Source organism: Bacillus altitudinis 41KF2b (genome assembly GCF_000691145.1).
Classification (GTDB): Bacteria; Bacillota; Bacilli; order Bacillales; family Bacillaceae; genus Bacillus; species Bacillus altitudinis.
Genome location: NZ_ASJC01000002.1, coordinates 1 through 114,113 on the forward strand (window position 1 = coordinate 1; position 114,113 = coordinate 114,113).

Here is a 114,113-nt window from a genome sequence, read left to right on the forward strand (position 1 = left end):
TTGTCTTGTTTAGTTTTCAAAGATCATCTTCATTTTCGCTCAGAGGCGACTTTATTAATATAACATTCTATCAAGATGAAGTCAACAACTTTTTTCTTGAATGTTATTTCTCAACCGCGCTGTTTCAGCGGCGAATACAAATATAACACCTTTTAAAAGAAGAAACAAGTATTTTTTCTAAATAATTTATTTTTCTTGATCTCTTCCTATATATTCGTACAAAAAGGGCTTAACTCCGTAATTCACTATTGTTGATCCTGTAGGTCTTTAGTATATTTATAATAGATTGAAATTAAATAACCGCAGGGGGAGCTTCGTGCTGAGAGTGAACAATTCGTTGTTCTGACCCTTTGAACCTGTCAGTTAATACTGAAGTAGGAATGTGGAATCACTTGCATACATGCATTGTATTCAAGCCGATATGTTTTTCTATGAATCACATACTCATCCTGACATGGTCTCTCCTTGCACAATTCGTGAAAAGGGGATTTTTTTATGCAGCAATCAAATCAATTAGTACGACTGATGGAGATCGCCATCATGACTTCTCTTGCACTTGTTTTAGATTATTTATCAGGTCTCTTTTTAAGAATGCCAAACGGCGGGTCAATTGCACTGATCATGATTCCTGTCATCCTCATGTCCATTAGATGGGGCGTGTCTGCTGGATTTATCATCGGTGTGTTAATCGCAGGACTGCAGCTGATGAACAATCCTATTATCGCCACACCTGTACAAGGATTTCTCGATTACTTTGTCGCATCTGTTGTGATTTGTTTAAGCGGGCTATTCTCAGGATCAATTAAAAAAGCCATTCAGGATAAAAAGCGAAAGAAACAATTCTTCTATATTATCCTAGCTGTATTTGTCGCCAGTTTCTTCAGACTGCTGACGTTCTTTATTTCAGGTGTAGTCTTCTTTTCTCATTATGCACCAAAAGGAACACCAGGTTGGGTGTATTCATTAGTTTATAACAGCACATATATGATTCCTTCATTTATCATTTGTAGTATTGTTCTTTGTTTACTCATCCCTAGTGCGTCTCGTTTGGTTTTTCCTCGACAAAAATAACCCAGCTGTTTCAGCGGGTTATTTTTTATGCATAATTTGCTGCTCTATTGAATCTATTAATAGTAGAAGATTTCATGCTGGAGGTACGACAATGAATCCTTACTCCATTATGCTGTGCTGTTACATCCTCAGTCTCGCCTACTTTTTGGCCAGTTTCTATGAGGCATTAAAAATAGCAGGTGTGAAAGGAAAAGTAGAGGCTTCTCCTTTTATCTCTTATATTTTGCTCGCTACGCTTTTTACTTTTTTCTCTCATTATTACTGGAAGCTGACGATATAATCTGTTGAACATGAGCACTTAGTACAGACAGCTCCCATCCATACCCTATTTCCTCATGGTTCTCACCAGCCAGCTCGAACTGGCTGGTGACGGCAAAACTAGGTTGAAGTTTTTGATAAAATTGCTTCGCTGAATTTTGCTCAAATACCCAGAGCAGCATATTCTGATAGCCCTTCTCTATTAAATAATCCACACCTTTTGCAATCAAAGCCATACCCGCTCCTGATTTCTGTTTTCTCTGCAACAAATAGATGGCATAAAGCTCACCATCATATTTTGAATATCTCTCATCACGCTGTTTTCCGAAGGAAGCAAAACCAAATACTCCGTCAGCATCCTCTGCGACAAACGTGCCTTCAAGCGACCTGCTTCTCCAGCTCTCTTCCCGCTCCCCTACATTCAAAGCATCTAAATACTCTTGTGAAATAATGCCGTGATAAGTCGTTTGCCAGCTCTTCACATGAATTTCGGCAATTTTAGGAATATCATTATGTACTGCATGTCTAACCTTCATCTGCACACCCCTTTTAGCCATTTCTTACTCTATGTTTCATATGATAAGTTTCTATTTTATAAAATTCAATCCCTAATGGATATTCGTTGACATTTTGTCAACACCCCTATATATTGGGTACGACTTCTTTTATTGAAGAGTTGAACTTTATGAAAAGGGGAAAGAAGAGATGGAATTTAAAACAACTGAGCTTCGGCAGTTTTTAAAAGAACAACTGCAAATACGTTCTCTTTCATTAAGAGAACTCAGTACACAAACAGAAATTGATAAAGCCACACTGTCTAGAATCATGAACGGAAAAAGAAAACCGACTTTGAACCATTTACAGCGGCTTTCAGATGCTCTACACATTTCTTTAGATCATCTATTGGCCACGGCTGGATTTTCAATTAAAAACGAAAGAGTTCACGGTAATACGTTCATTCAAGCCGTAGAAGAGATTGAGCGAACGCTGAAAGATCATGATGTCTATGACGGGACGTTCAGCGAGAATGAATTGAAACAGAAGTTAAATGAATATGAGACCTATAGTCAATCAGAAGAGGGAAAAGAAACGATCTCAGCAAAGTTTGAAAAAAAGATAGATACGATAAGTGGTGTTGGGCCATTTCTTGATCAATTGAAAAGCATGTACAGCTCGTTCATGAGCGGACGGGGGACGTCTCGAGAATTGATGTTGATGGGAGGCGCATTACTTTACTTCATTATGCCCGTTGATTTAATACCAGATTATATTTTTCCGATCGGCTATATTGATGACGCTGCAGCGGTGCAGGTCGTATTAAACCAGCTGACAAATAGGTCATAGCAGGTGACGGAGACATGAAAAAACAGAACAGCATTGACTTCGCATTATTATTCACTGTCATTTGCTTCTTTGTGATCAGCCTACTAGCTGTGTATAGCGGATCGGGACAGTATGAAACGCAAGATATGTTTTATTTCGTCAAAAGACAAGTTTTCTGGTATATCGTCGGCTTTGGCCTTATGGCGGCAGTTGCTTACTTTGATTATGAACTGCTTGAGCGGTTATCTTTTCGATTATTTGCAGGTGGTCTCTTCCTCATCATTCTCGTTCATTTTTTTGGCACGAATCAAAATGGCTCCCAAAGATGGATCAGCTTGGGGCCCATGAAAGTGCAACCATCAGAATTTATGAAAATTTTTGTCATTCTTCTGTTAGCGGCTATTTTAAATCGATACAAACATCAGCGCTTTTCGTTTAAAGAAAGCATGATTCCTACAATGAACATCATATGCTGGACCGCTGTTCCTTTTTTCCTGATTTTAATTCAGCCAGATTTAGGGACGGCACTTGTGATCTTGTCTATCGCTTTTACACTGATGCTTGTGTCAGGCATTTCAAGTAAGATGATCGCTGCATTAATCGCTTCTTTTCTCGCGCTTCTTGCATTTTTGACCTACTTGCACAATGAACATTTTGAGCACTTTACAAAAGTGATTAAACCTCATCAGCTTGATCGCATTTATGGGTGGCTCTCCCCTGATGAATTTGATTCGACATATGGGTATCAACTGAAACAAGCAATGCTTGGCATTGGGTCAGGACAATTATCAGGAAGCGGGTATACAAAAGGAAATCAAGTACAAGGGGGAAATATCCCTGAAGCCCATACAGATTTTATATTTGCAGTCATTGGCGAGGAATTTGGTTTTATCGGCGCCTCCCTATTGATCTGTTTATATCTTATGATGGTCTATCGAATGATTCATGTGGCTATGCATGCGAATACCCTTTATGGGCTTTATATATGTGCTGGGGTGGTTGGGCTGATCGTCTTTCAAGTCTTCCAAAACGTTGGGATGACAGTAGGGCTAATGCCTGTGACTGGTCTTGCCCTTCCTTTTATCAGTTATGGGGGTAGTGCGCTTTTAACCAATATGATCGCCATTGGCCTTGTGTTTAGTGTCAATTTGAGGTCCTCATCCTACATGTTTGGACGTAACTGGGATTGAAGGTGATGTCATTGATTCTTTCTCACCTAAAAAAAATCGACCACATTCTTGCTGGGACGATTGTTTGTCTTTGTTTCTTTGGATTGCTGATGGTGTACAGTGCGAGTTATCCTTTAGGCGAAATAAAATATGGACAGGGCAGCTACTTCTTCATGAAACAGTGGCAATGGCTTTTGATTGGGTTCTTCTTTTTCATCGCTGCAGCCCTGGTTCCATATCAAGCTTACCGTAAATGGATTCGTTGGCTTGTGATGCTGTCACTGCTATGTCTTCTCCTTGTCCTACTTCCAGGAATCGGTGTTGTCAAAAACAATTCACAGCGATGGATTCATTTGGGCTCTCTGATCATCCAGCCGTCTGAGGCTGTGAAATTAGTGATGATCATCTATTTTGCCTATGTATATGCAAGGAAACAAGCGTACATTACATCCTTTAAAAAAGGAGTACTGCCTCCACTTCTTCTTTTAAGTCTAGCTTTTTTATTGATTTTAAAACAGCCAGATTTAGGTACAGCAGTTTCTATTTTATTGAGCTGCGGTATCGTCTTATTATGTGCTGGACTTAAAACACGCCACCTCATTCTACTAGGTTCGACAGCTGCGGCAGGGATCACTTTTTTTGCTGTGACCGCTCCTTATCGCTTGAAACGAATCACTTCTTTTCGTGATCCTTTCATGTATGAGGATGGAGATGGTTATCAGCTGATCCATTCTTATCTCGCCATGAATTCAGGAGGGCTTACCGGGAATGGTTTAGGCGGAAGCATTCAAAAACTAGGGTTTCTTCCTGAAGCCCATACAGATTTTATTATGGCCATCATTAGTGAAGAGCTGGGAATCATGGGGCTGTTGTTTGTGATGGGTGCCTACCTACTCATCATGTATCGCGCCGTTCGAATCGTTCAAGGTTTACAAGATCCATTTGGAAAGCTATTAACGATCGGGCTTACTTTTCAAATTACGATTCAAGCAGCCTTTAATCTAGGAGCTGTCTTTGGGCTTCTCCCCATTACAGGCATTCCTCTTCCCTTTATTAGCTACGGCGGATCTTCATTGGTGTTCATGATGATATCTGCAGGCATTCTTGTGAATCTCTCTTCATCTATCAAAAGACACCGGCATGTACCCCAATTAAAATAGACACCCTCTATCAGAAGGTGTCTTTTGATTTTTATTCTTCTATTTGACGATCAGCGATTTCTTTTTTTCTTGGCTGTTTGATTTCATTCGTCAGTTCTTGGATGCTTTGTTTCACATTGCCTTTGCCAGAGAAATTCTCAATAATTTCTTTAACATCAATTCCAGAGGAAGCTTTCAGACTTTCTTGAAGACTGGACATAAGGTTTGTCGCATAGCCGGTCACTTTGTTGGCGCCGCTGCCTTCCCCGTTACCACCTGTATCAACAACTGTAATTTTATCAATGTTAGAAAGTGGAGCAGATACTTGTTTCGCATATTCAGGTAGCATTTTCACAATCATATCAAGAATCGCCGCTTGACCATACTGTTCGAATGCTTCTGCAATTTTCTCTTTCGCTTCTGCTTCCGCAAGTCCTTTCAACCTAATGACTTCTGCTTCTGTTTCCCCTTTTGCACGATCGGCTTCTGCTTTGGCAAGCCCGTCAATCCGAACTTTCTCTGCTTCTGCTTTTGCCATTGCTTCAATGCTGTATTTCTTCGCATCTGCTTCTGCAAGACGCTTCGCTTTTTCCGCCGCAGCCGACTGCTCAACAGCATAACGGTCCGCATCTGCTTTCTTTTTCACTTCAGAATCGTATTGACGCTCACGACGCTGGATCTCTTTTTCTTCTAATTCAATTTGCTTCTGACGTTCAATGATTTTGACTTGCATTTCTTGTTCAGTTACGTGCTGACGATTACGAGCTGTTTCAAGATCGTACGCTTGGTCAGCGCTTGCTTTTGCTGTATCTTGTTCACGTCTGAATTCTGCTCTTTTCAGCTCATTGATTTTTTCTGCTTCAGCGATTTCAGTGGCACGCTCAAGCTCAGATTTCTTCGCATCTTTATCTGCTTCTGCACGTTTGATACGTGTTTCTTTATCTGCTTCTGCTGTCGCAATATCTGCATCGCGTTTCACTTGAGCAATTCTAGGTTTACCTAGTGATTCTAAATAGCCATTTTTATCACGGACATCTTTGATTGTAAACGATACAATGACAAGACCCATTTTCGCTAGATCTTGAGAAGCGACACGCTGTACTTCTTGAGAAAATTTCTCTCTGTTTTTATAAATCTCTTCGACTGTCATTGACCCTAAAATGGAGCGAAGGTGTCCTTCTAGTACTTCTCTTGCTTCATTTTCACGATCTTCTTTTGTTTTCCCTAAAAACTGCTCTGCCGCAGTGGCGATTTCTTCAATTGATCCGCCGATTTTAATGATGGCCGTTCCATCCGCCATGACCGGTACACCCTGCTCAGTATAGACTTCAGGCGTTGAAACATCTAGCTTGCTAGATAGTAAGCTGAGCGGCTCTGCTTGTTGAAAAACAGGGAGTACAAAGGTACCTCCACCTCTTACAATCTTAATCTTGTTTCCACCTTCATCCACGTGGACATTTTTACTTCCGAGGTAACTTCCTGTGACGATTAATGCTTCATCTGGACCAGCAGTCCGGTATTTCGAAACAAATACACCAATAAGTGCAATGAGAATCACAAGCACAATTCCAATAATAATTAATATGGTTGTTCCTGGCATAGCATTCCCTCCTAGATTTCTTCATTTGGTATAACAGATAACACGCCTTTGTTCACTTCGACGACCAGCACCCGGGTTCCATATGGAATCTCCTCTTCGTCGAAACTGACGGCAGGCTTTGAGATTTTTCCGCTGTTACTAATTAACAGCACTTCTCCAAACCCATCTTTTGGTACAGATACAATGATCTCCCCAGTTCTTCCTTTTAGGTCGGCCTCCGTATATGAAAGAGATTCTTCAGCAGAGGAAAGCGGGACTAAGACAAATACATGTAAACAAGTAACGAGAACCACTGCGAGGATGGCAGATAATACGGCGCCAAGTCCACTTCCTACAATTGCTGTTTTTTCAGAGATAAATCCTCCAGCCGAGAAAAAGGTAAGAAATGCGAGGATCAATGTTGGTTGAAGGAACGGGACAGGAATCGCTTCAAACAATCCATCAAATACATCGCCAAAAAAGACGAAAACAAGCGTCAGGATTCCTGATACCATCAATATGTATAAGTACAGCGTCTGAAGAGGCAGCCCAAACACATCCATCTTCCTCACCCTTTCTTTATGAAATGAGCAGCCTTTCATTCATTTAGACTATGCTCACATCCAAGTGTATTCCTTCTAACAGGTAATACGAACCACTTTTGTAAAGGTTTCATTTTTCATCACAATTCATTAAAGGATTTCTCGGATAGCTAAAGAATGATTGTCTTGTACCAGTATGATAAAATTTGATCTTGAGGTGAGAGAAATGAGTTTATTACATGAAGCAAGACAAGAATTGTGGCAGGAGCTGCAAGGATTGAGCGAAGAACAATTAAATCAAAAATTATCTGATGATACTTGGAGTATTCAAGAAGTTGCAGATCATTTAAAGAAGATGGACCTAGTTGCAGCAAAACATCTAGCTGCCGAGGGGAAAAAAGCACCGATTAAAGAATATGAGCCAAAGCCGGTGGAAATGGCAGAGGATCGTTCAAGAAAAGCCACCGCGCCTAGTATTGTTGAACCAGAGCGCAAGCATGTGACACCTACACATTTAAAAGATGAGCTTGATACAGCTCGTGAGAAATTAAATCAAATTTTATCAACGTTTATAGAGGAAGATTTCAAACGCGTGATTGCACATCCTGTATTTGAAGAACTTTCATTAAAGCAATACCTTGATTTTATCGGCGCACATGAAAAGCGCCATATTCATCAAATTAAAGAAATTAAAGAACAGCTATAAGATGTAAAAAAGACTCCCTTTTGGGAGCCTTTTTTCATTGTTACACTGTTTTAGGTGTTAAATCAAAGCAACGAGCGTAAATCCAGTTGTATGCTTTTTCGTTCAGGTCTCTTGGGTTTCCAACTGTTTGCGGATCTTTCATTGCTTCTTTAGATAAACGGTCGATCATATCTTTTGGTACACCTTGTTCTTCTAATGAAGGAACTTCTAGGTCTTCCACTAAATCATACATCCAATTCACTGCTGCTTTTGCAGCTTCCTCTGTTGTCATTCTGCTTGTATCAATACCGAATGCTTGCGCAATTCGAGCGAATTTCTCTGGGTACCCTTTCCAGTTATATTCCATGACAGGTCCCATCATTGCCGCTACACATTGGCCATGTGCGACTGGAATAATCCCTCCAAGCGTTTGGCTCATCGCATGGGCTGCGCCAGCTGATTCACTGCCATAGGAAAGTCCGGCAAGCATCGCAGCTTGTGCCATGCCATATCTTGCTTCCAAATCCTCTCCATCGGCAAAGGCACGGCGAATATAATGAGCAGCATATTCAATGGCCATGAGTGCTACCGCATCTGTAATTGGCTGAGCAAACTTCATCGTATAGCATTCGATCGCGTGCGCAAGCGCATCGATACCCGTCATTGCCGTCACATGCGGCGGCATAGATACATGAAGCTCAGGATCAATCACTGTTAGGTGAGCTGCAATGAGCGGTCCACCTGTGTTGAATTTGAATTCCCTTTCTTCGTCAGTGATCACTGCCCACTGCGTGACCTCTGAACCTGTACCAGCCGTTGTCGGAATTGTGGTTAACGGAGGGATTCTATTTTCAAGCGGTTTTTTCCCCTCAGCCGCTTCGTAATCAAGGACTGAGCCTTCATGAGTTGCCTCTACTCCGATTGCCTTTGCTGTATCCATTGAACTGCCGCCGCCTACTGCGACTAATCCATTACAGCCTTCTTTTTCATATAAAGCAGATCCTTCGTTCACTAGACGGACTGGCGGATTTGGCTCTACTTTATCAAATAGAACGACATCGATTTGCGCTTCTTTTAATGAAGCAATCACTGGATCTACAACACCTGCTTGATAAATACCAGGATCTGTGACAAGCAATACCTTTGAAACGCCGTATGCTTTCACTTCTTCCCCAACATGTTTCACTGCACCAATGCCGTGCTTGATGACAGTCGGAATTTCAAACGTATGGAATTTTTGCATGCTTTCAATTTTCATATTTAAAGTCATATAGAATCTCCTCCAGATAAGTGATATTTATTTAAACCAATGAACCGCTTCTGGTTTTGTATTTCGATATAAATGTTTTAGTTCCGTATATTCTTCAAGGCCCGTACGTCCTAATTCACGTCCAAGACCTGATTGTTTATACCCGCCCCACGGTGCTTGGGCAAAATAAGGATGGAAGTCGTTGATCCATACCGTGCCTAATCTTAATTGACGAGCCACTCGTTCGGCTTTGCCGATATCAGAAGACCACACCGCTCCTGCTAAACCATAAATCGTGTCATTTGCCAGCTCGATGACTTCTTCCTCTGATCGGAAGGTTTCAACAGTGAGGACTGGTCCAAACACTTCTTCCTGTACAATTCGCATCTCTGATGTACAGCCTGAGAAAATCGTCGGCAAGTAGAAGAATCCTTTTTGAAGCTCCTCTGCATCAGGTCGTTTCCCACCTGTTTCTAATGTTGCGCCTTCGTCTAAACCGATGCTGACGTATTTTTCTACTTTTTCTCGATGCTCAGCTGAGATGAGCGGTCCGCTCTGGGTTCCTTCATCAAAGCCGTTGCCTAGCTTGATTTTTTTCGTACGCTTCACCAGTTCTTCTAAAAATTCATCATGAATAGATTCTTCCACTAACAAGCGTGAACCTGCTGAACACACTTGCCCTGCATGGAAAAACACAGCATTCATTGCCTGGTCAACCGCTACGTCTAAATCAGCATCTTGAAAGACGATATTCGGGTTTTTCCCGCCGAGCTCAAGGGCGATTTTTTTCACATTCCCGCTGGCTCCCTGCATGATTTTCTTCCCTGTTTCAATACCGCCTGTGAATGAAATTAAATCGACTTGGTCATTGACAGCCAGCTCATCTCCAACAGTTGCTCCAGGTCCAAGTACTAAGTTGGCAACGCCTGCTGGAACACCCGCTTCTTCCATAAGTTTGAAAACTTTTATCGTGGTTAATGGTGTAATTTCACTTGGCTTTAGTACGATTGTATTTCCAGCTGCAAGGGCAGGAGCGATTTTCCAGCTCGCTTGAAGCAATGGATAGTTCCAAGGAGTGATTTGACCGCATACACCGACAGGTTCTCGGACTAATTCACTTTTTGAGTTTGGAATAGGCGATGCAATGATTTCCCCGCCATCCTTATCAGCAAGCCCCGCATAATATTGGAACACGTTCGCAATATCGTCCATATCCGCTTTGCTTTCTTCTAATGTTTTGCCGGTATCAAGTGATTCTAATTTGGCTAATTCATCTAGGTCTCGCCTAATCAATTCAGCAATTTTAAACACAATATTTCCTCTTTCAAGTCCAGGCATGTTTGCCCAATCACCTTGATCGAAGGTTTCTCTCGCTGCCTTAATGGCTAACTGCGCGTCATTTCTTGATCCTTCACTGACTGTCGCGATCACTTCTTGATTAAATGGATTGATGATATCTCTTGTGTCGCCACTCTTAGCGCCAACCCATTGTCCATCGATAAATAGTGTTTGACTCATAGAAGGAACCTCCTCTGATTCTCTTTGGTAAGTTTGTTAAATAAAAATTTAACGTTTTGAACATAATTAACTTAACATGTTCAAATTTTTCTGTCAAAGGGGGATATGCTTCTTTTATTTTGACATTTTGCATTCTTTCGTTAACATATAGTCCATAAAGATTTTTTTGAACGTATTGAATTCACTTAATAGAAAGCAGGGACAAGATGAAAAAGCAGGAACAGCCACAAGCAGAAGAACGCATTTTAGCTGCTAAAGATCTCGTCATTGATTCCATCGCTGAAACAATGGATCTCTATGGCATTACTAGAAGTGCGGGTATTCTATATGGGACGATGTATTTAAATGAGGAAATGACGCTGGATGAAATGCGTGAAGAGCTGCAAATGAGTAAGCCTAGTATGAGTACGGGTGTGAAAAAACTGCAAGACATGAATATTGTCAAAAAGACCTTTCACCGTGGCCGAAGAAAACACAGCTTTGTTGCTGAGAAAGACTTTTTTAAGTTTTTCATGAACTTCTTCCCGCAAAAATGGGAACGAGAGGTCGAGGTTAATCTAGCAGCGATTGAAGAAGCGCAAGAACGCCTTCAAGGTGTAGCTCGTGATGATCAGGCGGAGGAACATGAAAGAGAGGAAGCGAAACAGCTCATTGAACAGCTTGAAAGCTCAAAAGCCTACTACGACTGGCTTAGACGATTAGCCCACTCGGTTCATTCGGGAGAAATCTTTGACTATATTCCGATTGATCAGAAAGAAAAATAGCCGGAGTGTTTGTGTTTTACAGCTTGAATTTTACAGGAGGATTGATTATAATAAGTTATGTCGTAATGCTTCGGGGCATTAGCTCAGCTGGGAGAGCGCTACGCTGGCAGCGTAGAGGTCAGCGGTTCGATCCCGCTATGCTCCATTATCAAAAGCCTATCCAATGATGGATAGGCTTTTTCATTTGATTTTACTCATAAAAGCTTATTTGTCTGGTTCTTGAATTTGATAACCAAAGACTCCTTTTATCTCAACATCCCCACAGCCTTCTTTTTTGGTCAGTTTAATACCATGGGGTCTATAAATGTAGCGCCCACTTGATAAAATTCGGTCTGTTGCACTTAGATCATATTGGTTACCTGTATACTCTTTGACTGATGACGGAAAATCCGTTCCTGATAAGGATGTTCTGTAGAGTGTCACCTCTAAAGTACAACCCTCTGCATTTAGTATAGAAAATTGGTAGCCATAAGTAGATGGATATTGTTCAGGATTATTTTGACCTCCTGGTACCCACAGATCTTTTTCCTGTTCCGTCATGATGAAATCAACTTCTACTTCTCGATAAATGGTCTTAGCTGCAACCTTTTCCATATTAAAATGGAACATGACAATGAAACAAAGAGACATCATTACACATATCCGCTTCATACAACCCCTCCATTCATTTTTACCATTATACAACAAATAACGCCAAAAATGGTTTTATTTTACTTTTTTTATAATAGATAAGGGTTGATTCATTCCATATGTGTTAACTTTCTATGACCTTACTTAATGTTTTTTTGGTCTTTGGACCATATATGCCATCCGGGGTTAACCCATGCATCATTTGAAATCGAGACACTGCATTCGCAGTCTTGGGTCCGTAGTACCCATCGATTCCATTGTTGATCGCTCCCTTATCAGGATAAAAATAAATCGATGCTAAGGCTTGTTGTACAGCTTTTACAGCTGACCCTTTTGTAAGAGGCTTCGTCATTTTTAAAATACCTGCAGGCAAACTGTATGTTTTTTTGACCTTGTTGGTTTTAGATGTTGATCTCGTTGATATGGTTTTGATAGATGTTTCTTTCACAGGTTTAGCTGTTGTCATTTGACTTGTAGATGCTGATGCAATACCAGCTTTGAAGCCATCCCACCGATTTAACAGCTTACGCGGACACTCCTTCCCGCTCCAATGCTTATGTGGCACCACGTTTGATAAAGGAATTCCTAAATCCCCCATCAGTTTCCGAATAAGCCATTGGGCGTTTTTAACAGCCTGTTCAAAATTAGCGCCTGCATTTTCACAAATTTCAATTCCAATTGATTTCATATTGCCGGTTCCCCTGCCATCTCCTGCGTGCCAGCCATTTTCGTTTAGTGGCAAATGCTGATAAATGACCTGATCATCGACCGTGTAGTGCCAGCTAACCCCGGTACTTGCCCGAGCAACAAATGCTGCATGATTTGCCGCATCAGCCCCCCGTCCAGTGTTCGATGTATTATGCACCGTAATATAGAGCGGCTTCATACTGTTTCCTGGCCTGTTGCGATTTTGTTTTGGGATGAGTGCTTGAATGATCTTCACCATATTGTTTCTCCTTCAAAAATTATTTTGTTAACCCTCTTTGTTTCAGGGCATCTTTTTGCAATTGACCTTTATAGGTCACATAATTATTTTTAAACCAAGCGATCACGGCAGTGACCATAGTGAAAATTGTGGAACCTGCCACATATAGTGCCTCTCCTACGGTTTGCACTTGCTCCTCGCTAATCGGCAGCACCGTTTGTCCAAACATGACAAGCGTTTGGTTGATAAGCGCAATAAAAAGAAGCACTGTGCGAATCACAGTGCCTTTGTCGAATGTTTTCATGATGTTTTCCTCCTATTTTAAATTCCGTTCAATTTTATCGAGCTTGTCGATCACGACGTCATACTTCTCACTAAACTTTGCTAACACATCATTTTGCGCCTCGATTTGCTCATTGAGTTTGTTTTCTCTTTCCTTTGTTGTGTTTAATACGTAAAACAGCACCCAACAGAATAACACCGCAAACGGTCCTTGTGTCATTAAATATTGAGTCAAATCCATTTCCACTACACTCACCTACTCCCTCACTTTGCACATTCTAAAGAAGGCAAAATAAAAACGCCTATTCAGCGTTAGTTGCATATTCTTCGTTTGTTATTTCTTTGTATTGTTCCGGCGTAATCTTCTCGAAACGAACAAATTTTGCTACATCTTCATTTTCATAACACTTCCATTGATAGAACAATGAAATACTACGGAACCAATCCAATTACATAACCCCCTTTTCAGTCAGCAGCATGACAAGTTCTGATGTTGTTTTTGATTGTTCTTTTGCTCTCTTTTCTGACTCGGCCAGCTGCTCAAGCAAATCGGCGTTTTGCTGTTTTAATAGATCCATATCTGATGTTGGCAGCGGCTTTACCTGAAAGTGATCAATGTATTCTAGAGTTGCCGACTCATACCATGCCCTTTTCTCTTCATTGTATTTACCTTTATACAAACCATCTTGAGGTCTTACATCTGTATGCCCTTTTAGGATGTCTTCGCCTTCTTCAATTTCTATTTCTTCTCCCGGGATGTAATTGAATTTATCATCGTATTTATATATCCATTTCAATTTTATCCCTCCTGTGCCGATATGAATTTAAAGCCGAAAGTAATAAATTCATTTGTATTTGTCGTATTGGAAACGCTTTGTATATACACATTACCATCAGTATTAATATGTGTCCTGTGTGTTTGCGGTGTTGAAGCAGCACCAATACTTGATGCTACCCCTATAAAATGCATCCCCTGTATAGGCCGATAACCACTTGGCAATGTGAAAGCAGGTACTTCAAAACCTATAGTACCTCCTGTCATAGCTCCAATTAACTCCACCTCTCCAAATGGATTCTTATAAAATTGCACTTTTTGAGTGCCATATTGTTTCCATCCGTTTAATAGAGTGGTTGGGGACTTCCATTCTATTTTCTCTGTGTCGGTTAACAAACGTTTCCAGCCAGTAAAAACACCATCAGTATGCACTGTTCCAAACCAATGCATATTGTCATAACTTCTAATGATATGAAGAGTCTTACGTTTACCGGCTGCTTCTAGAATATCTACATTAAACCACGAGGCATCGGTCGTCGTTGGCATATTCACTGCATTCGTTCCAGAGACATAATAAAAACCAGAGGGCAAGGTGAGTATATCTGTGCCAGTTGGAATAAGCATTCTAGTTCCATTTGCATTTAATAATGGATGATCGTTCAGCCTCTTCCACCCGCTCCATTCTTGCTGAGTGCCCGTGACATCAGTCGTTGATCGATTGATGTACATATCACCTGTATTATTTGCCCCTATAATCCAGCCATAGGTATTTTCACTAAAAACAGATAAGGCTCTCATAGAACTTCTTGTTGGCAGATCAGGGTGTGCTTCATGGATATACCACGAATGGACGCCTGGTAATTTTGTGAGCTTATCTAAAATACTAGGATCATTTGCATTAATTCTTTCGTAAGCCCTTCCGTCATCAGCAGTAATTTTAGATAATTGTCCTGCATCCCATTTATTTCTTTCATTTTGAGTAGGTAATTGAAGCCAGTTGATTCCGACATCATTCACATGATAGGAAAAACAAAATGCGTTGCCCGATGTATCAATTGCAATTCCTACACCGATGTTATTTTGACCTACTAACTGAAAGCCTCTTAAAGCCGCATTCCCGATTGCGGGAGAATCGACTACTCCAGAACCTCCTGGCGCATAAAATGAACAGGCACCTAAAGATTTAATTCCATTATAAATACTCCCGCCAGCAGGGATATTAACCAACTGGGCCCCGTTATCATTCGTCATTTTATAGAGCTGGGATTGATTCCATTTCTGCTTTTCTGTTTCAGCTGCATGAGATGTTGTGTCATTTTTGTGTTGATTGATTTGGTCCAATAGTCCAGCATCATTTTCAAGAATTACTTTAACCATGTTATTAAACAGTTCCGCATGGGCTTTGTCACTGGTTTTGAAAATACGAGGTGTCTTTATCTCCATCAGATTCTCCTTTCACCTTTCAGTTTTATTACATTATCTTGTACTGAACTTAAAACCAAATGTAATAAACTCAGTGGGATTGGCATTATTTGAAGAAGACTGCACACATACATTTCCATTCTTATCTATTAATGTACGATGAAATTGAGGTACTCCTGGTGTCCCTATACTTGAAGCAACTCCTATAAAATGCATCGCTTGCTGCGGCCGATATGGTGCAGGCAAGTTAAACACTGGATTATTTCCTAAAATCCCACCTTTTATCGCACCTACGATCTCGACTTCCCCTAAGAGATTCTTTCGATATTTAACTGGTAAATTAACAGGATCATATTCTTGCCAGTTGCCTTTAATTTCTTTAGGTGTTTCCCAAGCACCATCTAATAAATCGGAAAGCGTTATTTGCTTCTCCCAAGGTGTCCATGATTCTGCATTGTGTTTAAGAACTCTAAAGTAGGTGTTCTTCCCATAAACAGATTCATAAGCTATTTGAACTAATGTATTGCCATAACTCATGACCAATAAAAACACTCGATTCAAGGAAGAAGAGGGACCGTTTACTCCTGTATTATATATGAGATACATCCCTGTCTCAGTAAGGGTATTGTAGTCTGTCTCGCTAGAAAATCCATGATAAAAGGGCTTTCCATTATCTTGAGTGATTTTTACTAATTGACCGTTATCCCACCTGTTTCTATCGCTTTCTGTAGGCAGCTTTGTCCAAGTAATCGATGTATGACCGGTCTGATAATAAAAGGAATAAGCAATCCCAGAACTATCCACCGCAAAGCCAGTGCCGATATTTTCTTGTCCTACTGTCTGCAGTCCCCTGATTGAAACATTCGATGAAGCCGGGGAATCCTCCACACCAGCAGCTGCATAAAATGTACAAGTTCCTTTATCTTTTATCGCATCAAATATTCTTCCATCAGTTGACACATTGATCAGCTGTCTTCCACTATCTGCTGTGATTTTATAGCTCTGTGAATCATTCCATTTTTTCTTTTCTATTTCAGATGCGTGTACTTTCGCATCATTTGTATGTTTTAAGAACTGCTCTATTAATCTATGATCATTTTCAAGAAGTACTTTGACCATGTCATTAAACAAATCAGCATGTGCTTTATCATTTACTTCAAAAGGCTTTGGTTCTTTTACTTCCATTCAATTTTCACTCCCTTTCTTTGATGCTTGGTGCCATTTCTTTCAGCTGCTCTAGAGTAAGAATTCTTTGCTCATATCCTTCATTTAAATCTTCCATTGAACAATCACCTAGTTCGACTGCTTGTTTGACCAATTCAGGGGTCACCCATTTAAAATATAATGCCATTACCCAATAATTCATGATTCACTATCTCCTTTAAATAAAAGGATCTCATTTTTTAGCTTCTTTAGTTCGCTTGTTAAATGATCACATTGATGTTCAAGCTGTTTTCTCATTAGCTTTTCTTTAGCTACTTCTTGTGCTAGATAATCTAGCGGCAGAGGTGGTTGATATCTTGGATTGATTTGACATTCCTCCCACCATTCTTTCAATTCTTCTACCGTTGGCTCGGGCACATCTAGATGCCACTCGTTTATATACGAACCGTCTCCGTCATTTCTAAGTTCAAAATCTTTTTGCGGGTCTGCATCGGGGTATTTATACTTAATGGCTTCATATAAAATCATCAGAATCCTCCTATACTCTCGGGAAATTTCGTCCGCCTATTTCTGTAATGTCGAAATAGTTGTACCAGCCTGAATTTTCCGACACATATCGACTAACGTCTCCGTCATACCCTACATATAGGTACATTTCTAAATAGTCTCCCTTATTCGCTGGCACATTGGCAGCACCATAAAGCCCGGTACTTAAGCTCAATGTATCAGATGGGCTTGCAGGGCTTTGTCTATGGTGAGCAATATTTTTATATCTTTTTCCATTCAAATAGATCGATAATTCAAAGTTCGCGTATCGTTGAAAGCTTTCAATATAAACACCTGCATTCACTGAATACATTCCGTTTTCAGGGCAGATGAACCGATTATTTTTGATATCAAAATTGTTATGACTGTCTTTAATTTTTCGATTAAAAAGGACTTTTTGATACTCTCCTTTGGTTAATAACTGCTTTCCAGTTGTACCTATATTGGCATGACAAAACCCTGAGATTTTGTGCCATTCAGTCCAGCCAGACCCCGTCCACCAGTGACGACACCACGTACCTGTACTATCAAAATAGCTGCCTGCTTCGTTTCCAGTTCCATAGTAATATTGAATAAATCGAAAGTTACTATATTTTTCATTTTTCACAAAGCCAAATCTCGTAGGATAACCGGTATCATTCGCTTGTCCAATATCCATAAACGTAATACCTATTGGATATTCCTCGCCGCTGACTGATGCATCTTGAATGGCTTGATCGCCTGTTAATTTGAATAAACTTTCATTCGTGATCCCTGCTATTTGTTGACTGAGCGCATTGTCATTCTCCACAAGTGTGTTGACCATCCGGTTAAATAAGTTGGCATGGGCTTTGTCAGAGGTTTCAAACGGTAAAGGTGATTTTATGTCCACTTCTTTTCCCCTCCATTAATAAATATCATCAATCTCAAAAACAAATTCGATGTCGCCGTCTTTTTGTTTGTCTGTCATGGTTCGGATGGCGGTGAATTTGCCCGCTTCGTCGACAAGGGCTAGTTCATTGATGACTTCGCCTGCGAGTTCTCCTTCAGCGATGGTGCAGGTGTAGCGGATTTTTGCCGGTTCCATGAAGGTAAACGAGTCAATATTTTTTTGAATCAGTTCTTTTTTGAGTGCTTGTTCGGTTCCGTCAAGAGAGATTGGTTTTCCATCCTTTGTTCCTCCACTTCCGAACGCCATTTTGACGACTTTTGTGAGTTTTGTTCCTTCTGCTCGTGCCTTTGCCATTTGTTGACGTGCATATAGTGTGGTTACGGTTAATTGATCAGCCATTGTGATCCTCCTTATAGGTCTATTTTTTTAGAAGTTGCTGCTAGCATTTTTGATCCATCAAGTGGAACGGATCCATCGAGAATCCAGTAATGCTCCTTAATCAGTAAACTGCCGCCTTGTTCATTTTGAACATGTACTGGTAAGCGGAACGTCATCCTCTTTTTTGTTTGATGTAAAAGCTGGTTCTTTGCGCGAAAAGTCAGCGTAGCTGCTTGCTTCGTTTCATGAGATGCTCCAGTCATGACATAATTCATACGATATGCTGTTTCTTTCTCTTGTTGAAGCGGCATTCTCATCTTTAATGAATGCCGAAAACGAGCTGGGACCTCCGTAGCACCTCGTATCCCGCTAAGATAGAACGTTCCATTTAATACGAATTCACCATTGAGTAAAATTGGAATATGATCGAAAAAGCCCACTCTGCTTCGCAGTGTGAGCCGCTGGTGATGATCATTTTTTTCATGAACATCTGTATGATGAATGGCGGTGAACGTATACGCCAAATGTGCTGGCTTTAACGTTTCGAGTATTTCGACGATATATCTTGTGTTTTGCAGGTCATCTAGGTTGACACGCAATGCAAAATGATAACGGTTGACTGTAAGACGGATGATCGCACTTGGATTTTTAAGAAATCGATTCACAGATTTCTCTAATGAAAGATACGTAATTGGTGGAATGTTCGACATCATATTGAGTAATCGTGCCCTGCGCAGCTCAATCGAATCATCTGACTCTCGCTGCACCTTGAGCATTCTCTCCCACCGATTCAATCCCCACGTCGCTGTTAAAGGGAAGAACTGATCCGTTACATCAAAAATGGATTCGTCCAATTGTTCAAACTCTGGCGCCTCCGTTTTTAGTAAATGATCCACATCATAAATCTCTGTGAAATATGGCGGCAAGTAGTTTTTCATTTCATCAAGTTTGCTCAATAACCTTCACCTGCCTCAGACGTGGTATCTCAATGTCCTGTAATACTAAGTTTTTTGACTCCCCATTCAATAAGACGTTTGCATAATCGGACACACTCTCTGAATGGTACAAAATATCATTTAAAGCGGACATTCGAATCGTACTTTTTTCAAATGCGGTTGATTTTAACAGTGCTTTGACCTTTTCTTCTATTTCTTTTTGCGCACCCTCAAGTGTCCAGTCCATCTGAAGTTCGACGGACACTTCTACGTCAATATCCAGCCACTTGGCGCTTTCCACAGTTGCTTTTGAGCCAATAGGAGCTTGCCCTTCTCCTTCTCCCGGTACAGGATCGATATACTCCTGGACCCTTTTGACAAGAAGCTCAGAGGCTACATCTAGATTGCCGTCTGTGATGACAATTTTGACCGTTCCCTCTCCATTCCATAGCGGGAACACTTTCGCTCTGCCGACACCAACCACTTCCTCGGCCCACTTTTTGTAATGTGCTCTGTTGGCACTGACAGCCTCTCGCCTTGCGCGTATTAAATACCGATCGTATAATGACGCATCATCTTCTTCCTCTTGCCCTGGTATCACCAATTCCTTCATGATCATCGACTCTAGACCTGGAATGGTATCAAGCGATAGCAGCGGCTGACCTGTTAATTGCCCATTGCCGGCTGTACCAGTTGTCTCGCATTCTAGTGTACCGTCCTTTGAAAATTGAAAATAAACGTCTTCAATAAAGAATCTTGATCCTGCTGGAATGTTTACGTTCTCTGGTTGAATGGTTACGGACCACACCGCTTTGGTGGCTGGCTTTCGTTCAATCCCTACTTCTGCCGCTCGGCGATCTAAAAATTCCCCCTGTGCTGTATCAGCAAAGACAAGCTCAAACACTTGATCAAGCCAAATATACGACTGAGCCAGTTCAGCAGCAGCAGGCGCCAAGGCATTCCAAATGACGCTGTTTTCTCTTTTATCTATGTCATCTGGCAGCCTGTCCAGCATTCTTTCCATCAACGCCTCATACGTTTGCTCCTCAAACATCTCCCTCCATCACCTCCTCTATTTCTAATGTGCCTTCATCTGTGACAATGGTTAGTTTGACTTGAAAGGCATCATTTTGCTTCGTGACCTCTATCTCTTCAATATGATCAATCCGCTCATCAACGACCAATGCTTCTTCAAGCAATCTTGGAATCTCCATTTCTTTGTATTCATCAGTTGCTTCAGTATCAGTCAATAGCTCCTGAATTTCAGTGCCAATATCGTGACTGTAAATGGGATGTGCATAGCGCTCTGTTCGCAATGTCATATAAATAAATTGACGGATCGATTCAATGCCTGTAATGGCTTCATTTGTCAGCCTGCCATTTTCAAAATCTATGCGATACGTCGTCGAGGTTTCTACCTCTTCATCTTCCTCTGTTTCCTCGATTTCTTCCTCTGGTGAAAGTGCCACATTCATCACCTCCCTTACAATTTGTCGATGATGTAAAAGGACTGCCCTCCTGCCATTGCAAGTACCATAATGCTGTCTCCCCTTTTCAACTCATCATCCTCACCCTTATTTAAGCGCTTAGGCCAAATAAGCAGTTCTTCTGGAATGATCAGCTTACTGTTTTCATTTAATCGGATGTGAAGAGGCGAAGCCATTGTGACCTCTCCAATCACCAGATCAATTGGAGAAGCTGCATCTACTGCATTGACAGCGAGTCGTTTAATTGCTTCACTTAATCTCATGCTTGATCACCCTTTGGCATGGAATTTTTCTCAACGACGTCAATTGTCATGGTGTGCTTCACTCCATTGAATTCATGCTTGTCTTGATCGATCCAGTAAGTTTTTTTGATGTTGATTTCAGGGATTTTCAAATAGATTGGCAAACCGCTTTGCAGTTCAGGGATTCCGAGTGCTTGTATGCTTTTCACTTCTTGTTTGACGCCTTTTTTTTCAGCTAGGCGTACTTTCGCTCTTTTTTGAAGCTGCGGCTGGTTGATTTGACCTGTGACCGTCTCCACATGCTGTAAAATGCCGTACTGACTCTGACCCGCTTTGTCCTGTTCGATCACCACAATATCTGATTTGCTACCTTTTTTCTTATTCTTCCCCTGTTCGTCTACAGACGTGCGCATCTTCACACGTGTTGCTGTCTCTTCAATGGAGGTGCTGTACTGATAACCGATGAGGTTGACGCCTGATTCAATGACCCACACGTCCTCTGGATCGGGCCAAGCTCTCAGCCCCATCTTGCCTTTAGCAGAATAAATTTGATAATTTCTACCGGTTTGCCGCTTCGTTTCCTTCAATGCTTTTAAAATGATGTCATATAAACTCGTGTCATTTTTAAAAACGAGAGACTTCATGACATGTCCAGTATTTACGATGGATGTCATAGGGATTTGAAAGTCTGCCCCGATCCGCCTCAAAATTTGATCTGCCCGTTGATTTGAAAAAACATATACATCTTGGTTTTTCACTAAATATTGGAGCATATCGTATGCGGTAAAGGTCAGCTTTCCTTCAACAGGCGTCCTAGAAAACACGATGCCTCTGAACAGCTCTTTTCCTTTCCATTTAAAAAGAACCGTGTCTCCTTCTGAGACACGGTAATATGTTTGACTGCCTTGCTTTGTGATAATATTCGCCTGAATAGAGCGAGGGGCCTGATACCTTTGCCCCTGAAGTGTCACACTCTCTGTGACAAGCTCATACATCGTGCCGCTTCTGATGGCAAAAAGCTCAATCAATGTCAGCCCCCCTATTGTGGTATTTTCAATTTTTGCCCTGGAAAAATCCAATGTCCCGGCTGTTTAATATTGCGCTTACTTCGTTTGATCATCGCTGCTTTATTGGCATTCCAAATACGCCGCCATTTTGTACTATCGCCATAAAAACGGCCTGAAATGGCCCAAAGTGTATCTCCTTTTTTGACAGTGTACAATTTTGGTGGTGTTTTTGAGGGTCTTTTCTTTTTGGTTTGTTTTGCTTTTTTCTTTCGTTTGATTTTCCTAGGCGATGCGGTTTTATATTCCTTTAACTCGATCGTAAATTCACGATCACCTATGTCATAAGACCCTTCCTTGTGAGTGAAGCTCTCAATGCTGCACGTCATATTGATTTTAGTCCCTGTCACAATCAGGCGCACAGACTTCTTTGAACGCATCATTCGTTCAATTTTCGCTATTGCATTCTCTGGTGATGGAATGCTTTTATATTCAGCAATTGGCGAATATTTCTTAGGAAATAATGAGGTGAATGATACTTGTTTAGCTGATGGTACATCAATAAAAGTCAGTTCTCCAAAGGAGGAGACCTTCACTGTTTCATTTTGTACATTATTTGTGATCTCAAGTTCGGATGGAAGCACAGGGAATCGCAACTTCTCCTTGCCTTGGGAAATCCACAATTGATACACTGATTTACCCATCGATCACGACCCCTTTCGTTCCTGTCTGAAGCTCTACTTCCAGTTCGTCTACAAGCATTTGTCTAATTTTTTCGACAAGCGATTGCTGATCCTGTCCATTATGGAAATGCTGATCACCATTGAACTGGATGGTGATTTGTTTATTGCCTGACGTTGTTGTATTCCCAGCAGACTGTGCTGAGGTGACTTGCTGCATCTGTGATTCTGGTAAAGGAGCAGATGCATTTGATGGATCATAGACTTGCATCCCAAGTGCCTTTGCTGCCTGCGTCAATAAATATCTCCCGCGAATGCCTCTTTCTTCTGGAATAATCCATTCGCGTTTGTTTCCTTCACCGACTCTAGCTACCTGCTCCTGAGTAATCAGACCGCCATTGGCGTAGCCTTTATAAGGACCGCCTCTTCTCATACTCCGTAATCCCGGTGTATTGAAGACTGTTCCATATCTGCCCTTAATGTAGTTAATGGCTGCTACGGCATTATGAATTGGGTTCCAAATATCATTCATGCCCTTGCCTTTATTGGAATGGAAGGTCGGTCCAATGGTTTGCATTAACCCTTTAGAAGGCGTTCCCTTCTTGGCGTTGGAATCCCACAAGTTGATGGCTTTCGGGTTACCATTTGATTCGTGCTGAGCGATTGTCATAAGACCTGGAAGCCAGCTCATCGATGTACCAGTGGCCATCAGAGCTGCCATGAGCCATTGCTGAACACTAAGACCTGAAGCACCCATACCGCTGAACGCTCCGATTAATGAACCCGCTTGATTTTCAGCAAACTTTTTCACATCAACTGAATCGAGCCCTTTGACGACACCAATCGATGCGAATTTCCCTAGACTCATCATGACACGTGAAGGAGAATGAATGTCTAGTTCTTCTCTAAACGCCTGTTCCACTTTCTTCGCCATTTCTTTGGCAGCTTGTGTGACTTCACTTGCTTTTGAACGCATGCCGCTATTGAAGGCGTCGATCATTCCTGAACCCCATCCTGGTGATTCTTGTTTGGCTTGCAGGAATGGTTGTTTGACGTGTTGGTCTACGTATTGGCTTGTGCCAATTGATGTGGCATTTTGACCTGTTGCAAAGCCACTAACAGTTCCAGAACCCCAAGTTGGTGATGCTGTCATCACTTGTTGGTATGGTGCTTTTACACGACTTTGCAAAAAGCTATCAGTTCCTGTTGGTGTCATTTGCTGGCCAGTAGCAAATGCCGATACCGTTTGTTGTCCGTACTTTCCTGAATCTGATGTCATTTGATTAAATGGCTGCTGAATGTTTTTTTGCTTCCATTGATCAAGTGAAACCACTTTTTGATTCAGCCCTTGTTCAAAATCATGATTAAATTGCTCACCTATGCTGGCAGATTGGATGTTTCCATTCATTGAAACCGTTCCACCAATTGAACCGGCAGAAGCAGTTGGAGCTGCTGGAGCATTTGGCGTTATTGGAGCTGGAGAGCTAGAAACTGGACTTGCTGCTCCGCTGCTGCTTGGCACAACAGACATTCCAAGATGAGAAGCAGCTTGTGCAAGCAACATCTTCCCACGGCCCCGGTTATTTTGAGTTGGAATGACAAATTCGTTACCCGCTTCACCAATCCATGATAAGGTAGGCTGGGTGATATAGCCGCCTGTTGCATTATTATCAGGTTTTTTCTTTCCAACGATCCAATTTATTACAACATCTACAATACCGCCTGCTTTTTCAAAAATCTTTTGAACCCAACCAAATGCTGCAGAAAAACCATCACTTATGGCACCAGCCACTTTTACGATCGGTGTCTGAATATTATCTTTAAACCATTTGGATAATCCATCCCATATATCTGTCACCACTTTATACGCTTCTTCAAACTTCTTCCCAATGCTATCTTTGATGGTTCCAACCGTTTCTACAAGCGGATTCCATACATTGTTCATAAACCAAGAGGATACTGCTCCAAAAATTGATTGAATGGTTTTCCACGCATTTGATAATGCTGTCCAAATCCCCGTAGCGACTGTGACAACTGTGCTGCTTAGCGGTGTCCACACATTCTCAATAAACCAGCCTGCTACTGCACTGAATGTTTCTTGTATCCACGTCCAGGCATTGACTAGACTTGACCAGATCGTGGTTGCTACCGTAACGACTGTGTCGCTTAGCGGTGTCCAAACGTTTTCAATAAACCAGCCCGCAACTGCACTGAATGTTTCTTGTATCCATGTCCATGCATTGACTAGATTTGACCAGATCGTGGTTGCTACCGTAATAACTGTATCGCTTAACGGTGTCCACACATTTTCGATAAACCAGCCCGCAACTGCACTGAATGTTTCTTGTATCCATGTCCATGCATTGACTAGATTTGACCAGATCGTGGTTGCTACCGTAATAACTGTATCGCTTAACGGTGTCCACACATTTTCGATAAACCAGCCCGCAACTGCACTGAATGTTTCTTGTATCCATGTCCATGCATTGACTAGATTTGACCAGATCGTGGTTGCTACCGTAATAACTGTATCGCTTAACGGTGTCCACACATTTTCGATAAACCAGCCCGCAACTGCACTGAATGTTTCTTGTATCCATGTCCATGCATTGACTAGACTTGACCAGATTGTGGTTGCTACTGTGCCAACCGTGCTGCTTAATGGTGTCCACACATTTTCGATAAACCAGTCCGCAACTGTAGACCACACTTCAACAATTTGATCTTTGATTTCAATGGCTTTTTGGCCAATCTTCTCAAATCCACCGCCATCAAACCATTTTCCAATTGTTTCACCGATAGATTCTCCACCCATACTTCCAGCGATGCCGCCTACTAGGCCGCCGATGGCTGTACCTACCCCTGGAACTACACTGCCAATAGCAGCACCTGCTGCAGCACCTGCCATTCCACCGGCGATTCCTCCTCCAGTCGCACCGATCTTTTCACCAGCATTCTCTTTTTTCATACCAATTAGATTTGTTGCACTAAGTACACTGCCTAGAATAGGTACTTTCTTTAATAATTTACCGCTCCCTTTACCGATATTTTTCAACGCATCCCCTAATTTACTTGGAGGTCTTCTATTCATTTCGGTTCTTGTTGTGGCATTTGGATTTCTAGGTTGTCTTGGTGATTGACCATTTCTATTTTTAGTTTTAGTAGATCCTCCCCTGCTTAAACCTCTTGCACAACAGGGACAACAACTATTGCGAAACAAACCTTTACCACCTCGCGGCTTAGATTTCTTATTGGGAGCTGAATTTGATGGTGTGGATGTTGGCGCTGTTGTTGGTGCCGTTGTTGGCGCTGTTGTTGGCGCTGTTGTTGGCGCTGTTGTTGGCGCTGGAGTGCTACTTCCATTCGATTGATCACCTGCACCAAAGAGACGATCTAATACATTGGTCACCAATTCATCTAGTTTTTTTTCAGGATTAAATTTAATCTTCTCTTTTATTCTTCCGATCACATCTTGCTTGTACTCTTCCAGTTTATTTTCAACCCAAGGAAGTGCCTTTTCGTCCCAAAACTTTCTAGGACTTAATTTTTCTTTCACCTTGTCTGCAACATCACCTGCATATTTTTGAATTTCATTTAACCCTTTATTAGCAAGGCTCTGGAGCCAATCCTGTTTAGGTTCATCCGTTTTAACTGGCGGACTAACAGCCTCAGGTTCTTTTTTTATATTTTGTTCTTTCACAACTGACTCTGCCTGATCTCGTTTTTTCAACTTACTCTTTGCATTGTCTTGAACAGACACTCTGATCTCATGTTTAGCCATTGTCAAGCTTTTGAGTGTCTTTTTGATTCGTTGAATGGCAGCGGTGGCTTGGTCAACCATGTTTAATCTCATATAGTACGTTCTGTTCATGAGCTGAAGGATTGATTTTTTGATTGATGACATTTTTCCTGACAACTGATCATTCAGTTTGAACGTCAGCAGGATTGGACTTGATTGTGATTGTTTCAAGCGATCTATACTGGATTTAATGACATCTAGTCCTTTTGCTTGAATGGATATGATCATCTGTTTCGGTATCATGTTCAGCTGGTTTGTTAATGATTTGAGATCACGATAGATTCCTTGATCTAGCTTCATGGATAATACAGAAAACCTTCTCATCGATAAATTGAGGTTCCTTAGCTTCTTTTCATCCATTTCCAGGCTTATTTTCACCGGTTTTCTAAATGGTTTGAGCTGCTTCTCAAACGTTTGAAATCGTTTTTGAATGCGCAACAGCTTCTTTGATACTTTGTCTTCTAATTCAAATCGTGCAGTGAGCTTAGCCAGTTTATTTCCCTCCTTTCTTTGCTTCTTTTTCTAGCATGTCGAGCTTGTAGCTGATGAGTCCGAATAAGAATGCCTTAAATTGTCTTGGTGCTTCGTATAAATCGAGAAGTTCTGATGGGGAATAGTGAAGCTCATGCATGGCGTAATATAAAAACACCGCTTCCTTATCCCCATCTTTTATTAGTTTTTTGCTGCGTCTTCTAAATCTTCAATTTCGTCTTCAAATCCGTTGATTTCAATGGCTTTGTTTAACCAGTTTGCGTATTCACCGCCGACAGATAAAACACGTTTTGCAACTTCAACTGGATCTTGTGTGCTGTAGGCTTCTCTTAATTCCTTTGAGCGGAAATCTGGATAAATCGTCGATTCAATGGCAATTCGTGCGTAGAAGCGCTGGCTGTCTAAGTCTTTCACACGGCCTCTGCCTTTGACATTTTTGAACGTGGTGTTTTCTTTTTCCAGTTCATCAATACGTTCCGTGGTAATCGCTTTGAAGACAAAAGGAATGACATTCCCTTTTTTATCAACAAAACGCTTAGAAATTGGTACTTTGACCTCTTCCGCTTCTACTGTTTGTCCTGGCATAAAAAATGAAAGATCAAATGTTTGTTTTTCGCTCATGTTTAAAAACTCCCTTTTGTTTTTTGAATACAAAAAAGCACATCCATTTTTGAATGTGCTTTCCAATCTTTTCATGTATAATATAACTCGTACAATTGAACGGCTTGCTCAAGGGTGTCTGGCTCATCCCCGATAGGAAGGGGGTGATGCTCATGTCAACGTTCCAAGCGATTTCCCTAATGCTTTTATTCGGGATGTTTATCCTTGCTTTGTTGACATATATAAACAAAAAATAGACTCCCCTTGAGCTTTGGTAGGTGAAAGGGAAAGTCTATCCTTAAAACTATCTAATTGATAAGCCAGCCCCTTGAAGGGCCTCATTGTACATTGCCGGGATGTTAGCGCATCCTGGCTTCTTTTTATTGTATGCAAATCGCTTTGCATGTAAACATCATTTTGTGTGTCATTGAATGCAATGTGCATTACAAATGCATTCATTTTTCATTACATTTGCATTATAGCATATTTGGTTTTTATTTAGCTAATTAATTAGCTAATTTCCTCCACATTTCTTAGAAAGAATTCTTCAGCTTTTCAGGCAGATCAAAGTCTTCAAATGTAAATGGAACTTCTTCTTCAAGTGCCTCTGAATCGACGTCTAGTCCAGCAATTTTAGCTGAATCAAAGTTGACATCGAATAATGTCACACGCTCTGTACCTCGGCCTGATGATTTATCATCAATTACCGCTTGAAGAGTGAAATAAGGATCTTCCCCTTTTTTCACATAGTTGAGCATGAGTTGAACGAAACGTGACGTAACTTTATAGAATGTTGCCGTTCCTGTTCCGTTTGCCCCAGTTGTTTTATGGCCAGTCATTCGGCGGCCCATTACGTTCACTTCTGATTTATTTTTCTCCACGTTTGCTTCAAACGTTTTGATAAAGGCAAGCTCCTCACCTTCTAAGAAAAGACGACCTTCTTTACCTGAGATTGTATTTTGCGCTTTAAAAGCCATCTTACTTCACCTCCACATTGAAATAGAATTTTTCTGCTGCGTCTACTGGCTGTACTGCTAAATCGATGATAAATCCATCACGATCTTCATTGAGGCCAATGACGATGTCTGTTTCTGAGTTAAAGCCTGTAATGCCGCTTCCATCTTGAAGTTGTGTGAGATACTGTGTAATCAGTGTTTTCACAAGCTGCACTCCATCATCAGATGCTGGAATGTCATTGCCATTGGCTTTGCGTAATTTAATCAAATTTTTCAGTTCAAATGTTAAATCATTGTTGATTGCATCTAGCACACGGATGATTTTGTTTTTCGCCATTTGCTGGTTCTTTTCAACCGTGAAGCTTGTCAAAGAGTTAATATCTTTTTCAACGCTCACCGTGCGGTCTCTTGCATCGAAAGTGAAAAGAAACTCTCCTTGTGATAAACGGTATTCTACCTGATCATTATCAAGACGCTCTAATGTATCGACTGCGCCTTCGTATTCAACAAAGGTCAGTGACTGATTAAAATTCGCTCCTGCACTTGCTCCTGCGACCCAAGCTGTTGTTTGAGCAGGCGTCAGTTCTGTTCCGTCTTCTAAAACAACACCGCTTGTGACATTGATGATTCCTTCTTGATCAGCTGCATAGTTAGCCACAACGCCTTGCACCTTACGTCCTTGCTTATCACGTAAACGCTCAATAAATGACGCGAATGTTGCTTTTAATTGCTCACTATTATCGACTGGGAGTGCAATGACATCAAAGTATTCCGTTTCAGCTGCTTCTAGGAAAGCTGTATAATCTGCGACACTTGCCACACCGTTTTTCCCGCCGCTTAAAGCCGCTCCTGCAGTAATGACCGCTTCGCCTTCACCAGAAAATTGAACGTATTTGTTTTTCACAAGATCTTTGACATCTTTGACCACCTGTTTATCGACAATATCTGTTCCAAGATAGGTGATGACGTCACGCTTTGTGCTGTCGAGTACATTTTCTGCCACTTGAATGGTAATCTCATTTCCTTTTTGACCACCATAATTGGCTGTGACCACAAAGTTTTCTGCGATTTCCGCTTTGGCTGGCTCTCCTTCGTTTAGACGGTAAAGCAAGACCGTTTGCGCTTTTTTCTTCGCTTCACGGAAAAGAAGAAGTGACTTATCATCAATGTTGAGCCCGACCTTTTTATTTAAGTCTTCCATATCGGAAACGGAAATAAAGGTTTTTGGTTCTCCCCAGCTCATGACAAGAGGAAGTGCAACTGTTCCTCGCTCGCCTAAAGTAATTCGCTGCTCTGCTGTTGTTTTAAAATTAAAGTAAATGCCAGGACGCTTTTTCTCTGTACCTGGTGTAAAAGTGCCTCCGTTCATCCTTTAAACCTCCTTGGACAAAAAAGCATCGATGTGCTTCTTTGCTTCTGTTTTTGTAATTGGTTGATGTTTGATATAAAAAAGAGCACCTTCAAGGATTTCTGGTTTTACCCCAAAAAGATCCTTGCTGTGCTCTTTTAAGGCTTCAAATGAAAAGCCAAATTCTTTTTCTTCGCCCGCTGTTTGATCGAGCTGTGTTTTTTTAGTCTTGCTCACGTTTGATCACCCCCTCTGAAAAATTGATATCTTCTAGGCTTGGCTGTTTATCTCGGTTGTACCAATAGCTGCTATCCCACGTCAGGACAATCGCTGCTACACCTTGATCTATGATTCTTGTTTCCACTCTTTTTATGCGGACATAATCATCAAGCACCTCTCCATCTTCACTGATCATCTGAATGATTTGACGATCAGCAAGCAATGCATCGACGATTGTTTCCGCCGCATCATGCGCTTTTTCTGTATCCATATGAAACACTTTCACTTGCAGCGAATAAGATTTCATAAAAGTAGACACTGTATCTGGACCACTAATGACAGTCACTGGCGGCACATAAACAGATGGCACTTGGAAACGCTCTGGCAGAAGACGATCATACATTTTCACAGGAAAGTGTGTGTATATATAATGCATGATTGCCCCGACTTCTTGATTCATTCCATCACCTCCCAAAATGTCGATCGATCCAGCTTTGAAGCTTTCGATCCAGCGAGTGTTCAAACATTTGTTCATAGAGCATGACGGCATGATCCCAGTACCCATTTCCTTCAATCCATTGAGATGAAAGCATCATGCCAGTACTGGCGTTCGGATCATATTCAAAGCGGCTGCCTGCCCATCTGCCAGGCACCCATCTTCGTTCTCCATTTGAAGAAATGGCATGTCCATCGTTCACGTAAGAGGCATAATCAAGCTGTGTCCCCACTTCTAGCGTGAGCCCGCCTCGGGAAGTGAGAAAGTAATTCTCCTTGTCACCTTTTTGAAAGGAATTGAGGAGACGGCCTGTATCAACAGCCTTTTCTTTGATGATTTCATCTTGAATGATGTCTAAAAACTGTAAGCCCATTTCCTGTAACCACTCTTGATATTGCGCCGTTAAGCCGATACTATTTGCCTGTTGGAGCTGGGATAGCAGCCGGTCAAGTCCATCAATTTTCATAAGTTTTCCTTTCTGACGGCCATCACTTCCATGTGATGATTTTTCACTCTTTTTGGCTGCTGCAACTTGAGTGAGATGCCGTTCCACACCATTTTGTCATGCAAGCGAATGTCGCTTGCTAAAGGGAAATGGACGAGATAGGACTGATAGATAACTGTATTCGGTTCTTCTTGCACGAGTGACTGGCTTTTTTCTACAACATAGCAAGCCACATCTCTCATACTTGGTGTATCAGGATAAGTGAGGTCCGTTTGCAGATCCCCTGCTGGTATACCAAATTTGCCACGGACTGCCCCCTCATTCTCTAAGTGAAAAAGATCACAGCGATCCGTTAATAGAGAATCATAGCTCATAATGATCTCACCTTTAAATTGGCGCTGCCACCAGTTAATGACGGTTCAATATAATCAACAAGAAGGGCATACACATAAGGTCTGCCTTTCACTTTGTCCGCTGCCTTTGCATATGAATAATCACCCATTTTTTCTGAAGTCAAGCCTTTCATCATGGATTCATCATCATTCAGCATGGCAAAATACTGGGCCATTTTTAATAAGGCGATCCTTGCTTTTTCAGGAATGGGCTGATATTTTTCATGCGTAAAATCGTGCCCGACCATTTGAAATACCGCTGCTTCTGCTTCAATAATATCTGCCGCTAGTCTCTCTACAGAACGATTTTTCACGCGATCAAATACAGAATAGGCTTGTAGTTCCTCAGCAGAAATGATCATAGCCTGCTGTCACCTACTCTTTCACTTTCATGACTTTGGCTACAGCATCCTCTTCCTCAAATTTGCTGTCGAGCTTCGCTGTCAGAACAATGATAAACTTACGGCTGCGAATATCTTTTTCTACTTCAATGCGAATATTGCGAGAAAACCCTACAATAATGTTTTTCGGATGTGTCAGTAAAATATCTGATACATCTGTTCCTTCTTCATCATATGGCTGCATATTGGCAAGACCTTTGACCGGAACACCGAATGCAGAAGAAAGGCCGCCTTGAATCGCCGCATCTCCGAGACCTGTCTGACGGTTTGCTACTTGGTCTTTCCACTCGACCTCTAAACTTGGGGATGTATAAAAACGGAAATCCTGAGGTACACGTAAATATTTTGACGGCATCGCTTTATAGCCTTGTTTGAACATTTGACGGCTAATTTCCGCTCCATTCGCATCGACAATATGAGAAACTGCCTGTTTTCGTACGCCATCCATTTGAGCTAAAAATGGATCTTGTGATGTTGTATCACCGTTGACGATCAGTTCTTCAATATCGACTGCCGCTCGTTCCGCCAGCATTTGCATAATGGTTTGCTGAATCCCGTCTTTTTCAATGTTGTTTTCAATGCTGTCGTACGTCATATGAATCTCAGCAATGACTTCTTTTGCATTGAGCTGAACAGTGCTTGTCGCTGGGACAACACGGTCTTTTGCATCAAGCGCTTTGCCTTCTTCTGCTGGGCGTAAAATGCGCTGACCGAAGCCGATTTTTTCGATTTTTTGTGAATCACTTTCCATTGGAATGATACGTGCATCATTTAAAACGGTTGGTGTATTTTGCATCATTCTAATGAATGTGTTGGATTGGGCTGCGTTCATGAGACCGCCTGTTTTTAAGCTGGCAAGTGTCATTTCAGCCTTGCGAATCAACTCTTGATTTCTCACACTTTTTCCTCCTTATTTAGGCTTATAGTAAGCCATCCCATATGGGCTTTGTCATATCATTTTGTGTATCGTGATTTGTTTGTTTAGAAATGCCCCGCGCTTTTTCAAGCATGTGTATCCGCTCTGAAATAGGCAGTAGCTGTTGCTGAAGCACATCCTGAATCGCTGCTTTTTCTCTGCCTGCTGATTTCTCTAAGGAAGAGAGCTGATGGCGAATTGGCGCAACCACTTGCTCCAGCACTTTTTGTACAGGTTCTTCTTCACCTGTTTGATCTGTCCCTTGTTTATCCGCTTGTTGTAAAACGTTGTCGATGGCCATTTTTGCTTTTTCTAGTTCGCGTACTTGATCAGTCGTTAATCCGGCATCTTGCTTTTGAACGGATGCTGGTCTTTCGCCAATCGTTTGGAGGACATCATTTGTTTTCAACACATCCTGCACAATTGGAATCAATTGTTCAAGTGCCGCTCTTACGCTAGATTCATCACCATCACTTGACTGCAACGTTTCCAGCAGATGATCTAAAACGCTCCAAAATTGTTGTGGCATATTTGCACCTTCCTCTTTCAAAAAGAAATTTTTCAGCAAAGAAAAAAGCCCTCTCTCGTTCGTTTCTTGAGATAGGAGCTGATCGTGTTCCTCTATTGCGATGATGTCTGCTGTTCCAGCCATTGAGTAGCCTGTAATGTGGCCTTGCTGAATTTGGTCCCAAATATCTTGTGATGCCTTTGTCACAAGTACCCAAGATCCTTTTTGAATCAGCTCCCCGCCTACTTCAAAATCCGCTGGGGCAATGTATGATTCGACGACTTCGCCAACACCGTCTTGAAAATCATGCTGTTTATCAATGTGACGGGCATCTTTCATAAAACCGTGTGCTGCTCTTTCAATTTCTTTGGCCGACATAAAGTCTTGATGTGCATCAGGTGTATTTGGTTCATACACGACGCCATATACGAGGCGATGGGCATCCTCTGCCTTCGTCAGGACACTGACTTCTTTTTGAAAGTCAGGCTGCTTTTTCTTTGCTTTCATCAAGAAAAATTTCTTTTGGTTGGCGGCCCTGTCTACATAGGAAACATGCGTAATTTTTGCGTTTTTTAATTCCCTTGGCATATGTTCACCCCCTTTCAAAAAAAGCTCACGTCCTTCTATTTCTCTAGCCGGTTTGGCTCAGATGGAGACAGCCCATCAGCTGTTTTTATGCGGCTTTCTAAAGGTCGGTGGTAGAATTCTTCCGGCCATTCCTCTAACGTCTTGCCAAGAATACGCCCCGCAAGATCTCGTAAATCATTTGGCGATACTGCCCCAGCCTGAATAAATGGTGTCAGAACCTTCGCTATCTCTAATGGATCTCTAAAGTCAGGGCCATTTAATAGAAAGCGGACATGCCATATATCTAAATCCGGGAGAAAAAGAGTATTGAGTTTCCCTGTAATAAGATGCCGCTCTGGCTGAAATACTTGCTCCTCCGTTGTTTTACGCGCGGTATCTGCTGTGGCCTTGTTATAATCTTGTGACTCTCCTGTGTAAATAGGCGGCAGACGAAAAGCGGAGCGGATTTTGTTTCTCGTCTTTTCATCGTATTCTAAAAAGAGCGCATCCTCTTGCAGGATTTCCGCCAAGGATTTAAAGTTCACTTTGACATTTGATACATCTTCTTCACCTGTTAATCCTTTTTCTGTCGGAAGCCCTTCTACTTCAAGCAATAAAAACTTATGCGCATGGTCAGAGCCTTCAATATCATCCATATAATCTTGTAGCTGCTGATAAGAAGTCTCTGACAGCATGCCGTTTTCGACAATGATGGCACCAGGTACATGCCGTCCTTGCTTAAAATAAAGATAATTCAGCTCTTCTGCTTTTCGTGCGCCATACATATTGACGATGTTGCCAATCCAGCGGGGAATCCCATACGTCCCACTGCCAATTTTAAAATGAATGACTTCTGTTGCTTGAAGTGGTTCTGGTGTAGCATCATCGTACTTGCCTGTTTCACAATTTAATATGCGCGGATCACCATACTCCTTGAAAAAGACTTTCTTCTCATTGATGACCTGCACATATTTTCGGAATCGTTTCTTGCGATTCATCGTCTTTAATTCGCCGTTTTCTGTGTAGCGGAATTCGACGTCGACTGGCTCACTCAGCTTGCAAATGCGGATATGGAGTGCATCCAAATACTCGATTCCTGCCGGCTTTCCTTGTCCATCCCGCAGCACCTCTAAAAAGCCATTTCCTGTTTTCTCCCGGTCTTCTAGGACATAACCAAGAATCACGTCAGCAGACTCATCATAGTTCATGTATTTCGTAAACTCTTCGAGTCTTGTCCATTCCTTCTCGGCTGTCTTCTTTTTGACCGGTTTCACATCTTCCGCATTAAAATCAAAGGCGTATTCCACCCCAAATCCAAAACCTAAAATGTTTGTTCGATACGCATCTATACATTGCTGAAGAATCGTTGAGTATTCTGCCATGCTTTTTAATTCGTTGATATGGTAGGGCGGGGGGACAATGTCATCTTTTTCGTATGAAAATTCATCCTCATACATTTGTTTTGTATGATCAGACATGTTTGCCTTCATAATCGTTGCTTTTAATTGTTTCATTTTATGGACCTCCTCTCTCGGTTTGGACGGACACGCTCTGAAGCAGTCTGTTTCAAATCGGTCACCTCATAATCATCTAGCGCATACCAAATGGCGGATAATGTGTGTGGGTCGATTTGAAATTCATCTTCCTCTAAGCGGCCGTTCTTATCTGCCTTATAGGTTAGTGATTGAAGTTCATAGATGGTATAAGGGCAAGCATCAGAACAAATGATTTTCTTAAATCGTTTAATTTTCTTTGTATATTGCAAACGTGACCCTTGGAACTTATGCGCAGCGACCATTTGAAATCCGCGTTGCCGAAAATAGTGAATCGTTTTAGGCTCTGCTGCATCTGCCTTAATCAGTTCCTTTGATTCAACAAATTCTTTCAAATCAACAGCTGTTTCATCATCCGTTTTCCCGCGGTCGTAATATTCCCAATAAATATATAAGTACTTTTTTTCATGATCGACAGCTAACCGAATGAGCGCATTGTAGGATTCGACAAATCCAAAATCCATCCCCGCTCGTTTCAGCGGTCTTTCAATCTGCCCGATCGCTTCTAATACGTCAGTATGCTGTCTGACCTCAAATTGCGGAAACACTTTTGTGCCATTGATACCGAAGTATCCTTTCCTTGCAATTCGATAAAGATCTGGATCGTATTCTTTCAGCTCATCCAGCTGCTTGACATAGCTTTTAGGAAGAAATAGATTGTCTTCTGCTGTTGAGTGGTGATAGTACGTATCTTTTATCACGATGGTTCGCTGTTTGTATAAGGTTTCGTCATCAAGGACAAAACGTTTCAGCTGCTCATCTCGAAAGAAATGTCTGTACGTCCAATTATCCTGACCAACGGGATTCGTCGATAACATCATATAAAGAGGTAAAACCGGATGTCTCAGCCTTCCAAGCAGTTCTTTAAACCCTTCATAAGAAACCTCGGAACACTCCTCAATCCAAATCATTGAGATGTTGTTGATCGACTTCAATTTCTCAGGCTTGTCCAGTCCTTTAAATAAAATGCTGCTCCCATTGCGAAAAGTGAGAGCAAGCGGTGAACTGCGGCATTTTACTAGATGATCGATGCCAAGATCGCTGACGATTTCTTGTAAAAGAGAGTAGGTCGACTCCCGGTGCGTATCATACACTTCTCGAATGACAAGTGCTGTCCGTTTTTCCTCAAGCAGTTTTAAAATCAGCTTTAAAGCAATGTGATAGCTTTTGGAGGAGCCATAACCGCCTACTAAAAACTGAAACTTTTGATTCCAATCGAACAAAAAGTGTTCAAAGTGAGGATTGACTTCTTTTTCAATCAACGGCGTCATGAATCGTCCTCTTTTCTTTTGATCATGATATGAAGATCTTCTTCCTTTTCCTCACGAACTGCTTTTTTTGTTTTTTCGATTGTCAGCTCAATTTGCTTCAGCTTTAATCTTCGTTCATCTTTCGCATGAGCGAGCTCTTCAAACTGTTTAATCAGCCGTCTTAGTTCTCCCATTGCACGAGATTGGGCATTTAAAAAAGTAGCATGCCGATCCCATGAAAATTGAAACGAAAATTCCTCTGCCGTGATCTCTGGCTCTGGATGAATACCTTCGCCTGTTTCTTCCTCTAATGAAGAAGGCAAGTACGTCGCCTTTTTCAGTTCTTTGATCATGTCATCTTGATCTGCTACATGCATGATGCGCTGCGCTCGAATAATGGCTGCGTATTGAATTTGAATTTGATCCCAGATGATATCAAGAGATGTGCGCCCATCCATTTTTTCCATGATTTCAATCGTTTCATCTGAAAGAAATTGATGAAAGATCGAGTGCGCCTGCTTTGACGGTGTTTTTTGTCTTTGCCAGCCGTATCGTCTTTTCCATGATTTGACGGTATGGATGGAGACGTTGTATTGATCCGCTAGCTGCTGGTACGTCATCCCTTTCATATAATCCTGCTTAGCCTCTATCCGTTTATCTTTCATTTACATTCACCTGCCGCCTCCTTTTAGTTCGAATGATTCCCTGAAGAGGAATCATTTGTGCCGGGCTAGCAAACATTCGTTTGGTCTTTCTAACTATAGGTGGCAACTGTAAGACAAGCTTTTGAAGATTGAGTGATGAAAGAAAAAACACCTATTCAGCAGCTTTGAATAGGCGTTCTTGTACTTTTTTGGACATTTTGGTCCGAGCTCTTTCCATATGTTTTTGGACTGTTCCTTTTTTTACATCTAGCATAATCGCAATCTCGCTAAATGACAGACCCTGCGTTGTGTGCATAAAAAATACGTCTTTCTCTCGATCTGTTAAAACAGACAAAGCTTCATCAATTCGCCTTTTGTCTCGCTCACTTACCTCTCTTTCTTTCTCTTGAATGAGGGTGTATTCATGTGATAAAGCCTCTAATACTTCTGGATTGGCAAGAATGGTGCGCTGATACACAGATCTTCTGTCTAATCCTCTGCGTGCGCCTGGCTCTCTACCGATTTGAAGCCATTCCACCACGTATTCTAGATCGCTGACCATACTGGCGATCATTTTTTGATCATGTTTGTCCTGATCTGACATCTGTTTCTCTTCTTTGTCTTTCAATTGTTCATATCGTTTTCTGGCATCTTTTAAACTTCTTTTATATTCGATCAGTAAATCTTGCATCTGTGCTCTCTCCCTTTTTTAAGAAAATAAAAAACGGACACCAATCAGCCCCTTATTATAGGGTCTTGATCAGTGTCCGCAGGCTTTCCGTCTTGGACTTATTCAGTTATTCTTGTTCATCAGGCTAGCTGATTTTAAAACCAATCTCGTGATCGACTCTTGCAAAATGTCCTTTTGCTGTTTGAATAATCGTTTTTCCATGCTCAGGTACATCCATCATATAAGCCGTTCCTACGTTTCCATCTAACACAATGACTTGAATCTTTCCTTTTTCCATTTCACCGACAAATGTCTGGTTTTCTTGAATCATGAGTTGTTTTGGCTCGTTCATATGCTTGTCTCCTTATTTGGTGGTGAGGATCTCATATCATCACCCATCGTATTTAAGATGATTTCCATTCGAGGACGCATGCTATAAAACTGTGAAACTCTTAATTCTACAATCTGTAAAGAGGCGTCATCGGTAACGGCATGAAGTGCTTCTTGTATATACTGCAAATTTGGTTGAAGAATGCAGATGTGTACCGGGCGTATCAAGCCTTTTTCTGCAGATGTACGCGTGTCTTGGCTGTTCGCTAGATCAATGGGCATATTGTAAAATGAGCGAATGTCGAGTGATAATGCGCCTTTTATTTTGCTTGTGCATTGCGCTTTAGCGGCTGTTTGAATTCTGTTTATCAATGTCTCTTTTGTACATAAATGTTCTTTTTCAATGATAAAATGAAGGACCATGCTACGATCTCCCGTCATCCTTCGCCCACTGCCGAATGTCTTGTTCGTTTTGACCCGCATTGAGCAAACATTTCAGGAATGTCATGATTTGCTTCAATCGATTCATGTCGCATTCATCCTTTCCTTCTTCTTGTCATCAACGGCTTTTTCTGCCATGAGGGTCATGTATGTGCGTTTTTCTTCTGCCGTGGGGAAAGCAAAAATCGGCTCTTTTTGATGAAAAGTGATCCAGCCGCCAGCTTGTACTAGGCAATGCTGGGCTTCTTTTCGGGCATCAAATGTCATCTGATGTCTCATCATCATCAAATCCTTTCTCACGGTCCTCGTCCTCTAATCGATAACCATTTCGGGACATTTCATATGGCCAGTAACGTTTTGGATAGCCGAAATCATTCATTTGTGTCACCATCGGATGTTCGATACTCATTCTGTTTGTCTCCCCTTTTTAAGAACGGTCTTCCTCAAGACTATTACTCTTTTTGTGTAACTTTTGACCAAAAAAAAGCTCTTGAACACCGATATTTAGCAAATCTGCAATATGCTTGGCTATTTCTAAGCTGGGCTTTGTTCGGCCCATTTCTATATTTGCATAGCCACTCGTGTACTTATATCCAAGTTTTTTCGCCATATACGTTTGTGTTTTTCCTTGTAATATTCGTTCTTCTCGTAAATTTTCAAGTTTCATGTTTCCACCTCTTACTCATTATGTGTAAGTTATATTCATTATGATAATATACACAAAACGAGTAAGTCAATCATATTTTTATTCTTTTTGTGTATTTATTTATCTTTTCCGTGTAATTCATGATAAAATTTACACATAATATGAAAAAAGGTGTTTCCGATGGATAATTTGACTGGAAAGATTCTAACTGAATTAAGAGAGAAACATGGATGGAGTAAGTCTACCGTTGCCAAAAAACTTGGATTAAAGGCGATGTCAACCTATGCTAACTGGGAATATGGATTGAGAAAGCCAGATGGTGAAATGATTGTGAAAATCGCCGAGTTATACGGGGTCTCAACAGATTATCTTCTCACAGGTAAAGACAAAAACGCCTCTGATGACGATCTTGCAGATGATCCTGATTTGCAAATTGCGTTTAAAGCTGCCTCCGATTTTTCTGAAGAAGCACGAAGACAAACCATCGACTTTATTAACTACATTAGAGAGAAAGAGAAACAAAAAGGCCGTCAGCCAAAACAGACAGACGACAAATAAAAGATCTCTTTTTATAAAGCATCACATAGCTGGGTAGATACCCAGCTTTTTTTATGTCTCTTTTTCCTCCTAAAAAAGAATGACATATGAATAAAAAATCATGTGTTTTTTGGGTAAAATCGTCTTTCCCTACATAATATGTGACAATTTTCACCAAAAATACTCATTTTTCCACTTATTTTGATTGACATATAATTCTATTATTATTAATATATGTATATACTAAAAAAAGGAGTGTTACCGATGAAAAAATTAATGAAAGCTTGTACATTGTCTTTAGCTGCTTTAGGTGCTCTTACGTTCTTCCAAACTGAAGGTGCTCATGCAGCTGCACAGCCTAAAGAACCAGTTATAGCAAAAGCTCCTATTATGAATAAAGTGATTACAGTGAACCGCACACTTACTGTAGGTTCTTCGATCGCTGTTTCACTTCCAGCAAGTCAAATTTCTGTCTCAGGCGCAACGTATGCCATTCAATTAGACCAAACTGCTCCAAATTTCACTTGGATCCGTGCTGTACAACGCGGTTCTGTTACAGTGTCTTACTATAATTCACTAGGTGAGCTTGTTATTAACTATATTACTGTTCGTTAAGCGATTTTTTTCATATGAAAAGGCGATGACTACATGTTCATCGCCTTTTTGTGTTTTTACTTTTAAGCTGCTTACCAGTGCTTGCCAATCTCTATCTATTATGTTAACTTTTAATAAAAATAAGTTTACATATTGAGAGGGGCTTATGATGGGAAAAATAACGTCTTTGTCTTGGGAAACGATCGTGAAGAAAGCCATCAATCATGAACCGATTACGATGGAAGAAGGTCTAAAAATTCTTGGAGCAGACGACGCAGAGTTGCTGCCTATTATGCATGCAGCTTATCAGGTGAGATTTCATTTTTTTCAAAAAAAGGTGAAGTTAAATATGATCTTTAACGCCAAAAGCGGATATTGTCCTGAAAACTGCGGGTATTGTTCACAATCGGTGATTTCAACAGCTCCTGTTGAGAGGTATACAATGCTTGACCAAAAAACCATTGTGGCCGGTGCGCGTGAGGCGTTAAAAAGAAAAGCAGGGACTTATTGTATTGTAGCAAGCGGGAGAGCACCTTCGCACCGTGAATTAGATGAAGTCACCGCAGCAGTGAAGGAAATTACTGAGACAATGCCTTTGAAAGTTTGTGCATGCCTTGGGTTATTAAATGAAGAAAAAGCGAAGCGGCTGAAGGAAGCGGGTGTTCATCGGTATAATCATAATCTCAATACACATCAAGATCATCATGCTCAAATTACAACGACCCATACGTATGATGACCGCGTATCGACCATTGAGAAGGTCAAACAGTCAGGGATGTCACCATGTTCAGGGGTTATTATTGGGATGGGCGAAACCAATCAGCAAATTGTCGAAATGGCTTTTGCGCTTAGAGCCCTTGATGCGGATTCGATTCCCGTCAACTTTCTCCATGCAATTGAAGGAACGCCTCTTGAACATCAAGAACGTACACATCCGATCAAAGCGTTGAAGGTTTTGGCACTGATGCGATTTATCAACCCGGCTAAGGAAATTCGAGTATCTGGGGGAAGAGAGTTTAATTTACGAACGCTTCAGCCTCTCGCATTATATGCAGCGAACTCTATTTTTGTAGGCGATTATTTAACGACAAAAGGACAGCAAGTTCAAACCGATCATCACATCATTGAAGATTTAGGTTTTGAAATAGAAGAATGTGCGCTTTAAAAAAAGTCTGCCGATGAATCGGCAGACTTTTGACGTTGAGATTAGAATCTTTTATGGAAATCGACAGTACCGCTTCCTTCTTCGCGGTCAAAGCTGCCAACAAAAGTCCAGTTAATATAGCCGCCGTCACCATTGTTGACAAACGTACCATCTTCAAATACCCAAATACCAAACGTAATGCCGTCATATTCAACACTATCATAATAGACAACATTGTTCAGTCCGCTAAAATCATGATCTTGGCTTAAGTTTTGAACAACTACGTTGTAATTTTGACCTGCTTCATAGAATGCACTGTATGCCGCATTTTTTACAAATCCATCACGATTTTGAGATGATTTTACTGCTTGTTCAATTTTATCGGCAATGGCTACTGGATCAATCGAGACACTTCCATCGACACCTGTTGTCGTAGCAGCTTCAGCCTTTTGACCAAAAGTCGTAAGAGATAAAGGGACAGCAACCATTGACGTAGCAATCACAGAGCTAACAAAAAATTTACTTGTTTTCCTCATTATTTCTAACTCCTCCTTTAATTGGTATGTTTATGTACTACCCTTTTCTTTGTCACTTAAACACTAATTTAAGAAAAAACTTCTTTTTCTATCAATTAAGAGGCTGTTTTTACTGTTTAAAAGGGCAAAACAACAAAAAAACTACTCTTTTAAAAGAGTAGTTTTCCATCATTACATAAACATGATAAATAAAATCAGACCTAGGATGATTCGGTAGATCGCAAAAGGCACAAGTTTGATTTTATTAATCAGTTTTAGGAAGAATCGAACAACAAAGAGAGCCACAATAAACGCACTCACAAAGCCCACAATAAAGAATGGAAGCATGTCTGTTGTTAAATATTCGGCATTTTTAACAAGTGTCAAGAGGCTTGCTCCCGCCATAATCGGCATGGCCATAATAAACGTAAAGTCAGCCGCCGCTCGGTGATTCAGACCAAGAATAACACCACCTGCTATTGTAGAACCTGAACGCGAGAAGCCTGGCCATAGTGCTAAACATTGAAATAACCCGATATACAGCGCTTGTCTGTACGTCATATTATCCACAGAGCTTGTTTCTGTTTTACGTTTATTGATCCAATCAGCGACAAGCATCAACACAGCCCCTAAAATCAAACCGACGGCGACTGTTCTCACGTCAAACAAATATTTATCAATATAATCTTCAAATAAGAATCCTAAAATGACGGCTGGGACGAGTCCAACAGCAATTTGAGCGATGGTCAGCTTATGTCCGCTGCGTTTTTGTTCTTCTGTGATATTTTTCTTTAAGCCTAATAAGTTCAAAATACGATCTTTGAACACGATCATGACAGCTAAAATAGAACCTAACTGAATCACGACTTTAAATGTGTTTGCAGCCTCTGGCGTAATGATGTCTTTTGATTTTAGCCAAAGATCATCAACAATGATCATATGCCCTGTAGACGAGACAGGTGCATACTCTGTTAATCCTTCGACAATTCCTAAAACCAGTGCCACGAATAAATCCCATAGATTCATGATTTTCTTTCCTTTCAATTCTGATCTTTTGAACTGGCCAAACATCTATGTCCACATAAAGACAAGCTTCCTTTTTCGAAAGCTCGTCTTTATGATACTATATTTTTTTCTAAAAAAGATTATGACATCAAACCTTTTCTTCTTTATACAAATTGGATCGCATTTTGAACCAATCAAACAGGTGAGTCGTGATCACTTTCAGAACGGCATACGTCGGAATCGCGACAATGATGCCGACTACGCTGAACAATTTACCTGCTGTTAATAGAACAAAGATAATCGTGATCGGATGGATATGAAGGTTTTTCCCCATGACCTGAGGAGAAATGAATTTCCCTTCAATAAGTTGAACCACTGTCCAGACAATGATGAGTTTTAAAAGCATCACTGGTGATGTCACAAGCGCAATCACAATCGCTGGTGTAATCGCAATGGTTGGACCAAGGTATGGCACTACACTTGTACATGCCGCAATAATCGCCAGCAGCAGCGCATAGTCAAGTCCAATAATCATATAGCCAATTAAAAGAAGAATACCGATACAGAAGCTGACAATGATCTGCCCGCGTATATAAGAACTTAGACGATGGTTCATTTCGTGAAGCACGATATGAGTATGGTCTCTAAACTTATTCGGGATAAATTTCAAGAAATAGTCAGGCAGTTTTTTGCCGTCTTTTAATAGATAAAACAGAATGAACGGAACCGTCACGATCGAGATGATAATTTCAGTAAGCGCCCCTAAGAAAGTGCCGACTCCGGTAAAAGTACTTTCCAAAATCTTCGTCGCTTGACTTGACGCTTTACTCACCAATTCAGAGACGTTAAAGTTCATCGTTTTCTGCACTTGACTAATAAAGTTGCTTCCAGTTAATTGTCTAATCTGTTCTTCTACCGTATCAACGTATTTTGGCAGATTATGAAACAGACTCATCGTTTGTGCTTGTAAAAAAGGAATAATAGATACAATGGTCACTGTAATGATCCCAATAATGACGATATATAAAAGCAAAATCGAGAAGATCCGTTTGACCTTAAATCTCTCTAATAAATTCACAATTGGATTTAATAAATAATACACAACCCCCGTTAAAATAATCGGTAAGGCAATGGTTTTGATAAGTACAATGAGCGGTGTGAAAATAAAAGATGCCTTCATGAAAACAAGGATATTCAACCCTATTAATAGCAGGATGAGTAAAAAGAGAACAAACTTGTTATCAAGAAAAAATTTTCTAAATCGACTGCTCCACATTTGCATAGAATTCATATCTTTCCTCCAAACACGGGCTATTTTATTAGTAAATTGTACACTACTTGATCATCATTTTGTGATCATTGTTTCAGCTTTTTTTCACGTTTCGCAATGGACATGGCCCATCCAATCAAAATCGGTTGTCCGATTAATCTCATCCATAACAAGGCTTGTTCTGTGCTCTCTTGCCCTGGAAATGGAATCCCTTCTCTCGCAGCAAATAGGTTCGCAGGGAAAATGAGCACCAGATAGACAGCGATCATTTTTGCTGCCACAATCCTTACGTTTGGAAGAAGCAGTAATACGGCCAGCAGCCATTCCAAGCATGCGGTGGCATAAATGATGCCATAGGGAAATGGCCATCCAGACATCATGCGGGCAAAGCCGCTTGGCTCTATCACATGAAAAACACCGGCTGCTATAAATAAAAACGCGAATGCGTATGTACTTCCTATATGTAGGATGCGCTTCATGTTCGTTTCCTCCTCCCTCCTTCTCAAGTATTACCCGAATGAAGGAGGAAACTATCCACTTTTCGTACATTTATATTCTTTATGTAAGACGCATCAGCTAAGGTAAAGGTTTCATCCGCTTTTCAATAAAAAAGAAGATTCTTTCATACAAACGCTTTCAAAGCATGTATAATCAGAGAAAAGCAGAAGGAGGGAATGTGATGATTCGATTTGCTGTCATCGGAACGAATTGGATTACAGATCGATTCTTACAGGCTGGTGAAGGAGTGGCGGATTTTACATGTACGGCCGTCTATTCTCGGTCTGCTGAAAAAGGACAGGCATTTGCAGACAAGTATGGCATTGATACCGTCTTTACTAATTTACAGCAAATGGCGGCAAGTGATGCGTTTGATGCTGTGTATATCGCAAGTCCAAACGCCCTTCATAAAGAGCAAGCGATGCTGATGATGGCGCATCAAAAACATGTATTATGTGAAAAACCATTGGCCTCTCACCGGAAAGAGGCTGAAGAAATGATTGCTGCTGCGAAAAAATATCAGGTGTGCTTAATGGAAGCGATGAAGACCACATTTCTGCCGAATTTTCTTCAAATCAAACAGCATCTTGATCAACTAGGCCCCATTCGGCAAGTGATCGCTCATTACTGTAAATATTCCTCAAGATACGATGCCTACCGAAACGGTGAGATTCCAAACGCTTTTAAGCCGGAATTATCCAATGGCTCCTTAATGGACATCGGCGTGTATCTTGTCTTTCCCATCATTTATTTATTCGGGCTGCCACATCAAATCACCGCGAGAGGCTATACACTTTCTTCTGGAGTAGATGGGAGCGGTTCATTACTTTTACAATATGAAGGACATCAAGCACTTCTTTTCCATTCAAAAATCTCAACATCTCATGTATCTGCTGAAATTCAAGGGGAGGATGCCACGATGGTGATTGATCAATTCCATCGCCCTTCTCGTATCATCATCCATGATCGGAATGGACAGCAAACCGATATTTCTATCAAAGATGATCAACCGGCTATGTATTATGAAATCGATCACTTCATTCAATGTATCAAGCAAAAAAAGGGACAGTCGCCAATCAATACATTTGCCTTATCCGTTCAAACCATGTCAGTCATGGACGAGGCGAGAAGACAAATGGGCATTATCTATCCAGCCGACAGACAAATGTAATGAGGCATTGAATGAACAAAGGGCGTTTTACAGCCCTTTGTTTGTTCGTGTGAATCTAGTTTGCCGCTAATACATCGGCAAATGCTTTCACATATGGCGGAAGGTCCGGCGGGCGTCTGCTTGATACAATATGACCATCTGTCACAACGGCTTCATCAAACCATTCCGCTCCAGCATTCGTCATATCATCTTTAATACCAGGTGTACTCGTTACTTTTTTACCTTTCAGGATACCAGCTGAAATGAGCACCCAGCCGGCATGACAGATTTGTCCGATCGGTTTGCCCTTTGCATCAAACGTACGAACGATGTCTAATACTTCTGGATATCGGCGCAGTTTATCGGGCGCCCATCCCCCAGGAACGAGAACCGCATCATAATCATCTGCTTGAATGGAATAGAAGTCTGCATCTGATACAGCCGGCACTCCGTACTTCCCAATATATTCATGATCTGCTTTTTCGCCTACGAGATGGACGGTTGCCCCCTCTTCTCTTAATCGCAAAACGGGATACCATAGCTCTAAATCTTCAAAATCATCACTGACTAACGCAATGACCTTCTTATTTGATAAACGCATAACATCTCTCCTTTTCTTCGGATTTCCTCTATTGTACGAGATCATCTCTTAAAAAGAAAAGCGGTTCCCCTTGAGGAGAACCACTTTCCATTATTCACTGATCTTGAATTTTTTAATTAAGTCACGCAATTCTTCCGCCATTTGGGAAAGCGTCGTTGAAGAAGAACTAATCTCTTCCATTGATGCCAGCTGTTCTTCTGCTGATGCCGCGATATCTTGAATACTTGCTGAACTCTCTCTCGATACATCTGCAATTTCATTCACTGCTTTAGAAATTTGCTCAGATCCTTTTGAAAGCTCACGAACTGTCGTATTCATTTCATTGATTCTTGTCGCAATTTCTGCCGTTTGCTGATTGATTTGTGAGAAGCTTTCTTTTGTTTGGTCTGTAATTGATAGACCATTTTTTACCTCTTCATTCACAGATTTGAACATATTTTGAGACGTTTCAATTTCAGAGACAATTTCTTTGACGAGTTTTTCAATCTCTTTTGCAGAATCTGATGATTGAACCGCCAGCTTACGGACTTCTTCTGCTACAACCGAGAAGCCTCTGCCTGACTCGCCCGCACGTGCTGCTTCAATGGCTGCATTCAGAGCTAGTAAATTCGTTTGATCTGCTATACCGTTAATGACACCTAAAATGTTGGTGATATCTTTTGATTTATGCTCTAATCCGTTGATCACACTTTCAGCTTCTTTCACTGAATGATCAATCGTTTTCATTTGGCCAACTGTCTGTTCAACAAGCTGTCCGCCTGTTTCTGCGACTTTTTTTGATTGAACCGATGATTCTGTAATGACATCAGATGTTTGTGCAACTTCATTTAGCCCTTCGTTCATTTGTTTCAAGTGGGCTGCACTTTGTTCCACCATTTCACTTTGATTTTCGTTTCCGTTCGAGAATGTTTCAATGGATGATGTAATATGTTCGGTTGCTTTTGTCGTTTGACCTGCACTTGCCGTCAGTTCTTCCGACGATGACGCCACGTTTTCAACAGATGTCTGTACAGCTTGGATCACATCTCTGAGTGACTCACTCATTTCATTAAAACTTGTACCGAGCTGACCAATCTCATCCTTTGACCGGACATCAATTTTCTCTGTTAAATCTCCTTCGCTAATCTTCTTAGAAGAGGAGACAAGCATGGAAAGTGGTTTTGTAATAGAACGGATGATAAAGAAGATGAGAATACCGCCAATGATGAGCGCACCAGCTAATATAATGGCCGCCATATTGAAGACTGGCTGCGCCGCTTCTTCTACTTCACTGACAAACATTGTACCGGCAATTTTCCAACCAGTCGCTTTGTTTGTTGTGAACTCCATTTGCTTTTCTTTCCCTTCAAACATATAACTCATTGAACCTTTGTCTTGTGTATAAAGCTTGTCTACCCAATCACCTGTTAATTTTGTTCCTGCTTTTTTCGTTGGATGTGCCACGTATGTTCGATCTGGGCTTCCGATAAAAGCATGACCTTCTTTACCAATATTGATACTATTAGACTCTTTTACTAGATTCGCAATGTCCAGGTTCATGGCAATAACACCAGAACCGTCCTCTAGTTTTTTAGAAATCGTCACAACAAGTGTACCAGTTGATGCGGTTGGGTATGGAGCGGAAACAGACAGCTCACCGTTTTTCGCCCAGCCATCTTTGTACCAATCCCGCTCAGTTGCGACATAATCAGCAGGCATTTTTTGATTTGGATATCTTGAGAACACTTTTCCATCACTTGAAGCAACAAAGATGCCTTCTGTGTCATCATTCATGCTCATGAATTGCTCAAAGCGCCCTTGAATATCAGTCGTTCCTTTTTGCCCCAGCTTTTTCTTCGTAATCCATTTGCTAAAGAAATCGGCTGCGTCTGTTTTTACTTTCACAACCTTCGTAATGTTTTTGTCCAGCTGTTCTACATTTTCCTTTGCACTTTGCATGATTTGATCATTTAAAGAGGTGCTCGCCGTATGATATGAAGAGAATGCCAATACGATAATTGGGCATAAAAGAATAAATAAGAAAGAGAAAACGAGCTTTTTTGATATCGATGGTTTTTTGAAATACTGTATGAAATTCATAAAAAAGAAAACTCCTTTTAGTAAGATAGTATATATATCGGAAGTACTACTAGGTTCTTTACTTTTTTAATTTATTAAAGTCTAGATAAGTCCAAAATACCCAAATTATGTGCAAAGAACGGAAAAACACCTGACGTCAAAATGTCAGGTGTTCCAAATTATTGACAAAGGGCTAAAATGAATTTGATTTTAGCCCTTTGTCTTCTTTTCAGCGTGATAGAAAACCTTTGCAGCCCTAGGAAGGACGAGTACTGGCGCGGAGCGAATTTGAATTCGTGAGCACCAGCACGCAGGACTGACACCGAATGCGAGGGTTTGTCTACACGCTGAAACACCTGACGCCAAAACGTCAGGTGTTCCACTATGACTCTTATATTTTAAATTGTTTGATGAGCTCTCTCAGTTCTTCTGCCATTTGGGATAAAGTGGCGGAAGATGAGCTGATCTCTTCCATTGATGCCAGCTGTTCTTCTGCTGAAGCCGCAATATCTTGGAAACCTGCGGAACTGTCACGTGAAAGCTCTTTGATTTGATTGACTGCTTGTGAAATATCGTTTGAGCCATGAGAAAGTTCTTGGGCTGATCCATTCATTTGTTTCATTTGTTCTGTCATTTCTGATGTCTTATGGGTGATTTTCTCAAAACTCACTTTCGTTTCATCTGTAATGTTTAATCCAGATTGAACTTCACCTGCTACTTGTCTAAACATCTTCTGCGACTTTTCAATTTCATCTACGATTTCGTTCGTCAGACTTTCAATTTCTTTTGAAGAGCTGCCTGATTGCTCTGCAAGCTTGCGAACTTCTTCAGCGACCACAGAGAAGCCTCTTCCTGCCTCACCTGCACGTGCGGCTTCTATCGCTGCATTTAAAGCAAGGAGGTTCGTCTGATCTGCAATGCCGTTGATAACTCCAAGAATGCTTGTAATGTCCTTAGATTTCTGTTCTAGCCCTGCAATCACAAGCTCCGCTTCTTTCACTGCTTGTTCAATCGTTTGCATTTGACCTGCTGTTTTTTGAACGAGCTCTCCACCAGCCTGAGCGGTTTTGCTAGACTCAATAGATGATTCCATCATATGAGAAGTCGTGTTGACCATATGTGATAAGCTTCGATCCATGTCGTTTAACTGGACAGAGCTTTTTTCGATCATCTCATTTTGATGTTCATTGCTGTTTGAGAACTGTTCAATAGATGAGGTAATATGCTCAGTTGCTTGGGCTGTCTGTCCTGCACTAGCTGTTAATTCTTCAGATGAGGCAGCCACATTTTCAATTGAATTCTGGACGGCTTGAATGACTTGTTTCAGCTTTGCCGACATATCGTTAAAGCTCTGTGCAAGCTTGCCGATTTCATCGTGTGTGCGCACCTCGATATGCTGGGTGAGATCCCCCTGACTGATTTTCTCAGCAGATTCAGAGAGCTCTATGAGTGGTTTTCGGATCGATTTAATAATAAAATAAATCGCGATTCCACCGATGACAATCGCAGCAGCCAGGATGATCATGGTTAAGTCAAGCACTGGCTGTGCAGCTTCCTTCACTTCGTTGACATACATGGTCCCCGCGAGCTTCCAGCCTGTCGCTTCATTTGTGTCATAAAACATTTGCTTCGGCTGTCCGTTGAATTCATATTCGAAACTGCCTTTTTTATTGTGATACATCTTTTCGATGAAATCGCCTGTCAGTTTCGTTCCGGCCTTTTCCGTTTTATGAGCAATGTAACGTTGGTCTGAGGTAGCGACAAACGCATAACCTTCTTGACCAATTTTGATGCTGTTTGTATCTTTCACAATCGTGTTCAATCGTACATTTATACCAATGACACCAGAACCATCTGCTAACTGTTCTGATATTGTGATGAGCAGGTCATCTGATGACTTGTCTGTAAAAGGATCTGAAATGATGAGTTTGTCATCTCCCATTGATTGTTGAAACCATGGTTCATTTTTTGCGCTTTTGGCACTGCCTTTATGGATCTCGGAATATTCAGTTAGTTTACCATTCTGATCTGCAACAAATACTTCTACGACATCGTCGTCTGTTTCCGATAGTTGCTCTAATTTCACCTTAAGTAAATCCTTATTTTTAGAGGCCAGTTCCTTTTTTTTCACCGATTTAGATAAATATGAAACAATATCAATTTTAGGCTGTACATCTTTATTGATCAATTCATTTAATTGATTCACACCATTTGCAGCGCTAGACATAATCTCATCATTGAGAGACTTAGACGCCACTTCATAGGAAAATGCGGCCAACACAAGAATGGGCACTAGGAGAATCGCTAAGAATGCAGTAATTAATTTCTTTGACATCGTAAAGTGCTTAAAAAAGTTGATTTTTTTCATGACTCTACTCCTTTTGGTTTATGATTTGGGATCATCCCCCTCTATTTTTAGGTAATACAGATTATTTTTCAAGGTGTAATGCTCGAAAACTCACCAAAATAAGCACATTTACCTATTTCTTTCGTTATATTCAGTTCAAAAAAGAACCCCCTAGCTGGAGGTTCTTTTCATTTTGTTTATTCGACTTTAAATTTGCTAATCAAATCACGTAATTCTTCTGCCATTGAAGAAAGGGTGGCAGAGGATGAGCTGATCTCTTCCATTGATGCCAGCTGTTCTTCAGCTGAAGCGGCAATGTCTTGAATATTGGCGGAGCTTTCACGTGATACGTCTGCAATTTCACGGACAGCCTCAGAAACATGTGCAGATCCTTTTGACAGCTGGACAACTGTTCGATTCATTGTTTGGAGCTGATCTGAGATTTCTTTGGTCATGTCGAAAATATTGTGGAAGCTGACTTTCGTTTGTTCAGTAAAGCTTAAGCCTGATTGAACTTCTTGATTTACTGCTGTGAATACTTCTTGTGATACATCAATATCTTGAACGATTTCTTTGATTAAGTTTTCAATTTCTTTCGCTGAGTTGGCAGATTGAACAGCAAGTTTTCTTACTTCTTCTGCTACAACGGAGAAGCCTCGACCAGATTCGCCAGCTCTTGCTGCCTCAATCGCTGCATTCAGCGCAAGTAAATTCGTTTGATCTGCGATGCCATTAATGACACCAAGAATCTGGGTAATATCTTTTGATTTGCTTTCCAGCGCACTGATGACATTCTCTGCTTTTTTCACTGATTGATCAATCACGTTCATTTGAGAGGCGGTTTTTTCTACTAGCTGTCCGCCTTCTCCTGCAATCTCTGTTGATTTGATGGATGAAGCGGTAATCGATTCAGCCGACTCATTCATGTGCTGAAGGCCTCTGTTCATTTCTTCTAACTCTTCTGAGCTAGATTCCACTTTATCATTCTGGCTTTCGTTACCAGTAGAGAATTGTTCAATGGCTAATGTAATATGCTCTGTTGCTTTACTTGTTTGTCCTGCGCTTGCGGTCAGTTCTTCTGATGAAGAAGCGACATTTTCAACGGAGGTTTGGACGGCACCAATGAGGGATCTTAATGAGTCAATCATCGTATTAAAGCCTTTACCAACTTGTCCTATTTCATCATCTGATTGAATCTGAAGTTTATCACGTAAATCACCATCGCTGACCTTTTTCGAGAAACGGGCCAGATTGGATAATCTATTTGAAATAGAGCGGACAATAAAGAAGATGAGGGTTCCTGCTACGATCAGTGTCACACTGAACACAATAATGGCTGTATTGAAAACGGGTTTAGCTGCATCCTCTACTTCTGATACGAGCATCGTGCCGCCGATTTTCCAGCCGGTTAGTTCATTGGTGACATAAGCTACCTTTTTATCTGTTCCATTGAGTGTATAGCTGCCGTTTCCTTGTTTGTTTTTAAAAATAATGTTCGCCAAATTCTCATTGACTTTGCTTCCTGGCTTTTGGGTTGGATCTGCTAACACGGTTTTATCCTTCTCCATGATGAAAGCATATCCTTTTTGACCTATTTTGATTTCTTTTAGCTTTTGAATGAGGCTGTCAATTTCCATATCAAGACCAATCACTCCTGAGCCATCTTTCGTTTTTTGGGCAATGGTGATGACCATTTTACCTGTAGATGCTGCGACATATGGCTTCGTGATGACTTGTTTACCATCAGCACTCATGGCCTCTTGATACCATGGACGCTCTCGCGGGTCATAGCCTTCAGGCATTTTTTGAACTGGGTATTGCATGAACAAACCCTTTTCTGAACCTGCATAAATGGCTGAGACATCTTTTTCATTAATTTTTCCATATTGCTGCAATTCTTTAATGGTAGCTTTTCTATTTTTTTCTTGAAGATTAGCCGCCTTGAGATCATCTGTAAACAGGGTCACAGCCTCTGCCTTGTTCCCAATATTCTCATCGATTAAGGTATCAAATGCATTGACCTGACTCATCGCACTGCCCATAATCTGTTTGTCTAACTCTGTCTTTGATGTGAAAAACGCACTAATGGTCAGTGCAACTGTTGGCAGTATAAGGACTACCAAAAAGGCAATAACTAATTTTTTAGAAATGGATGGTTTTTTGAACCATTGGATCATTTTTCCCATTTTCTCTTTCCCCCTTTACTTCTCTAAAGTTATTATCGGATGAAAGGTTTATTTTTAGAGGGCTGGAAATGACGTTTAAAAATAAAAAAAATACCCAGACAATTCTGGATATTTTTTCATCGTTTTTTAATCAATTTTAAATTGACTTGTCAGCTCTTTTAATTCCTCAGCCATATTGGCAAGTGTGACAGAAGAGGACGAAATTTCTTCCATAGATGCCAATTGTTCTTCAGCAGATGCCGCAATATCTTGAATGTTCGCCGCACTTTCTCTTGAAACTTGACGCATCTCTTGCATGGCTTGTGATACAAGTTTTGATCCGCTTGATAGGTCAACCGCTGTATCATTTAATTGAGTGAGTTTTTTCGACATACCTTCTGCCGCCTCATAGATGTTTTGGAAGCTTTCTTTTGCTTCTTCTGTCATCCCAAGTCCTGCATTTACTTCTCGGTTAACAGCTTTGAACATCTCTTGAGATTTGGAAATTTCCAATACAATTTCTTGGATCAGCTTTTCAATTTCTTTCGCTGAATCTGCAGATTGGACCGCTAGTTTTCTGACTTCCTCTGCTACGACAGAGAAACCGCGCCCTGATTCACCTGCTCTTGCTGCTTCTATGGCTGCATTGAGTGCAAGTAAATTCGTTTGATCTGCGATGCCATTAATGACATTTAAAATGCTCGTAATATCTTTAGATTTGTATTCTAATTCTTTCATGACTTGTTCGGCTTCTTGTACAGATGTATCGATATGTTTCATTTGATTCGCTGTGCTTTCAACGATACGTCCGCCTTGTCCAGCCGCTTCTGTCGATTGAATGGAGACAGCAGTCACTTCTGATGAAGTTTGTGACATACCTTGTAATCCTTCATTCATTGCGACAAGCTGATTCGTGCTAGATTCGACTTTCTCATTTTGTGCTTCATTCCCATTTGAGAATTGTTCAATCGACATGGTGATATGCTCTGTTGCCTGACTCGTTTGGCTGGCACTAGCAGTCAGCTCTTCTGAAGCTGAAGCCACATTGTCGACAGATTGCTGGACCGCTCGAATAACTTCACGCAAAGATTCACTCATCTTGCTAAAGCTTCTTGTGAGGTCTCCTATTTCATCCTTCGATTTGGTTTCGAGGGTTTCCGTTAGATCCCCTTCACTCACCTTTTCGGAGAAATCAACAAGCCTTCTAAGTCCAATTGTGATGGAGCGAACGATAAAGAAGATCGCAATACCGCCAAGGATAAAAGAAGAAATTAAAAGAATAATGGCAGAATTCCAAACTGGCTGTGCTGCTTCTTCTGTTTCTGATACAAACATCGTTCCAGCAATTTTCCAACCTGTTAAATCATTTGTCACAAAAACGAGACGTTTTTGCTCTCCTTTATTCTCATAAGTTGATGTTCCTTCTTTGCTGCTGTAAAGGATTGATGAAATATTTTCAGTCACTGCAGATCCCGATTTTTCTTCTGGATGAGCGACAATCTGTTTGTTTTTATTTGCAATAATTGGATATCCTTCTCGTCCAATTTTAATGTCTTTGATTTTATCGACAATGTCTTGAACTTCAATGTCGATTCCTATTGCTCCAGACCCGTCCTTCAAGCGTTGGGCAATTGTGACAACCATGCTGTCTGTTGTGGCTGAGACGTATGGATTGGTGACAACAGGTTCACCTGTCTCGTCCTGCATCGCCGCTTTGTACCAGTCACGAGTTGTTGGGTCATAGTCCTTTGGCATATCCACTTTAGGATACTGAATAAAGTCACGATTTTTACTTGCTGCATAAAATCCAACTACATCATCTTCATTGATTTTACTGTATATCTCAAAATGCTCATACAGTTCGTCCTGGTTTTTCTTTTTAAAGTCTGCAGCACTGGATGTTTCGGTAAACAGTTTGACTGCGTTCTCCTTATTCAAAAGCTTTTGCTCGATCATGTCATTCAGCTCATTGACTCTTGCGTTGGCTCCGTACATGATTTCATGATCTAATTCTTCTTTGGCAATCTGATATGAAATCGTACTGAGTGTAATGATAGGCAAGACGAGAACAAGTGTGAATGAAATAATCAGCCTTTTAGAAATCGATGGTTTTTTCAACCATTTTATGATACTTTTCATGTTTTTCCTCCTTTTAAACGTTATGTTTTATATCGGACAGCTTCATATTATTTTCATGTTTTTCAAATAAAAAGGATGTCTTTTTGTTTATTTTCACAAATTGATTCCTTGCCCAAGCATCCCGCATACGCTAATACAAAAGGGGGCGCTTTTCATATGATTATCCTTTCAGGACAGCCAGTGACAAATGAGCAGCTGGCATCGTTTCAGCTAGAAGGACAAAAGCGGATCATTTTGATGCAGTTACAAGCCTCAAATGATACGTTCCGTTATAGGCAGGCATCTGATTTGTTATTTGAGGTGACTTTACGATCGAATATCATGAATGCGGCAAGAGATTTGAACAAGAGCGGTGCCTCATTTGCTATCTTTCAAAGGTCCCGTGCGAATGACGCCTATTGGCGTGTATCAGAGGCCGGAGCGTTAGAACTGCGCTATCAAGTCGAGCCATCTACAGGGATTAAAGACATCTTTGAAAATGGCTCAAAATATGCCTTTGAATGTGCCACAGCGATTGTCATTGTGTTTTATATGGGAGTCTTGCAAACGGTAGGAGACGAGAAGTTCAATCGAAGACTTAGAAGTTTAACACTGTATGACTGGCACTATGATACATTGTCCATTTATACAGAGCGTGGAAATGATTTTATCTATGGGGATTGCCTATATTTCGAGAATCCAGAGTTTAGCTATCAACAGTCTCAATGGCGCGGAGAAAATGTGATTTACTTAGGGGAAGATCAATATTATGGGCATGGGCTTGGGATCTTAACAGCTGCAGAGATTATTGATAAATTAAATGCCAGAAGACGGCCAGGGGCGGTTCAGTCCGCTTATTTACTGCCGCAGACTACTAGGATGGATGTTATTTATCTCAGGCAAATGTTTGGTAGCTAAAAAGGGCCTCTTGTCTATAGGTTATGACAAGGGGCCTTTGTATGCCTTGCGTTTGCGGTAATCATGGAGCGTGCCAAGCATTGTGTTTGCTAGGATTTCCATTTCTTCTAGATCGTTTCTTGTGACTGGAGGGTCGTGCTGATTCCATTTGACATAACGAACGAAATAGTAATGACGAATGGGGGTAAGGACGGCAGGGGAGTGCGGAAAATCATCAAATAGAAATTCAATTTGTCCTTTTTTCCGATATGAATGTTTTAAGATTTCCATCCTGTCACACCACCCATTATCAAATTATTTCTGCGTGAGTTCATGCATGATCTCTTCAACGGTTAAAATCGAGAGAATGCGGCCAACCCCCTGACCTGCCCAAAGAGCCATTTGTTCTCGGTTTCCTGCAGCAGCTGCCGCTTTTCGCATCGGTGTTGTCCATACGTGCTGTATGGGATAAGGAAGAACCCGGTCTTCATTTCGTCTTTCTTCCTCCATCCACTGATTGACAATACCTCTGGCTTTTTTTCCAGAGAAAAGCCGTGTCATCGCTGTTTCACTGCCTTCTGCCTGTAACAGCGCCTTTTTGTACACATCTGCCGCAGCACTTTCTTGACTCGCTAAAAATCGTGTCCCTATTTGAACCGCATCCGCTCCAAGTGCTAGTGCTGCTTTCATAGTGGTCCGGTCTGTGATCCCTCCAGCGGCGATCAATGGGATATGACAGACGGATCTGACATCACTGATCAGGGAGAAAAGTCCCTGCAGAGCATCTCCCTTTGAAGGTAAGAAGGTGCCTCGGTGCCCTCCTGCTTCACTTCCCTGCAGGACAACGGCATCCATTCCTTTTTCTTCTAAAAGTAGTGCTTCTTCTTTTGTTGTAGCTGTTCCGATGAGAAAGATCCCCTTTTGTTTCAGGTGATGAATTGTTTGTTCGTTTGGACAGGCAAATGTAAACGACACAGCTGGGACTTCTTCTTCTTGAAGAATCTTGATTTTTTGTTCATAGTCCTTCCATAATTCTTCTTCTCTAGGGATCATCTGTGCTTCTTGTATGACAGGCAGCCGGTCTGTCCAAAATGATACATCTTCTGTTTTCGTTTCTGAAATGGGTTCAGGGACAAACACATTCACTTGAAATGGACGAGATGTCAGCTGTTTGACCTGTCTGATTTGCTGCCTCATCTTTTCTGGCTGTACATAACCACTTGCTAAGCTACCGAGACCGCCATATTGTGAAACAGCGGCGACAAGCTGCGGCGTCACCGCTCCTCCTGCCATTGGTGCTTGGATGATGCCATGTTCAATTTGAAGTAACGCTGTGAATTCTCCCATCTTCTCCCCGCTCCTTACTCGTTAGTTGACACCTGTATATAAAAGTGACGATGTCTCGGTCCGTCAAACTCACAAAAATAGATTCCCTGCCACGTTCCAAGCACAAGATCACCATGATGGACAAGAACGTGCTGAGATGCCCCCACATAACTAGCTTTCATGTGTGCTGCTGTGTTGCCTTCCATATGACGATCTTTTGGATGTTCCCACGGAAAGACTTCGTCAAGCCGGCGCAGCATATCTCGTTTGACGTCTGGGTCGGCATTTTCATTAATGGTGATTCCAGCCGTCGTATGTGGACAATAGACCATAACCGTTCCGTTTTGAATCCCAGTTTCCCGGACATATTGCTGAACTTCATGGGTAATGTCTATCATGTCATCGTGTTTGTCTGTTTGTACGTTGATTTTTTTCATTTCTCTGCTCCTTTTGATCATGTCTATAAAACCATACCCTTTTTATGTGAAACCAATCACTGCCGGTTGGCAGAAACAAATCTTCTTACCTAAAGTTTACCAAGCAAAAAAACCTCGTCAATAGCTCCGAGGTTTTTAGGAAAAGTGAACCTTTTTTACTTCTATGGTTCGAATATGATGATCTTCTGCATCGACAATTTTAAATTCACAGCCTTCTGCTTCAATGATATCTCCAATGTCAAAATCAATTTTATGCGTCATCATCCACCCTGCAATTGTATCAACATCATCATTTTCAATCGCTAAATCCAATAAATCATTTACTTCATCGATCAAGGCTTTCCCATCCATCACATAATGAAAGTCACCTTTTTTCACAATATGAGGGGTTTCATCTTGATCATATTCGTCCCGAATCTCCCCCACAATTTCTTCTAATATGTCTTCAACTGTGACGAGACCTGCTGTTCCGCCGTATTCATCTACAAGCACCGACATATGAATCCGTTCCTTTTGCATCAAAATCAGCAGTTCTTGAACCGGTGTACTTTCAATGACACGAATAACAGGGCGCATTAAGTCTTCAATGGACACCTCTTGATTGAGAAAACTTGCTTTAAATACGTCTTTGCTATTGATCACACCAATGACATGATCTTTATCTTCTTTAATGACAGGATAACGGGTATACCTTTCGTTCAGCATATAATGCGTCACGTCTTCCAGGCTCTGTTCAATTTCAATGGCAGAGATTTCTGTGCGCGGGATCATGATCTCTCTCGCCACTCGGTTATCAAATTCAAATATTTTATTGACATATTTGTATTCAGATTGGTTGATCTCGCCCTTTTCGTAGCTTTCAGAAAGGATGAGACGCAATTCTTCCTCACTGATCGCCACTTCATGTTCTTTGACAGAATGAAAACCAAATAATTTCACAATGCCTCGTGCAGCCCCATTTAATGCTTTAATAAACGGGTACATGACTTTATAGAAAAAAATAAGAGGTTTTGCCGTCACAAGACTGACGGCTTCTGCCTTTTGAATGGCAATCGTTTTGGGAGCAAGTTCCCCAACGACAACATGCAAAAACGTAATGATCACAAAGGCAATGATAAACGATATGATGTCTGTCAAAGCGGAATGAAGCCCTGCCTTTTCAAAAAGCGGATGCAGGAAATGTTCCACTGTTGGCTCCCCTAACCACCCTAAGCCTAATGCCGTGATGGTAATACCAAGCTGACAGGCAGATAAATATTCATCAAGGTTGGTTGTCAGTTTTTGAACATGAATGGCTCTCTTATCACCGCTTTCAATCAGCTGATTGATTTTTGAGCCTCTAATTTTCACAATCGCAAATTCAGTGACAACAAAAAATGCTGTCGCAGCAATGAGTAATAGGACTAAAAATACGTTTAAAATATACAAAAAAACCCTTACCTAACACGGGTAAGGGCTCACCTCCTCTGGCGTCAATTAATCATTACGGCCATTTAGGAAGATCATTACAAAACGGAGCAATTCAAACAGGGAGACAAGGGCCGCTGCTACGTAAGTAAGAGCTGCAGCATTTAACACCTTGTTCACGCCTCTTTCTTCACTGCTTCTAATGATTCCTTCTGAAACAATGATATTCTTTGCACGAGAACTTGCGTTAAACTCAACAGGCAATGTCACTAGCTGAAAGAACACAGCAGCTGAGAACAGAACGATCCCAAGCCCGATTAAGTTAAGGCTGCCGAGCAATAATCCACCTAGGAAAAGAAGCGGGGCAACACCAGATGCAAAGTTCACGACAGGGAAGATCTTATGTCTCAAGACAAGCGCACCATAGGATTCCTGATGCTGCAAGGCATGTCCAACCTCGTGTGATGCGACTGAAATGGCCGAAATGGAATGGCCATAATACACTGGTTCAGATAAACGAACCACACGCTGCGTCGGGTCGTAATGATCAGTCAAAGTTCCTCTTACCGGTTCAACGGGTACGTCGTATAACCCGTTGCGATCTAAAATATATCGAGCGGTTTCAGCACCTGTTTTCATACTGGCAGCTTCAACCTTTGAATACTTTTCAAAATTATTCTTTACTTTAAATTGTGCCCAAAAAGACAATCCCAATGCGGCAAATGTTAAAAAATAAAAAAACAGCATGCTCATCAGCTTCCTTTTTATTTTATATATTTATTTACAATTTTAATGACTTTTATGTAACGTGTACAGCAAAAAGCACTAGGTCTTTTTAAGGGGAATCACTACACCAATGAAAAAGAAGAACATTCCGATGCATGCTGTATAAAATGTCACCGTTCCATATAGGTCTTGAAAAAAACGAAGCCACGAGAAATCATTCATGAAATGGTTCACCGCATTTAAATCAAACACGAGTAAAATCACCGCAGATGATAAAAAGTGGGCGCCGATAAAAAGAAGTACGGTCTTTTGAACAAACGACATTCGCATTCCCTCCTTCTTCTCTCTTATTTTAAGATATGGGTTCTATTTCAATACATGACGATGATGAAAAATTGTTTCCTAATCGGGCATACTGACATTAGCAGTCTCCCTGAAAGGACGAGTTCGATGAAATCAAACCGTATCTTCATTGCCTGGCTAAGATGGCCTCTTTACGTTCGCATTGCGATCATCATCTGTTTCTTGCTTCTCTTTTTTGGACAATTAATCGTCATACTTGAACCAAAGCAGTATCATACGATCTTTGATGGGATCTGGTGGGCGCTCATTACAGTTTCTACTGTGGGATACGGTGATTTTGTGCCGCAAACCATGCCTGGGCAAGTAGCAGGAATGGCGCTTATTTTGATCGGCGCCAGCTTTGTCACTGCATATTTCGCCACACTTGCTGCCGCCGTATTTAGCAAACAACACCAGTATGTAGAGGGGAAGGTGGCTTTCAAGGGGAAGGGACATCTCATCATTGTCGGCTGGAATGAGAAAACGAACAAACTGCTTCAATCGTTTCAAACCATTGATCCCGCCATGCCGATTGTACTCATTGATGATTCCTTAAAGGAAGGACCTCTTTTAGAGAATGTCCATTTTATTAAAGGCCATGGTACAGAGGATGCCACACTTCGCAGAGCAAATATTATGAGTGCTGATACATTGATGATTACCGCCGACCAGCATGAAAATGAAGTGACGGCTGATATGCAGAGTGTCTTAACCTTGCTTGCGGCAAAAGGATTAAATCCTTCGTTATATTGTTTAATTGAAATTTTAACCGACCGCTATGTGAAAAATGCTGAGCGGGCTGGAGCCAATCAAGTCATCCATACTTCTGATGCCGTGAATCATTTAATGGTGGAGCATTTTCTTTTAAAAGAACAGCTCATGGCGTTAAAAATAAAAAGAAACATGACCCTCCATAAACAGATCACCATCATTCCAGTACCGGCTTCATTAGCTGGAGAGACATTCTTAACGGCACTTCATCATTTTCTAGAGCATCATGTGATCATTGTAGGGGTACAAAAAAAAGAAGGACCCATGATGAATCCTCCTTTTGGGTATGAGCTTCATCCAGAGGATGAGCTGATCAGCTTTTAAAGCAGTACATCTTCTAATTCTTTGACGAGTGAAAAGCCAATTTCGGCATAAGCCTTTGACACATCTCCGTCTTTCTCTTTCGGTTCTTGGAATTGGTTAAAAGATGCCCCTACATTTCCAACCATCGCATGGTCATCTAATTTATCTTGATAGACATGCTTTAAGAGAAATGGATGTCCCATTTTCACCACAACGCCTGGCTGATCCAGCTGTCCTTTCTCGGCTGTAAACGGAACTCTGAGAAAGGTATAGCCGTCACGGTTGTCAATTTTATAATCAAAATATCCATGATCATAATCCCAATTCCCATTAATGACATATCCGAGCGGCTTCATGTTTTCTTCTAAATGGTACAGTGAAAAGCTTTCACCAGTCAGCCTAGATGGTACATGAATCATACAGAACCCTCCTTTTTGTATAGGGTTCGTTAAAGAGAGGAATTCATACATTTGCCTTTCGTGATTTGCACATTGTTTGTAAAAGCAGCATCAAATAAGCTTTGGCTGGATAATGCATTTGTCTGGTTCGCACTGCCCGCTCCAGATGTTTCTTTCGTAGCACTCATTGGACAAATCCGCCCAACATTCCCAAAGTTAACGATGGCCTGCCCGGAAATGTCATGGATATAAATATGATTTGTTCTCATCGCTTCATCAACCTCCTCCATTGATTATTCTATGTATAGAGCTTAGGGAGGCTTGCACTGACACCATGAGAACATAAAAAAAGGCACACCTTATGCAAAGATGTGCCTTAGCGTGTAGACAAACCCTCGCATTCGTTGTCAGTCCTGCGCACTGGTGCTCACGAATGTCAAATTCGCTCCGCTCCAGTACTCGTCCTTCCTAGACTTCAAAGGTTTTCTATCACGCTAAAAAGAAGACAAAGGGCTAAAATACAGTTCATTTTAGCCCTTTGTCAACAATCTGAGGCACACCTTATGAAAAGATGTGCCTTTTATTCTTATGATTGTTTGAGACGGCTCTCAAGTTCTGCCTTTTTCTCTTCGAAGCCCGGTTTTCCTAATAAAGCAAACATGTTCACTTTATACGCTTCTACTCCAGGTTGGTCGAATGGATTGACGCCTAGTAAATACCCAGACATCGCACATGCTTTTTCGAAGAAGTACACGAGATATCCGAATGTATAAGCATCCATTTCAGGAATCGTCACAATCAGGTTCGGTACTTTCCCATCAGTATGAGCAAGCATTGTGCCTTCAAATGCTTTTTTATTGACGAAATCAACCGTTTTTCCTGCAAGATAGTTTAACCCATCAAGGTCTTGTTCTTCTGCTTCGATGACAAGTTCATGTCGTGGCTTGTCTACATTCACGATGGTTTCAAACAAGTCTCTTCTTCCTTCTTGTACATATTGACCAAGTGAATGAAGATCCGTTGAGAAGTTGGCAGATGAAGGATAGATTCCTTTTTCATCTTTCCCCTCACTTTCACCGAATAACTGCTTCCACCATTCTGCAAAGTATTGTAATCCTGGCTCATAGTTAATCAGCATTTCAATTGTCCGTCCTTTATTGTAAAGAACATTACGAACAACCGCATATTGATAAGCCGCATTTTCTGAGAGCTCAGATGAAGCGAAGTCTTCACTTGCTTTCGCAGCACCTTCCATCATTTGATCAATGTCTGCACCGCTTACAGCGATTGGCAATAGACCAACTGCTGTTAAGACGGAATAGCGTCCGCCGACGTCATCAGGGATGATAAATGATTCATAGCCTTCTTCAGTTGCTAATGTTTTGAGTGCCCCGCGTGCCTTGTCAGTTGTCGCATAGATGCGTTTTTTCGCTTCTTCAGCACCATATTTTTCGATAAGGAGCTTTTTAAAGATACGGAACGCAATGGCTGGCTCTGTTGTTGTACCAGATTTTGAAATCACGTTAATGGAGAAATCGGCATCTTCTAGCAGATCCATTACATCTGTTAAATAAGAAGAACTGATGTTGTTTCCAATAAAGATGATTTGCGGTGTTTTGCGTTTGCCTTTTGGCAAAGTATTATAGAAAGAATGGTTTAAAAACTCAATGGCCGCACGTGCCCCAAGATAAGATCCACCAATTCCAACAACGAGTAATACATCAGAATCAGATTTAATCTTTTCAGCACTTTTTTGAATGCGGGCAAATTCTTCGCGATCATATTGCTTCGGTAAGTCAACCCAGCCTAAATAATCACTGCCAGCACCCGTTTGTTCATGAATATTATGATGGGCCACCTTCACAAAATCTTTTAAATATGTAAGCTCATGTTCTTGAAAGAAAGGTAACGCTTTCGAGTAGTCAAATTGAATATGTGTCATCGCTTGTAAGCCCTCCATTACGTTAGTTCTGTCCCTTTCACTTTAGCGGAACTAGCTATTGAAATCAAGTGATCGTCATTGATGCAGCAAAAAGCCGCTCCTCATGAAGAGAAGCGGCCATCCAAATTATAGAGAAGCTTTCAAAATCGCTAAAATGTCATCACGGCCAAGTTTCATAAAGTTACCAAAACCACCATATTCCATTTCTTTTGCTGCGATGTCAGCAATTTTGTCCAGTTGATCTTCACCAATATCATAATCCGCTAAACGACTCGGTGCACCGAGGCTTGTCCAGAAGGCTGACAGCTTGTCGATTCCTTCTAATGCGATGTCACGATCCGATTTTCCTTCTGTCTCAATGTCAAACATGTTCAACATGAGATTTTTAAAACGTTCGACATTATGATCAAGTGTATGACGCATCCAGTTTGGGAAGAGGATCGCAAGTCCACCTGCATGCGGAATGTCATAGACTGCTGATACTGCATGCTCAATCGTATGTGATGCCCAGTCGCCAAAATAGCCCATTTGCAGCGTGCCATTTAAAGCAATTGTTCCTGCATAAAGGATGGTTTCACGGTGCTCATAGTTTTGTAAGTCTTCAAGTAGCTTTGGTGCTGTCTCGATGACTGTTTGAAGAACAGCAAAACACATCCGATCTTGTAGAGGCGTGTTTTTGACATTATGGAAGTATTGTTCAAATACATGACTCATCATATCAACCATGCCATACACCGTTTGATTCTCTGGCACAGAATATGTGTGCTCAGGATCTAAAATTGAAAAAGCAGGGTGCGTGACTGAACTGCCCCACACATACTTTTCATTTGTTTCCCAGTTCGTGATCACAGAATCCGGGTTCATTTCTGAGCCTGTCGCTGCAAGTGTCAATACTGTGCCAAATGGCAGTGCTTTTTGAGCGGTCGTTTTCTTTGAAATAATATCCCAAACATTCCCATCATATTCAGCTCCAGCTGCAATGGCTTTTGTACAGTCGATGACACTTCCCCCACCAACTGCTAATAAGAAATCAATGTTCTCATTTTGGCAAATGTCGATCCCTTTTTGCACTGTAGTGAGACGAGGGTTCGGTTCAACTCCTGACAGTTCAAATACGTCAGCCTCTGCTTCATTTAAAGCGCTGATGACCTTATCATAAAGACCGTTTTTCTTAATACTGCCTCCACCATATACAAGAAGCACTCGTTTTCCATAACGAGCGAGTTCGCTTTTTAGTCCGTCTAGTTGTCCTTTTCCAAACATCAATTTCGTTGGATTATAGTAAATAAAGTTCTCCATCTGTTCTACATCTCCTTAAAACATTTATATCCAAAAACATGAAAGACTACTGTAACATATGTACATGCAGAACTCAAAAAAGATAACTGCTTAAAAGCAGCTATCTTTTCCATGTTCGATTATAAAGAAGCGTTTAAAATAGCTAGAACATCTTCTTTGTTCAGCTTTTTAAATTGGCCAAATTCACCACGTGCCATTGCACGGTCTGCAATCAGATCAATTTTCTCATCGTTGATGTCATAGTCAGCTAAACGGTTTGGTGCGCCTAGACTTGTCCAGAAAGCAGAAAGTTTTTCGATTCCTTCTAAGCCAACTTCTTCGTCTGTTTTGCCCGCAGGGTCTACATCGAATACACGCACTGCTAATTGCTTGAAGCGACCTGGGTTTTCTTGAATGACATGCTTCATCCAGTTCGGGAACAAGATCGCAAGTCCGCCTGCATGAGGTATGTCATACACCGCAGATACCGCATGCTCAATATTGTGAGATGCCCAGTCTCCGCGTGCACCCATTGAAAGCATTCCATTCAGTGCAATGGTGCCTGTGAATAAAATCGTTTCACGAAGCTCATAGTTTTCCAAATCATTGATCAGCTTCGGTGCTGTTTCAATGACCGTACGAAGAAGTCCTTCACACATACGATCTTGGTAAGGTGTATTCTCCGTGTGATGGAAATATTGTTCAAACACGTGAGACATCATGTCAACCATGCCATAAATCGTATGGTTTTTTGGCACAGTAAATGTATTGACTGGGTCAAGAATAGAGAATTTAGGGAAGACAGCTGGACTGCCCCATCCGTATTTCTCATTTGTTTCCCAGTTTGTGATGACGGAGCCAGAGTTCATTTCAGAACCTGTCGCAGCAAGTGTTAATACTGTACCAAATGGGATGGCTTCCATTGGGACATGCTTACGAGTGACGATATCCCAAGCATCTCCATCGTATTTCGCACCAGCTGCGATCGCTTTGGTTGCGTCAATGACACTACCGCCGCCGACTGCCAAAATAAAATCAATTTGGTTCTCTTTGCAAAGCTCAACCCCTTTTCTAACCGTTGTTAAGCGCGGGTTTGGCTCAACACCAGCAAGCTCAGTAATTGTAGCTCCTGATTCTTTTAAGATACTGACAACTTGGTCATAAAGGCCATTTCGTTTAATGCTGCCTCCACCATATACAAGCAATACGTTTTTTCCGTAGTGTTTTAGTTCATCTGAAAGGGCTGATACTTCTCCCTTTCCAAAGATTAATTTCGTTGGGTTCCAATAAGTAAATCGATCCATGTGATCTCCTCCTCGCGCTACATTATGCGCCTCTTTCATTCCAAAAGTAAAGTAATTTGCTTTCATCCATTTTCTTACGCATAGTTTGGCTAAAAATCTGCAAAATATAAATGTATTGATACTGTAGCGAAAGGAGGAATCACGATGAGTGCTATTCAACGTATTGCCCTCGTGCTCACGATTATCGGTGCTATTAACTGGGGACTAATCGGCTTTTTTCAATTTGACTTAGTAGCAGCGATCTTTGGCGGTCAAGGTGCTGCATTATCACGTATTATTTATGGTCTTGTTGGAATTGCAGGTCTTGTTAACCTTGGTCTATTATTCAAGCCAAGTGAAGAAGCTGTCCGCCGTGACGAGCCGAATCCAGAGGTTCGCTAACAAAAAGACATAAAAAAGGCTGCCTATATGAGGCAGCCTAAGGCACCGTTTGAAGCGGTGCTTTTTTTATTTCTTGATAAGGTCTTTACGGTTTGATTGCTCAATCCACTCTTCAAGTTTATCTTTCAGTGTATTGAAACCTTGTGGTGCAGCAGCTTCTTCTTTCACTTGCTGTGGTCTTTGTTTCTTTGGTTTGCTTTCTTTTCTTTCTGGTGCATCTTGCGTTGCACGGATAGAAAGGCTGATTTTACCAGCATTTTCATCAACAGAAAGAACTTTCACTTGTACTTCGTCACCAATTGAAAGGTGCTCGTTGATGTCTTTTACAAAACCGTGTGTCACTTCAGAAATGTGCACAAGTCCTTGAGTTTCTTCATCTAATGCAACAAACGCACCATACGCTTGTAATCCTGTTACTTTACCAGTGTAAACACTGCCTACTTCAAACTTTGTCGCCATGATAACAACTCCTAAATAAATGTTTTAATATTCGTTTATACGCAATTAAAAACTATATCACAGAACGGTCTTTTACGCAAAATATTTTTTAATTGGGTTTAGATCCGTTCAAAAGGGGGAATACCTGAAAACAAGAATGCTTTCTAGTATTCCCCCCTAATTTGAGAGGCATGAATCCAGATGGATTGATGCCTTTTTTTATTTTAAGATAGCAGGTGCCTCTTCTTTCACTTGTCTATTCTGCAAAAAACGCTGGATTCTTGAAAGTGATTCCTGCAAGTGATCGAGTGATGATGCATATGAACAGCGAATATGTCCTTCACCACTTGGACCGAATACATTTCCAGGGACAACCGCTACTTTCTCGCTAAGCAGCAGCTCCTCGGCAAATTGTTCTGAAGTCATGCCTGTGCTTTTAATGGACGGGAAAGCGTAAAACGCTCCGTTTGGCTGGTGGCAAGTGAGTCCAAGTTCATTGAGAGAGCCGACAAACAAATTACGGCGCCTTCTGTAGCTTTTCTTCATTTTCTCCACATCTTCAAGTCCATTTTTTAATGCTTCTTCTGCGGCATATTGTGCCATAGCCGGTGCACACATCATAGAATATTGATGTATTTTCAGCATGGCATCACGGAGGACTGGGGGTGCTGCCACATAGCCTAAGCGCCAACCCGTCATAGCGAACCCTTTGGAAAAGCCTGAAATCAAAATCGTTCTTTCCTTCATATCTTGAATCGCCGCTACGCTCGTAAAAGCTTCATCGTACGTCAGCTCTGCATAAATCTCATCTGTGATGATTAAAAGATCATGCTCCTTTGCAAACTGAGCAATATCTTCAAGCTCTTCTTTCGAGTAAACAGACCCTGTTGGGTTTGATGGAGAGCATAGCAAGATGGCTTTTGTTTTCGGCGTCAGCTTCGTACGAAGATCAGCAGAATCGGCTTTAAAATCTTTTTCAGCCGATGTACTTAAATAAACCGGTACACCGCCCGCAAGTGTCGTCAGAGCCCCATATGCGACGAAACAAGGCTCTGGGATGATCACTTCGTCCCCGCTGTTTAAAATGGCGCGAAAGGCCAAATCAAGCGCCTGGCTACCACCAACCGTAATAATGAGTTCTTCTTCAGGACTGTACTCAATGTGAAACCGCTTATATAGATAATGGCTCAATTCTTTTCGCAAAGAGAGCAGCCCAGCATTTGCTGTATAAGAGGTCAGTCCTTGTTCTAAAGACATAATACTGGCTTCTCTCACATTCCAAGCTGTCACGAAATCCGGTTCGCCGACCCCGAGGGAGATAACCCCTTCCATTGTGGCTGCCAAATCAAAGAATTTCCGAATACCTGACGGCTGAATGCTTTGTACCGTTTCAGATAAATAAGACTTTTTCATTTAAGGAGACACCACGATTCTTTTGTCATCGTCCCCTGTTTCAAAGACTTTCCCATCATGCTTATATCTTTTCAAAATAAAGTGGGTAGTGGTTGAAACAACAGAATCAAGTGTCGATAATTTTTCAGATACGAAGCGGGCGATATCAGACATGGATCTTCCTCTGATCACAACAGATAAATCATACACGCCTGACATTAAATACACGGACTCCACTTCTTGGAACCTGTAAATGCGTTCAGCAATTTCATCAAAACCGACGCCTCTTTTTGGGGTCACTTTTACATCAATCATCGCTGTAACGCCTTCGTGTCCGTCTACTTTTCGCCAGTCAATCATGGTCGAATAATCAATAATGACTTTTTGATCTTCGAGCTTTTGAATAATGGCTTCTGCTTCTTCTGATGTCACACCTGCCATTTTTGCAATTGTATTTAAATCGGCGCGGCTGTTTTCATCTAAAATCTCTAATATTTCAGTTTCTTTTTCGGTTAGTTTCATTGATTTCACACCTCTGATTGTAAAAAGCTAGTTTTAAAAAATCTTCTGAACATTATAGCACGTTTTTCCCATTATGCTAAGCAGGGAAAAGATTCTAATCGTAGCTTAAAATCCACTTTTTAGGGTACAATACAGTCACCTAACAGAGAGTGAGTATCAAATATCGGAGTTGATGAGTGTGGACATTGTACAGCCATCCTATATGAAAAGTAAATTCGGTTTAGATATCTATTACGAACACTATCCAAATGAAGGTAAGAAGACATTGATTTTGATTCACGGCCTTTTCTCATCTACCTTCAGCTATCGAAAGCTCATCCCGCTTCTGAAACAAGACTTCAATTTAATTGCGATTGATCTGCCTCCATTCGGGCAGTCCGAAAAATCGAATACGTTCATTTACAGCTATCGCAACATGGCAAAAATCATCATTGAACTAGCTGGTTATTTGCAGATTCAGCATGCGATCCTCGTGGGACATTCCATGGGGGGACAAATTGCTTTATATGCTGCATCTGAGCGTCCCGACCTATTTGAAAAAGCTGTTCTTTTATGCAGTTCAGGGTATATGAATAAGTCCAAAAAGTCGCTTGTTTACAGCACATATATTCCTTATTTTTATCTCTATTTAAAAAGAAAGTTGTTCAAGCAAGGTATTATGAAAAATTTAACCGCTGTTGTGCATGATCATTCGATTATTGATCAAGAGATGGTAGACGGATATTTAAAGCCTTTTTCAGATGACCAAATTTTCAGAGGTATTTTTCGTTTGATTCGGCACAGGGAAGGCGATTTAGCGTCAGATGTCTTAAAGAAAATGGAGACACCTGTCCTTCTGATTTGGGGGGAGGAAGACCGGATCGTTCCTATTCAAATTGGCGAAAGACTTCACAAAGATCTGCCGCATTCAACCTTTCACGCATTAAAAAAAACCGGGCACCTCATCCCTGAGGAAAATCCGGTCTTTGTGTCTGATCAAATTGGTCATTTCAGCCTGTCTTAAAACGAGCAGGAGCTACTTTCTCTTATGATAAAAAGCTGATTTGCGATATGCTGGCAGCTTTCCATCGGAAGAAGCTGATCAAATGAGTGATGGTAAATGGCTTGAATGTCTTTCGCGAAAGATAACGGGTCTTCTGCGTCGTATAAGGCACTGATGACGTCAGCAGGCTCCGTTTCGTAAAAGTCCTCTCCATACTGAAAAGGGTCCCATGCCTTAATGATTTGAATCATCTCTTCTACAGCTTGACTATCTTTCATGGGGATCACCGCTTATAATAAATTTTGTGATGTTTATTTTAGCACAACCAAGAATGGTTGAAAAACGGCTAGAGGTGGGTTTCATGAATTTCGACGAACAGATCATACGTAAAGGTTCAAAATCAGTCAAATGGGATCAAGCAGAGTCTTTATTCCTGACAACAGATGCGCTGCCAATGTGGGTAGCAGATATGGATTTTAAAGCGCCCCAAGTCGTGCTTGATGCTTTAAAAGAACGATTAGATCACGGCGTATTCGGCTATGCATTTCAGGATCAGGATACGCAGCAAGCAGTAGCTGACTGGGTCAAAAGAAGACACGGTTGGACGATACAAACAGATGCCGTCACCTTCACACCAGGTATCGTGACAGCACTTAGTTTTGCGGTACAAGCCTTTACAGCTCCGAATGATGAAGTGGTCATTCAGTCACCGGTGTATACGCCCTTCTATCAAATGATTGAAAGAAACGGACGTATCGTCTCAACCAACCCTTTAAAAATAGAAAACAACCGTTACATGATGGATTTTGATGATTTAGAGAAGAAATTAAGCAGGCCAGAAGCAAAGCTGATGTTTCTTTGTCATCCGCATAATCCTTCAGGGAGAGCTTGGTCAAAAGAGGAATTAAAGCGTGTAGGAGATTTATGTGTACAGTACGGTGTCACCGTCGTGTCAGATGAAATTCATTCCGATCTGATGCTTTACGGGCAGCCGCATGTGCCTTTTGCCAGCCTTTCTGATGAGATAGCTAACATCACGGTAACGTGTATTGCACCGAGTAAAACATTTAATTTAGCTGGTCTTCAGGCATCTGCCATTATCATTTCTGATGAAGAAAAAAGAACCCTTTTCACCAATGAAGTGCAAAGAAATGGATTGTCTAAACTGAATGCCTTTGCGATTCCTGCCATGGAGGCGGCCTATCGCCACGGAGATGAGTGGCTTGATTCACTTGTTCTTTATCTCGAAAATAATATGAAGATCGCAATGGATTATATTGATGAATATCTGCCGAGCATGCGTTATATGAAACCAGATGCTTCTTATCTATTGTGGCTGGATATTCGTGATTATGAGCTCACTCAAGCAGAATTGAAACGTAATCTGCTGAAAAAGGGCAAGGTCATACTAGAGCTCGGAAACGTATATGGGCACGAAGGAGACGGCTTTATTCGAATGAATCTAGGCTGTCCTGCCGGAACAGTGAAAGAAGGTCTGAAGCGCCTTCATCAAGCATTCACTCAATCATCCGAATAAAACCATTTCTATCAAAAGAACATCCTAACGGGTGTTCTTTTTAAAGAAAAAAACCCTCCTATTATCATATCTACTTTGTACATGAAATGATATAATGAGAGGAATTACAATTATTTACGAGGAGAGCATTTAAATGGAAATGTTCAAGGATTTTCTGCTCCATGTATCTTTTATTCTATTTCCAATCTTTTTATATCATGCACTATGGCTAAGCCGGACCCCTGCTCATTTCCCTAAAACGAATAAACTGCTCATCACCATATTTGCATCCATTTCATCAGCACTATGTATTATGTATCCAGTTGGTTCGATTTTAGATTTGCAGACTGGGCTTCAATCGATTCCCCTTGTACTGGCTATTTTATACGGGGGATATACCGCCGGAATCGTCGCTATCTTGGTTAGTTCAACCGTAAAGTTCGTGATGTATGGCTCTTTTTTATGGGTTGGATTGATTGTTGTACCGATTTACTTTTTCATTCCTTTCCTGCTTTACCGGAAATGGCGCCAATATTCTAAGCAGAGAAAGCTGTTATACGGAGTCCTGATTGCGTTATCAAAAGGGATGTTTATTTACATTGGACTGCTTGTGGTCAGCTTAATAGAGTACAGCCCTGCATTCATTATGCAGCAAAAGCTGCTCGAATTATTTTTCTCAACTCTTTACTACATATTCTTTCTTGTGCTGAGTATTTATTCCATTGAGTTTGTGAAAGAGAATGCGCAAATGAGAACACAGCTTGTCCAATCAGAGAAACTGACGATTGTGAGTGAACTGGCAGCAAGTGTCGCCCATGAAGTCCGCAATCCACTGACGGTGGTGAGAGGATTTATCCAACTGCTCTTTTCAAGTGACAATTCGAAAGAGCCGTCAACCAATAAAGATTATAAAAATCTCGTTTTATCTGAACTTGACCGTGCCCAGGATATTATTACGAGCTATCTTGATATTGCGAAACAAAATTATTATCAAATTGAGTCTCTCAATTTATCTAAATTACTTGAAGAATGTGCATCGCTGATGACATCCTATGCGAATTTTAAGTCGGTCACGATTCATCAATCGATTGAACCAGACTTATACATCCAAGGTGATGAAACGAAAATCAAACAAGTCATGATTAATTTAATCAAAAATGCAATCGAAGCAGCGCCCGAACACGAAGGTAAAATCGAACTGTTTGCTTCAAAAGAAAATCATCGAATCTGCCTTTATTTCGTTGATAACGGTGTAGGCATGTCAGAAAGCCAAATGAAAAAGCTTGGTGAACCCTATTACACATTGAAAAATAAAGGAACAGGGCTTGGGTTGACAGTGACATTTTCCATCATTGAAAATCATCATGGAACGATTCGTTTCAAAAGCTCATTGCAGTCTGGTACAACAGTCACCGTGAAGTTTCCTGAAGATACAAGAAGAAAATGATCAATCCATTTTTTTTGTCCTTTTTTCATCGATCTGCTCCTGCTTCTTAGAAGCACGAACGATCAGACGAAAGCAAATAAATGCAGCAGCAAAGAAAAGCACCGTCGTGATTGCCGCAGGGATATACTCCCTTTTATCTTCAGGAAAATACAGTAGAAAGAATATGATGAACGACATGTTCCGCTCTTCCCCCTTTTGCTCGTTTACTTCACTATATTGGCTAAAAGAAAGGAAATACCTTCTTATGAGAAGGAAATGGAGGAATTTCATATGACAGACATTCAGATTGGACAAATCGTGAAAGGTTTTTACAAAACAGGTGTTTACATTGGGGAAGTGACAGCCGTTAAACCATCTACTTATCTCGTTCAAGTAAAAGCGGTTTTAACACACCCCACTCAAGGTGACCTGCATCATCCAAAAGAAGCGGACGTACCTTTTTTTCAGGAAAGACGGGCTTTGGCCTTTAGGGAACAGACGAACATCCCTCATCATATGGTCAAGCCTTATGATGGCGACATACCTGATTATCAAGTATCGCTGAAAGACGCCGTAGACAAATTGAAAAAAGGGCTCAGTGCGGATGATTCCAAGTGGGCTGAAAAATCAAGAGCGTGCCTCTCTTCTCTTGAAAAAGATTATTTTCCAGAAGACGCCCGCTAATCTGCCGAATCAAAAAAGTGAGAGAAGTCAATGAGTTCACCAATTTTGGTTGTTTGCGGATTTTCCACATAGGATCGATCTTTTTCAAAAAGGGTGAACAGCTGATAAGTGGTCATGGCATCATCGAGTGCTTTATGATGCTTACCAGCTCCTTCACTGCCGTACTCCTTAGCTGCTTTCCGAAGTCCTGTGAGTGTTCTATCCCCAAAAAAGGTTTTATATTCAAAAGCCAGATCCCTTTGATTCCCCTTAAAAGGAAAACCAATATGATTGAGCATACAGTTTTGCTTCAGTACCTTCATGTCCATATTTCCCCATGTGATAATCTCACAGTCTTCTCCCCCATCGAGTGACACGAGCTTCTCGATAAACGCCTCAAAAGAAATCCCGCTTTCTACATCCTGCTGCGTAATGCCAAGGAACGATTTACAGCGCTTTGTCAGCTTCGGGAACTTTTTCGGTTTGACATAGCTTGAGAATGTGTCTATGATCGTTTCATTTGATGCTTTAACGACACCGGCTTCAATGATTTCCGGGAAAAAATTTTGCGGATGATATTTCCCATCAGGCATCGTAAATTCAAAATCGACCACAAGCAGCGTCTTCTGTTCCATCAGTCTCACCCCACTTTCTCGTCTGTTTTCCATCCTGCTACTATTATATTAAGACGGACTTTGAAATCACTTCATTTTCGTGAAAATAATGCAGATTCACTATGCCCAACCTATTCATCAGATGAAAGATCGTTTATTTTCCTTTATAATTATTAAGGAACACGAAATAAATAAAGAAGGTGGTCTTTATCACAAACAGGAAGAAAAATTTGTACATCATGTGGTTTGTGAACTTTTTTGTATCTGCCAGCATTACAATGATCGTCCCTTTTTTATCACTTTACATAGAGTCTCTTGATAGCAGTTATTCGAATGAATTTGTTCAAAGATGGAGCGGCTATGTCTTTGGGGTTACGTTTTTAACAGCCTTTCTCATTTCTCCAATTTGGGGACGGATTGGTGACCGGCATGGCTATAAAAAGATTTTGCTCATTAACGGCATTGGGATTGCAACAAGCATTTTATTAATGGGGCTTGTTCAAACCGTTTATCAACTATTTGCGTTAAGGCTTTTCATGGGGCTTGTGACAGGCTTTATTTCGACTTCGATGGCACTGATTTCTGCACAGACCGAAAAGGCAACAGCCGGTAAGACCCTTGGTACGATGCAGATGAGTAATGTCGCCGGAGGGTTATTCGGTCCATTAATGGGTGGATTTATGGCAGACAGTGTCGGATTCATTTATACATTTTTCTTAACAGCTGCTGTCATATATGTGTCAGCGATTGTCATTATCTTCGGTGTGAAAGAACAGCCGATCCGTTCAAAAGAAGCAAAACGGGTTTCTTACTCACGGAAGGACGTCCTTGTCCATATTTTCAAACAGCCTTTGCTTGTGGTCACCATGCTGCTCACATTTATTACGCAAGTCGGGAACTTTAGTATTCAGCCGCTTTTAGCCTTGTACATTCATGATTTACACGGCCCCGTCAACCTTGCCTTTTATGCAGGACTGGCGTTTTCTGCAACGGGGCTTGGCAATTTGCTGTTTACACGGAAATGGGGAGACCTTGGAGATCGTATTGGTCACGATAAGGTGCTGCTCGCCCTTCTCATCCTCTCCTCCATTTTATTCATCCCGCAAGCGATGGCGGATTCCTACGGGATGTTAGTGATCTTCCGTTTCTTATACGGGATGGCACTAGGCGGCATCATTCCTTGTACGACGGCCTATATTCGCATCAAAGCGCCTGCCTCTATGCAAGGAGAAGTGCTTGGTTACAATGTCAGCTTCCGCTTTCTTGGAAATGTCGTCGGACCCGTCATAGGCGGTATTGTGGCGAGTCATTACGGAATTCCAGCTGTCTTTTATGTTACCGCCGGCATTTTCCTTTTCGGGGCATTATTTTTATGGGCGGTCCGCTCACAATCAAAGACAAAAGAGAGGAGTGTCTGATCCATCATCAGATACTCTTTTCTTCTGTCTAAATGCCTTGTTTACTAGACTTCACGTCTATTCTTTTCTAAAAATAACCTTCTCGTAATCGCAAAAGAATGGTACGATATGGCTAGAAATCCGAAGAAAGTGAGTGACCTCATGTTTCGTGCAATCATTGGTTGGTTATTACTTGCTGCCCTCATCCCATTATTTGTTCTGACTTTTTATCTATCAAAGGAAGAAGCCGCAAGTGTAAAACCTGTTAACGAAGTGCTTGATCAAAAAATCAAGCTGGAAAAGGTAGACTTTTCCCAAAACAGTTATATGTATGATCGAGATGGTTCTCTTATCTCTGAGATCGTATCAAACGATGAGAACCGTGTTTTCGTGAAGTACGATAAAATTCCTGATTCCGTCAAGGAGCTGTTCCTCCGATCAGAGGACCGCAACTTTTATGACCATAAAGGCATTGACTTTATGGGCGTGATTCGTGCCCTTGCTGCAAATGTGAAAAACCATGGCATTAGCCAAGGCGCCAGCACCATCACACAACAGTTATCCCGTAATTTATATTTAAGTCATGAACGTTCATTCAGCCGAAAGTTTACAGAACTGCTCTATTCCTATGAGCTCGAGCGAAAATTTACAAAAGAGGAAATTCTCGAAAGCTATTTAAATACGATTTATTTCAGTAACGGGGTTTACGGTGTCGGTTCTGCGGCTAATTACTATTTTGATAAGCCGCTTAGTTCTTTGACACTTGCACAGATGGCATTTATTTCTGCGATTCCTAACAACCCTACGCTGTATGACCCATTGAAACAATTCAAACATACAAAGAAACGCCAGGAACGGCTGCTTGGTATTTTAGAAAAAGATGGTGTCATTACGAAGAAGCAATACAAAAAAGCAGTGAAAGAAAAAATCAGCTTGTCCTTAAGTGAAAAGAAAAATCTTTATCCTGACTATGTGACATATGCCAATGAAGAATTTACCGATCTGGTGTCTGATCAGGAAGGCTTTACAAAACGATTGAAAAAAGCCAAAACAGCTGGCGCAAAAAAAGCAATTCAAAAAGAATTATCAGAAAAGGTCAGTGCATTGCTTCAAGATGGTGTGAAGATTTATACAGCACTAGACCCTTCCTTACAGCAAAGAGCGGTTTATCAGCTCAATGCACAATTACCTTATCAAGGTGTGGAAGGCGGTTCAGCAGTCATTAACCACCAAACCCATCAAATCGTCGCACTTGCTGGCGGGAAGAACTATAAAAAGTTTGATTTCAACTACGCCTATCAAGCGCAAAGACAACCAGGTTCCGCCATTAAGCCGCTGTTAGATTATGGCCCTTATATTGATCAAACCGGTGCCACGGCATCAAGCAAAATCAGTGCCGGCAAGTTTTGCAGTAGCGGATATTGCCCGCAAAACTATAATCATAAAACGTATGGAACTGTAACACTTGAAACAGCCTTTAAGAACTCTTACAATACACCAGCGATTCGTATGCTTGATACAGTCGGTGTCAAAAAAGGCTTCAGCTATTTAGAAAAGTTTTCATTCGAACATATTGTCGCAGATGATTACCGTCTCCCTTCTGCACTTGGAGGATTTACAAAAGGCTTCTCGCCGCTAGAAATAACCGATGCATATACCGTGTTTGGCAATCAAGGTGCCTATACGCGAAATCACTCCATTACAAAGGTCACAGACTTAAACGGCAAAACCCTTTACAAGTGGAAAGAGTCGCCGAAGCAAATCTATTCTCAGCGTACAAATGAAACAATGCGCAAGCTGCTTGCCTCTGTTGTGAAAAGTGGAACAGGAAAAAAGGCGAATTTCAATTCTCCTTACATTGGGGGAAAAACAGGGACATCCAATGACTACAAAGACATTTGGTTTGTTGGCCTGACAGATCAATACACAATGGGTGTATGGGTAGGAAGAGATAGAGGAACCGTTGAATCGATTTATAGTTTAAGCCCGCACTTACGTATTTGGAAACAAACTATGCAATACGCTAGATAAACAGGAGGTTTGATTGCGATGCATTCCACACAACCCTCTCACTTCATTTTATTTGACGGTGTCTGCAACGTGTGCAGTGGTGCTGTTCAGTTTATCATCAAGCGCGACCCGAATGAGCGGATGATGTTTGCTTCTTTACAATCAGATACAGGGCAGCGTATTTTAAAAGAAAACGGCTTGCCTTTAGATGAGTTCAATTCATTCATTTATATTGAAAATGGGACCCTTTATATGAAGTCAACAGGCATCTTAAAAGCCGCACGGCATTTAAAAGGGATATACAGATGGAGCTATTTACTCCTCGCGATCCCTCGTCCAATCCGTGACTGGTTTTATCAGCTCATTGCAAAGAATCGCTACAAATGGTTTGGTCAAAAAACATCCTGTATGATGCCTACACCTGAAATTCAGAAGCGGTTTCTTCCATAAAAAAAGCATCCTCCATCATCGGAGGATGCTTTCTTTCGTCTGATTAAGCTGGCAGACTCGCCATCACACTGTTATAAAGCTTAATAAATAAGTACAAAATGCCGATCAAAAACGTGGCCCAAAACAGCAGATTAAACATCATAAACCCAATTAAATTCAGCATGGAAAGTGATTGATAAATGCGTACCACAACCCAGATAAAATAGACGAGACTTGCTAAAACAAAAAGCCCAACAAGCAAAATGAGCTGCTGCGTCAATAGAAATGCAAGTAAGCTGGCAAACAAATAGACAACCGATGCAATCCGAATTTTCTTTAAGTTCTCCCCTTCAGGGTCCTTTGCAAAAAAGAGCAGCGCCAACTCTAACACCGTATCTGCAATGAGTTTTAAAGCAGATAAAATCATAAAATAAACAAGTGCAAATGCGGCAAATAAAGCAAGACGAATGCCCTGTTCAGAGAAAAATTCCAACATTCCTTTTAAAATCCCTGCTTGGGTCAAGAAGTCAGTCGTGATACCTACTGTAAAAATAGAAAAGGCAGAGCTGAATAGCAAAATCGAAATCAGCGGAAAATATCCAGTCAAATATGTATTTTTCATAAATAGATCCTTTCTCATAAGCTCATTTTTATTATGGCTCACTTAAAACGGATTGACAAGATGCTTTCCAAGTAAACTGGAATCTAAATCAAATTTGTGATTTTGCACGTACATTCCTTCACAAACTTACATTTTCCCGTTAAAGTATTACTATTACGAAAAAATTGCGCGTTAGGGGTATACTCGTGAAAAAAACTTTAAGACTGCAAACACGGCTGACGATCTTTGTCTGTATTGTTGTCCTGATCTCCCTCTGTATCACATTCTTTACGATCTGGTCAGAAACAGCCAAAAATATTCATCAGCAGGAACGTGATATCGCCCTCTCCACTGCCAAAATGGTCGCAGAGGCTCCGATCACAGCGAAATCATTGGAAAAAGATCAATCATATACAGCACTACGGAAATATACAACCAATGTGCAGCGTATTACCAAAACCGAATTCGTTGTCGTCATGGATATGAACGGTATCCGCAAAACACATCCGAATCCGCAAAAGATTGGGAAGCGATTTGCTGGCGGTGATGAAAAACCGGCATTACAGGGTAAAGAACATATTAGTACCGCATCTGGAACACTTGGCAAGTCCATGCGTGCCTTTGTTCCTGTTTATAACCAAGATGGCAAGCAGCTCGGAGCTGTGGCAGTTGGGATTACATTAAAGGAAATTGATTTAATTATTCATCAAAGCCTGCTCCCGCTCTACTTTGTCACATCGCTTAGCCTTTTATCTGGCATTATCGGCGCACTCATTGTGGCACGTAAAGTAAAAAAGATTATGTTTGGACTAGAGCCAGATGAAATTGCCACCTTATTAAAAGAACGAAGCGCTATGCTAGAATCGACAAAAGAAGGCATTCTTGCCGTCGATCAGCTCGGTAAAATCAAGCTGGCAAATGCAGAAGCTAAACGTCTTTTTCATAATATGGGCATTATGGTTGACCCTAGAGAACAAGACGTACAGGCCCTTCTTCCTTCAAGCGGCTTAAAGCAAGTAATCGAAACACGGAAACCGCTGCTTGATCGCGATGTCAGAATGAACGGATTGGAGCTGGTCTTTAATGAGGTGCCGATTACGGTAAAAGGAGAAATTGTCGGAGCGATCGCAACCTTCCGTGACAAAACAGAAGTCAAACATCTGGCTGAGCAGCTGAGCGGGGTGAAGATGTATGCCAATGCGCTTCGTGCCCAGTCACACGAATTTATGAACAAGCTCCATGTCATTTTAGGATTGGTCCAACTGAATAACTATGATGACCTTGGCACCTATATTAAAGATATTGCGATTTATCAGCAGACAGAAACAAATGAAATCATCAACCATGTGAAAAACTCTGTCTTAGCCGGGTTTTTACTAGGAAAACAAAGCTACATCAGAGAACAAGGCGCAGCTTTAGAAGTCAATTGCAGTACACAGGTACCAAACTCGGAGGACCCAGCAGTCACACATGACCTTATTACGGTCATCGGTAATCTGTTAAATAACGCACTCGATGCCGTTTCCCATACAGAGAACAAAAATATCTCCATCTCATTCAGATATGTCCAAGAGCAGCTTCATATTGAAATTACAGACACAGGGGTCGGTCTGACAAAAGAAGAACAGGACATTATGTTTGATCAAGGCTTTTCAACAAAAGGAGAAGACAGAGGATTTGGCCTTTACTTTGTTGACCAAAGCATCAAAAAACTGAACGGACATATGATCGTCACAAGCGAAAAAGGAGAAGGAACGACCTTTAGTCTCCGTATTCCATATAAACAAAAGGAGGATTCACATGATTAATGTGTTGATCGTAGAAGATGACCCAATGGTCGGGGAGCTGAATAAACGCTACTTGACCCAAATAGAAGGATTTGAATTAAAAGGGATTGCCACCTCATTTCAGAAGGCACTAGACATCTTAAAATCAGAAATCATTCACCTTGTATTGCTTGATATTTATATGCCTGGACAAAATGGGCTCGCCCTATTATCAGAAATTCGTGAGAAAAATCATTCCGTTGACGTCATCGTCATTTCAGCTGCAAATGAAGTGGATGTCGTACAGCAAACGATGCGAAACGGAGCTGTCGACTATTTAATCAAACCTTTTGAGTTTGAACGCTTCCAATCAGCACTGGCAGAATATAAAAGAAAACATGCCCTATACCAAACGATGAACAGCATCTCTCAAAATGATTTAGACGCGAAGCTTTTTCATAAAAAAGCAGAGGCGGAAAAAGTCCTGCTGCCAAAAGGCCTGACGAAGAGCACACTCAAACTCATCTGGACAAGCATTCAATCATTCGGTCAGCAGGCTTTCACGACCGAAGACCTAGCCAATCATACTGAAATCTCTCAAGTTTCGATTAGAAAATATTTGAAATTTCTTGAGGATATCGAAGTGGTTGATGTGGAGATGGCATACGGGACAATCGGCCGCCCTGTTTTCCAATATAAACTGAATACAAGCAACATGAATTTGATTCAGCAATATCTTTAATTTGACACATCTGACCTTTCTCAAAGGCCAGATGTTTTTTTATGGCATACGATGTCACAAACCCCTTGATATCAGTGGTTCCACTGTAGTAGAGCACATCATAAAAGCGGCATTATATCATATTTCAGCACATAAAAAGACATCGAATTTAGCCTTTTAACATTTTTTTAAAAATAAAACAAATTTCTATTTATTTATTCGATGGGAAATGATAAATTATGATTGATTAGTTCAACGAGATATAAGTCTGATGTCTTACATCTTCTCTCCTGTTTCCATCAATTTTAAAAGAATGCAGGATAAAATACCCTTTTCACAAGGATAGGAGAAGGCAAGAGTCGGTCTTTTTTCGCGAGACTTTTCTGAAACTTTTAAATTTTATAGGGGGTTATGTTTTGAAGAAGCGCAAAATTGGACTTGCATTGTCCTTAGTCGTAGCAGCAGGAACCATCCTTGGAGCATGCGGCAACTCTGGCTCAAACAGCGGTGAAAACAAAAAAGATAAAGATCAATTCACTGTTGCAATGGTAACTGATGTCGGTGGTGTCGATGACAAATCGTTTAACCAATCTGCTTGGGAAGGTTTACAAGCATTTGGGAAAGACAACAATTTAACAAAAGGTAAAAACGGCTTTGATTACTTACAATCTAAATCAGACGCTGACTATACAACAAACTTAAACACACTTGCTCGTGAAAAATTTGATTTGATTTACGGAATTGGTTTCTTAATGCAAGATTCTATTACTGAAATTGCTGATCAACGTAAGAAAAACCACTTTGCCATCGTTGATGCAGTTGTAAAAAAAGACAACGTAGCAAGCATTACATTTAACGAAAACGAAGGTTCATTCCTTGTAGGTGTGGCAGCGGCTCTTTCTACAAAATCAAACAAAATTGGTTTTGTTGGCGGCGTTGATTCTGAATTAATCAGAAAATTCGAAGTTGGTTTCCGTGCAGGCGTTGAAGCAGCTAATCCAAAAGCAAAAGTTGAAGTGAAATATGCTGGTGCATTCGATAAAGCAGACATCGGTAAAGCAACAGCTGAAAGTATGTACAAATCTGGCGTTGACGTCATTTACCACGCAGCAGGCGGAACTGGAACTGGTGTCTTCACAGAAGCGAAAAACCTGAAAAAAGCTGATCCTGACCGCAAAGTGTGGGTCATTGGTGTTGATAAAGACCAGTATGACGAAGGTAAAGTACCTGGAACAAAACAAAGTGTCACTCTTACTTCTATGATTAAGAAAGTAGACACAGCGGTACAAGACTTAACAACAAAAGCAAAAGAAGGTAAATTCCCTGGTGGCGAAGTCATCACGTACGGTCTGAAAGAAGGCGGCGTTGACATCTCTCCATCTCAAGAGAATCTTGATAAAGATGTATTGAAGAAAGTCGAAGAATGGAAACAAAAAATCATCAAGGGTGAAGTGAAAATCCCTGCAACACGTGATGAACTAAAAGATTTTAAAGCTTAATTTGTGCATCGGGATAAGCACGCCTTATCCCCTTGCCTCTCCTTTACCTCCTCTTTATTCGTAAAAGGTGGTAAAAGAAAAGCTGCAGCCTTGTTTTGCAGCTTTTCTTTTGCTAGTTTTTATCTTCATCAGCACCCTAAAAAAGGAGCGGTTAAACCTGTGGATTATGTCATTGAAATGTTGAATATACGCAAAGAATTCCCTGGCATTGTAGCAAATGATAACATTACGCTGCAGCTAAAAAAGGGCGAAATTCATGCGCTGCTTGGTGAAAACGGCGCTGGAAAATCAACGCTCATGAACGTGCTTTTCGGACTGTATCAGCCTGAAAAAGGTGAAATCAAGGTACACGGAAAACCGGTTACAATCTCTAGTCCAAATGATGCAAGTGATTTAGGCATTGGAATGGTCCATCAGCATTTTATGCTAGTTGATACATTTACTGTGGCTGAAAACATCATTTTAGGAAAAGAGCCAAAGAAATTTGGAAAGATTGACAAAGAACAAGCCATTCAGCAAGTGCAGGAACTTTCTGACCGTTATGGACTGAAAATAGACCCTGCCGCTAAAGTATCTGACATCTCAGTCGGTATGCAGCAGCGAGCAGAAATCTTAAAAACACTATACCGCGGCGCTGACATCTTGATCTTCGACGAACCAACAGCCGTCTTAACACCTCAAGAAATAAAAGAACTCATACAAATTATGAAAAACTTAATTAATGAAGGCAAATCCATTATATTAATTACCCACAAGCTAAAAGAAATTATGGATGCCTGTCATCGCGTGACCATTATCCGAAAAGGGCAAGGTATTCGTACACTTGATGTGGAACACACAAACAAAGACGAGCTTGCCAGTTTAATGGTCGGCCGCGAAGTCTCATTTAAAACAGACAAAAAAGCAGCCTCCCCTGCTGAAGAAGTCTTGCAAATTCAAGATCTCACTGTCAAAGATGCGCGAGGAATTGAAGCCGTGAAACAACTCAATTTATCAGTGAAAGCTGGTGAGATTGTCGGAATTGCGGGTGTAGACGGAAATGGTCAATCTGAATTAATTGAAGCCATTACAGGTCTGAAAAAATCCGAATCTGGCACGATCATGCTAAACGGGAAAGCCATTCAAAATCTCCCGCCTCGTAAGGTCACAGAATCTGGTATCGGACATATTCCTCAAGACCGTCATAAGCACGGACTTGTCCTTGACTTTTCAATTGGAGAAAATATTTCCTTACAAACGTATTATCAGCGTCCATATTCGAAGTTTGGCTTGATGAATATGAAAAATATTTATCAAAAAGCAAAACGAATCATTGCTGAATACGACGTACGGACACCTAGTGAATATACAGAAGCACGTGCGCTATCAGGCGGTAACCAGCAAAAAGCCATTATTGGCCGTGAAGTTGACCGAAATCCTGATTTATTAATTGCCGCACAACCGACACGTGGACTTGATGTCGGAGCCATTGAGTTTGTTCATAAACGTCTGATTGAACAAAGGGATTCAGGCAAAGCTGTTCTGCTCATATCCTTTGAGCTTGATGAAATTATCAATGTCAGTGATAAGATTGCTGTTATTTTCGAAGGCAGCATTATTGCCATTGTTGATCCAAAAGAAACAACAGAGCAAGAACTTGGTCTGTTAATGGCTGGAAGTACGCAACAGGAAGTGGGGAAAGAAGCAAATGTCTAATCGCTTAACAAATCTGCTGATTCCGCTTATAGCCATTGTACTTGGTCTTTTCGTTGGGGCCATCATTATGCTGGCAAGCGGTTATAGTGTCATCGAAGGTTATAGCGCCCTTTGGAATGGCGTATTCGGTGAAACATATTATATGGGAGAAACCATCCGACAAGTCACTCCTTATATTTTATCAGGACTTGCTGTTGCCTTTGCATTTCGGACAGGCCTATTTAATATCGGGGTAGAAGGTCAAATGCTGATTGGCTGGGTAGCTGCTGTATGGATCGGCACAACTGTCCATGCACCTATGTATATCCATCTGCCTCTTGCACTGATCACAGCAGCAGCTGCTGGTGCATTATGGGGTTTTATTCCCGGATTTTTAAAAGCTCGTTTTTACGTACATGAAGTCATTGTCACCATCATGATGAACTACATTGCCCTTCATGTCACAAATTATTTAATCTCAAATGTCTTAACAAACAATAAAGATAAAACAGAAAAAATTGATGCAACAGCTTCCCTTCGATCTGGTTTTTTTGAGCAGATCACTGATTTCTCTAGAATGCATAATGGGATTTTTGTTGCCATTATTTCGGCTGTTGTCATGTGGGTTATTATCCAGAAAACCTCTAAAGGGTTTGAATTACGCGCAGTTGGGATGAACCAGCAGGCCTCTCATTATGCTGGGATGAACGTTCGACGCAACATCATTTATGCGATGCTCATTTCTGGTGCCTTTGCAGGTCTTGCAGGTGCGATGGAAGGACTCGGAACATTTGAATATGCTTCGATTAAAGGATCATTCACTGGCGTTGGTTTTGATGGAATCGCTGTTGCCTTATTAGGCGGAAATACAGCTGTTGGTGTCGTCTTAGCGGCATTATTGCTTGGTGGATTGAAAGTCGGTGCTTTAAACATGCCGCTTGAATCTGGCGTACCGACTGAGGTCGTTGATATTGTGATTGCGATCATTATTCTTTTCGTTGCCTCAAGCTATATCATCCGTCTTGTCATTCAACAATTGAAGAAAAAGGGGGGAAAATAAGTGGGATTTCTGCAAATTCTTGAAATCATCGTCCCGGCTACACTTGTTTATGCTGCACCACTTATTTTAACCGCTCTTGGAGGCGTCTTTTCAGAAAGATCAGGTGTCGTCAATATCGGTCTTGAAGGTTTGATGGTCGTCGGAGCATTTTCTAGTATTATCTTTAACTTAATGTTTGCTGATACGTTTGGTGCCTTGACCCCCTGGCTCGGTCTTCTTGTTGGTATGGCCATTGGCGGCGTGTTCTCACTCATTCACGCTGTTGCCACTATTACGTTCAGAGCAGATCAAACGGTCAGTGGTGTTGCGATTAACATGCTTGCCCTTGGTGCTACGCTGTTTGTTGTCAAACTGATTTATGGCAAAGCACAAACGGATAAAATTACAGAACCTTTCTATAAAGGAGATATTCCCCTTTTAAGTGACATTCCGATCATTGGTGATATTTTCTTTAAAGATGTGTATTATACGTCCATTCTCGCATTGGTTCTTGCGGTTGTCGCTTGGTTTGTTTTATTTAAAATGCCGTTTGGCTTGAGACTTCGTGCAGTCGGAGAGCATCCAATGGCAGCTGATACAATGGGAATCAAGGTATACCGGATGCGCTATATTGGCGTCTTCATTAGTGGTCTATTTGGCGGTCTTGGCGGAGCTGTGTATGCATCGACCATCGCTCTTGACTTCTCACACGCCACCATTACAGGACAAGGCTTCATTGCGTTAGCCGCCCTTGTTTTCGGGAAATGGCACCCATTTGGCGCTATGGGCGCTGCTTTATTCTTTGGATTTGCACAAAGCTTAAGCATCATTGGCTCTCTGCTTCCGCTGTTTCAAGATATCCCGAACGTGTACATGCTCATTGCACCATATGTGCTGACGATCCTAGCTCTTACTGGCTTCATTGGACGAGCGGACGCACCAAAAGCACTTGGTACCCCTTATTTAAAAGGAAAACGATAAATAAATACCATGTATGATCAATCCCCTGAAGGACAAACTATCTTCAGGGGATTTTTGTATGATAAAAACGACAAAACCCCCGTTTATTTTACTTTTATTACACTTAATTTAGTTTAATAAATAGATGAGTGTCACAGAATCTTCTACAATTGAGACAAATAGCATTTGGGGGTGTTTATGTGGCTAATACACAACAATTGAAATCGATTACAAACGATTCTGACAATAATAAAAGCGTTTTCCGAAAAATTCTTTCTTGGAAAATTGGTGTTATTGATCTACCTGTGTATATAGTACTTGCAGCGATTATTTTAACTGCCGCTTATTTTAATAAAATTCCAGCAAATATGCTTGGTGGTTTCGCTGTTATTATGATTTTGGGGATTTTCCTAGGAGATGTAGGACAACGTATTCCAATCTTAAAAGATATTGGTGGACCGGCGATTCTTTCTTTATTCGTACCATCGTTCCTGGTCTTTTTTCATGTTCTGAATCCAAACTCGTTGGAAGCGGTTACGTCTCTGATGAAAACGTCGAACTTCCTATACTTCTATATATCTGCTCTTGTAGTAGGTAGTATTCTTGGGATGCAACGAACTGTTTTAGTACAGGGCCTTATTCGTATGTTTGTTCCTCTTGTTGCAGGTACAATTACAGCTGTGGCTGCTGGAATTCTAGTGGGTCTTTTAGTTGGTTACACACCGCATCATTCGTTCTTCTTTATCATTGTACCGATTATTGCCGGTGGTGTCGGTGAAGGAATATTGCCATTATCAATTGCTTATTCACAAATTCTTGGTGTATCAGCAGAGTCATTAATTTCTCAATTGATTCCGGCTGCTGTCATTGGGAACGTCATTGCCATCATTTGTGCTGGCGCAATGAAAAAGCTTGGTGAAAAACGTCCTGAACTAAACGGGAACGGAAGACTTGTTAAATCAAAAGAAGCAAATGAAATCTTTGAACAGCCTGACATGGATACTAAAGTTGACTTCAGCTTAATGGGTGCAGGTGTACTTGTTGCTTGTACAACCTTTATCTTTGGCGGCTTATTAGAAAGTTTTGTTCATATTCCAGGTCCAATCTTAATGATTGTTCTTGCTGCATTAATCAAATACTTAAACGTGATGCCTCAGCATTTGCAAAACGGCTCACAGCAGTTCTACAAGTTTGTATCGAAAAGCTTTACATGGCCTCTAATGGTTGGTTTAGGAATTCTATACATTCCACTTGATGATGTGGCCACTGTTATTTCGATTCCTTTCGTATGTGTATGTATTGCTGTTGTTCTAGGCATGGTTGGTTCTGGTTACTTTGTTGGTAAATTCATGAACATGTATCCAGTTGAATCTGCCATTGTGACTGGCTGTCACAGTGGATTAGGCGGTACTGGTGATGTTGCGATTCTTTCAGCTTCTGGAAGAATGGGCCTTATGCCTTTCGCTCAAGTCTCTACACGTCTTGGCGGAGCAGCAACCGTTATTTGCGCAACAATCTTACTCAGAATGTTTACTTAAAAAAGAAACAAAAAGCATGTCCTTTTCATAAGGGTCATGCTCAGATAATTGACAAAGGGCTAAAATGTACTTTATTTTAGCCCTTTGTCTTCTTTTCAGCGTGATAGAAAACCTTTGCAGTCTAGGAAGGACGAGCACCGGAGCAGAGCGAATTTGACATTCGTGAGCACCGGAGCGCAGGACTGACAAAGAATGCGAGGGTTTGTCTACACGCTGAGCATGTCCTTTTCGTAAGGGACATGCTTTTTTTTATATTTCTTTTCTCCCATACATCCTCATTCATCAGCTAATACAATTCGTATATACTCCCGAGGCTGAAAAGGATACTGTTTCGCCTGCGGATAGGTCATATGGAGGAGTTGCTCAGAAAATAGCGGCCATTCACTCCCGGCCTGCCACCTTTTTTGATCATTTCGTTCAATCAAGAATGCTCCTCCTAAAATCGTGCAGAATATGCTTAAGCTGATGGCGATCTTTCGTTTCATTTGATCAGCTCCTTTAAGAAAAGCATGTACGAAATACAAAACAATATACAACGAGTTTCATTTTTGATAAAATATTTTTTGTGGTCAAAAGAACTCAAAACAAATTCAATTTGTCGTAAATCAGTTCAAACCAATGCACTATGTCTGTATTTACGCTATAATTTTAATTACCAGTTCTTTAGAACGTGAATTTATATTGATCAAAGGAGGTTCATTTTCTTGCAGCTTATTCACTTCGCCATCCTATCACCTTTTTTACTTGCCTTTGTCGTCCCTTTTCTTTTTAAATACGTAAGGCGTATACATACAGGATGGTTTGTTCTCATCTTGCCTATTCTTTTATTTACCTATTTCATCCAAATGCTCCAGATCACCTCGAATGGACGAACGTTGTTCTCACAAGCTGAATGGATTCCCTCTCTAGGGATGAATTTCACTGTGTATGTAGATGGTCTCAGCCTGTTATTTGCTTTACTCATCACAGGTATTGGTGCACTTGTGGTACTGTACAGTATTTTCTACTTATCAAAGGAAAAAGAACAGCTTGGCTCTTTCTATACGTATTTATTAATGTTTATGACCGCTATGCTTGGTGTTGTTCTCTCTGACAACATGGTCGTACTTTATTTGTTCTGGGAGCTAACAAGTATCTCTTCCTTCCTCTTAATTGGGTATTGGTATAAGCGTGAGCGTTCTCGTTACGGAGCAACCAAATCACTGCTTATTACTGTGTTTGGCGGATTAGCTATGCTTGGCGGCTTCATCCTCATTTACCTGATCACTGATTCATTCAGTATTCGCGAAGCAGTCAATCAGCTTCAGCTCATTATGGCATCACCTTATTTCATCCCTGCGATGGTTCTCATTTTACTAGGGGCCTTCACGAAATCAGCGCAGTTCCCATTTTATATTTGGCTGCCTGATGCTATGGAAGCACCAACCCCTGTAAGCAGTTATCTGCATTCTGCTACTATGGTCAAAGCCGGTATTTATCTGGTTGCCCGCTTTAGTCCGATTTTTGCTATATCAGAGGTGTGGTTTTGGACCATTTCGATTGTCGGACTTATCACACTATTCTGGGGATCTTTCCACGCCGTTCGGCAAAATGATTTGAAAGCCATTCTGGCCTTCTCGACAGTGAGTCAACTCGGTATGATTATGCTCATGCTAGGAGTAGGCGCAGCTGCCATTCATGAAAACAACCCTGCCTTTTTTGGCGCAGCCGTTCTTGCTGCTATTTTTCATCTCATTAACCACGCGACTTTTAAAGGAAGTCTCTTTATGGCAGCAGGGATTATCGATCACGAAACAGGTACACGTGATATTCGCAAATTAGGTGGATTAATGACCATCATGCCAATTACCTTTACAATTACGTTAATTGGTACATTCTCGATGGCTGGACTCCCGCCTTTTAATGGGTTTTTAAGTAAAGAGCTATTTTTCACAAGTATGATTCGGATTTCTGACATCAGCTTTACGGATGTTTCAACATGGGGGGCTGTCTTCCCTGCTATCGCTTGGCTCGCTAGTGTGTTTACGTTCATCTACAGTATGATGATCGTCTTCAAAACATTTAGAGGCCGTCTGAATGTCGATCAATTGGAGAAAAAACCGCATGAAGCACCGATTGGTATGCTGATCCCGCCAATTATTTTAGCATCACTTGTGGTCACGTTCTTCTTTTTCCCTAATATCCTTGCCTATTCAGTCATTGAACCTGCCATGCAAGCGATCATTCCTGAAGCCATTCAAACAGGAAGCCGCTTTGCCGTAAAAATTGAAGCGTGGCATGGATTCAAGCCAGAGCTTTACATGACAATTGGTGTAGTTGCGCTCGGTACCATTGGCTATTTAACGCTGTCAAAATGGCGCCCAATGTACAACATATTTAAGGAAAAATGGTCATTTAACGCTTTGTATGATCGTTCGCTTATTGGTGTAGAAAAAGGGTCTTATCGCCTAACAAACAGCTATATGACAGGATTCCTTCGTGACTATCTTGTCTATGTATTTGGGTTTATGATTATCGTGCTTGGCAGCGTGATGTTCTACAAGCAAGCCTTCTCATTTCAAACTGAGCATGCTGCATCAATCGGCACGTACGAAGTCATCCTTTCACTTGTGATGGTCGCAGCGACAGTCACGACTGTATTTGCTCGTTCACGCTTAACAGCTATTATTGCGCTAGGTGTTATGGGCTACACGCTGTCATTGTTCTTCGTGATTTTCAGAGCACCTGACCTTGCGCTGACACAGCTCATTATTGAAACCATTTCAGTCGCACTGTTTTTACTTTGCTTCTATCATTTGCCAAAGCTGAGCCTGAAGCAAAAAACACGAAGATTTAAATTAACAAATTTGATCATCTCATTAGGTGTTGGAGTCGTTGTCACCTGTCTTGCTTTCGCTTCAACAAGCCAGCAGTCTCTTGACACAATTTCAACGTACTTCATTGAAAACAGCTACAAACTGGCTGGCGGAGACAATATTGTCAATGTCATTCTTGTCGATTTCAGGGGCTTTGATACACTCTTTGAGATTACAGTGCTGGCTATTGCGGCACTTGGTATTTATGGATTATTAAAAGTAAAAACACAAGGAAAACGGAAGAGAGGCGTACGGCGATGAGAAAGATTGATACGAATGATATGCTCTTACAAGTCACAACAAAAATTACAGCATTCATCATCTTTCTTTTCTCACTTCACCTATTCCTTGCAGGACATAACAATCCTGGCGGAGGATTCATTGGCGGTTTGATGAGTGCTGGTGCTGTCGTCCTTCTGCTTTTAGCCTATGACCTTAAAACAGTGAGACGCATTTTACCATTTGACTTTATTTATGTGGCTGGTGTCGGTTTGCTCGTTGCCATCCTAACAGGTATGGGATCTTTTCTGTTCGGAGCACCTTTCCTATCCCATGCATTTGGTTATTTCCAACTGCCGTTTCTAGGGAAAACAGAATTGGCGACAGCGGTCCTGTTTGATATCGGTGTGTATTTAGTTGTTGTTGGTGTCACCATGACCATTATTCAAACGATTGGAGAGAAGGAATAATGGAATTTCTAATGTCTATTATCGTCGGAATCATTTTTATGGCAGCGACCTATTTAATGCTTTCAAAAAGCCTTCTACGGGTCATCGTCGGTACTGCCGTTTTAAGTCACGGCGTCCATTTGCTTCTATTAACAATGGGCGGCTTAAAAAAGGGAGCACCTCCTATTTTGAAAGAGGGGCTCACATCCTATGTAGATCCATTGCCACAAGCATTAATTTTAACAGCCATTGTCATTGCTTTTGGTGTAACATCCTTTTTGCTCGTGATGGCCTTCCGTGCCTTCCAAGAGCTGAGAACAGATGACATGGATCAAATGAGAGGAAATGATCAGCATGAATAATCTCGTGATCCTGCCTATATTAATACCATTACTAGCTGCTACATTATTGATTTTTATGAATAAAAACACCATGCTGTCGAGAGGCTTTAGTGTGTTTGCATCTCTTTTAGCCATTATCTGTAATGTCTATTTGGTCCAAACGATTTTCACAAACGGCATACAAACCCTTTACTTGGGCGGCTGGAAAGCGCCGTTTGGCATTGCCCTTGTAGCCGATCAGTTTGCTGCACTTCTTGTGCTGACCGCTTCCATTGTTGGACTTGTCACAGTTCTTTTTTCCTTTCAAACGATTGGGAAAGAAAGAGAGCGACTGTTCTATTATTCTGGTGTCCAATTCTTGTTAGCTGGCGTCAGTGGTGCCTTTTTAACGGGAGATATTTTCAACCTGTTTGTCTTCTTTGAATTGTTGCTGATGGCATCTTATATGCTCATTGTTCTGGGTGGTTCAAAGCCTCAGCTTCGTGAATCACTGAAATACATTGTGTTTAATATTATCTCATCGGCATTATTTATTGTTGGCGTAGCGTGTTTATATGCAGTCACAGGCACACTGAACATGGCTGATTTAAGTGTGAAAATAGCTGAATCTGGGCAAACAGGGTTAATCACCGTGATTGCCATTCTGTTCCTGATCGTATTTGGCTTAAAAGCTGGGGTCTTCCCCCTTTATTTCTGGCTGCCAGGGTCTTATCATGCACCGCCGGCAGCGATTTCAGCTTTGTTTGGCGCACTGCTGACAAAGGTCGGGCTATATGCGATTGCCAGAGTCTTTACGCTCATCTTTATACATGATACAGGTTTTACACATACAATTATGGCCTGGCTAGCCGCTCTAACGGTTATATTCGGTGTCATTGGCTCTATCGCCTATTCTGATGTGCAAAAAATTGTGATTTATAACATTGTCACAGCTGTTGGTGTCATTTTGTTTGGGATTGCGGCCAATACACCGGCATCACTTCAAGGCGCCATTTATTACCTCATTCACGATATGGTGATCAAAGGAGCTCTATTTATGCTTGCAGGGGCACTGTTTGTGTATGCTGGAACCAATCATCTGAAAAAAATGGGTGGGCTGATTCAATCCCAGCCTCTACTCGGCTGGATGTTCTTCATATCGGCTTTATCACTTGCGGGTATTCCTCCGCTAAGTGGATTTGTTGGCAAGCTGAAAATTGTTGAAGGTGGGTTTTCTGCTGGGTACATGACGTTCTCTATCCTTGTTTTACTGTCCAGTCTTCTTGTCCTTTATTCTGTTATGAGGATTTTCATGCTTGCGTTTTGGGGAGAGGAACAGGATATGCGAAGAAGAAAGCCATCCATTAGAGGAATGGTGTATCCTGGGGTACTGCTTGTTATCTTATCGCTTGCGATTGGATTAGGCACAGAATTCATTGCACCTTATATCAATCAAGCTGCGGAAATGCTTTCAACACCAGAAAAATATATTCAAGCTGTGCTGAAGGAGTAGATGAACATGGCCTTTCAAATATTATTAAACGCTCTCCTCGCCTTTACATGGATGTTTATGAATGATACATACAGAGCTGCAGACTTTGTATCAGGCTTTGCACTAGGGATGATCGCCATTTTTATGCTGCGGCGATTCTTCCCGCAACGTTTTTACGGCTATGCCCTTTATGCGATTTTCAAGCTCGTCATCATTTTTATCAGAGAGCTACTTCTTGCTAATTTGAGTGTACTCAAGACGGTGTTATCTCCAAAGCTTAAGATCAAGCCTGGTATTTTCGCCTTTCGTACAGATTTAAAAACAGATTGGGAAATCACCATACTGGCTAATATGATTACATTAACACCTGGTACACTGGTCATTGATATTTCGGATGATCGTTCGATTTTATATATTCATGCGATGGATATTGAAGATGCTGAAAAAGCCATCCACGATATTCGGGTATCATTTGAAAAAGCGATTCAGGAGGTGAGCGGTAAGTAATGGAACTGATCTTGCAAATGTCACTTGGAATTCTTGCGCTGTCTACTTTGCTTTTTGTCATACGGGTCATCAAAGGACCTTCTATTCCTGATCGCGTTAGTGCGCTTGATGCGATAGGAATCAATTTAATTGGGATGACAGCCATCGTGTCTATCTTACTGAAAACCACTACGTTCTTTGAAATTATTTTACTGCTCGGTATTCTTGCCTTTATCGGCACTGTCGCTTTTTCCAAATTCCTTGAGAAAGGGGAAGTGATTGAAAATGATCGTCATCGCTAAAGCGATCGTGATTTTCTTTATTCTGCTTGGCGCCATCCTTTGTCTGGTCTCAGCCATTGGGGTTCTTCGCCTGCCGGACGTTTACACACGTATGCATGCTGCATCAAAAGCATCGACACTTGGTGTTGTTCTCATTTTAGTTGGTGTGTTCTTTCATGAATGGTTTCTTGCAGGGATCATCTCTGCGAAAATCCTGCTTGGGATTGTCTTTATCTTTCTGACCGCACCAGTCGGCGCTCATTTGATCGGAAGAGCCGCTTACAACACTGGTGTGAAAATGGACAAACGAAGTGTCCAAGATGATTATGGCGGTTTCCGTAACTTTGTCATTAAACGAAAAGAAGACTCTTATTTATAAATAAAGAACCTGACATGCAGGTCCTGTTCACTTTACTTGCATGTTCATAAAAGGGTATTAAAAAAAGCTTCCGCTGCACCGGGAGCTTTTTTATATGCGATCAATGACAGCGAGTGTACATCTTGACGTACAGATATGACGGTCTCGATCATCTTTAATATCGATTTGGAATACCATTGTACGCCGTCCTACATGTACAGGAACAGCTGTAGCTGTCACCACTCCATCACGTACAGATTTTAAATGATTGGCATTGATTTCAATACCTGAACAAACCTGCTTCGTTAAATCCAAATGAGCAGCAGCACCCATGCTTGCCACTGTTTCTGCTAGAGCAGCTGATGCTCCTCCGTGCAGTAATCCAAATGGCTGTTTTGTTCGGTGATCGACTGGCATTGTCGCCACGCATCGTGACATATTGCATTCTACAATCTCAATCCCCAGTGCCTCAAGCAGTGTATTTGAACCACTCACATCCATCAAGGCCCTCTCCCTTCACACGTTTACAGGACACTTTCCGATTTTGCAATTAACACCGCTTCCGTTCGAGATCCAACATTCAGCTTATTAAAGATGGAGGTCAAACTGTATTCAATCGAGCGTTTGCTCAAATGAAGCACATCGGCGATCTCTTGGTTTGTGTACCCTTTTTCCACTTCTCTTAAGATTAAGCATTCACGCTCTGTTAACAGCTCATGATCCGTCTGCTGCGCCTGTTCTGGCTTCTCTTGCTGCTGTGAAATTAATTTCTTTAAATAGGATAGCTGAATGACAACTTCTCCTTGCAATGTGCGGTGTATGTATTCAATGATTTTGTCTTTTGTCTCTGTTTTACTTATTGCACCATGCAATCCAGCTCGAATGGCCTCTTCGAAATAATCATCTACTTCATATCCTGTATAAATGATAATTTTCACTTGTTGATTCGTTTCTAGAATTTGTTTGGCAATGTCCATTCCATTGATATCCCCGAGATTTAAATCCATCAAGATCACATCATAGATGGAAAAGTCATGCGTCTTTAAAAAGGCGCCTTCTGCATCAGGACTTAAACAATCGACTGATAGCTGCTGATCTGATTCTAATATGCTTTTTGTCCCTTCCATGACAGCCGGATGATCATCAATGACCAATATCTTCTTCATGTCTTCCTCCCTTTAAATCACTCACTTCCATTTTATATAAAAGACTTGGCAGATGCCAAGTCTTATTCCTTAAGAAATCGTTACAATTCCATTTCAATTTTCACCTTGAGCCCTTTTTCAGGTGCTGTGTGAATTTGAAGCTTTCCATTTAGAGCTTTGACTCGTTCCCTTATGCCAGAAAGACCCATGCTCATCGTGTGCTGATCAAGCTGGCTTGCATCAAATCCGACTCCATCGTCCTCATAATGGAGAACAACTTGATCTTTAATACAAATGAGCATCACTAAGACTTGGCTGGCCTTAGAATGCTTCAACGCATTGGATAACAGCTCCTGCACAATCCGGTAAATATTCAGCTGTGAGTCAATATCAATGTCTAATTCTTTATCAAAGCGGGTTGTATTCAGTCTAATATGAAATGGCGCTTCCTCTTGAATTTGCGAAGTCAGCTTCGAAATTGCCTTCACTAACCCCAAATCATAGAGGAGCTGCGGCCGAAGTTCATGACATGTTTCTCTCGTGGTTTGAATCACCTTAGACATTTGTTCATTCCAAGAGATCAGCGAATTTTCAATAGATGTTGGGCATTGGTTGTTTTGGAAATTGGTTAAGAACATCTCGGACTGTCTCTTCAGTGAAATCAAATCCTGCAGCACAGAATCATGAAGATCCCTCGCTAAATCTGAGCGCTGCTTTTCTTCCATGGCGAACATGACTTTCTTCAGCCAGGCGGGATTGGCTTCCCGCTGTTTCAAATCCTCAAGATGCTCCATCAATTCTTCAATCTTGACGACATTTTCTAAACTGACACTTGTGTAAAATGCCAATGTTTTCAGCCATGAAATTTCATCGCGGGTCAATTTCGGCGTCTGTATATTGGATAAGCAGCAAATCATAAACGAGTGACCGCCCCGCTCTCCAATTTTCATCATAAACCCTTTATCAAGCTCGATGATTTTCCCAACTTCACCTAAAATATCTTGAAATTGATCCACGTATTCTTTCCATAACTTACTATCATTTGTTGATTCATCAATTTCAATCATTTCTCCATTAGCCTTCACCTCTAGCACAAAGGCTTTATTCACAACGAGCACTTCTAAAATGGTGTATTTCAAATGATACAGTACTTGATGAAGTGATGACGCCTCACGAATAAGCTGCGTAAATTTAAACACGCTGTCTTGGTAATTATACTTCTCTGAAAAACGTTTCAAACGAAAACGGAAATCTAAAATTTCTTTGAAATAGAAAACAGCCAACATGAGTGTATATGTGATGAATGCGAGCTTCAGTGTGTACTTTAAATCTTCTGGTTTTTGCAGAATATAAAACGTGACAACAACTAAAATGGTCGGTGTAATGGCAATAAATCCATAGTATTTAAGTCTACTAATCAAGAAATCCATATTGTAAAGTTTGTTCGTCATGAATTGATACACGAGTGAAAAAGGAATGAGCAATACAAAAGAAGTTAAGAAAAAGGGATCTACAACATAAATACGAAACAAAACATATGGAATTGCAAATAAAAAGATAAACGGACAAAATGCTATGATATTAATCATGACAAAAAACTTTAAAACAGACCCCTGCTCTGTCTCTTTATATTTCTGCATTCCATTAATAATGACTTTGAATGACATGATAATAGAAGCAAAAAAGAATAAAAGATTTAAACTCGGCATGTATCTGGCTATCGCCGAATCAATTGGAACAAACAGCTCTATTACTAGATTAGTTATAGGAAGACTATATAAAATATAAATTGTTTTTCGAGTCGTTATATGCAGGTCAAACTCTTTGAAATATTGATAAATGAAATGAATATAAAAGATAAATACACTTGATAAACAAAATGTGATGACATAATGGCTAAATCTATCACCAATACCCGAAGTACCTGCACTAAGATATCCGATACAAATCGTTAATAAAAATAAAACTAAAAGAAATGCTGATTTTCGTTGGATCTCTTTGTTAATACGAATGATAAAGAAGATACAAAATAAACATATTGAATACAGGATGAGAGGAATTATATAGACAAATAAACTTTCTTGACCAATCAATGTCTTATTTTTTAGGGTGATCATTTGGTTGCCTCTTTGAATATCAATTCTTTGCACATTCCTAAGCTCACCATTGATCAAATGATCTTTGTTGTTAGCAGATTCTCCATTGATTTTAAGTATAATATCTCCTTCTTCTAATCCTGATGTGTAGGCTAAAGAAAGATATTCGACTTTGACAACTTCTGCTTGACCATTCTTGTTCTCCTCAACACGTGCTCCATTAAAAATATCAAATACATAAATATATGAAACATAGATCACAAATAAAAAAGACAGAAAAACAAAAAAAGCAGATAGTTTCGTATAAGTTATCTTCATGTATAAAACATCCTTAACTGGAGAACTTTTAAATCAAGTATCATTTATAGTACCATATATAATCTGCAGACATTTGCCCTTTTTTTATGCCTTGAATGATTGCTTTCATCGTTTCCTCATCTGTGTGAATTAAACTTGCATTCCCTAAGTCCAATTCATTCACAACACTAGGATTTTTCACTAAATATGCAATAACATTTTGAATGCTCAATCATTGCCCTCCTTTGTCATATATGCATATAATTGTTCCTTTTTCGTTTTAGGCAAATCAAGTTGTGCAATTCCTTGCTTCATTTTTAACAGCATAATCTCTCTCATCGATACCATGTACTGAGTCAAACCAGCTTCAAGTAACTTTTGCTTCAGTTGAAACGGCTTTTGCTCTGACTCATCCAGCCGGTTAGAAAAGAAGGAAAGAAGCTCTAGACTGACATCGTTAAAATGTCTTTGTAAATAACTAAATGCCAGCGTTTGTTTTTTTTGAAAATCTCCGTTTGTTTTTGAAAATAACGCAAAAAAATCGTTACTGATTTGTCCAGCAACACCATAATATATCGAATAAGATTCTACAGTGGCATTCATTTTTCTTGTCGCTAAATAAACACCCAGTACGCTAGAAAGAGCTGTTAAAGATCCAGATTTTTTCCTTAAAACCTCTACACACTCTTCTTCTGTTCCATACAAATGACTCAAATCCTCATGCTGCCCTTCCATAGACATTTTGATGAAGTGGAACAGTTTCTCTATTAGTTGAGAATTATTTTCACAAATTGATGTGATGAATTGGATACTCACCGTATACAAATACGTAGAAGCATTGATGGCCACTCCTTGGTTGACGTTCATCCAAGGATACGAATCATTGTCCTGATCTTCAATATCATCTAATATATCGGCAGATAAGATGAGAAGTTCAATCCCTGCTGCCAGTTTTGTAATCGCTTGCTTGTCTTGTCCGCCAAATGCCTCATAATGTTGGTAAGCCAATTGCCCAAAAGGAAATTCATTCTTTATATCTGTAAATTCGAGAAGCAGCTTTTGTAAATCATTTTGCCTGACTGCATGTTGAATAAAATCAGACATTTTCTGCTTGATTTTTGTATTCTCTAGATAGTTTAGCATACTCGATCTTGATCCTCACCCTCTCGCCTCTTATTTTACTAAAAAGAAATAAGCAAATGTCCACTGACATCACTATTTAACAATTATATAATAATATATCCTTTTTTTGTATGTATTTGGATAAAAAAAAGACTTGATGGTTATCAAGTCTTTAAGAAATTTTCACATATTCATATTTGTCGTATTGATCAATGCTTTTGTTAATGTTATGAAGAGAAGCCGTTGTTTCTCTAATTTCGTTTTCAAGTTTCCATAATAATTGTTTAAGTTCTTCGATTTCATACTTTTCCATCGATTCCACTCTCCTTTTTTGGAAGATCAATGTATTTGTGTATGTTGATTGGGTCATAAGTATTTGATCTGTTACTAACAGTGTAAATGCTATTGAGTATTTTTTCACCGAAAAGTATGCACAAAATGTGTGCGTGATACCGCAAAATTCAATAGGTCTTTTTTCATCATTTTCAGACTTTTCAAATGATACTTTTATCTCAATTTCAAAGGAAATACGTCATTTTTGCGACATGAACAGGCATCATTCGTCACAATTCTTGTGTAACAGAACGTATGATCCCTTCTGTTTCCTCGGTTTTTCATGTTATAGGTCAGACGACAGGCTCTACTGTAGACACCGCAATTTTTTGGCGACATTCACCGAAATTGACCGCAAAAGTACCTATTTTTATGATGAATATGCAAAGATAGAAAGATCATTTTGATTCTTTATTCGGATTTTCTTCATACATTTAGAACAGATATCCGTCCAAATTCACTTCAATGAGAGAAGAGGTGACCATGTGTTTTACTATGTTCCTTATCCTCCTTTGCAGGTTCCCGCAATGGGGAACGCATACCTGCGAACACCTATGACTTTTCCTCCAGTAGATGCTCATGCGTTTCAAAAGGCTGCAAAGGAATCAACCCGTCTCGTTGCTGATGCATCCCTCATTACACAGCAGATTTCCGGTTCGCTTTCGTTTGGACAGCGAATCATGGAAGCTGCTGAACGTGCTGACACCGCAAGTGTGATTCGAATGCTGAAGCAGATTGGGGTGAAAAGCAATATCGATATCCGCTTTAGTCCAGAAGGCATCCGCATCTACTTATCCCTCTCTTCCAGTAGGCTTTTTCTACTTTTACAGTGGGGATAACAAAGAAAAAGGCCGCTCTAGTGGGAGCGGCTTTTCTTAAGATTCAAACATTTTATGACACCATTCAATGGCTTCTATATAACAGCCGTAGGCTTCCTGCTTAGGGAGACTTCCACCTAACATCTCATCATCCCATTCATTTCGTTCAATACGTTTGGCAACGTCTAACACAAGGAAATAGTCATTTTCATAGCCAAGCAGTGCCTCACCTACTTCATCCGAAAGAGGCAGTTCTTTCACAAGTTCAGTAATGTCCGCCCTGACAAGCGTATCAATGAGTGAAAACATACCTGTTAGCATATAAGAAGCGGGATGCTCTCGTTCAGTCCGACTAGCAATGAGTTCACACGTTTTGGCACGAATGAACGACATTTTGATGATTTCCTTTTGGCTTGAGTTGGCTTGGACATTCAGTTCTTTAAATGAAAGGATAAAGATCCATCGCCGTATTTCATTAAATCCAAGCAGGATAATCGCCTGACGAATACTCTTGATTTGATAAAGACGTCTCATGCCGCCAGAATTCAGCATTTTTAATAATTGATATGAAAGGGAAAGATCACTTTCTATAAAGTGCGTCACGGTCTGAATATTCGGCTGCTCCTTGCTCAGCTCATTCAATAGCTGATGGTATGCGTGGAAGCTAGTCGATAAGGCTCGTCCCGAAATGACGTGCGGCTCACTAAAGAAATATCCTTGAAACAAATGGAAGCCAGCTTCTAACGCTTCTTCATATTCTTTTCGCGTTTCTACCTTTTCAGCAAGGAATCGAAGTCGATACTTTTTATATGTATGTAAAATGTCTCTTCGTTCTTCACATGTTGTTTTCAGAAAATCAATTTTTAAAATATCAATGCAATAGAGGAGTTCATCGAGTAACTTGTCATGAAAATGTGTTCCACTCAGAAAGAAATCATCGAGCGCAATCGTGTATCCCCACTTTTTTAATTGCTTACATCTCATAATAAGTGCCGGAGTAATCGGTACATTTTCTAATATTTCGATCACAAGCTGATGTGGATCAAAATAAGTGAGCAGATCAGACGAAAGCAAGCTTTCGGTGAAATTGATGTAGCATCGTTTTCCTTCTGTCAGTGTTTCGATGCCAATGTTTAAAAAACTATTGATAATGAGGTCGGTTGTCGCTTGATCACCATCTTCAGCGCTATATGTATTGGTTTCACTATCTCTATAAAGCAGCTCGTATGATACGACTTGTTCTTTTCTGTTAAAAATAGGCTGCCTTGCAACAAACACCCTCAACTGCTCCATTCCTCCTTTATGCAATGACAAACAAGATGTGCTTTCAGTATACCAAATGATTGCCCATAAGGTTCATTTTGAATCGTCCAACATGAAAAAAAGAGACCATCTGGCTTGATGATCTCCTTTCCCGGGGTAATCAGCTTTCATAAAGCTCTTTTTTGATTTTATTTTTCACATCATGGATAAACTGCATCTTATTATCCCAGCATTTTTGACTCAAATCGACTGGGTATTCTTCTGGTTTGCTGATTCGTTTGTATTCCTCCCAGAAGAGTCCGAGACTGTCCTGCACATATGCTTGAATCGTTTGGATATCTGGATTATCATACACCAGCTTCCCTTGTTCAAAAATTGGGACATGAAGGTCCTTTGCCACAAAATTTGTCACAAATTTGCTGATAAATGTATGAACTGGATGGAACATTTTCAGCTTATCTTCACTTTGAACATCTTCTTCTTCAAGGGCAATGTAGTCTCCCTCAGAGTGATGATTCAATTGATTGATAATGCGATACACTCGTTTACGGCCTGGTGTTGTCACTTTCTCTGGGTTAGAAGAAATTTTGATCGTATCATTCATCTGACCGTTTTCTTCAATCGATACAAGCTTATATACAGCACCAAGAGCTGGCTGATCGAATGCGGTAATCAGTTTCGTTCCAACACCCCATACATCAATTTTTGCACCTTGTGCTTTTAAGTTCATAATGGTGTGTTCATCAAGATCGCTTGATGCAATGACTTTTGCGTCATGGAATCCAGCTTCATCCAGCATCGTTCTCGCCTTTTTAGACAAGTAGGCAAGGTCTCCGCTATCAAGTCTGACTCCAATAAAGTTGATTTTGTCTCCGAATTCTTTCGCTACCTTAATCGCATTTGGAATGCCTGATCTGACCGTATCATATGTATCCACTAAAAAGACACAGTCTGTATGTGTTTCGGCATATTTTCTAAATGCAGTATATTCGTCGCGATATGCTTGTACAAGGGCATGGGCATGGGTGCCTGATACGGGAATATTGAAGCGTTTCCCTGCACGGACATTACTTGTTGCCTGAAATCCGCCGATCAGTGCTGCTCTTGCTCCCCACATGGCTGCATCCATTTCATGCGCACGTCTTGTTCCGAATTCTAATGCTGTCTCATCTTCAATGATTCCTTTAATACGAGCCGCCTTTGTTGCAATTAGCGTCTGGAAGTTCACGATGTTGAGCAGTGCCGTTTCAATTAGCTGCGCTTCAACAAGTGTTGCCTCGATGCGCATAATAGGTTCATTCGCAAAGACAATTTCTCCTTCTCTCATTGAATGAAGTGTCCCTGTAAAAGACAATCCGCTTAAGTATTCAATGAAATCGCTTTTATAACCGAGTTCATCTTTTAAATATGCAAGGTCGCTCTCGGTGAAGGAGAAGTCCGATAAATATTCAATCGCTTTCTCTAAACCAGCAAATACAGCGAAGCCGTTGTCAAATGGAAGCTTTCTAAAGAAGAGTTCGAAGACTGCCTTCTTCTCATGAATGCCGTCTCTCCAATACGTTTCTGCCATGTTAATTTGATAAAGATCTGTATGTAGTGATAAACTGTCGTCAATAAACCGATGCTCCAACTTCCATTCTCCTTCCCTTACTTAACCACTTTCGCACCAAGCGTATGCTCAAAGTGAGAAAGTGCCCACTCGTGCCCCGCTTCATTAAAACTCGCTACGGCATTCTCATGAATCACAAGTTCAAAGCCTTTATTGTACGCATCAACAGCTGTATGAAGTACACAAATATCGGTACACACTCCGGCTAGGTGAAGTTCAGTGATGCCACGCTCGCGCAGTTTCATTTCTAATTGAGTGCCTGCAAAAGCAGAGTATCTTGTTTTTTCCATATAATAGACATGATTTAAATGTGTTGACGTGTGAAATAGTGAACTTAGTTTTCCGTAAAGTTCAATTCCTTCTGTCCCGCGAATATTATGGGGCGGAAATAACTTTGTCTCTGGATGATATGGATCTTGCTCTTCATGATGATCGACGGCAAAAACAACAAAGTGTCCTTCATTAATAAATGAAGAAGTGATCTCTGTAATCTTCGACTCAATCGCCTGTCCAGGCTTTCCGCACGTCAGTTTTCCATCGTCTGCAACAAAATCAACTGTATAATCAATACAAATCAATGCTTTGCCCATCCGCATCTCTCCCATATGCTCTTTTGAATCATTATAGCTTATTCATTTCACTAGGGAAACCTATTCAACAGATTCACGAGAAAAAGCTTTTTGAAAAAGCTCATCTTCTATATAGATATGCTCTTGATTGATCGCATGCGGCACCTCTATCACAAGCCCAAACGGTGAATGTGACTCGTGATGGTTGACCACTTTAAAAGAACAACCAGCGGCATTTGCCATTTTGACATATGGAGAATAAGAAGCATATGACAATTCACCATTTAAAAGAACAGTGGCCTCTCGGTTTGCCTTCAATACTTGCTCTACCTCTTGATACGATTTATGTCTCGATACTTGCCCTTTTGTCAGAGCGAGAAGAGCACGTTCTCTTAATGAGCCGAGAAACATTCTTCGTTCATCGGGTTTTGTTTCAGCATGTCCAAATATCCCTTGCTGCAAATAAAAGTCTACGGATTCTTCTTTCATTGCTGTGTTCACTCCTGGTTTCTGAATTTACATTTCTGTGACCCAGTGCACAATTTTTTGTGCAAGTTCACGGGCTTCGTCTATTTCTACTCTTTTGTTTAAAGATTGTTCTAGTGCTTGCTCAAGCTGCGTTTTTTCGTCTTCATACGCAATAGAAATACTCCATTCCATGTCAGGTACAGCGACAAGCGTTTTATATTCTTTTTTATTTTCATGTAAATATACATTGTAGGTTGTTGGTTGCCCGTTTGTCAGATGCGCTTTTCTTATTTTCATTTGATGAGTTTTCCCCCCTTTTTCTTCTTCCTTCTTCTATCCATTGTACCATAAAAAAAGACAGCTTCTGAAAAGGAGACCCTTTCAAAGCTGGCTATGCGTTAAAGCTCTTTTGCTGGCTGATCAGGTTTGAATCCCACACAAATGTGACGTTCGGATTGTTGAAAAATTGAACAAAGTCTCCTGCATTATAGGTGCCTGAACCACCAGCGGAATGATCTACACTTTTTGGCGAAATGGCAAACACATCGCCGAAATGTGCAGAACCGTTTCCTATGACACGGTCAATATGAATGGGTCCAACAATTGCTGGCATCTTTCCACCACCTTTACTACCCTCATCATATGCCTAGCGGAACAATACGTGTCTATCCAACATAAAAAAGACAGCTGATATGTCATATGATCAGCTGTCTTTTATGCATTAAATGATTGAGGCTGGCCAAACAGTGTAAAGTCCCAAAGCATGGTGGCATTCGGATCGCTTGTCAGGGACATATAATCACCTGAATTAAAAGCTCCCGCTCCACCGGTTGAGTGATCTACAGCCAAAGGGGCAATGGCGAGAACGTCACCAAAAGTAGCCGAGCCGTTTCCGCCTAAAGACTCAATATGGATGGGTCCAACAATCGCAGGCATCTTCCTTCTCCTCCCTATTCGCTTATGTGAGTTATGTTATGCAAAAAGGGAAAAGTTGTGCATCTGCCCTAAACGTTTAGATGTTGTTCTTTTCGAGAGCGCTGACGCAGCTGAACCAATCTGACAATATTGAGTGTGATGGCTTTCAGCAGCGCATAGACAGGAACGGCAAAAATCATGCCAAGGATTCCGCCAAAACTTCCTGCCCCAATTAATAGCAAGATAATTGTTAACGGATGTGTGTTGAGACGTTTTCCAATGATCAATGGAGAAATGACGTTTCCATCGATCTGCTGAACAACAAGAATGACAATAACAGTCACAACCGCTTTTCCAGGCGAATCAAGAAAAGCAATGAGCACAGCTGGTGCCGCACCAAGATACGGCCCAAGATATGGAATGACGTTTGTCACCGCAATAATGATGCCGAGAATGAGCGCATATTTCACACCAATTAATAAGTATCCGATAAAACAAGCAACTCCGACAAATAAACAAACAACGATTTGTCCTTGTATGTAAGCAGCAAGCGTATCGTTTAATTCTTTAAAAATCTTCAATCCTTCCTTACGGTAAGGCATTGGCAAAAATTGAACGAGCTTGTCCGGAAACTTATGCCCGTCTTTTAGCATGTAAAATAAAATGAATGGAACGGTAATGACAGCGAGGGCAATATTCGCAATCACGCCAAACACCGCCGACATACTGGAAGCAATATTTTCCGGTAAATCTTTTAATGTCGAAACGATCGACTGTTCAAACTTCGAAACAGACACATAATCTTGGTTCATCATCCATGTAAATGTTTTAGAATGCGAGAAGTCGTTGATAAATTTCTGCATGTCCGTGACATACCCCGGGAAGCTTTTGACAAGTCCACCCACCTGCGTGACAATGACAGGTCCAGCAGCATTGACAACAAACGTGATAAGCCCGATGAATAGGAGATAAATAATCAGAATGGCGAGCGTCCTAGGTATCTTCTTCGACAAAAATCGAACAATCGGATTAAAGATGAAAAAGAGAATACCTGCCAGTAAAATAGGAACAAACAACGTTGAAGCAAATAAAATGATCGGCTGAAATAAAAATGAAACTTTTGTTGATACGTACACAATCAGTAAAACCAGTAATATTTGGAATGTCCAAAAATGAACTTTAGATTTTAACAAAGATGCTCCTCCTGTTACGTATTGACCTTATTAAAAAACTACTATTCAACCCACCTTCTGTCAACTGCTTCTTGTTTTAGAACCATATTTTTTGAAAAAAAAAGAACAATTGGTATATCATGCACTTTTTCCAGATATACATTCTGTAAGCATTGAAAAAAGCAGACACCTGTGCGTCTGCTTGTTACACTCTTTCACTGTGATCAGGCATCACCGACACGATTTGCTGGATCCGCACATAAAACACTGATTTTGCCCCCGCCTCAATCACAATATGATCCGGCATCACTTCCTTCAACTTTCCACGTACTGTATCTTTCACTGTTTGAACAATCAATCTCATACCGACTACTTTCTGCAATGTTTGATAAACATATGGATCAACTAATGAAACAAGCTGTGGACTTCCTTGTTGTGCCATGCTACCTGCCCCTTTACTTGTGTATTTACCCACAGCGTATGCAATGACCCATGTGAGTGTCACTCAGCAAACCCACAACATTATTACCGTATTTTTACATTTCGTATTTTTTTACAATTTTTAGAAGTATAATAGATTGGTGCTGCCAACATCTTAAATTATTTGAAGAGGTGAATGATCTTGAAAAAATTAATCTGTATCGTTGCTGTCATGCTCTTACTATCCTCTGCAAGTTATGCGCACGCAGGCACAATTGGAGATGCACCTGGTACACCAGGGAAGTGGTTTAAAGGAGAAGAACCGGTACAAAAAGACCTGTCAAAACCCCCACTTGTTTTTGTTCATGGCATAAACAGTTCTTCCTCCACATGGTCTGATCGAAACGATATGGCAAAACAAGCTGTTCTGAACGGATACGAAAGCGCGTTCATAGATTTGTATCCAGATCAGGACATGAAAAAGAATGGGAAACTATTAGCAGAAAAGTTAAAAGAAATCTATGAATTTTTCGGCAGAAAACTGATCGTAATCGGTCATAGTAAAGGCGGAGTGGATACGCAGGCTGCCCTCGTGTATTACAACGCTCATCCATATGTAGAGAAAGTCATCACACTTGGCTCTCCACACTATGGGACGCCGCTTGCGGATTTAGCCTATAGCAAAGGCGGAAGCTGGCTTGCGCAAATCCTTGGACAAAAGAGCGACGCGCTCTATTCTCTGCAAACCGGGATGATGGCAGCTTTTCGAAGTGAAACCGACCAGCTGGAGACGTTCCCTCATAAGTATGTAACCTATTCTGGTTCAGATTGGGGAACCTTTGGCGGAGTGCTTTATTTAGGCGGCATGTATTTAAAAAGCTTTGGTGCAAACGATGGCGCTGTGACGGTCAGCAGCACAAAGCTAGCATATGCAAACAATATTTTAACAGGAAAATGGGATCACTTTTCGATCAAAAACGGCACAAGCATGTTCCCTGTATTTCAGGCACAGCTGCGTGCAAGTACCGCAAGCGCTGAAAGTGAAGACGAACAAGAGCAAGAACCAGTCGCTTCGGAGCTAAATACAAACGTTTATGTGAAAGGTGGAGAAAGTGAAAAGGATAAAACAGAAGCGTTCTATGTAGAGGAAGGAACGAATGGCCTATCGATTCAGTGGTTAAATGAAAGACAGGAAGCCAATCCGGAAATCGTTGCGCCAAATGGAGATGTCTTAACCAATTTGACGACATCCGAATCATCATTCCCATATGAAGGCGCCTATTCACACCATGTGCAAATCAATAAACCCGTTCCAGGAAAATGGACGATTCGATCAAATTCAGGAAAAAAGGATCCTTATTTGCTACTTGTATCCTTTGATTCACCATTGAATGAAGAAATCAAAATCGCTGCAGCGAAATCAGGAGATGCATCGACACATTCGAGCAAGCTGATTAAACGATTAAGCAAAACTGTAGAGACCACTTATTTTAAAGATGCCGAGAAGGATCATCCACTGAAAACGAGCTCTTCATCAGCCGTTCAATTGAAAAAAGAAGGTGCTTATTCCGTCACGGTTCATTACACAGGTCTCACTGCGTCAGGAACGTCGGCATTTAACCGTACTGTGATCCGCACATTGTATGTGGATCAGCACGGAACGATTCATGGAGATATTCCATATTAAACAGAGCGTTTCATGGGCTGAAGCGCCTGCTGCACCTTCTCATCCAAATCAGCAATTTTTTGGAGCGCAAGTGATTCATCTATTTGTCTGTAATGATGGTGTCCACCAGGCTCTTCGTCCATTTCATCTGCTTTCTTCACAATTTGCTGGAGTGTGTCCTTATGCAGGTCGCCCTCTGGCAAATATGAATCTGTGTGAAGCAAAATCGCAAGGGCAATCTCTTTGGCTGCTTTTGGTTCCTCGCCGAGCCGTATGAGCAGTTTATGTGCCCGCTCTGCCCCTTTAATGGCATGAATATCATTCCGTCTATATGTCTCGTAATCCCACTCTCCGCCTGCTGTATACCATTCATAGTGGCCGATGTCATGCAAGAGTGCTGCTTTCACAGCAAGATCCGGGTTAATCCTCGCCTGCATCGCCAGTTTGAATGCGTGATAAGCACAAGCAATGGCGTGGGCTTTTCCTGAACGATTTAAATATTTTTGAGCGACTGGATGGGTGTAAACATCCATTAATGTAACCTTTCTCATGGAAACCCCTCCTTATCTATATTTTTAGCATCCTAACATATTCTGAAAAGAAACTCAAATGTTCTGTCATATTTCCGATGAGTCTCAAAATTAGCTTATGCTCGATAAGCTGTCTTTGCTTGTACAATACGAAAAAAGCAGCCGTTATGACTGCTTTTTTCCATACTCACGGGCATCGTATACACAACCGCCAGCTGGGTCATCTGCTAGAAGGTCGAGTAAAATACCGGCCACTTCATCTGGGCTCTTTAGCGTACCTGTTTCATGTAATTGCTGAAACCGTTCAATTTGTTCAAAGTCCTGTTTGGAGGATTTCCGAATCTCTCCCTGCATATCCGTATCAATCGTACCGGGTGAAAAGGAAAACGTGGCGACAGGATATGTTTCGTCCTGCTGTTCCTCATGTAAAGTCCTCATAAACATATCAAGCCCTGCTTTTGAACTGCAATAGGCACTCCATCCTTTGTACGGGTTTTTAGCTGCCCCAGAAGAAAGATGCACGATGGTTTTCTTCCCTTCAAGAGATTGTGTCTTCCTCACAAACACGTGACTGAGCAAAACAGGGATGACAAGGTTCAGCGTATAATGCTGATGAAGCGTATCCTCTCCGCCTTGCCCTGCACGTTTGATAGGAGTCACCATTCCTGCATTATTGACAAGCAAGATGTCATCAGCGTCTGCGAGAGTTTGCGAGGACAAGATGCCCTGAAGCCACTTTGCAGCCGATTCCTCATCAGTGAGATCGACCTGTGAATGCGTGAGGTGTGGATGGGATAGTGGCGACTCACTTCTTGCAGCGGTGTACACGTTATCCCCGCGTGAAAGTAGCTGTTTGACAAGTGCTAAACCAAATCCTTTTGATCCGCCTGTGACGATTGAAATTCGAATGACAATCTCCTCCCTTGATAACACTATTTTAAATAGTGAATCGGTATCACATCAAGCAATCTGCATAAAGAAAAGCCTGCCCCTTTTTAAAGAGGCAGGCTATTTCTTTTCCGTCTTCACATTCACCTTTGGAATCAGAATGATCATGACAATGATGCCAAAGGCGATCAAGATGCCAAAAATGATTGGCAGAAGCGCCGATCTCTGCTTTTCATGATCATCGCCAGAAGGAGTTGATACAGCCGAATCGCTGAAAGAGATATTCATCTCTTTCATCATACGAGCTGGCGTTTTAGGCGGATTGTCTTTCAGATCACTAAAAATTTGCGGCGAAAGTTGACCACCAGAGGTCTTAGGCGGGTCAGCAAAGTGAATGTCCGTTTTGACTTTAGATGTTGTTTTGCTTTGTTCGTATTTCGTTTGATCCCTCAATATACTCGAATTAATATTGAGGTTCTTTTCTTGATATTCATTCGGCTTGACATTCGTATCCGTATCTTCACCTGTAGCAGCAAAAGCAGCAGGACTGAGGAGAAAAAGGGATATGACACCAAGTGCCATCCCTTTGACGAATAGATTAAGCCTCATGAGTGACATCACGTTCCTCTGTTTTGTCTTTCCATAGCTTCTTCACTAGTGGAATGACCATGAACAATATCGTTAAAATCAGTAGCCCTGTGATGCCCATACCGAAGTTGTCTCCATTTCCATATTGGATAGACAGATACACGTCTGTCACTGGATTTGTAAAATGGAAGTTTGGCATGACCAAATCAATTAACGGTGCAACAAAGAAGAATATAAGCGCCGTTGCTGCCATCCATCCGGCAATTGAACCGAAAAGGAAAGCTGTGCGAATAAAGGCAGAGCATGCCACTAGCAGCAAAATCGTAAAGATGGACCATTGAATGGCTTGGTCATCAGCTAGTTTGTAAATGTTGAGTCCAAACAGGCTGATCATGAGCCCGACTAACAGATTTAAAATACCAAACAGTGCACCTTTGACCAGCATTGGCGCTGACGCATAGTACGAGCTAAAAAAGCCAATCAACAAACTGCTGATCATGACAATAACCAAAATGACTACTGGCGGTACAGTCTGCGTTTTTTCTTCTGGCACATCGCCGCTAATTTTCAGCGGATTGGCTAAATGGTTATACACATAGTTGCTGTTGCCTTGATCGTCTAAAGTGTTGCCTAAAATACCCTTCAAATCTTGTTGAACAAGCTTCGTAGAATTGACATTCTTACTCCAGTTTTCGTTCAACGTATCTGCTTTTTCTTGAACGGTTGTGACACTTTCTTCAATATTATTCGTATAATCCGCCACCCCTTTTTGGCGGTCGGTTAACGAACTCATATTTTCAGAAAGACGAAGCACTTCCTGACCAATTGAATCCTGTGCACTCACAACAATCGAACTGCCCGCAAGGTCTGCCGTATACACCGCATCTCCTTGATCAGCCATTTGTTCAGCTACTGTGTCCGCACTTTCAGAAATGGCATTTAACTCCTGTTCCATGCTTGCCTGCTGAGTCGAAATGTATTCTGCGTAGCCATCTGAGAATTTTTGCATCTCATCAATAAAGGTAGACACATCATCATTTGACGTCAGCATTTGATTTTTGAGTGTATCCCAGTTTTCCGTTTCTTCTTTTTTGATGGCAAGGATGGACTGGATTTCATCTCCTTTTGTGTCTAGTAGAGATGAGTTGTTTGTTGGTTGATATAGATTCCCAAGCATCATCTCTAGCTGAGACAGTTGATTGGAGTATTCCATTAACTTTTTGGTGCTTGTTGAATTTGTTTTAAACTCTTGATCAAATATTTTCGTATTCACAGTGTTGCCAATCGGCGAGTTTACTCGTTTCAGCTCTTGCACTTTGTTTAAAATAGAGGATTCCTGATTTTTGATTTCATTCGGAATGACGTTATATCGATCTTGTAACCTTAGAATCATCTTTTCAAGCTTCTCTACTTTTTTCGTGAGGCTTTCAAGCTCCTTACTCATTTGACTTACTTTGTCTTTCAATTGGTCGTTATGAGCGGCCGCTTTTTCTTGAATCTTCTTTTTCACTTCTTCTAAACGATTAGACAGTGCTTTCAGGTCGTCTTTTGATTGATTCGTGCCGCTGTTATCTGGCTGAACAGCATCCTGGCCATTTTCACTCTCTTTATCATCTTCATTAGTAGGAGGTGCAGTCTGATCTTCTAATTGATCAGCTAGATCGTTCATTTCCGATGAAATTTGCGAGAGTTCATTTGTTTCATCATCTAAGTTAATGCCAATCTCTTCTGGGTTCTCGTTATCTTGATCTGATTGCCCGTCATCATCAGGATCAGCTGGCTGCTCGGGCGCGTTCATTAACTCTTGCCTTTTTGTCTCTAGCTTATTCTGCAAGGCGATGATCTTACTTTTATAGGCCTCTAAGTATTGACCTTCATAATTCTTCAATAGTTCTTCTTGAGACGCCTTCACAAGGTCCGTTAATCCCGACGATTGCTTAGGAATTACGTCTTCTCTTGCCCTTTGAACAGATTGAATTGCGCTGTCCGTTGTTTTAAGCTGACTTTGGACCCCATTGATATCGGTTTTGAGTCCGCCCATTTGATCGCTAAAGCTGCGGGCGTTTTGGTTTTGAATCTCCGCAAGCTGTTTGAGTCCTTGCTGGATTTGTTTTTTGCTTGTCGATTGCGCTTTGATCAAGAGATCCTTTTGTTTGTCTTGATACTGCTGATATTGATCGACTACTTTTACGAAATCCTTCAGCTGGCTTTTCGCTTCTTCTGTTGTACTTAAACCGTCTTTATACTGTTTTTGTGAGTCGGCCATCGCATTTTTTAGTTCTTCTATTTGTTTCTTCTGCTGCTGGACGGCATCAGATAGTTTGTTTGAATTTGGCTTATAGAAGTTGTACATCGTGTTTTGGAATTCGACCTCTTTACCAACAATATGCTCAAACTCTTCTCTGACATTGCCGATTTCCTGTGATACAAAACTCCAATATAAAGTCGACATTTGTTCATTCATTTTCTTTTGAGCATTTTCTAGCTCTCTTTGTACTTTTTCTTTATTCACTGCATTGAGCTGATCTTGGATTGAGAATTGGATAGATGCCTTCTCTGGATGATCCTTATCATAGCTCAGCACATTTTTAGAGAAGTCAGATGGAATATAGAGAACTGCATCGTACTTTCTATTTTTCAGGCCATTTTCTGCCGCACTTCGATTGACGACTGTCCATGTGTAATCTGGACGCTCTGATAATGCCGCCACCACATCCTGTCCAAAACGAGCGGTATTTTCACTTTCGCTCGCCCCCATATCCTCATTGACCACGGCAATGTTACGTGTGGCATTCTTTTTCTGTTTTGCCGGATCATCCCCAATGAGATGGAAAAATAGAACCGGCAAGACGAGAATCAGTATCATGGTCGACACGATTTTGATGGAGCTTTTTTGCTGCTCTGTCATTGAACACTCTTCCTTTCTACCGCACATAAAGGAACCTGGATTTTCTTCTCTTTCCCGTTTTCAACCAAATATCCGAATCCTGGCTGAATCTCTGGTTCTTGTCTTGCATACGGAAGCGGTATGATGTTTTGCTCTGATTTTTTCATCAGTAACATGGCATGACGAACCTGTTTAATTTCGTTTGTGAGTGCATCATAGCCTTTACTGAATTCGGTATGATTTCCTGATGCGATCAGGCTGAAGCCTAAGTGTGCATATGATTTCATGAAATCTGCCAATTGATCTTGAAGACGCGGGTCGATTGTCTGCTGAAAACGCGTAATGCCATCAATCACAAGCACAATTTGAGAGAACGACAACTGATCAGTCTCTCCCCGGCGCACAGCTTCGACGTACATCTCTTCACGCACCTTGAATAAACGATCTATTTCCTCTGCCCATTCTGTGATATCATCCTTTGTTTCAAGGTAATGAATGTTTTCTTCTTTTGCATAATGAGAGAGCCCCCGATCAATCGAATCAAAGACGGCCAGCTTCTCAGGTTTTGCTACTAATAGCTGATCAAGCATTAGTTTGGTCACATTTGTTTTCCCTCGCTGCGTTTGACCGATGATGAGGCAATGTTTATTCTTCTTCAAGTCAAAGTAAACAGGTGCAACAGATTCCTCATCTAGTCCGACTGGAATGTCATACGGCTGTTTTTGTTCTTCTAAGCGACTCTCTAGCTCCCAAATGGTCAGCTTATCAGGAAGCATCGGCACAGGTTTTGGTTTTTCAGCTGATTCAAAGCGAGCATCTAGAAGCTGGATCTCTTGTTTTAAATGCTCAAACAAT

Annotated in this window: 129 protein-coding genes, 1 tRNA gene, 4 pseudogenes and 1 riboswitch (1 of these 135 running past the window's edge); of the genes and pseudogenes, 38 read left to right on the forward strand and 96 right to left on the reverse strand. The window is 41.0% G+C overall.

What is annotated here, in order from left to right; translation table 11 throughout:
* Positions 1-295 precede the first annotated feature (295 nt).
* Positions 296-398: riboswitch (TPP riboswitch) on the forward strand.
* A gap of 97 nt (positions 399-495) precedes the next feature.
* Positions 496-1,071 (forward strand): energy-coupled thiamine transporter ThiT, encoded by a 576-nt coding sequence (gene thiT / locus BA79_RS03965; RefSeq protein ID WP_007500615.1) that lies wholly within the window; start codon positions 496-498, stop codon positions 1,069-1,071.
* Positions 1,072-1,310: 239 nt separating this feature from the next.
* Here thiT and BA79_RS03970 read toward each other — a convergent pair whose 3' ends face one another.
* Complete coding sequence (locus BA79_RS03970; protein WP_035701109.1) at positions 1,311-1,865, reverse strand: GNAT family N-acetyltransferase; 555 nt, start codon at positions 1,863-1,865, stop codon at positions 1,311-1,313.
* A 169-nt stretch (positions 1,866-2,034) separates the two neighbouring features.
* Here BA79_RS03970 and BA79_RS03975 point away from each other — a divergent pair, with 169 nt between their 5' ends.
* The 3 genes from BA79_RS03975 to ftsW are packed head-to-tail and all read left to right on the forward strand — an operon-like array spanning position 2,035 to position 4,981.
* Positions 2,035-2,673, forward strand: a complete 639-nt coding sequence (locus tag BA79_RS03975; protein ID WP_035701111.1) for a DUF1232 domain-containing protein — start codon at positions 2,035-2,037, stop codon at positions 2,671-2,673.
* A gap of 14 nt (positions 2,674-2,687) precedes the next feature.
* Positions 2,688-3,842, forward strand: coding sequence for a rod shape-determining protein RodA (gene rodA / locus BA79_RS03980; RefSeq protein WP_008344041.1), 1,155 nt, complete (start codon positions 2,688-2,690; stop codon positions 3,840-3,842).
* Positions 3,843-3,847: 5 nt separating this feature from the next.
* Positions 3,848-4,981: a putative lipid II flippase FtsW gene (ftsW, locus tag BA79_RS03985; protein ID WP_411238312.1), complete on the forward strand. Its 1,134-nt coding sequence runs from the start codon at positions 3,848-3,850 to the stop codon at positions 4,979-4,981.
* 31 nt (positions 4,982-5,012) lie between these two features.
* Here ftsW and floT read toward each other — a convergent pair whose 3' ends face one another.
* Together floT and BA79_RS03995 are read right to left on the reverse strand one after the other, a co-directional pair.
* Positions 5,013-6,560 (reverse strand): flotillin lipid rafts scaffold protein FloT, encoded by a 1,548-nt coding sequence (floT, locus tag BA79_RS03990; protein ID WP_008344044.1) that lies wholly within the window; start codon positions 6,558-6,560, stop codon positions 5,013-5,015.
* Positions 6,561-6,571: 11 nt separating this feature from the next.
* The gene (locus BA79_RS03995; RefSeq protein ID WP_017367919.1) at positions 6,572-7,102 is read right to left on the reverse strand and encodes an NfeD family membrane protein; all 531 of its coding nucleotides are present in this window, start codon (positions 7,100-7,102) and stop codon (positions 6,572-6,574) included.
* Between the two features lie 205 nt (positions 7,103-7,307).
* On the opposite strand from BA79_RS03995, the gene BA79_RS04000 reads away from it, so the two are divergent.
* On the forward strand, positions 7,308-7,787 hold the full coding sequence (locus BA79_RS04000; protein ID WP_035701118.1) for a DinB family protein: 480 nt from the start codon (positions 7,308-7,310) through the stop codon (positions 7,785-7,787).
* Positions 7,788-7,827: 40 nt separating this feature from the next.
* Here BA79_RS04000 and gbsB read toward each other — a convergent pair whose 3' ends face one another.
* On the reverse strand, positions 7,828-9,036 hold the full coding sequence (gbsB, locus tag BA79_RS04005; RefSeq protein ID WP_035701121.1) for a choline dehydrogenase: 1,209 nt from the start codon (positions 9,034-9,036) through the stop codon (positions 7,828-7,830).
* 27 nt (positions 9,037-9,063) lie between these two features.
* Positions 9,064-10,533, reverse strand: coding sequence for a betaine-aldehyde dehydrogenase (betB, locus tag BA79_RS04010; protein ID WP_035701124.1), 1,470 nt, complete (start codon positions 10,531-10,533; stop codon positions 9,064-9,066).
* 206 nt (positions 10,534-10,739) lie between these two features.
* On the opposite strand from betB, the gene gbsR reads away from it, so the two are divergent.
* Together gbsR and BA79_RS04020 are read left to right on the forward strand one after the other, a co-directional pair.
* A complete protein-coding gene (gbsR, locus tag BA79_RS04015; protein WP_017359004.1) occupies positions 10,740-11,297 on the forward strand; it encodes a transcriptional regulator GbsR in 558 nt (185 codons plus the stop codon).
* 72 nt (positions 11,298-11,369) lie between these two features.
* A tRNA-Ala gene (locus BA79_RS04020) sits at positions 11,370-11,442 on the forward strand.
* Positions 11,443-11,501: 59 nt separating this feature from the next.
* On the opposite strand, the gene BA79_RS04025 is transcribed toward BA79_RS04020, so the two are convergent.
* The 21 genes from BA79_RS04025 to BA79_RS04115 all read right to left on the reverse strand — a co-directional run bounded on the left by BA79_RS04025 (position 11,502) and on the right by BA79_RS04115 (position 27,550).
* Positions 11,502-11,948 (reverse strand): hypothetical protein, encoded by a 447-nt coding sequence (locus tag BA79_RS04025; RefSeq protein WP_017359003.1) that lies wholly within the window; start codon positions 11,946-11,948, stop codon positions 11,502-11,504.
* Positions 11,949-12,051: 103 nt separating this feature from the next.
* The gene (locus tag BA79_RS04030) at positions 12,052-12,873 is read right to left on the reverse strand and encodes a peptidoglycan recognition protein family protein (RefSeq protein WP_017359002.1); all 822 of its coding nucleotides are present in this window, start codon (positions 12,871-12,873) and stop codon (positions 12,052-12,054) included.
* A gap of 19 nt (positions 12,874-12,892) precedes the next feature.
* Positions 12,893-13,156: a phage holin gene (locus BA79_RS04035; RefSeq protein WP_008361671.1), complete on the reverse strand. Its 264-nt coding sequence runs from the start codon at positions 13,154-13,156 to the stop codon at positions 12,893-12,895.
* A 12-nt stretch (positions 13,157-13,168) separates the two neighbouring features.
* On the reverse strand, positions 13,169-13,381 hold the full coding sequence (locus BA79_RS04040) for a BhlA/UviB family holin-like peptide (protein WP_008344062.1): 213 nt from the start codon (positions 13,379-13,381) through the stop codon (positions 13,169-13,171).
* A 55-nt stretch (positions 13,382-13,436) separates the two neighbouring features.
* A complete protein-coding gene (locus BA79_RS18865) occupies positions 13,437-13,583 on the reverse strand; it encodes an XkdX family protein (RefSeq protein WP_008344064.1) in 147 nt (48 codons plus the stop codon).
* Positions 13,584-13,931 carry a hypothetical protein gene (locus BA79_RS04045; RefSeq protein ID WP_008344067.1) on the reverse strand — a complete coding sequence of 116 codons (348 nt, stop codon included), beginning with the start codon at positions 13,929-13,931 and terminating at the stop codon, positions 13,584-13,586.
* A gap of 2 nt (positions 13,932-13,933) precedes the next feature.
* Positions 13,934-15,352, reverse strand: coding sequence for a hypothetical protein (locus tag BA79_RS04050; RefSeq protein ID WP_008344069.1), 1,419 nt, complete (start codon positions 15,350-15,352; stop codon positions 13,934-13,936).
* 33 nt (positions 15,353-15,385) lie between these two features.
* Positions 15,386-16,516, reverse strand: coding sequence for a pyocin knob domain-containing protein (locus tag BA79_RS04055; RefSeq protein ID WP_008344072.1), 1,131 nt, complete (start codon positions 16,514-16,516; stop codon positions 15,386-15,388).
* A gap of 7 nt (positions 16,517-16,523) precedes the next feature.
* On the reverse strand, positions 16,524-16,697 hold the full coding sequence (locus tag BA79_RS04060) for a phage portal protein (RefSeq protein WP_017359001.1): 174 nt from the start codon (positions 16,695-16,697) through the stop codon (positions 16,524-16,526).
* The gene (locus BA79_RS04065) at positions 16,694-17,023 is read right to left on the reverse strand and encodes an XkdW family protein (RefSeq protein WP_008344076.1); all 330 of its coding nucleotides are present in this window, start codon (positions 17,021-17,023) and stop codon (positions 16,694-16,696) included. Before BA79_RS04065 ends, BA79_RS04060 begins: the two co-directional genes overlap by 4 nt.
* 10 nt (positions 17,024-17,033) lie before the next feature.
* The gene (locus BA79_RS04070; RefSeq protein ID WP_008344078.1) at positions 17,034-17,912 is read right to left on the reverse strand and encodes a hypothetical protein; all 879 of its coding nucleotides are present in this window, start codon (positions 17,910-17,912) and stop codon (positions 17,034-17,036) included.
* 15 nt (positions 17,913-17,927) lie between these two features.
* Positions 17,928-18,311 carry a phage tail-collar fiber domain-containing protein gene (locus BA79_RS04075; protein ID WP_008344081.1) on the reverse strand — a complete coding sequence of 128 codons (384 nt, stop codon included), beginning with the start codon at positions 18,309-18,311 and terminating at the stop codon, positions 17,928-17,930.
* An 11-nt stretch (positions 18,312-18,322) separates the two neighbouring features.
* A complete protein-coding gene (locus BA79_RS04080) occupies positions 18,323-19,246 on the reverse strand; it encodes a YmfQ family protein (protein WP_035701130.1) in 924 nt (307 codons plus the stop codon).
* Complete coding sequence (locus tag BA79_RS04085; protein WP_035701133.1) at positions 19,233-20,279, reverse strand: baseplate J/gp47 family protein; 1,047 nt, start codon at positions 20,277-20,279, stop codon at positions 19,233-19,235. Before BA79_RS04085 ends, BA79_RS04080 begins: the two co-directional genes overlap by 14 nt.
* The gene (locus BA79_RS04090) at positions 20,272-20,694 is read right to left on the reverse strand and encodes a DUF2634 domain-containing protein (protein WP_008344087.1); all 423 of its coding nucleotides are present in this window, start codon (positions 20,692-20,694) and stop codon (positions 20,272-20,274) included. Before BA79_RS04090 ends, BA79_RS04085 begins: the two co-directional genes overlap by 8 nt.
* A 14-nt stretch (positions 20,695-20,708) precedes the next feature.
* Complete coding sequence (locus BA79_RS04095) at positions 20,709-20,975, reverse strand: DUF2577 family protein (RefSeq protein WP_017358996.1); 267 nt, start codon at positions 20,973-20,975, stop codon at positions 20,709-20,711.
* The gene (locus BA79_RS04100; RefSeq protein ID WP_035701136.1) at positions 20,972-21,982 is read right to left on the reverse strand and encodes an XkdQ/YqbQ family protein; all 1,011 of its coding nucleotides are present in this window, start codon (positions 21,980-21,982) and stop codon (positions 20,972-20,974) included. The genes BA79_RS04095 and BA79_RS04100 overlap by 4 nt, the downstream gene beginning before the upstream one ends.
* 11 nt (positions 21,983-21,993) lie before the next feature.
* A complete protein-coding gene (locus BA79_RS04105) occupies positions 21,994-22,662 on the reverse strand; it encodes a LysM peptidoglycan-binding domain-containing protein (protein ID WP_007500584.1) in 669 nt (222 codons plus the stop codon).
* Positions 22,655-26,929, reverse strand: coding sequence for a transglycosylase SLT domain-containing protein (locus BA79_RS04110; RefSeq protein ID WP_081826971.1), 4,275 nt, complete (start codon positions 26,927-26,929; stop codon positions 22,655-22,657). The genes BA79_RS04105 and BA79_RS04110 overlap by 8 nt, the downstream gene beginning before the upstream one ends.
* A gap of 1 nt (position 26,930) precedes the next feature.
* Positions 26,931-27,068: a hypothetical protein gene (locus tag BA79_RS19365; RefSeq protein ID WP_008344097.1), complete on the reverse strand. Its 138-nt coding sequence runs from the start codon at positions 27,066-27,068 to the stop codon at positions 26,931-26,933.
* Between the two features lie 41 nt (positions 27,069-27,109).
* The gene (locus BA79_RS04115) at positions 27,110-27,550 is read right to left on the reverse strand and encodes a phage tail assembly chaperone (protein ID WP_008344099.1); all 441 of its coding nucleotides are present in this window, start codon (positions 27,548-27,550) and stop codon (positions 27,110-27,112) included.
* A gap of 179 nt (positions 27,551-27,729) precedes the next feature.
* On the opposite strand from BA79_RS04115, the gene BA79_RS19680 reads away from it, so the two are divergent.
* On the forward strand, positions 27,730-27,786 hold the full coding sequence (locus BA79_RS19680; RefSeq protein ID WP_229200408.1) for a putative holin-like toxin: 57 nt from the start codon (positions 27,730-27,732) through the stop codon (positions 27,784-27,786).
* Between the two features lie 276 nt (positions 27,787-28,062).
* Here BA79_RS19680 and BA79_RS04125 read toward each other — a convergent pair whose 3' ends face one another.
* From BA79_RS04125 to BA79_RS04205, 18 genes are all read right to left on the reverse strand, one after another.
* On the reverse strand, positions 28,063-28,506 hold the full coding sequence (locus BA79_RS04125) for a phage tail tube protein (protein ID WP_003213309.1): 444 nt from the start codon (positions 28,504-28,506) through the stop codon (positions 28,063-28,065).
* Between the two features lies 1 nt (position 28,507).
* Positions 28,508-29,854 carry a phage tail sheath family protein gene (locus BA79_RS04130; protein WP_017367936.1) on the reverse strand — a complete coding sequence of 449 codons (1,347 nt, stop codon included), beginning with the start codon at positions 29,852-29,854 and terminating at the stop codon, positions 28,508-28,510.
* A gap of 3 nt (positions 29,855-29,857) precedes the next feature.
* Entirely contained in the window at positions 29,858-30,070 is a 213-nt protein-coding gene (locus BA79_RS04135) for a YqzN/YkzM domain-containing protein (RefSeq protein WP_008344108.1), read from the reverse strand.
* On the reverse strand, positions 30,057-30,512 hold the full coding sequence (locus tag BA79_RS04140; RefSeq protein WP_035701149.1) for a phage tail terminator family protein: 456 nt from the start codon (positions 30,510-30,512) through the stop codon (positions 30,057-30,059). The genes BA79_RS04135 and BA79_RS04140 overlap by 14 nt, the downstream gene beginning before the upstream one ends.
* A gap of 4 nt (positions 30,513-30,516) precedes the next feature.
* Positions 30,517-31,014: an HK97 gp10 family phage protein gene (locus BA79_RS04145; protein WP_035701152.1), complete on the reverse strand. Its 498-nt coding sequence runs from the start codon at positions 31,012-31,014 to the stop codon at positions 30,517-30,519.
* Positions 31,011-31,367 carry a YqbH/XkdH family protein gene (locus tag BA79_RS04150; protein ID WP_017358987.1) on the reverse strand — a complete coding sequence of 119 codons (357 nt, stop codon included), beginning with the start codon at positions 31,365-31,367 and terminating at the stop codon, positions 31,011-31,013. Before BA79_RS04150 ends, BA79_RS04145 begins: the two co-directional genes overlap by 4 nt.
* A complete protein-coding gene (gene yqbG, locus BA79_RS04155; protein WP_007500574.1) occupies positions 31,364-31,747 on the reverse strand; it encodes a protein YqbG in 384 nt (127 codons plus the stop codon). The genes BA79_RS04150 and yqbG overlap by 4 nt, the downstream gene beginning before the upstream one ends.
* A gap of 13 nt (positions 31,748-31,760) precedes the next feature.
* Entirely contained in the window at positions 31,761-32,684 is a 924-nt protein-coding gene (locus BA79_RS04160; protein ID WP_017358986.1) for a phage major capsid protein, read from the reverse strand.
* 22 nt (positions 32,685-32,706) lie between these two features.
* The gene (locus BA79_RS04165; protein WP_035389213.1) at positions 32,707-33,798 is read right to left on the reverse strand and encodes an XkdF-like putative serine protease domain-containing protein; all 1,092 of its coding nucleotides are present in this window, start codon (positions 33,796-33,798) and stop codon (positions 32,707-32,709) included.
* A gap of 35 nt (positions 33,799-33,833) precedes the next feature.
* The gene (locus BA79_RS04170; protein WP_035389215.1) at positions 33,834-35,291 is read right to left on the reverse strand and encodes a phage portal protein; all 1,458 of its coding nucleotides are present in this window, start codon (positions 35,289-35,291) and stop codon (positions 33,834-33,836) included.
* A complete protein-coding gene (locus BA79_RS04175) occupies positions 35,288-36,589 on the reverse strand; it encodes a PBSX family phage terminase large subunit (RefSeq protein ID WP_162175639.1) in 1,302 nt (433 codons plus the stop codon). The genes BA79_RS04170 and BA79_RS04175 overlap by 4 nt, the downstream gene beginning before the upstream one ends.
* Before the next feature lie 8 nt (positions 36,590-36,597).
* Complete coding sequence (terS, locus tag BA79_RS04180; protein WP_035701158.1) at positions 36,598-37,245, reverse strand: phage terminase small subunit; 648 nt, start codon at positions 37,243-37,245, stop codon at positions 36,598-36,600.
* Positions 37,246-37,396: 151 nt separating this feature from the next.
* Complete coding sequence (locus BA79_RS04185; protein WP_007500562.1) at positions 37,397-37,915, reverse strand: sigma-70 family RNA polymerase sigma factor; 519 nt, start codon at positions 37,913-37,915, stop codon at positions 37,397-37,399.
* Positions 37,916-38,039: 124 nt separating this feature from the next.
* Positions 38,040-38,225 carry an XtrA/YqaO family protein gene (locus tag BA79_RS04190; protein ID WP_370648332.1) on the reverse strand — a complete coding sequence of 62 codons (186 nt, stop codon included), beginning with the start codon at positions 38,223-38,225 and terminating at the stop codon, positions 38,040-38,042.
* A 17-nt stretch (positions 38,226-38,242) separates the two neighbouring features.
* Positions 38,243-38,647, reverse strand: coding sequence for a RusA family crossover junction endodeoxyribonuclease (locus BA79_RS04195; protein WP_017358980.1), 405 nt, complete (start codon positions 38,645-38,647; stop codon positions 38,243-38,245).
* A 102-nt stretch (positions 38,648-38,749) separates the two neighbouring features.
* Positions 38,750-38,932: a hypothetical protein gene (locus BA79_RS04200; RefSeq protein WP_017358978.1), complete on the reverse strand. Its 183-nt coding sequence runs from the start codon at positions 38,930-38,932 to the stop codon at positions 38,750-38,752.
* The gene (locus BA79_RS19520) at positions 38,922-39,074 is read right to left on the reverse strand and encodes a hypothetical protein (RefSeq protein ID WP_017358977.1); all 153 of its coding nucleotides are present in this window, start codon (positions 39,072-39,074) and stop codon (positions 38,922-38,924) included. The genes BA79_RS04200 and BA79_RS19520 overlap by 11 nt, the downstream gene beginning before the upstream one ends.
* A gap of 18 nt (positions 39,075-39,092) precedes the next feature.
* The gene (locus BA79_RS04205) at positions 39,093-39,332 is read right to left on the reverse strand and encodes a helix-turn-helix transcriptional regulator (protein ID WP_017358976.1); all 240 of its coding nucleotides are present in this window, start codon (positions 39,330-39,332) and stop codon (positions 39,093-39,095) included.
* A 159-nt stretch (positions 39,333-39,491) separates the two neighbouring features.
* On the opposite strand from BA79_RS04205, the gene BA79_RS04210 reads away from it, so the two are divergent.
* From BA79_RS04210 to bioB, 3 genes are all read left to right on the forward strand, one after another.
* Positions 39,492-39,869 carry a helix-turn-helix domain-containing protein gene (locus BA79_RS04210; protein ID WP_007500560.1) on the forward strand — a complete coding sequence of 126 codons (378 nt, stop codon included), beginning with the start codon at positions 39,492-39,494 and terminating at the stop codon, positions 39,867-39,869.
* A gap of 243 nt (positions 39,870-40,112) precedes the next feature.
* Positions 40,113-40,463, forward strand: a complete 351-nt coding sequence (locus tag BA79_RS04215) for a hypothetical protein (protein ID WP_003213146.1) — start codon at positions 40,113-40,115, stop codon at positions 40,461-40,463.
* Positions 40,464-40,611: 148 nt separating this feature from the next.
* Positions 40,612-41,607 (forward strand): biotin synthase BioB, encoded by a 996-nt coding sequence (gene bioB / locus BA79_RS04220; RefSeq protein ID WP_035701162.1) that lies wholly within the window; start codon positions 40,612-40,614, stop codon positions 41,605-41,607.
* Positions 41,608-41,648: 41 nt separating this feature from the next.
* Here bioB and BA79_RS04225 read toward each other — a convergent pair whose 3' ends face one another.
* The 4 genes from BA79_RS04225 to BA79_RS04240 form a co-directional block, all read right to left on the reverse strand.
* Positions 41,649-42,122 carry a hypothetical protein gene (locus tag BA79_RS04225; protein WP_008344156.1) on the reverse strand — a complete coding sequence of 158 codons (474 nt, stop codon included), beginning with the start codon at positions 42,120-42,122 and terminating at the stop codon, positions 41,649-41,651.
* Between the two features lie 171 nt (positions 42,123-42,293).
* Positions 42,294-43,127, reverse strand: a complete 834-nt coding sequence (locus BA79_RS04230) for an undecaprenyl-diphosphate phosphatase (RefSeq protein ID WP_035390159.1) — start codon at positions 43,125-43,127, stop codon at positions 42,294-42,296.
* Positions 43,128-43,254: 127 nt separating this feature from the next.
* Positions 43,255-44,397 (reverse strand): AI-2E family transporter, encoded by a 1,143-nt coding sequence (locus BA79_RS04235; protein WP_007500555.1) that lies wholly within the window; start codon positions 44,395-44,397, stop codon positions 43,255-43,257.
* Positions 44,398-44,462: 65 nt separating this feature from the next.
* Positions 44,463-44,855 (reverse strand): DoxX family protein, encoded by a 393-nt coding sequence (locus BA79_RS04240; protein ID WP_035701165.1) that lies wholly within the window; start codon positions 44,853-44,855, stop codon positions 44,463-44,465.
* A 200-nt stretch (positions 44,856-45,055) separates the two neighbouring features.
* Between BA79_RS04240 and BA79_RS04245 the strand changes: the two genes are divergently transcribed.
* A complete protein-coding gene (locus BA79_RS04245) occupies positions 45,056-46,045 on the forward strand; it encodes a Gfo/Idh/MocA family protein (RefSeq protein WP_019743561.1) in 990 nt (329 codons plus the stop codon).
* A 55-nt stretch (positions 46,046-46,100) separates the two neighbouring features.
* On the opposite strand, the gene BA79_RS04250 is transcribed toward BA79_RS04245, so the two are convergent.
* From BA79_RS04250 to BA79_RS19945, 9 genes and pseudogenes are all read right to left on the reverse strand, one after another.
* The gene (locus BA79_RS04250) at positions 46,101-46,625 is read right to left on the reverse strand and encodes a type 1 glutamine amidotransferase domain-containing protein (protein ID WP_008344162.1); all 525 of its coding nucleotides are present in this window, start codon (positions 46,623-46,625) and stop codon (positions 46,101-46,103) included.
* A gap of 90 nt (positions 46,626-46,715) precedes the next feature.
* Positions 46,716-47,669, reverse strand: coding sequence for a methyl-accepting chemotaxis protein (locus BA79_RS19910; protein WP_375803961.1), 954 nt, complete (start codon positions 47,667-47,669; stop codon positions 46,716-46,718).
* Positions 47,661-48,704: pseudogene (locus tag BA79_RS19915) on the reverse strand (HAMP domain-containing protein); the annotation flags it as partial. The gene BA79_RS19910 and the pseudogene BA79_RS19915, both read right to left, overlap by 9 nt.
* Positions 48,705-49,074: 370 nt before the next feature.
* Entirely contained in the window at positions 49,075-50,022 is a 948-nt protein-coding gene (locus BA79_RS19920) for a methyl-accepting chemotaxis protein (protein ID WP_394804981.1), read from the reverse strand.
* Positions 50,014-51,051: pseudogene (locus BA79_RS19925) on the reverse strand (HAMP domain-containing protein); the annotation flags it as partial. The gene BA79_RS19920 and the pseudogene BA79_RS19925, both read right to left, overlap by 9 nt.
* Positions 51,052-51,227: 176 nt before the next feature.
* A complete protein-coding gene (locus BA79_RS19930) occupies positions 51,228-52,178 on the reverse strand; it encodes a methyl-accepting chemotaxis protein (RefSeq protein WP_370529239.1) in 951 nt (316 codons plus the stop codon).
* Positions 52,173-53,216: pseudogene (locus BA79_RS19935) on the reverse strand (HAMP domain-containing protein); the annotation flags it as partial. The gene BA79_RS19930 and the pseudogene BA79_RS19935, both read right to left, overlap by 6 nt.
* 126 nt (positions 53,217-53,342) lie before the next feature.
* Complete coding sequence (locus BA79_RS19940) at positions 53,343-54,293, reverse strand: methyl-accepting chemotaxis protein (RefSeq protein WP_370529240.1); 951 nt, start codon at positions 54,291-54,293, stop codon at positions 53,343-53,345.
* Positions 54,285-55,334 (reverse strand): annotated as a pseudogene (locus BA79_RS19945) (cache domain-containing protein); the annotation flags it as partial. The pseudogene BA79_RS19945 and the gene BA79_RS19940, both read right to left, overlap by 9 nt.
* Positions 55,335-55,490: 156 nt before the next feature.
* Here BA79_RS19945 and BA79_RS04275 point away from each other — a divergent pair.
* Positions 55,491-56,231: a protein-glutamine gamma-glutamyltransferase gene (locus BA79_RS04275; protein WP_008345763.1), complete on the forward strand. Its 741-nt coding sequence runs from the start codon at positions 55,491-55,493 to the stop codon at positions 56,229-56,231.
* Positions 56,232-56,252: 21 nt separating this feature from the next.
* Here BA79_RS04275 and BA79_RS04280 read toward each other — a convergent pair whose 3' ends face one another.
* The 6 genes from BA79_RS04280 to BA79_RS04305 all read right to left on the reverse strand — a co-directional run bounded on the left by BA79_RS04280 (position 56,253) and on the right by BA79_RS04305 (position 60,430).
* Positions 56,253-56,501, reverse strand: coding sequence for a hypothetical protein (locus BA79_RS04280; RefSeq protein WP_017358966.1), 249 nt, complete (start codon positions 56,499-56,501; stop codon positions 56,253-56,255).
* A gap of 24 nt (positions 56,502-56,525) precedes the next feature.
* Positions 56,526-57,557, reverse strand: coding sequence for a nitronate monooxygenase (locus tag BA79_RS04285; protein WP_035701172.1), 1,032 nt, complete (start codon positions 57,555-57,557; stop codon positions 56,526-56,528).
* Between the two features lie 14 nt (positions 57,558-57,571).
* On the reverse strand, positions 57,572-57,973 hold the full coding sequence (locus BA79_RS04290) for a secondary thiamine-phosphate synthase enzyme YjbQ (protein WP_008345770.1): 402 nt from the start codon (positions 57,971-57,973) through the stop codon (positions 57,572-57,574).
* 135 nt (positions 57,974-58,108) lie between these two features.
* The gene (locus tag BA79_RS04295; RefSeq protein ID WP_007500537.1) at positions 58,109-59,401 is read right to left on the reverse strand and encodes a hemolysin family protein; all 1,293 of its coding nucleotides are present in this window, start codon (positions 59,399-59,401) and stop codon (positions 58,109-58,111) included.
* Positions 59,402-59,449: 48 nt separating this feature from the next.
* Entirely contained in the window at positions 59,450-60,124 is a 675-nt protein-coding gene (locus BA79_RS04300) for a zinc metallopeptidase (protein WP_024719711.1), read from the reverse strand.
* A gap of 81 nt (positions 60,125-60,205) precedes the next feature.
* The gene (locus BA79_RS04305; RefSeq protein WP_008345775.1) at positions 60,206-60,430 is read right to left on the reverse strand and encodes a YuzI family membrane protein; all 225 of its coding nucleotides are present in this window, start codon (positions 60,428-60,430) and stop codon (positions 60,206-60,208) included.
* Positions 60,431-60,556: 126 nt separating this feature from the next.
* On the opposite strand from BA79_RS04305, the gene BA79_RS04310 reads away from it, so the two are divergent.
* Entirely contained in the window at positions 60,557-61,543 is a 987-nt protein-coding gene (locus BA79_RS04310; protein WP_035701175.1) for a potassium channel family protein, read from the forward strand.
* Here BA79_RS04310 and BA79_RS04315 read toward each other — a convergent pair.
* The 5 genes from BA79_RS04315 to BA79_RS04335 form a co-directional block, all read right to left on the reverse strand.
* Positions 61,540-61,941, reverse strand: coding sequence for a YugN-like family protein (locus BA79_RS04315; RefSeq protein ID WP_024719713.1), 402 nt, complete (start codon positions 61,939-61,941; stop codon positions 61,540-61,542). The genes BA79_RS04310 and BA79_RS04315 overlap by 4 nt on opposite strands.
* A gap of 29 nt (positions 61,942-61,970) precedes the next feature.
* Positions 61,971-62,189, reverse strand: coding sequence for a spore germination protein (locus BA79_RS04320; RefSeq protein ID WP_035701178.1), 219 nt, complete (start codon positions 62,187-62,189; stop codon positions 61,971-61,973).
* 317 nt (positions 62,190-62,506) lie between these two features.
* On the reverse strand, positions 62,507-63,862 hold the full coding sequence (locus tag BA79_RS04325; protein ID WP_017367943.1) for a glucose-6-phosphate isomerase: 1,356 nt from the start codon (positions 63,860-63,862) through the stop codon (positions 62,507-62,509).
* A gap of 126 nt (positions 63,863-63,988) precedes the next feature.
* Positions 63,989-65,161 carry an iron-containing alcohol dehydrogenase gene (locus tag BA79_RS04330; RefSeq protein ID WP_008345787.1) on the reverse strand — a complete coding sequence of 391 codons (1,173 nt, stop codon included), beginning with the start codon at positions 65,159-65,161 and terminating at the stop codon, positions 63,989-63,991.
* A 119-nt stretch (positions 65,162-65,280) separates the two neighbouring features.
* On the reverse strand, positions 65,281-66,444 hold the full coding sequence (locus BA79_RS04335) for an iron-containing alcohol dehydrogenase (RefSeq protein ID WP_008345790.1): 1,164 nt from the start codon (positions 66,442-66,444) through the stop codon (positions 65,281-65,283).
* Between the two features lie 144 nt (positions 66,445-66,588).
* Here BA79_RS04335 and BA79_RS04340 point away from each other — a divergent pair, with 144 nt between their 5' ends.
* Positions 66,589-66,825: a DUF378 domain-containing protein gene (locus BA79_RS04340; protein WP_008345792.1), complete on the forward strand. Its 237-nt coding sequence runs from the start codon at positions 66,589-66,591 to the stop codon at positions 66,823-66,825.
* A 66-nt stretch (positions 66,826-66,891) separates the two neighbouring features.
* On the opposite strand, the gene yugI is transcribed toward BA79_RS04340, so the two are convergent.
* The 3 genes from yugI to BA79_RS04355 form a co-directional block, all read right to left on the reverse strand.
* Positions 66,892-67,284, reverse strand: a complete 393-nt coding sequence (yugI, locus tag BA79_RS04345) for a S1 domain-containing post-transcriptional regulator GSP13 (protein WP_007500519.1) — start codon at positions 67,282-67,284, stop codon at positions 66,892-66,894.
* A gap of 198 nt (positions 67,285-67,482) precedes the next feature.
* On the reverse strand, positions 67,483-68,676 hold the full coding sequence (locus tag BA79_RS04350; RefSeq protein WP_017358961.1) for an aminotransferase: 1,194 nt from the start codon (positions 68,674-68,676) through the stop codon (positions 67,483-67,485).
* The gene (locus BA79_RS04355) at positions 68,677-69,177 is read right to left on the reverse strand and encodes an Lrp/AsnC family transcriptional regulator (protein WP_007500517.1); all 501 of its coding nucleotides are present in this window, start codon (positions 69,175-69,177) and stop codon (positions 68,677-68,679) included.
* 178 nt (positions 69,178-69,355) lie between these two features.
* Between BA79_RS04355 and BA79_RS04360 the strand changes: the two genes are divergently transcribed.
* Positions 69,356-70,180 (forward strand): alpha/beta fold hydrolase, encoded by an 825-nt coding sequence (locus tag BA79_RS04360; protein ID WP_017358960.1) that lies wholly within the window; start codon positions 69,356-69,358, stop codon positions 70,178-70,180.
* Here BA79_RS04360 and BA79_RS04365 read toward each other — a convergent pair.
* A complete protein-coding gene (locus BA79_RS04365; protein WP_025207895.1) occupies positions 70,177-70,437 on the reverse strand; it encodes a DUF1871 family protein in 261 nt (86 codons plus the stop codon). The two genes, BA79_RS04360 and BA79_RS04365, sit on opposite strands and share 4 nt — an antisense overlap.
* An 83-nt stretch (positions 70,438-70,520) precedes the next feature.
* On the opposite strand from BA79_RS04365, the gene BA79_RS04370 reads away from it, so the two are divergent.
* Positions 70,521-71,696 (forward strand): MalY/PatB family protein, encoded by a 1,176-nt coding sequence (locus BA79_RS04370; RefSeq protein ID WP_035701182.1) that lies wholly within the window; start codon positions 70,521-70,523, stop codon positions 71,694-71,696.
* 133 nt (positions 71,697-71,829) lie between these two features.
* A complete protein-coding gene (locus tag BA79_RS04375; RefSeq protein WP_017367947.1) occupies positions 71,830-73,122 on the forward strand; it encodes a sensor histidine kinase in 1,293 nt (430 codons plus the stop codon).
* Here the strand turns inward: BA79_RS04375 and BA79_RS19525 are convergent, their stop codons facing one another.
* Positions 73,123-73,299, reverse strand: coding sequence for a hypothetical protein (locus BA79_RS19525; protein ID WP_008345810.1), 177 nt, complete (start codon positions 73,297-73,299; stop codon positions 73,123-73,125).
* Positions 73,300-73,392: 93 nt separating this feature from the next.
* Here BA79_RS19525 and kapB point away from each other — a divergent pair, with 93 nt between their 5' ends.
* The gene (gene kapB, locus BA79_RS04380; RefSeq protein ID WP_017358956.1) at positions 73,393-73,785 is read left to right on the forward strand and encodes a kinase-associated lipoprotein KapB; all 393 of its coding nucleotides are present in this window, start codon (positions 73,393-73,395) and stop codon (positions 73,783-73,785) included.
* On the opposite strand, the gene kapD is transcribed toward kapB, so the two are convergent.
* Positions 73,782-74,399: a 3'-5' exonuclease KapD gene (gene kapD / locus BA79_RS04385; RefSeq protein ID WP_008345814.1), complete on the reverse strand. Its 618-nt coding sequence runs from the start codon at positions 74,397-74,399 to the stop codon at positions 73,782-73,784. The two genes, kapB and kapD, sit on opposite strands and share 4 nt — an antisense overlap.
* A gap of 218 nt (positions 74,400-74,617) precedes the next feature.
* Here kapD and BA79_RS04390 point away from each other — a divergent pair, with 218 nt between their 5' ends.
* The 3 genes from BA79_RS04390 to BA79_RS04400 all read left to right on the forward strand — a co-directional run bounded on the left by BA79_RS04390 (position 74,618) and on the right by BA79_RS04400 (position 78,235).
* A complete protein-coding gene (locus tag BA79_RS04390; RefSeq protein WP_220482436.1) occupies positions 74,618-75,796 on the forward strand; it encodes an MFS transporter in 1,179 nt (392 codons plus the stop codon).
* 108 nt (positions 75,797-75,904) lie between these two features.
* Positions 75,905-77,806 (forward strand): transglycosylase domain-containing protein, encoded by a 1,902-nt coding sequence (locus tag BA79_RS04395; protein ID WP_051626174.1) that lies wholly within the window; start codon positions 75,905-75,907, stop codon positions 77,804-77,806.
* An 18-nt stretch (positions 77,807-77,824) separates the two neighbouring features.
* Positions 77,825-78,235 (forward strand): thiol-disulfide oxidoreductase DCC family protein, encoded by a 411-nt coding sequence (locus BA79_RS04400; protein ID WP_035701187.1) that lies wholly within the window; start codon positions 77,825-77,827, stop codon positions 78,233-78,235.
* A 43-nt stretch (positions 78,236-78,278) separates the two neighbouring features.
* Here the strand turns inward: BA79_RS04400 and BA79_RS04405 are convergent, their stop codons facing one another.
* Positions 78,279-78,836, reverse strand: coding sequence for a YufK family protein (locus BA79_RS04405; protein WP_017367952.1), 558 nt, complete (start codon positions 78,834-78,836; stop codon positions 78,279-78,281).
* 185 nt (positions 78,837-79,021) lie between these two features.
* Between BA79_RS04405 and malK the strand changes: the two genes are divergently transcribed.
* From malK to BA79_RS04440, 7 genes are all read left to right on the forward strand, one after another.
* Entirely contained in the window at positions 79,022-80,623 is a 1,602-nt protein-coding gene (gene malK / locus BA79_RS04410; protein ID WP_035701191.1) for a malate sensor histidine kinase MalK, read from the forward strand.
* Positions 80,616-81,323 (forward strand): response regulator, encoded by a 708-nt coding sequence (locus tag BA79_RS04415; RefSeq protein WP_024719723.1) that lies wholly within the window; start codon positions 80,616-80,618, stop codon positions 81,321-81,323. Before malK ends, BA79_RS04415 begins: the two co-directional genes overlap by 8 nt.
* Positions 81,324-81,718: 395 nt before the next feature.
* The gene (locus tag BA79_RS04420) at positions 81,719-82,801 is read left to right on the forward strand and encodes a BMP family lipoprotein (RefSeq protein ID WP_035701194.1); all 1,083 of its coding nucleotides are present in this window, start codon (positions 81,719-81,721) and stop codon (positions 82,799-82,801) included.
* Positions 82,802-82,960: 159 nt separating this feature from the next.
* A complete protein-coding gene (locus BA79_RS04425) occupies positions 82,961-84,496 on the forward strand; it encodes an ABC transporter ATP-binding protein (protein ID WP_008345830.1) in 1,536 nt (511 codons plus the stop codon).
* Positions 84,489-85,535 carry an ABC transporter permease gene (locus tag BA79_RS04430; RefSeq protein WP_035701195.1) on the forward strand — a complete coding sequence of 349 codons (1,047 nt, stop codon included), beginning with the start codon at positions 84,489-84,491 and terminating at the stop codon, positions 85,533-85,535. Before BA79_RS04425 ends, BA79_RS04430 begins: the two co-directional genes overlap by 8 nt.
* Positions 85,536-86,495, forward strand: coding sequence for an ABC transporter permease (locus tag BA79_RS04435; RefSeq protein ID WP_008345835.1), 960 nt, complete (start codon positions 85,536-85,538; stop codon positions 86,493-86,495). It abuts the gene before it with no gap.
* Between the two features lie 179 nt (positions 86,496-86,674).
* Positions 86,675-88,012 (forward strand): 2-hydroxycarboxylate transporter family protein, encoded by a 1,338-nt coding sequence (locus BA79_RS04440; RefSeq protein ID WP_017367956.1) that lies wholly within the window; start codon positions 86,675-86,677, stop codon positions 88,010-88,012.
* Positions 88,013-88,287: 275 nt separating this feature from the next.
* Here BA79_RS04440 and BA79_RS04445 read toward each other — a convergent pair whose 3' ends face one another.
* Positions 88,288-88,497 carry a hypothetical protein gene (locus tag BA79_RS04445; RefSeq protein WP_019744044.1) on the reverse strand — a complete coding sequence of 70 codons (210 nt, stop codon included), beginning with the start codon at positions 88,495-88,497 and terminating at the stop codon, positions 88,288-88,290.
* 219 nt (positions 88,498-88,716) lie between these two features.
* Here BA79_RS04445 and BA79_RS04450 point away from each other — a divergent pair, with 219 nt between their 5' ends.
* The 7 genes from BA79_RS04450 to mnhG are packed head-to-tail and all read left to right on the forward strand — an operon-like array spanning position 88,717 to position 94,493.
* Positions 88,717-91,128: a Na+/H+ antiporter subunit A gene (locus BA79_RS04450; RefSeq protein ID WP_035701197.1), complete on the forward strand. Its 2,412-nt coding sequence runs from the start codon at positions 88,717-88,719 to the stop codon at positions 91,126-91,128.
* Complete coding sequence (locus tag BA79_RS04455) at positions 91,125-91,556, forward strand: Na(+)/H(+) antiporter subunit B (RefSeq protein ID WP_007500484.1); 432 nt, start codon at positions 91,125-91,127, stop codon at positions 91,554-91,556. The genes BA79_RS04450 and BA79_RS04455 overlap by 4 nt, the downstream gene beginning before the upstream one ends.
* Positions 91,556-91,897, forward strand: coding sequence for a Na(+)/H(+) antiporter subunit C (locus BA79_RS04460; protein WP_003213576.1), 342 nt, complete (start codon positions 91,556-91,558; stop codon positions 91,895-91,897). The genes BA79_RS04455 and BA79_RS04460 overlap by 1 nt, the downstream gene beginning before the upstream one ends.
* A complete protein-coding gene (locus BA79_RS04465) occupies positions 91,890-93,368 on the forward strand; it encodes a Na+/H+ antiporter subunit D (protein WP_019744043.1) in 1,479 nt (492 codons plus the stop codon). Before BA79_RS04460 ends, BA79_RS04465 begins: the two co-directional genes overlap by 8 nt.
* Positions 93,369-93,374: 6 nt before the next feature.
* Entirely contained in the window at positions 93,375-93,854 is a 480-nt protein-coding gene (locus BA79_RS04470) for a Na+/H+ antiporter subunit E (protein ID WP_008345848.1), read from the forward strand.
* A complete protein-coding gene (locus BA79_RS04475) occupies positions 93,854-94,135 on the forward strand; it encodes a Na(+)/H(+) antiporter subunit F1 (protein ID WP_008345849.1) in 282 nt (93 codons plus the stop codon). Before BA79_RS04470 ends, BA79_RS04475 begins: the two co-directional genes overlap by 1 nt.
* Positions 94,119-94,493, forward strand: a complete 375-nt coding sequence (mnhG, locus tag BA79_RS04480) for a monovalent cation/H(+) antiporter subunit G (RefSeq protein ID WP_035701201.1) — start codon at positions 94,119-94,121, stop codon at positions 94,491-94,493. The genes BA79_RS04475 and mnhG overlap by 17 nt, the downstream gene beginning before the upstream one ends.
* 90 nt (positions 94,494-94,583) lie before the next feature.
* Here the strand turns inward: mnhG and BA79_RS04485 are convergent, their stop codons facing one another.
* The 6 genes from BA79_RS04485 to degQ form a co-directional block, all read right to left on the reverse strand.
* The gene (locus tag BA79_RS04485) at positions 94,584-94,973 is read right to left on the reverse strand and encodes a hotdog fold thioesterase (protein ID WP_035701203.1); all 390 of its coding nucleotides are present in this window, start codon (positions 94,971-94,973) and stop codon (positions 94,584-94,586) included.
* Between the two features lie 23 nt (positions 94,974-94,996).
* Positions 94,997-95,638: a two-component system response regulator ComA gene (gene comA / locus BA79_RS04490; RefSeq protein ID WP_007500477.1), complete on the reverse strand. Its 642-nt coding sequence runs from the start codon at positions 95,636-95,638 to the stop codon at positions 94,997-94,999.
* 80 nt (positions 95,639-95,718) lie between these two features.
* Entirely contained in the window at positions 95,719-98,031 is a 2,313-nt protein-coding gene (locus BA79_RS04495) for an ATP-binding protein (protein ID WP_035701206.1), read from the reverse strand.
* Between the two features lie 40 nt (positions 98,032-98,071).
* Entirely contained in the window at positions 98,072-98,242 is a 171-nt protein-coding gene (comX, locus tag BA79_RS18880; protein ID WP_081826972.1) for a competence pheromone ComX, read from the reverse strand.
* On the reverse strand, positions 98,239-99,153 hold the full coding sequence (locus BA79_RS04505; protein ID WP_035701208.1) for a polyprenyl synthetase family protein: 915 nt from the start codon (positions 99,151-99,153) through the stop codon (positions 98,239-98,241). The genes comX and BA79_RS04505 overlap by 4 nt, the downstream gene beginning before the upstream one ends.
* Before the next feature lie 151 nt (positions 99,154-99,304).
* A complete protein-coding gene (gene degQ, locus BA79_RS04510) occupies positions 99,305-99,445 on the reverse strand; it encodes a degradation enzyme regulation protein DegQ (RefSeq protein WP_003213123.1) in 141 nt (46 codons plus the stop codon).
* A gap of 505 nt (positions 99,446-99,950) precedes the next feature.
* Here degQ and BA79_RS04515 point away from each other — a divergent pair.
* Entirely contained in the window at positions 99,951-100,304 is a 354-nt protein-coding gene (locus BA79_RS04515; protein ID WP_017358939.1) for a YuzC family spore coat inner layer protein, read from the forward strand.
* 36 nt (positions 100,305-100,340) lie between these two features.
* Here the strand turns inward: BA79_RS04515 and BA79_RS04520 are convergent, their stop codons facing one another.
* The 9 genes from BA79_RS04520 to BA79_RS04560 all read right to left on the reverse strand — a co-directional run bounded on the left by BA79_RS04520 (position 100,341) and on the right by BA79_RS04560 (position 106,721).
* Positions 100,341-101,567, reverse strand: coding sequence for an EAL and HDOD domain-containing protein (locus tag BA79_RS04520; protein ID WP_035701209.1), 1,227 nt, complete (start codon positions 101,565-101,567; stop codon positions 100,341-100,343).
* A 139-nt stretch (positions 101,568-101,706) separates the two neighbouring features.
* Complete coding sequence (locus BA79_RS04525; protein ID WP_007500472.1) at positions 101,707-103,176, reverse strand: nicotinate phosphoribosyltransferase; 1,470 nt, start codon at positions 103,174-103,176, stop codon at positions 101,707-101,709.
* Between the two features lie 17 nt (positions 103,177-103,193).
* Positions 103,194-103,745 (reverse strand): cysteine hydrolase family protein, encoded by a 552-nt coding sequence (locus BA79_RS04530; RefSeq protein WP_035701212.1) that lies wholly within the window; start codon positions 103,743-103,745, stop codon positions 103,194-103,196.
* A gap of 60 nt (positions 103,746-103,805) precedes the next feature.
* Complete coding sequence (locus BA79_RS04535) at positions 103,806-104,213, reverse strand: YueI family protein (RefSeq protein ID WP_007500468.1); 408 nt, start codon at positions 104,211-104,213, stop codon at positions 103,806-103,808.
* Between the two features lie 27 nt (positions 104,214-104,240).
* Complete coding sequence (locus BA79_RS04540; protein ID WP_035701215.1) at positions 104,241-104,489, reverse strand: YueH family protein; 249 nt, start codon at positions 104,487-104,489, stop codon at positions 104,241-104,243.
* Positions 104,490-104,583: 94 nt separating this feature from the next.
* Positions 104,584-104,805 (reverse strand): spore germination protein, encoded by a 222-nt coding sequence (locus tag BA79_RS04545; RefSeq protein ID WP_008345878.1) that lies wholly within the window; start codon positions 104,803-104,805, stop codon positions 104,584-104,586.
* A 101-nt stretch (positions 104,806-104,906) separates the two neighbouring features.
* Positions 104,907-105,128 carry a spore germination protein gene (locus BA79_RS04550; protein WP_008345880.1) on the reverse strand — a complete coding sequence of 74 codons (222 nt, stop codon included), beginning with the start codon at positions 105,126-105,128 and terminating at the stop codon, positions 104,907-104,909.
* Between the two features lie 68 nt (positions 105,129-105,196).
* Positions 105,197-106,300 (reverse strand): AI-2E family transporter, encoded by a 1,104-nt coding sequence (locus BA79_RS04555; RefSeq protein WP_008345881.1) that lies wholly within the window; start codon positions 106,298-106,300, stop codon positions 105,197-105,199.
* Positions 106,301-106,484: 184 nt separating this feature from the next.
* A complete protein-coding gene (locus BA79_RS04560; RefSeq protein ID WP_003213721.1) occupies positions 106,485-106,721 on the reverse strand; it encodes a YuzF family protein in 237 nt (78 codons plus the stop codon).
* A gap of 180 nt (positions 106,722-106,901) precedes the next feature.
* Between BA79_RS04560 and BA79_RS04565 the strand changes: the two genes are divergently transcribed.
* The gene (locus BA79_RS04565) at positions 106,902-108,386 is read left to right on the forward strand and encodes an esterase/lipase family protein (RefSeq protein WP_035701218.1); all 1,485 of its coding nucleotides are present in this window, start codon (positions 106,902-106,904) and stop codon (positions 108,384-108,386) included.
* Here BA79_RS04565 and BA79_RS04570 read toward each other — a convergent pair.
* From BA79_RS04570 to essC, 5 genes are all read right to left on the reverse strand, one after another.
* Positions 108,383-108,916 carry an HD domain-containing protein gene (locus BA79_RS04570; RefSeq protein ID WP_035701221.1) on the reverse strand — a complete coding sequence of 178 codons (534 nt, stop codon included), beginning with the start codon at positions 108,914-108,916 and terminating at the stop codon, positions 108,383-108,385. The genes BA79_RS04565 and BA79_RS04570 overlap by 4 nt on opposite strands.
* 144 nt (positions 108,917-109,060) lie before the next feature.
* Positions 109,061-109,804: a (S)-benzoin forming benzil reductase gene (locus BA79_RS04575; RefSeq protein ID WP_035701612.1), complete on the reverse strand. Its 744-nt coding sequence runs from the start codon at positions 109,802-109,804 to the stop codon at positions 109,061-109,063.
* Positions 109,805-109,903: 99 nt separating this feature from the next.
* Positions 109,904-110,401, reverse strand: a complete 498-nt coding sequence (essA, locus tag BA79_RS04580) for a type VII secretion protein EssA (RefSeq protein WP_017358933.1) — start codon at positions 110,399-110,401, stop codon at positions 109,904-109,906.
* Positions 110,382-113,279, reverse strand: coding sequence for a type VII secretion protein EsaA (gene esaA, locus BA79_RS04585; RefSeq protein WP_008345891.1), 2,898 nt, complete (start codon positions 113,277-113,279; stop codon positions 110,382-110,384). The genes essA and esaA overlap by 20 nt, the downstream gene beginning before the upstream one ends.
* Positions 113,276-114,113: the final stretch of a type VII secretion protein EssC gene (gene essC, locus BA79_RS04590; protein ID WP_035701223.1), read on the reverse strand. The gene runs 3,638 nt beyond the window's last position; the window shows 838 of its 4,476 coding nt (coding positions 3,639-4,476); the start codon falls outside the window, past its right edge; the stop codon is at positions 113,276-113,278. The genes esaA and essC overlap by 4 nt, the downstream gene beginning before the upstream one ends.

Bases quoted from the DNA above. Each gene is read 5' to 3' on its own strand.
- BA79_RS04315 (WP_024719713.1), bottom strand. From the start codon at position 61,941: ATGATTCATGTACCATCTAGGCTGACTGGTGAAAGCTTTTCACTGTAC.
- BA79_RS04035 (WP_008361671.1), bottom strand. From the start codon at position 13,156: ATGAAAACATTCGACAAAGGCACTGTGATTCGCACAGTGCTTCTTTTT.
- kapB (WP_017358956.1), top strand. From the start codon at position 73,393: ATGACAGACATTCAGATTGGACAAATCGTGAAAGGTTTTTACAAAACA.
- BA79_RS04285 (WP_035701172.1), bottom strand. From the start codon at position 57,557: ATGGGAGAATTCACAGCGTTACTTCAAATTGAACATGGCATCATCCAA.
- BA79_RS04205 (WP_017358976.1), bottom strand. From the start codon at position 39,332: ATGAAACTTGAAAATTTACGAGAAGAACGAATATTACAAGGAAAAACA.
- BA79_RS04095 (WP_017358996.1), bottom strand. From the start codon at position 20,975: ATGAGATTAAGTGAAGCAATTAAACGACTCGCTGTCAATGCAGTAGAT.
- BA79_RS04165 (WP_035389213.1), bottom strand. From the start codon at position 33,798: ATGCCAAGGGAATTAAAAAACGCAAAAATTACGCATGTTTCCTATGTA.
- BA79_RS04390 (WP_220482436.1), top strand. From the start codon at position 74,618: ATGTGGTTTGTGAACTTTTTTGTATCTGCCAGCATTACAATGATCGTC.
- BA79_RS04560 (WP_003213721.1), bottom strand. From the start codon at position 106,721: ATGGCACAACAAGGAAGTCCACAGCTTGTTTCATTAGTTGATCCATAT.
- BA79_RS04495 (WP_035701206.1), bottom strand. From the start codon at position 98,031: ATGAAGATAACTTATACGAAACTATCTGCTTTTTTTGTTTTTCTGTCT.
- BA79_RS19365 (WP_008344097.1), bottom strand. From the start codon at position 27,068: ATGCATGAGCTTCACTATTCCCCATCAGAACTTCTCGATTTATACGAA.
- terS (WP_035701158.1), bottom strand. From the start codon at position 37,245: ATGAAAGATAAACGGATAGAGGCTAAGCAGGATTATATGAAAGGGATG.
- bioB (WP_035701162.1), top strand. From the start codon at position 40,612: ATGGGAAAAATAACGTCTTTGTCTTGGGAAACGATCGTGAAGAAAGCC.
- BA79_RS19520 (WP_017358977.1), bottom strand. From the start codon at position 39,074: ATGAGTATCGAACATCCGATGGTGACACAAATGAATGATTTCGGCTAT.
- BA79_RS19910 (WP_375803961.1), bottom strand. From the start codon at position 47,669: ATGAGTGAGTCACTCAGAGATGTGATCCAAGCTGTACAGACATCTGTT.
- BA79_RS04125 (WP_003213309.1), bottom strand. From the start codon at position 28,506: ATGGCTTTTAAAGCGCAAAATACAATCTCAGGTAAAGAAGGTCGTCTT.
- BA79_RS04190 (WP_370648332.1), bottom strand. From the start codon at position 38,225: ATGATTCAAGAAAACCAGACATTTGTCGGTGAAATGGAAAAAGGAAAG.
- BA79_RS04195 (WP_017358980.1), bottom strand. From the start codon at position 38,647: ATGGTCCTTCATTTTATCATTGAAAAAGAACATTTATGTACAAAAGAG.
- BA79_RS04275 (WP_008345763.1), top strand. From the start codon at position 55,491: ATGATTATCCTTTCAGGACAGCCAGTGACAAATGAGCAGCTGGCATCG.
- BA79_RS19920 (WP_394804981.1), bottom strand. From the start codon at position 50,022: ATGTCGGCAAAGCTGAAACAAGTCATTCAAGCCGTCCAGAATTCAATT.
- BA79_RS04050 (WP_008344069.1), bottom strand. From the start codon at position 15,352: ATGGAGATAAAGACACCTCGTATTTTCAAAACCAGTGACAAAGCCCAT.
- BA79_RS04105 (WP_007500584.1), bottom strand. From the start codon at position 22,662: ATGGGTAAATCAGTGTATCAATTGTGGATTTCCCAAGGCAAGGAGAAG.
- BA79_RS04290 (WP_008345770.1), bottom strand. From the start codon at position 57,973: ATGAAAAAAATCAACGTACAAACAGACAAACACGATGACATGATAGAC.
- BA79_RS04350 (WP_017358961.1), bottom strand. From the start codon at position 68,676: ATGAAAAAGTCTTATTTATCTGAAACGGTACAAAGCATTCAGCCGTCA.
- degQ (WP_003213123.1), bottom strand. From the start codon at position 99,445: ATGGAAAAGTATGAAATCGAAGAACTTAAACAATTATTATGGAAACTT.
- BA79_RS04335 (WP_008345790.1), bottom strand. From the start codon at position 66,444: ATGGATCGATTTACTTATTGGAACCCAACGAAATTAATCTTTGGAAAG.
- BA79_RS04570 (WP_035701221.1), bottom strand. From the start codon at position 108,916: ATGAGAAAGGTTACATTAATGGATGTTTACACCCATCCAGTCGCTCAA.
- BA79_RS04505 (WP_035701208.1), bottom strand. From the start codon at position 99,153: ATGCTAAACTATCTAGAGAATACAAAAATCAAGCAGAAAATGTCTGAT.
- BA79_RS04250 (WP_008344162.1), bottom strand. From the start codon at position 46,625: ATGCGTTTATCAAATAAGAAGGTCATTGCGTTAGTCAGTGATGATTTT.
- BA79_RS04530 (WP_035701212.1), bottom strand. From the start codon at position 103,745: ATGGGCAAAGCATTGATTTGTATTGATTATACAGTTGATTTTGTTGCA.
- BA79_RS04540 (WP_035701215.1), bottom strand. From the start codon at position 104,489: ATGAAAATAAGAAAAGCGCATCTGACAAACGGGCAACCAACAACCTAC.
- BA79_RS04150 (WP_017358987.1), bottom strand. From the start codon at position 31,367: ATGAGCTATGATTCTCTATTAACGGATCGCTGTGATCTTTTTCACTTA.
- BA79_RS04395 (WP_051626174.1), top strand. From the start codon at position 75,905: ATGGCTAGAAATCCGAAGAAAGTGAGTGACCTCATGTTTCGTGCAATC.
- essA (WP_017358933.1), bottom strand. From the start codon at position 110,401: ATGTCACTCATGAGGCTTAATCTATTCGTCAAAGGGATGGCACTTGGT.
- thiT (WP_007500615.1), top strand. From the start codon at position 496: ATGCAGCAATCAAATCAATTAGTACGACTGATGGAGATCGCCATCATG.
- BA79_RS03975 (WP_035701111.1), top strand. From the start codon at position 2,035: ATGGAATTTAAAACAACTGAGCTTCGGCAGTTTTTAAAAGAACAACTG.
- BA79_RS04130 (WP_017367936.1), bottom strand. From the start codon at position 29,854: ATGAACGGAGGCACTTTTACACCAGGTACAGAGAAAAAGCGTCCTGGC.
- betB (WP_035701124.1), bottom strand. From the start codon at position 10,533: ATGAGTCAAACACTATTTATCGATGGACAATGGGTTGGCGCTAAGAGT.
- BA79_RS04370 (WP_035701182.1), top strand. From the start codon at position 70,521: ATGAATTTCGACGAACAGATCATACGTAAAGGTTCAAAATCAGTCAAA.
- BA79_RS04060 (WP_017359001.1), bottom strand. From the start codon at position 16,697: ATGAATTATTGGGTAATGGCATTATATTTTAAATGGGTGACCCCTGAA.
- BA79_RS19940 (WP_370529240.1), bottom strand. From the start codon at position 54,293: ATGAGTGAATCTTTGCGTGAAGTTATTCGAGCGGTCCAGCAATCTGTC.
- BA79_RS04085 (WP_035701133.1), bottom strand. From the start codon at position 20,279: ATGTTTGAGGAGCAAACGTATGAGGCGTTGATGGAAAGAATGCTGGAC.
- BA79_RS04210 (WP_007500560.1), top strand. From the start codon at position 39,492: ATGGATAATTTGACTGGAAAGATTCTAACTGAATTAAGAGAGAAACAT.
- BA79_RS04225 (WP_008344156.1), bottom strand. From the start codon at position 42,122: ATGAGGAAAACAAGTAAATTTTTTGTTAGCTCTGTGATTGCTACGTCA.
- BA79_RS04235 (WP_007500555.1), bottom strand. From the start codon at position 44,397: ATGAATTCTATGCAAATGTGGAGCAGTCGATTTAGAAAATTTTTTCTT.
- BA79_RS19525 (WP_008345810.1), bottom strand. From the start codon at position 73,299: ATGTCGTTCATCATATTCTTTCTACTGTATTTTCCTGAAGATAAAAGG.
- BA79_RS04405 (WP_017367952.1), bottom strand. From the start codon at position 78,836: ATGAAAAATACATATTTGACTGGATATTTTCCGCTGATTTCGATTTTG.
- yqbG (WP_007500574.1), bottom strand. From the start codon at position 31,747: ATGATCATTTCTGCTGAGGAACTACAAGCCTATTCTGTATTTGATCGC.
- BA79_RS04415 (WP_024719723.1), top strand. From the start codon at position 80,616: ATGATTAATGTGTTGATCGTAGAAGATGACCCAATGGTCGGGGAGCTG.
- BA79_RS04550 (WP_008345880.1), bottom strand. From the start codon at position 105,128: ATGCCTGCGATTGTTGGACCCATCCATATTGAGTCTTTAGGCGGAAAC.
- rodA (WP_008344041.1), top strand. From the start codon at position 2,688: ATGAAAAAACAGAACAGCATTGACTTCGCATTATTATTCACTGTCATT.
- yugI (WP_007500519.1), bottom strand. From the start codon at position 67,284: ATGGCGACAAAGTTTGAAGTAGGCAGTGTTTACACTGGTAAAGTAACA.
- gbsB (WP_035701121.1), bottom strand. From the start codon at position 9,036: ATGACTTTAAATATGAAAATTGAAAGCATGCAAAAATTCCATACGTTT.
- BA79_RS03970 (WP_035701109.1), bottom strand. From the start codon at position 1,865: ATGAAGGTTAGACATGCAGTACATAATGATATTCCTAAAATTGCCGAA.
- BA79_RS04065 (WP_008344076.1), bottom strand. From the start codon at position 17,023: ATGATTTTATATGAAGCCATTAAGTATAAATACCCCGATGCAGACCCG.
- BA79_RS04475 (WP_008345849.1), top strand. From the start codon at position 93,854: ATGGAACTGATCTTGCAAATGTCACTTGGAATTCTTGCGCTGTCTACT.
- BA79_RS04445 (WP_019744044.1), bottom strand. From the start codon at position 88,497: ATGAAACGAAAGATCGCCATCAGCTTAAGCATATTCTGCACGATTTTA.
- BA79_RS04310 (WP_035701175.1), top strand. From the start codon at position 60,557: ATGAAATCAAACCGTATCTTCATTGCCTGGCTAAGATGGCCTCTTTAC.
- BA79_RS04465 (WP_019744043.1), top strand. From the start codon at position 91,890: ATGAATAATCTCGTGATCCTGCCTATATTAATACCATTACTAGCTGCT.
- mnhG (WP_035701201.1), top strand. From the start codon at position 94,119: ATGATCGTCATCGCTAAAGCGATCGTGATTTTCTTTATTCTGCTTGGC.
- BA79_RS04000 (WP_035701118.1), top strand. From the start codon at position 7,308: ATGAGTTTATTACATGAAGCAAGACAAGAATTGTGGCAGGAGCTGCAA.
- BA79_RS04075 (WP_008344081.1), bottom strand. From the start codon at position 18,311: ATGGCTGATCAATTAACCGTAACCACACTATATGCACGTCAACAAATG.
- BA79_RS04245 (WP_019743561.1), top strand. From the start codon at position 45,056: ATGATTCGATTTGCTGTCATCGGAACGAATTGGATTACAGATCGATTC.
- BA79_RS04145 (WP_035701152.1), bottom strand. From the start codon at position 31,014: ATGAAAATTGATGGACTTGACCGGCTGCTATCCCAGCTCCAACAGGCA.
- BA79_RS04340 (WP_008345792.1), top strand. From the start codon at position 66,589: ATGAGTGCTATTCAACGTATTGCCCTCGTGCTCACGATTATCGGTGCT.
- BA79_RS04240 (WP_035701165.1), bottom strand. From the start codon at position 44,855: ATGAAGCGCATCCTACATATAGGAAGTACATACGCATTCGCGTTTTTA.
- BA79_RS04185 (WP_007500562.1), bottom strand. From the start codon at position 37,915: ATGCAAGATTTACTGATCGAATATAAAAGAAGTTTAAAAGATGCCAGA.
- BA79_RS04460 (WP_003213576.1), top strand. From the start codon at position 91,556: ATGGAATTTCTAATGTCTATTATCGTCGGAATCATTTTTATGGCAGCG.
- kapD (WP_008345814.1), bottom strand. From the start codon at position 74,399: ATGGAACAGAAGACGCTGCTTGTGGTCGATTTTGAATTTACGATGCCT.
- gbsR (WP_017359004.1), top strand. From the start codon at position 10,740: ATGAAAAAGCAGGAACAGCCACAAGCAGAAGAACGCATTTTAGCTGCT.
- BA79_RS04470 (WP_008345848.1), top strand. From the start codon at position 93,375: ATGGCCTTTCAAATATTATTAAACGCTCTCCTCGCCTTTACATGGATG.
- BA79_RS19930 (WP_370529239.1), bottom strand. From the start codon at position 52,178: ATGATTGACTCATTAAGATCCCTCATTGGTGCCGTCCAAACCTCCGTT.
- BA79_RS04455 (WP_007500484.1), top strand. From the start codon at position 91,125: ATGAGAAAGATTGATACGAATGATATGCTCTTACAAGTCACAACAAAA.
- BA79_RS04030 (WP_017359002.1), bottom strand. From the start codon at position 12,873: ATGGTGAAGATCATTCAAGCACTCATCCCAAAACAAAATCGCAACAGG.
- BA79_RS04115 (WP_008344099.1), bottom strand. From the start codon at position 27,550: ATGAGCGAAAAACAAACATTTGATCTTTCATTTTTTATGCCAGGACAA.
- esaA (WP_008345891.1), bottom strand. From the start codon at position 113,279: ATGACAGAGCAGCAAAAAAGCTCCATCAAAATCGTGTCGACCATGATA.
- BA79_RS04485 (WP_035701203.1), bottom strand. From the start codon at position 94,973: ATGGATGTGAGTGGTTCAAATACACTGCTTGAGGCACTGGGGATTGAG.
- BA79_RS04280 (WP_017358966.1), bottom strand. From the start codon at position 56,501: ATGGAAATCTTAAAACATTCATATCGGAAAAAAGGACAAATTGAATTT.
- BA79_RS04325 (WP_017367943.1), bottom strand. From the start codon at position 63,862: ATGACACATATTCAATTTGACTACTCGAAAGCGTTACCTTTCTTTCAA.
- BA79_RS04355 (WP_007500517.1), bottom strand. From the start codon at position 69,177: ATGAAACTAACCGAAAAAGAAACTGAAATATTAGAGATTTTAGATGAA.
- BA79_RS04305 (WP_008345775.1), bottom strand. From the start codon at position 60,430: ATGTCGTTTGTTCAAAAGACCGTACTTCTTTTTATCGGCGCCCACTTT.
- BA79_RS04545 (WP_008345878.1), bottom strand. From the start codon at position 104,805: ATGCCAGCAATTGTTGGACCCATTCATATTGACCGTGTCATAGGAAAC.
- BA79_RS04215 (WP_003213146.1), top strand. From the start codon at position 40,113: ATGAAAAAATTAATGAAAGCTTGTACATTGTCTTTAGCTGCTTTAGGT.
- BA79_RS04320 (WP_035701178.1), bottom strand. From the start codon at position 62,189: ATGAGAACAAATCATATTTATATCCATGACATTTCCGGGCAGGCCATC.
- BA79_RS04140 (WP_035701149.1), bottom strand. From the start codon at position 30,512: ATGAATCAAGAAGTCGGGGCAATCATGCATTATATATACACACACTTT.
- floT (WP_008344044.1), bottom strand. From the start codon at position 6,560: ATGCCAGGAACAACCATATTAATTATTATTGGAATTGTGCTTGTGATT.
- comA (WP_007500477.1), bottom strand. From the start codon at position 95,638: ATGAAGAAGATATTGGTCATTGATGATCATCCGGCTGTCATGGAAGGG.
- BA79_RS04200 (WP_017358978.1), bottom strand. From the start codon at position 38,932: ATGACATTTGATGCCCGAAAAGAAGCCCAGCATTGCCTAGTACAAGCT.
- BA79_RS04170 (WP_035389215.1), bottom strand. From the start codon at position 35,291: ATGAAACAATTAAAAGCAACGATTATGAAGGCAAACATGTCTGATCAT.
- BA79_RS04230 (WP_035390159.1), bottom strand. From the start codon at position 43,127: ATGAATCTATGGGATTTATTCGTGGCACTGGTTTTAGGAATTGTCGAA.
- BA79_RS04375 (WP_017367947.1), top strand. From the start codon at position 71,830: ATGGAAATGTTCAAGGATTTTCTGCTCCATGTATCTTTTATTCTATTT.
- BA79_RS04535 (WP_007500468.1), bottom strand. From the start codon at position 104,213: ATGAAAGAAGAATCCGTAGACTTTTATTTGCAGCAAGGGATATTTGGA.
- ftsW (WP_411238312.1), top strand. From the start codon at position 3,848: ATGTCATTGATTCTTTCTCACCTAAAAAAAATCGACCACATTCTTGCT.
- BA79_RS04025 (WP_017359003.1), bottom strand. From the start codon at position 11,948: ATGAAGCGGATATGTGTAATGATGTCTCTTTGTTTCATTGTCATGTTC.
- BA79_RS04400 (WP_035701187.1), top strand. From the start codon at position 77,825: ATGCATTCCACACAACCCTCTCACTTCATTTTATTTGACGGTGTCTGC.
- BA79_RS04365 (WP_025207895.1), bottom strand. From the start codon at position 70,437: ATGAAAGATAGTCAAGCTGTAGAAGAGATGATTCAAATCATTAAGGCA.
- BA79_RS04430 (WP_035701195.1), top strand. From the start codon at position 84,489: ATGTCTAATCGCTTAACAAATCTGCTGATTCCGCTTATAGCCATTGTA.
- BA79_RS04055 (WP_008344072.1), bottom strand. From the start codon at position 16,516: ATGGAAGTAAAAGAACCAAAGCCTTTTGAAGTAAATGATAAAGCACAT.
- BA79_RS03995 (WP_017367919.1), bottom strand. From the start codon at position 7,102: ATGGATGTGTTTGGGCTGCCTCTTCAGACGCTGTACTTATACATATTG.
- BA79_RS04330 (WP_008345787.1), bottom strand. From the start codon at position 65,161: ATGGAGAACTTTATTTACTATAATCCAACGAAATTGATGTTTGGAAAA.